General features: G+C 57.0%; 89 protein-coding genes, 3 pseudogenes and 1 riboswitch. Of the genes and pseudogenes, 50 read left to right on the top strand and 42 right to left on the bottom strand.

Features of this window, described 5'->3' with window-relative positions; all coding sequences use genetic code 11:
- Window positions 1-430: 430 nt before the first annotated feature.
- From EQV93_RS21130 to EQV93_RS21115, 4 genes are read left to right on the top strand one after another with little or no spacing between them, the layout of a single operon-like run.
- Window positions 431-1,327 carry a TauD/TfdA dioxygenase family protein gene (locus EQV93_RS21130; protein ID WP_122784261.1) on the top strand — a complete coding sequence of 299 codons (897 nt, stop codon included), beginning with the start codon at window positions 431-433 and terminating at the stop codon, window positions 1,325-1,327.
- 34 nt (window positions 1,328-1,361) lie between these two features.
- On the top strand, window positions 1,362-2,375 hold the full coding sequence (locus EQV93_RS21125) for an ABC transporter substrate-binding protein (RefSeq protein ID WP_122784260.1): 1,014 nt from the start codon (window positions 1,362-1,364) through the stop codon (window positions 2,373-2,375).
- Window positions 2,376-2,380: 5 nt separating this feature from the next.
- Window positions 2,381-3,241 (top strand): ABC transporter ATP-binding protein, encoded by an 861-nt coding sequence (locus EQV93_RS21120; protein WP_240892395.1) that lies wholly within the window; start codon window positions 2,381-2,383, stop codon window positions 3,239-3,241.
- 18 nt (window positions 3,242-3,259) lie between these two features.
- Window positions 3,260-4,126, top strand: a complete 867-nt coding sequence (locus tag EQV93_RS21115; RefSeq protein ID WP_122784258.1) for an ABC transporter permease — start codon at window positions 3,260-3,262, stop codon at window positions 4,124-4,126.
- A gap of 13 nt (window positions 4,127-4,139) precedes the next feature.
- Here EQV93_RS21115 and EQV93_RS21110 read toward each other — a convergent pair whose 3' ends face one another.
- Window positions 4,140-5,372: an MFS transporter gene (locus tag EQV93_RS21110; protein ID WP_240892394.1), complete on the bottom strand. Its 1,233-nt coding sequence runs from the start codon at window positions 5,370-5,372 to the stop codon at window positions 4,140-4,142.
- A 285-nt stretch (window positions 5,373-5,657) separates the two neighbouring features.
- On the bottom strand, window positions 5,658-7,553 hold the full coding sequence (gene mrdA, locus EQV93_RS21105) for a penicillin-binding protein 2 (protein ID WP_240892393.1): 1,896 nt from the start codon (window positions 7,551-7,553) through the stop codon (window positions 5,658-5,660).
- Window positions 7,554-7,743: 190 nt separating this feature from the next.
- Between mrdA and EQV93_RS21100 the strand changes: the two genes are divergently transcribed.
- The 3 genes and pseudogenes from EQV93_RS21100 to EQV93_RS21090 all read left to right on the top strand — a co-directional run bounded on the left by EQV93_RS21100 (window position 7,744) and on the right by EQV93_RS21090 (window position 11,268).
- Complete coding sequence (locus tag EQV93_RS21100; RefSeq protein ID WP_240892392.1) at window positions 7,744-8,667, top strand: 1-aminocyclopropane-1-carboxylate deaminase/D-cysteine desulfhydrase; 924 nt, start codon at window positions 7,744-7,746, stop codon at window positions 8,665-8,667.
- A pseudogene (locus EQV93_RS21095) lies at window positions 8,651-8,902 on the top strand (type II toxin-antitoxin system RelE/ParE family toxin); the annotation flags it as partial. The gene EQV93_RS21100 and the pseudogene EQV93_RS21095, both read left to right, overlap by 17 nt.
- A 413-nt stretch (window positions 8,903-9,315) precedes the next feature.
- On the top strand, window positions 9,316-11,268 hold the full coding sequence (locus tag EQV93_RS21090; protein WP_240892391.1) for a PEP/pyruvate-binding domain-containing protein: 1,953 nt from the start codon (window positions 9,316-9,318) through the stop codon (window positions 11,266-11,268).
- A 264-nt stretch (window positions 11,269-11,532) separates the two neighbouring features.
- Here the strand turns inward: EQV93_RS21090 and EQV93_RS21085 are convergent, their stop codons facing one another.
- A complete protein-coding gene (locus tag EQV93_RS21085; RefSeq protein WP_240892390.1) occupies window positions 11,533-12,573 on the bottom strand; it encodes a LacI family DNA-binding transcriptional regulator in 1,041 nt (346 codons plus the stop codon).
- Window positions 12,574-12,777: 204 nt separating this feature from the next.
- On the opposite strand from EQV93_RS21085, the gene EQV93_RS21080 reads away from it, so the two are divergent.
- The 12 genes from EQV93_RS21080 to EQV93_RS21025 all read left to right on the top strand — a co-directional run bounded on the left by EQV93_RS21080 (window position 12,778) and on the right by EQV93_RS21025 (window position 28,409).
- The gene (locus tag EQV93_RS21080) at window positions 12,778-15,000 is read left to right on the top strand and encodes a TonB-dependent receptor (protein ID WP_240892389.1); all 2,223 of its coding nucleotides are present in this window, start codon (window positions 12,778-12,780) and stop codon (window positions 14,998-15,000) included.
- A gap of 2 nt (window positions 15,001-15,002) precedes the next feature.
- Window positions 15,003-16,364 (top strand): LLM class flavin-dependent oxidoreductase, encoded by a 1,362-nt coding sequence (locus EQV93_RS21075; RefSeq protein WP_240892388.1) that lies wholly within the window; start codon window positions 15,003-15,005, stop codon window positions 16,362-16,364.
- Window positions 16,361-17,398: an L-glyceraldehyde 3-phosphate reductase gene (gene mgrA / locus EQV93_RS21070; RefSeq protein WP_122784249.1), complete on the top strand. Its 1,038-nt coding sequence runs from the start codon at window positions 16,361-16,363 to the stop codon at window positions 17,396-17,398. The genes EQV93_RS21075 and mgrA overlap by 4 nt, the downstream gene beginning before the upstream one ends.
- 47 nt (window positions 17,399-17,445) lie before the next feature.
- Window positions 17,446-18,384, top strand: coding sequence for a sulfonate ABC transporter substrate-binding protein (locus EQV93_RS21065; RefSeq protein ID WP_122784248.1), 939 nt, complete (start codon window positions 17,446-17,448; stop codon window positions 18,382-18,384).
- A 255-nt stretch (window positions 18,385-18,639) separates the two neighbouring features.
- Window positions 18,640-19,176 (top strand): (2Fe-2S)-binding protein, encoded by a 537-nt coding sequence (locus tag EQV93_RS21060; RefSeq protein WP_411172312.1) that lies wholly within the window; start codon window positions 18,640-18,642, stop codon window positions 19,174-19,176.
- Entirely contained in the window at window positions 19,176-20,174 is a 999-nt protein-coding gene (locus EQV93_RS21055; RefSeq protein ID WP_240892387.1) for an FAD binding domain-containing protein, read from the top strand. Before EQV93_RS21060 ends, EQV93_RS21055 begins: the two co-directional genes overlap by 1 nt.
- A complete protein-coding gene (locus EQV93_RS21050; RefSeq protein WP_240892386.1) occupies window positions 20,171-22,390 on the top strand; it encodes a xanthine dehydrogenase family protein molybdopterin-binding subunit in 2,220 nt (739 codons plus the stop codon). Before EQV93_RS21055 ends, EQV93_RS21050 begins: the two co-directional genes overlap by 4 nt.
- A complete protein-coding gene (locus EQV93_RS21045; RefSeq protein ID WP_240892385.1) occupies window positions 22,377-23,372 on the top strand; it encodes an XdhC family protein in 996 nt (331 codons plus the stop codon). Before EQV93_RS21050 ends, EQV93_RS21045 begins: the two co-directional genes overlap by 14 nt.
- Window positions 23,373-24,336: 964 nt before the next feature.
- Window positions 24,337-26,049 carry an FAD-dependent monooxygenase gene (locus EQV93_RS21040; protein ID WP_240892384.1) on the top strand — a complete coding sequence of 571 codons (1,713 nt, stop codon included), beginning with the start codon at window positions 24,337-24,339 and terminating at the stop codon, window positions 26,047-26,049.
- A complete protein-coding gene (locus EQV93_RS21035; RefSeq protein WP_122786482.1) occupies window positions 26,046-26,228 on the top strand; it encodes a DUF2783 domain-containing protein in 183 nt (60 codons plus the stop codon). Before EQV93_RS21040 ends, EQV93_RS21035 begins: the two co-directional genes overlap by 4 nt.
- A 42-nt stretch (window positions 26,229-26,270) precedes the next feature.
- Window positions 26,271-27,584, top strand: a complete 1,314-nt coding sequence (locus tag EQV93_RS21030) for an MFS transporter (protein WP_146387612.1) — start codon at window positions 26,271-26,273, stop codon at window positions 27,582-27,584.
- 6 nt (window positions 27,585-27,590) lie between these two features.
- Entirely contained in the window at window positions 27,591-28,409 is an 819-nt protein-coding gene (locus EQV93_RS21025; RefSeq protein ID WP_240892383.1) for a helix-turn-helix transcriptional regulator, read from the top strand.
- 85 nt (window positions 28,410-28,494) lie between these two features.
- On the opposite strand, the gene EQV93_RS21020 is transcribed toward EQV93_RS21025, so the two are convergent.
- On the bottom strand, window positions 28,495-29,409 hold the full coding sequence (locus EQV93_RS21020; RefSeq protein WP_122786479.1) for a LysR family transcriptional regulator: 915 nt from the start codon (window positions 29,407-29,409) through the stop codon (window positions 28,495-28,497).
- 264 nt (window positions 29,410-29,673) lie between these two features.
- Between EQV93_RS21020 and EQV93_RS21015 the strand changes: the two genes are divergently transcribed.
- The 6 genes from EQV93_RS21015 to EQV93_RS20990 all read left to right on the top strand — a co-directional run bounded on the left by EQV93_RS21015 (window position 29,674) and on the right by EQV93_RS20990 (window position 38,171).
- Window positions 29,674-30,696, top strand: coding sequence for a zinc-dependent alcohol dehydrogenase family protein (locus EQV93_RS21015; RefSeq protein ID WP_122786478.1), 1,023 nt, complete (start codon window positions 29,674-29,676; stop codon window positions 30,694-30,696).
- A gap of 305 nt (window positions 30,697-31,001) precedes the next feature.
- Window positions 31,002-32,450 (top strand): hypothetical protein, encoded by a 1,449-nt coding sequence (locus tag EQV93_RS21010; RefSeq protein ID WP_240892382.1) that lies wholly within the window; start codon window positions 31,002-31,004, stop codon window positions 32,448-32,450.
- A gap of 148 nt (window positions 32,451-32,598) precedes the next feature.
- Window positions 32,599-34,251 (top strand): VRR-NUC domain-containing protein, encoded by a 1,653-nt coding sequence (locus EQV93_RS21005; RefSeq protein ID WP_240892381.1) that lies wholly within the window; start codon window positions 32,599-32,601, stop codon window positions 34,249-34,251.
- Complete coding sequence (locus EQV93_RS21000; RefSeq protein WP_240892380.1) at window positions 34,248-36,500, top strand: ATP-dependent DNA helicase; 2,253 nt, start codon at window positions 34,248-34,250, stop codon at window positions 36,498-36,500. Before EQV93_RS21005 ends, EQV93_RS21000 begins: the two co-directional genes overlap by 4 nt.
- A 73-nt stretch (window positions 36,501-36,573) precedes the next feature.
- On the top strand, window positions 36,574-36,969 hold the full coding sequence (locus EQV93_RS20995) for a RidA family protein (RefSeq protein WP_122786474.1): 396 nt from the start codon (window positions 36,574-36,576) through the stop codon (window positions 36,967-36,969).
- An 8-nt stretch (window positions 36,970-36,977) separates the two neighbouring features.
- Window positions 36,978-38,171, top strand: a complete 1,194-nt coding sequence (locus EQV93_RS20990) for an amino acid deaminase (RefSeq protein WP_240892379.1) — start codon at window positions 36,978-36,980, stop codon at window positions 38,169-38,171.
- A gap of 774 nt (window positions 38,172-38,945) precedes the next feature.
- On the opposite strand, the gene EQV93_RS20985 is transcribed toward EQV93_RS20990, so the two are convergent.
- Together EQV93_RS20985 and EQV93_RS20980 are read right to left on the bottom strand one after the other, a co-directional pair.
- Complete coding sequence (locus tag EQV93_RS20985; protein ID WP_122782148.1) at window positions 38,946-39,221, bottom strand: peptidylprolyl isomerase; 276 nt, start codon at window positions 39,219-39,221, stop codon at window positions 38,946-38,948.
- Between the two features lie 68 nt (window positions 39,222-39,289).
- Window positions 39,290-40,588, bottom strand: a pseudogene (locus tag EQV93_RS20980) (ATP-binding protein); the annotation flags it as partial.
- 241 nt (window positions 40,589-40,829) lie between these two features.
- Here EQV93_RS20980 and EQV93_RS20975 point away from each other — a divergent pair.
- The gene (locus EQV93_RS20975; RefSeq protein ID WP_240892378.1) at window positions 40,830-42,128 is read left to right on the top strand and encodes an OprD family porin; all 1,299 of its coding nucleotides are present in this window, start codon (window positions 40,830-40,832) and stop codon (window positions 42,126-42,128) included.
- Window positions 42,129-42,143: 15 nt separating this feature from the next.
- On the opposite strand, the gene EQV93_RS20970 is transcribed toward EQV93_RS20975, so the two are convergent.
- The 8 genes from EQV93_RS20970 to EQV93_RS20935 form a co-directional block, all read right to left on the bottom strand.
- Window positions 42,144-43,079, bottom strand: a complete 936-nt coding sequence (locus tag EQV93_RS20970) for a carbohydrate kinase family protein (protein ID WP_146387622.1) — start codon at window positions 43,077-43,079, stop codon at window positions 42,144-42,146.
- A gap of 5 nt (window positions 43,080-43,084) precedes the next feature.
- On the bottom strand, window positions 43,085-44,572 hold the full coding sequence (gene xylB, locus EQV93_RS20965; protein ID WP_240892377.1) for a xylulokinase: 1,488 nt from the start codon (window positions 44,570-44,572) through the stop codon (window positions 43,085-43,087).
- A gap of 384 nt (window positions 44,573-44,956) precedes the next feature.
- On the bottom strand, window positions 44,957-46,432 hold the full coding sequence (locus tag EQV93_RS20960; protein ID WP_240892376.1) for a mannitol dehydrogenase family protein: 1,476 nt from the start codon (window positions 46,430-46,432) through the stop codon (window positions 44,957-44,959).
- Window positions 46,433-46,445: 13 nt separating this feature from the next.
- The gene (locus EQV93_RS20955; RefSeq protein ID WP_122782142.1) at window positions 46,446-47,549 is read right to left on the bottom strand and encodes an ABC transporter ATP-binding protein; all 1,104 of its coding nucleotides are present in this window, start codon (window positions 47,547-47,549) and stop codon (window positions 46,446-46,448) included.
- Window positions 47,550-47,570: 21 nt separating this feature from the next.
- Window positions 47,571-48,404, bottom strand: coding sequence for a carbohydrate ABC transporter permease (locus EQV93_RS20950; protein ID WP_122782141.1), 834 nt, complete (start codon window positions 48,402-48,404; stop codon window positions 47,571-47,573).
- Between the two features lie 7 nt (window positions 48,405-48,411).
- Window positions 48,412-49,338 (bottom strand): carbohydrate ABC transporter permease, encoded by a 927-nt coding sequence (locus EQV93_RS20945; RefSeq protein ID WP_122782140.1) that lies wholly within the window; start codon window positions 49,336-49,338, stop codon window positions 48,412-48,414.
- 136 nt (window positions 49,339-49,474) lie between these two features.
- Window positions 49,475-50,785, bottom strand: a complete 1,311-nt coding sequence (locus tag EQV93_RS20940; RefSeq protein WP_122782139.1) for an ABC transporter substrate-binding protein — start codon at window positions 50,783-50,785, stop codon at window positions 49,475-49,477.
- A gap of 142 nt (window positions 50,786-50,927) precedes the next feature.
- Window positions 50,928-51,863 carry an AraC family transcriptional regulator gene (locus EQV93_RS20935; protein WP_122782138.1) on the bottom strand — a complete coding sequence of 312 codons (936 nt, stop codon included), beginning with the start codon at window positions 51,861-51,863 and terminating at the stop codon, window positions 50,928-50,930.
- A gap of 101 nt (window positions 51,864-51,964) precedes the next feature.
- On the opposite strand from EQV93_RS20935, the gene cobF reads away from it, so the two are divergent.
- From cobF to EQV93_RS20895, 8 genes and pseudogenes are all read left to right on the top strand, one after another.
- Window positions 51,965-52,711 carry a precorrin-6A synthase (deacetylating) gene (gene cobF / locus EQV93_RS20930; RefSeq protein ID WP_240892375.1) on the top strand — a complete coding sequence of 249 codons (747 nt, stop codon included), beginning with the start codon at window positions 51,965-51,967 and terminating at the stop codon, window positions 52,709-52,711.
- 160 nt (window positions 52,712-52,871) lie between these two features.
- Window positions 52,872-54,248: a hypothetical protein gene (locus EQV93_RS20925; protein ID WP_240892374.1), complete on the top strand. Its 1,377-nt coding sequence runs from the start codon at window positions 52,872-52,874 to the stop codon at window positions 54,246-54,248.
- Window positions 54,245-54,991 (top strand): hypothetical protein, encoded by a 747-nt coding sequence (locus tag EQV93_RS20920; protein WP_240892373.1) that lies wholly within the window; start codon window positions 54,245-54,247, stop codon window positions 54,989-54,991. Before EQV93_RS20925 ends, EQV93_RS20920 begins: the two co-directional genes overlap by 4 nt.
- A gap of 265 nt (window positions 54,992-55,256) precedes the next feature.
- Window positions 55,257-55,745, top strand: a complete 489-nt coding sequence (locus EQV93_RS20915; protein ID WP_240892372.1) for a cell division protein — start codon at window positions 55,257-55,259, stop codon at window positions 55,743-55,745.
- Window positions 55,738-57,180 carry a TIGR01777 family oxidoreductase gene (locus EQV93_RS20910; protein WP_240892371.1) on the top strand — a complete coding sequence of 481 codons (1,443 nt, stop codon included), beginning with the start codon at window positions 55,738-55,740 and terminating at the stop codon, window positions 57,178-57,180. Before EQV93_RS20915 ends, EQV93_RS20910 begins: the two co-directional genes overlap by 8 nt.
- Window positions 57,181-57,189: 9 nt before the next feature.
- Complete coding sequence (locus EQV93_RS20905) at window positions 57,190-59,625, top strand: PEP-utilizing enzyme (protein ID WP_240892370.1); 2,436 nt, start codon at window positions 57,190-57,192, stop codon at window positions 59,623-59,625.
- A 286-nt stretch (window positions 59,626-59,911) separates the two neighbouring features.
- Window positions 59,912-60,049, top strand: a pseudogene (locus EQV93_RS20900) (precorrin-6A synthase (deacetylating)); the annotation flags it as partial.
- A 101-nt stretch (window positions 60,050-60,150) separates the two neighbouring features.
- The gene (locus EQV93_RS20895; protein WP_240892369.1) at window positions 60,151-62,139 is read left to right on the top strand and encodes an acyltransferase family protein; all 1,989 of its coding nucleotides are present in this window, start codon (window positions 60,151-60,153) and stop codon (window positions 62,137-62,139) included.
- Here the strand turns inward: EQV93_RS20895 and EQV93_RS20890 are convergent.
- On the bottom strand, window positions 62,130-63,425 hold the full coding sequence (locus tag EQV93_RS20890; protein ID WP_240892368.1) for a glycosyltransferase: 1,296 nt from the start codon (window positions 63,423-63,425) through the stop codon (window positions 62,130-62,132). The genes EQV93_RS20895 and EQV93_RS20890 overlap by 10 nt on opposite strands.
- Window positions 63,426-63,523: 98 nt before the next feature.
- Window positions 63,524-63,722, top strand: a riboswitch (cobalamin riboswitch).
- 93 nt (window positions 63,723-63,815) lie between these two features.
- On the opposite strand from EQV93_RS20890, the gene cobW reads away from it, so the two are divergent.
- From cobW to EQV93_RS20870, 4 genes are all read left to right on the top strand, one after another.
- Window positions 63,816-64,886, top strand: coding sequence for a cobalamin biosynthesis protein CobW (gene cobW / locus EQV93_RS20885; protein WP_146387646.1), 1,071 nt, complete (start codon window positions 63,816-63,818; stop codon window positions 64,884-64,886).
- A gap of 3 nt (window positions 64,887-64,889) precedes the next feature.
- Window positions 64,890-68,660, top strand: coding sequence for a cobaltochelatase subunit CobN (gene cobN / locus EQV93_RS20880; protein WP_240892367.1), 3,771 nt, complete (start codon window positions 64,890-64,892; stop codon window positions 68,658-68,660).
- A 150-nt stretch (window positions 68,661-68,810) separates the two neighbouring features.
- Window positions 68,811-69,818, top strand: a complete 1,008-nt coding sequence (locus tag EQV93_RS20875) for an ATP-binding protein (protein WP_240892366.1) — start codon at window positions 68,811-68,813, stop codon at window positions 69,816-69,818.
- A gap of 20 nt (window positions 69,819-69,838) precedes the next feature.
- A complete protein-coding gene (locus tag EQV93_RS20870) occupies window positions 69,839-70,483 on the top strand; it encodes a vWA domain-containing protein (protein ID WP_240892365.1) in 645 nt (214 codons plus the stop codon).
- Between the two features lie 39 nt (window positions 70,484-70,522).
- Here EQV93_RS20870 and EQV93_RS20865 read toward each other — a convergent pair whose 3' ends face one another.
- Complete coding sequence (locus tag EQV93_RS20865; RefSeq protein ID WP_122782126.1) at window positions 70,523-70,789, bottom strand: hypothetical protein; 267 nt, start codon at window positions 70,787-70,789, stop codon at window positions 70,523-70,525.
- 324 nt (window positions 70,790-71,113) lie between these two features.
- Here EQV93_RS20865 and EQV93_RS20860 point away from each other — a divergent pair, with 324 nt between their 5' ends.
- Window positions 71,114-72,436: a sigma-54-dependent transcriptional regulator gene (locus EQV93_RS20860; protein WP_240892364.1), complete on the top strand. Its 1,323-nt coding sequence runs from the start codon at window positions 71,114-71,116 to the stop codon at window positions 72,434-72,436.
- A 72-nt stretch (window positions 72,437-72,508) separates the two neighbouring features.
- Here EQV93_RS20860 and EQV93_RS20855 read toward each other — a convergent pair whose 3' ends face one another.
- Window positions 72,509-73,183: a TetR/AcrR family transcriptional regulator gene (locus tag EQV93_RS20855; RefSeq protein WP_122782124.1), complete on the bottom strand. Its 675-nt coding sequence runs from the start codon at window positions 73,181-73,183 to the stop codon at window positions 72,509-72,511.
- Between the two features lie 212 nt (window positions 73,184-73,395).
- Between EQV93_RS20855 and EQV93_RS20850 the strand changes: the two genes are divergently transcribed.
- From EQV93_RS20850 to EQV93_RS20840, 3 genes are read left to right on the top strand one after another with little or no spacing between them, the layout of a single operon-like run.
- Window positions 73,396-74,235: a TauD/TfdA dioxygenase family protein gene (locus EQV93_RS20850; RefSeq protein WP_122782123.1), complete on the top strand. Its 840-nt coding sequence runs from the start codon at window positions 73,396-73,398 to the stop codon at window positions 74,233-74,235.
- 52 nt (window positions 74,236-74,287) lie between these two features.
- Window positions 74,288-75,058: a class II aldolase/adducin family protein gene (locus tag EQV93_RS20845; protein ID WP_122782122.1), complete on the top strand. Its 771-nt coding sequence runs from the start codon at window positions 74,288-74,290 to the stop codon at window positions 75,056-75,058.
- 24 nt (window positions 75,059-75,082) lie between these two features.
- Entirely contained in the window at window positions 75,083-76,090 is a 1,008-nt protein-coding gene (locus tag EQV93_RS20840) for a 2-hydroxyacid dehydrogenase (RefSeq protein ID WP_240892363.1), read from the top strand.
- 45 nt (window positions 76,091-76,135) lie between these two features.
- On the opposite strand, the gene EQV93_RS20835 is transcribed toward EQV93_RS20840, so the two are convergent.
- The 14 genes from EQV93_RS20835 to efeU all read right to left on the bottom strand — a co-directional run bounded on the left by EQV93_RS20835 (window position 76,136) and on the right by efeU (window position 92,068).
- On the bottom strand, window positions 76,136-76,690 hold the full coding sequence (locus EQV93_RS20835; RefSeq protein WP_122782121.1) for an AAA family ATPase: 555 nt from the start codon (window positions 76,688-76,690) through the stop codon (window positions 76,136-76,138).
- The gene (gene pnuC, locus EQV93_RS20830; RefSeq protein ID WP_146426602.1) at window positions 76,687-77,250 is read right to left on the bottom strand and encodes a nicotinamide riboside transporter PnuC; all 564 of its coding nucleotides are present in this window, start codon (window positions 77,248-77,250) and stop codon (window positions 76,687-76,689) included. The genes EQV93_RS20835 and pnuC overlap by 4 nt, the downstream gene beginning before the upstream one ends.
- A gap of 89 nt (window positions 77,251-77,339) precedes the next feature.
- Complete coding sequence (locus EQV93_RS20825; RefSeq protein ID WP_240892362.1) at window positions 77,340-78,947, bottom strand: ArnT family glycosyltransferase; 1,608 nt, start codon at window positions 78,945-78,947, stop codon at window positions 77,340-77,342.
- A gap of 16 nt (window positions 78,948-78,963) precedes the next feature.
- A complete protein-coding gene (locus EQV93_RS20820; protein ID WP_122782118.1) occupies window positions 78,964-80,343 on the bottom strand; it encodes a UDP-glucose dehydrogenase family protein in 1,380 nt (459 codons plus the stop codon).
- A complete protein-coding gene (arnF, locus tag EQV93_RS20815; protein WP_146387662.1) occupies window positions 80,340-80,747 on the bottom strand; it encodes a 4-amino-4-deoxy-L-arabinose-phosphoundecaprenol flippase subunit ArnF in 408 nt (135 codons plus the stop codon). Before arnF ends, EQV93_RS20820 begins: the two co-directional genes overlap by 4 nt.
- Complete coding sequence (gene arnE, locus EQV93_RS20810; RefSeq protein WP_146426604.1) at window positions 80,744-81,088, bottom strand: 4-amino-4-deoxy-L-arabinose-phosphoundecaprenol flippase subunit ArnE; 345 nt, start codon at window positions 81,086-81,088, stop codon at window positions 80,744-80,746. The genes arnF and arnE overlap by 4 nt, the downstream gene beginning before the upstream one ends.
- Window positions 81,085-82,734, bottom strand: a complete 1,650-nt coding sequence (arnT, locus tag EQV93_RS20805) for a lipid IV(A) 4-amino-4-deoxy-L-arabinosyltransferase (RefSeq protein ID WP_146387664.1) — start codon at window positions 82,732-82,734, stop codon at window positions 81,085-81,087. Before arnT ends, arnE begins: the two co-directional genes overlap by 4 nt.
- The gene (gene arnD, locus EQV93_RS20800; protein WP_146387666.1) at window positions 82,731-83,615 is read right to left on the bottom strand and encodes a 4-deoxy-4-formamido-L-arabinose-phosphoundecaprenol deformylase; all 885 of its coding nucleotides are present in this window, start codon (window positions 83,613-83,615) and stop codon (window positions 82,731-82,733) included. Before arnD ends, arnT begins: the two co-directional genes overlap by 4 nt.
- Window positions 83,615-85,606, bottom strand: a complete 1,992-nt coding sequence (gene arnA / locus EQV93_RS20795) for a bifunctional UDP-4-amino-4-deoxy-L-arabinose formyltransferase/UDP-glucuronic acid oxidase ArnA (RefSeq protein WP_146387668.1) — start codon at window positions 85,604-85,606, stop codon at window positions 83,615-83,617. The genes arnD and arnA overlap by 1 nt, the downstream gene beginning before the upstream one ends.
- Entirely contained in the window at window positions 85,603-86,616 is a 1,014-nt protein-coding gene (gene arnC, locus EQV93_RS20790) for an undecaprenyl-phosphate 4-deoxy-4-formamido-L-arabinose transferase (protein ID WP_122782112.1), read from the bottom strand. Before arnC ends, arnA begins: the two co-directional genes overlap by 4 nt.
- Window positions 86,617-87,848: 1,232 nt before the next feature.
- On the bottom strand, window positions 87,849-88,673 hold the full coding sequence (efeO, locus tag EQV93_RS20785) for an iron uptake system protein EfeO (protein ID WP_240892361.1): 825 nt from the start codon (window positions 88,671-88,673) through the stop codon (window positions 87,849-87,851).
- Between the two features lie 28 nt (window positions 88,674-88,701).
- On the bottom strand, window positions 88,702-90,006 hold the full coding sequence (efeB, locus tag EQV93_RS20780) for an iron uptake transporter deferrochelatase/peroxidase subunit (RefSeq protein ID WP_240892360.1): 1,305 nt from the start codon (window positions 90,004-90,006) through the stop codon (window positions 88,702-88,704).
- Window positions 90,003-91,217: an iron uptake system protein EfeO gene (efeO, locus tag EQV93_RS20775; RefSeq protein ID WP_240892359.1), complete on the bottom strand. Its 1,215-nt coding sequence runs from the start codon at window positions 91,215-91,217 to the stop codon at window positions 90,003-90,005. Before efeO (EQV93_RS20775) ends, efeB begins: the two co-directional genes overlap by 4 nt.
- A gap of 8 nt (window positions 91,218-91,225) precedes the next feature.
- Window positions 91,226-92,068, bottom strand: a complete 843-nt coding sequence (gene efeU, locus EQV93_RS20770) for an iron uptake transporter permease EfeU (RefSeq protein ID WP_122784105.1) — start codon at window positions 92,066-92,068, stop codon at window positions 91,226-91,228.
- A 100-nt stretch (window positions 92,069-92,168) separates the two neighbouring features.
- Between efeU and EQV93_RS20765 the strand changes: the two genes are divergently transcribed.
- Window positions 92,169-92,906, top strand: coding sequence for a hypothetical protein (locus EQV93_RS20765; RefSeq protein ID WP_240892358.1), 738 nt, complete (start codon window positions 92,169-92,171; stop codon window positions 92,904-92,906).
- A 125-nt stretch (window positions 92,907-93,031) separates the two neighbouring features.
- On the opposite strand, the gene EQV93_RS20760 is transcribed toward EQV93_RS20765, so the two are convergent.
- Window positions 93,032-94,030 (bottom strand): DNA-binding protein, encoded by a 999-nt coding sequence (locus EQV93_RS20760; protein WP_240892357.1) that lies wholly within the window; start codon window positions 94,028-94,030, stop codon window positions 93,032-93,034.
- A 178-nt stretch (window positions 94,031-94,208) separates the two neighbouring features.
- Here EQV93_RS20760 and EQV93_RS20755 point away from each other — a divergent pair, with 178 nt between their 5' ends.
- The 3 genes from EQV93_RS20755 to ahpF all read left to right on the top strand — a co-directional run bounded on the left by EQV93_RS20755 (window position 94,209) and on the right by ahpF (window position 97,573).
- Window positions 94,209-95,147, top strand: a complete 939-nt coding sequence (locus tag EQV93_RS20755; RefSeq protein ID WP_240892356.1) for a site-specific integrase — start codon at window positions 94,209-94,211, stop codon at window positions 95,145-95,147.
- Window positions 95,148-95,319: 172 nt separating this feature from the next.
- Window positions 95,320-95,883, top strand: coding sequence for an alkyl hydroperoxide reductase subunit C (gene ahpC / locus EQV93_RS20750; protein ID WP_146426612.1), 564 nt, complete (start codon window positions 95,320-95,322; stop codon window positions 95,881-95,883).
- Between the two features lie 127 nt (window positions 95,884-96,010).
- Complete coding sequence (gene ahpF, locus EQV93_RS20745) at window positions 96,011-97,573, top strand: alkyl hydroperoxide reductase subunit F (protein ID WP_122784100.1); 1,563 nt, start codon at window positions 96,011-96,013, stop codon at window positions 97,571-97,573.
- A 57-nt stretch (window positions 97,574-97,630) separates the two neighbouring features.
- Here ahpF and gloA read toward each other — a convergent pair whose 3' ends face one another.
- The 3 genes from gloA to EQV93_RS20730 all read right to left on the bottom strand — a co-directional run bounded on the left by gloA (window position 97,631) and on the right by EQV93_RS20730 (window position 100,766).
- Window positions 97,631-98,152, bottom strand: coding sequence for a lactoylglutathione lyase (gene gloA / locus EQV93_RS20740; RefSeq protein WP_122784099.1), 522 nt, complete (start codon window positions 98,150-98,152; stop codon window positions 97,631-97,633).
- A gap of 450 nt (window positions 98,153-98,602) precedes the next feature.
- The gene (locus EQV93_RS20735) at window positions 98,603-98,962 is read right to left on the bottom strand and encodes a histone-like nucleoid-structuring protein, MvaT/MvaU family (protein ID WP_122784111.1); all 360 of its coding nucleotides are present in this window, start codon (window positions 98,960-98,962) and stop codon (window positions 98,603-98,605) included.
- A gap of 253 nt (window positions 98,963-99,215) precedes the next feature.
- Complete coding sequence (locus EQV93_RS20730) at window positions 99,216-100,766, bottom strand: EAL domain-containing protein (RefSeq protein ID WP_240892355.1); 1,551 nt, start codon at window positions 100,764-100,766, stop codon at window positions 99,216-99,218.
- Window positions 100,767-101,075: 309 nt separating this feature from the next.
- Here EQV93_RS20730 and hppD point away from each other — a divergent pair, with 309 nt between their 5' ends.
- Complete coding sequence (hppD, locus tag EQV93_RS20725) at window positions 101,076-102,152, top strand: 4-hydroxyphenylpyruvate dioxygenase (RefSeq protein ID WP_122784097.1); 1,077 nt, start codon at window positions 101,076-101,078, stop codon at window positions 102,150-102,152.
- Between the two features lie 49 nt (window positions 102,153-102,201).
- On the opposite strand, the gene EQV93_RS20720 is transcribed toward hppD, so the two are convergent.
- From EQV93_RS20720 to EQV93_RS20710, 3 genes are read right to left on the bottom strand one after another with little or no spacing between them, the layout of a single operon-like run.
- Window positions 102,202-102,840 carry a DUF1345 domain-containing protein gene (locus EQV93_RS20720; protein WP_122784110.1) on the bottom strand — a complete coding sequence of 213 codons (639 nt, stop codon included), beginning with the start codon at window positions 102,838-102,840 and terminating at the stop codon, window positions 102,202-102,204.
- 55 nt (window positions 102,841-102,895) lie between these two features.
- Window positions 102,896-105,997, bottom strand: coding sequence for an efflux RND transporter permease subunit (locus EQV93_RS20715; protein ID WP_240892354.1), 3,102 nt, complete (start codon window positions 105,995-105,997; stop codon window positions 102,896-102,898).
- 2 nt (window positions 105,998-105,999) lie between these two features.
- Complete coding sequence (locus EQV93_RS20710; RefSeq protein WP_240892396.1) at window positions 106,000-107,157, bottom strand: efflux RND transporter periplasmic adaptor subunit; 1,158 nt, start codon at window positions 107,155-107,157, stop codon at window positions 106,000-106,002.
- Between the two features lie 174 nt (window positions 107,158-107,331).
- Here EQV93_RS20710 and EQV93_RS20705 point away from each other — a divergent pair, with 174 nt between their 5' ends.
- Together EQV93_RS20705 and EQV93_RS20700 are read left to right on the top strand one after the other, a co-directional pair.
- Window positions 107,332-108,033, top strand: coding sequence for a response regulator transcription factor (locus EQV93_RS20705; RefSeq protein ID WP_122784094.1), 702 nt, complete (start codon window positions 107,332-107,334; stop codon window positions 108,031-108,033).
- Window positions 108,034-108,037: 4 nt separating this feature from the next.
- Window positions 108,038-109,333: an ATP-binding protein gene (locus tag EQV93_RS20700; protein ID WP_122784093.1), complete on the top strand. Its 1,296-nt coding sequence runs from the start codon at window positions 108,038-108,040 to the stop codon at window positions 109,331-109,333.
- A gap of 12 nt (window positions 109,334-109,345) precedes the next feature.
- Here EQV93_RS20700 and rarD (EQV93_RS20695) read toward each other — a convergent pair whose 3' ends face one another.
- The 3 genes from rarD (EQV93_RS20695) to EQV93_RS20685 form a co-directional block, all read right to left on the bottom strand.
- On the bottom strand, window positions 109,346-110,227 hold the full coding sequence (rarD, locus tag EQV93_RS20695) for an EamA family transporter RarD (RefSeq protein WP_240892353.1): 882 nt from the start codon (window positions 110,225-110,227) through the stop codon (window positions 109,346-109,348).
- A gap of 273 nt (window positions 110,228-110,500) precedes the next feature.
- Entirely contained in the window at window positions 110,501-112,003 is a 1,503-nt protein-coding gene (locus EQV93_RS20690; RefSeq protein WP_240892352.1) for an MFS transporter, read from the bottom strand.
- A 112-nt stretch (window positions 112,004-112,115) separates the two neighbouring features.
- A complete protein-coding gene (locus EQV93_RS20685; protein WP_122784090.1) occupies window positions 112,116-112,751 on the bottom strand; it encodes a TetR/AcrR family transcriptional regulator in 636 nt (211 codons plus the stop codon).
- A 105-nt stretch (window positions 112,752-112,856) separates the two neighbouring features.
- Between EQV93_RS20685 and EQV93_RS20680 the strand changes: the two genes are divergently transcribed.
- Entirely contained in the window at window positions 112,857-114,062 is a 1,206-nt protein-coding gene (locus EQV93_RS20680) for an MFS transporter (RefSeq protein ID WP_146387908.1), read from the top strand.
- 95 nt (window positions 114,063-114,157) lie between these two features.
- On the opposite strand, the gene rarD (EQV93_RS20675) is transcribed toward EQV93_RS20680, so the two are convergent.
- Window positions 114,158-115,042, bottom strand: coding sequence for an EamA family transporter RarD (rarD, locus tag EQV93_RS20675; RefSeq protein WP_122784088.1), 885 nt, complete (start codon window positions 115,040-115,042; stop codon window positions 114,158-114,160).
- Between the last annotated feature and the right edge of the window lie 301 nt (window positions 115,043-115,343).

Raw genomic sequence — 115,343 nt, 5'->3', positions numbered from 1 at the left:
CTGCCTCGCCACCCCCATAACAGCACCTGCGTTCAGCCTCCTGTGATGGGCCCCAGCGTCGTTCCCACTGTTTCGGTGGCAGCAGTGAGATTGTTTTGAAGCTAAAAGCTAAAAGCTAAAAGCTAAAAGCTAAAAGCTTCCGCCCGGGCCTTCACCTATTCGCTTTGGTCACTGGGCTAGATGCTCTGCAACGCCTGCTGCTGTAACAGATTCACGAGGCTCTTTAGAACTGTCCGCCAATCAAAACCCACAGCCCGTCATATCCTTATGCCCTAACGGTATTTAAATTAATTTTCTTATACCTATAAAGTCACTCACCTGCGTACAGGTCGACCAATCGACGCGCCGCACGAAATGAACGAACACGGGACCTCCGTGAGTTTCTTATCGAATAGCGCGCTGTTGGGCGTGCACTGCGTGGGAGTGTTTTATGTCTGCACCGTCTGGCTCTACGATTGCTCTGAGCATCGCCCCTCAAGCGTTTCAAATCCGCCCCTTCAACGGTGCCGTTGGTGCCGAAATCATTGGGCTTGACCTGGCACTGCCGGTCAACGATGAGGACTTCGCACGCATTCACCGCGCCCACCTTGAGCACCATGTGGTGGTGTTCCGTGATCAGCGCATCACACCAGAGCAACAGATCGCTTTCAGCCGCCGTTTCGGTGTGTTGCAAATCCATGTGCTCAAACAGTTCTTGCTAGCGGACCATCCGCAAATTCTCATCGTCTCGAATGTGATCGAGAACGGCCAATCCATCGGCCTCGGAGATGCCGGTAAGTTCTGGCACTCGGACTTGTCTTATAAAGAGCTGCCAAGCCTTGGCTCCATGCTGCATGCCCAAGAGCTGCCAGCCGAAGGCGGCGATACGTTATTTGCCGACATGCATCACGCCTGGGACACCCTGCCTCAAGCCCTGCGCCATGCGGTCGAAGGCCGTTCGGCGGCGCATTCCTATACCGCCCGTTACAGCGAAACCAAGTTCGAAGGCAACTGGCGCCCAACCCTGACCCCGGAACAACTGGCGCAGGTCAATGAAGTGGTGCACCCGGTCGTACGTACCCACCCGGAAAACGGCCGCAAAGCATTGTTTGTCAGTGAAGGCTTCACCACCCGCATCATCGGCCTGCCCGACGACGAAAGCCGTGAGTTGCTGGCTCAGCTCTACGCCCACAGCGTGCGCCCGGAAAATATCTATCGGCATCAATGGCAACCCCATGATCTGGTGTTTTGGGATAACCGTTCGTTGATCCATCTCGCGGCCGGTTGCCCCCGCCATCTGCGCCGCACGCTCTACCGCACCACCATTCAAGGCGACGCGCCTTACTGATCCGCCACGCTTTGACACTTTCAAGGAACTTCTCATGCCCCTGTCATTAAAAACGCTGGCCGCCAGTCTTGGCCTCAGTTTGCTAGCCGCAAGTTTTGTTGCGCCGAGCGTAGCCCATGCCGAAGGCGAGATTCGTATCGCAGAACAGTTCGGCATTGTTTACCTGTTGCTCAATGTGGTGCGCGATCAACAACTGATCGAGAAGCACGGCAAGGAGGAGGGCATCGACATCAAGGTGGACTGGACGCAATTGTCTGGCGGCGCGGCGATCAACGATGCCTTGCTCTCCGGCTCGATTGATATTGCCGGTGCCGGGGTTGGTCCGCTGCTGACGATCTGGGACCGCACCCACGGTCGGCAGAACATCAAGGCAGTGGCGTCGCTGGGCAATTTTCCGTATTACCTGGTGAGCAATAACCCGCAGGTCAAAACCATTGCCGACATCACCGACAAGGACCGTATCGCCGTGCCGGCAGTCGGCGTTTCGGTGCAGTCACGCTTTCTCCAGTACGCAGCCGCCAAGCAATGGGGCGACAAGGATTTCAATCGACTGGACAAGTACACCCTCGCACTGCCGCACCCTGATGCCACTGCGGCACTGATCGCCGGCGGCACTGAGTTGAGCGGGCATTTTTCCAACCCGCCGTTTCAGGATCAGGCGCTGAAGAACCCCAACGTGCATGTGGTGCTCGACAGCTACGACTTGCTCGGCCCCAATTCACCGACGGTGCTGTTTGCCACTGAGAAATTTCGCAACGACAACCCCAAAACCTATAAAGCGTTCACGCAAGCGCTGGCCGAAGCCGCCGAGTTTGCCCAAAACGATAAAGGCGCCGCCGCCGATACGTATATCCGCGTGACCAAAGCCAATATCGACCGCGCCGAGCTGCTGAAAATCATCGACAACCCTCAGTACGAATTCACCGTGACGCCGAAAAATACCTACCCGCTGGCCGAATTCATGTACCGCATCGGCGCGATCAAAAACAAACCCGAATCCTGGAAGGATTATTTCTTTCAAGACGCAAAACCGTTGCAGGGGAGCTGATCACCATGAACGCGTCTGTGCAAGGCCACACGGCCAGCCACTTGAACGCAACAGGGCCTGCCTTGTTGTCGGTTGATAACGTCAGCCTCGAATACCGCACGCCGCAGCGTGTGGTGCGGGCCACCCATCAGGTCAGTTTCGAGATTGACCCGGCGGACCGTTTTATTCTGTTGGGCCCCTCCGGGTGCGGCAAGTCCACCTTGCTCAAGGCTGTGGCCGGGTTTCACCCTCCCTGCGAAGGGCAGATCAGGTTGCAGGGCCAAACGGTGACAGCACCGGGGCCAGACCGGATGGTGGTGTTTCAGGAGTTCGATCAATTGCCGCCCTGGAAGACCGTCAAGCAGAACGTCATGTTCCCGCTATTAGCGTCCAAAACACTGCCACGGCGTGAGGCCCAAGAGCGGGCGCTGCACTATCTGGACAAAGTGGGGCTGGCGGCCTTTGCCGACGCGTATCCGCACACACTGTCGGGCGGCATGAAAGCACGCGTGGCTATCGCCCGGGCGCTGGCCATGCAGCCGAAAATCCTGTTGATGGACGAGCCTTTCGCCGCGCTTGACGCCCTGACCCGGCGCAAGATGCAGGAAGAGTTGCTGCTGTTGTGGGAGGAGGTGCGCTTCACGTTGCTGTTCGTCACCCACTCCATCGAAGAAGCATTGGTCGTGGGCAACCGCATCCTGCTGTTGTCACCGCATCCGGGCCGGGTACGGGCCGAGATCAACAGTCATCAATACAACCTGCACAGCCTGGGCGGTCTGGAATTTCAGCACACGGCGCGCCGTATTCATCGGCTGCTGTTTGATGAGACGGATACCGGTAACCCGGAACAAGCCCTGAATTTTGCCGATATTCGTATCGCTTATTGAGCCCTGGAGGATTGCCCGATGAGCCATTCATCATCTGTACGCCCGGAATACGAAGTTCACCTTGAACCCTTGGTGTCAGTGCCGCTGGAACGCGAACTGCCCTTGGGGCAAAGGTTATGGCAACAGGGCTGGTTGCGTAAAAGCCTGATATTGATAGTGCTGGGGATACTTTGGGAAGTGGTTGCACGGGTGCAGAACAACGACCTGCTGCTGCCCAGCTTTGTGCAAACCGCCAGCGCGCTGTATGACGGCCTGATCAGCGGCGAGTTGCTGAGCAAAGTCGGTATTTCGTTGGTGGTGCTGATCAAGGGTTACCTGATCGGCATTGTGCTGGCGTTTGCCTTGACCACGTTGGCGGTGTCGACCCAATTGGGGCGCGACCTGTTGAGCACCTTGACCTCGATGTTCAACCCGCTGCCGGCCATTGCCCTGTTGCCACTGGCGCTGTTGTGGTTTGGTCTTGGGCAAAACAGCCTGATCTTTGTGTTAGTGCATTCGGTGTTATGGGCGCTGGCCCTCAACACCTATGCAGGTTTCCTCGGGGTCTCGGAAACCCTGCGCATGGCCGGTCGCAATTATGGTCTGAAGGGTATCCGTTTTGTGTTGTTTATTCTGATTCCCGCCGCGCTGCCGTCAATTCTCGCGGGGTTGAAAATCGGCTGGGCCTTCGCCTGGCGCACCCTGATCGCAGCTGAATTGGTGTTTGGCGCCACCAGCGGCAAGGGTGGGTTGGGTTGGTACATTTTTCAGAACCGTAACGAGCTGTACACCGACAAGGTATTTGCCGGGTTGGCGGTGGTGATTCTGATTGGCTTGCTGGTGGAGAACCTGGTGTTCGACACACTGGAGCGGGTCACGGTCAAGCGCTGGGGGATGCAGCGCTAGCTCGTTCATGGCGTTAAACGGGGTCGAAACGACGGGCCTGTGATCGTGGCAAGCGCCGCCACACCAGTCGACCCAAGGCGATTGCCCAGTTAAGCAGGGCAATCAGCAAAATGACCGACAGCAGCGCCCCCATGCCTTGACTGACGATGATGAGCCCTGCCAGCCACGGAAATCCGAAAACGCCAACAAAGTACGCCAGGCTGAACAGCACCAGCGATTGCGCGGTGTAACCGGCTGGGGCTTCGTTGGCGGCCAGACCATTGATCACCGAATACGTCAGACCGTAACCCACACCCAGCACAATGGCGGCGAATAAATAAGTGGCGGCAGTGTCAACGGTAAACATAAACATCAGCACTGACGTCACGATCAATGAGGTCAGAATACCGGCCATTCGATATGGGTCGCGCTTGACGATAAACCCGGCGACCAGCAAACGGCAGGTAATCACCGCTGCCATAAAGCCTAGAAAGAAAATCGAATAATCCAGTTGTTTAAGGTGTGCGTACGAGGTTTGAAAGCTCGACAACCCGCCGAAAATCGCGCCCCCCAAGCCGACCATGACGATTGCAAAAGCGGCTTTGGAACGCATGACCAGCGCACCCGCCTGGGGGCTAATCCGGCACACAGTGACCGCTCCCGATACGAGGTGCAGCTGCTTGATTTTCGGCCCTAGCAGTACAAAGGCAACGCCGCCGATCACGCTGGCCATGCCCGCCATCACAAAGGCTGCTTGCAGCGGGTAGCCAAATGCTTCGCTGGCCCGCCCCAACAGAGGGCCTGTGCCGATACCGGACATCATGCACCCTGACAGCAGGGCGAAATACTTCACCCGGCGGGCGGGTTCAATCATCATCGCGACAATAATGGGGCCTAACGTATAGAACACGCCCCAACCCAAACCCAGAAGCAAGCCGAAGCCCAATGCGCTGAGACCGAACGTCGGGAAGCAGGCGAAGCCGGCACACGCGGCAGCCAGCAGAACTGCCCCGAATGCAATCGTTTTGGGTGCCCCGAACAGATCGGTCAGGTGTCCCGAAAAAATCACGGCAATAAAGGTGCTGAACATGGCGGCCGACATAATGCTGCCAGCGTCTGCTTCGCTGGCGCCGTGGGCACTGAGGGACATGGCCAGTAAAAACGTGGTGCCATAGGAAACAGACAGCAGGTAACTGCCCACGCAGAACAGGGCGAAGATGCCCTTGGTGTTGCGCTCCTGGTAACCGGGGTTCGCGAGGGAGGGCATACGGGGCATCCTTGAGGTTCAATGGCTGTTTGATGAACCTGATATCAGAAAACCTGCACCTGGCAGGATTCAAACATTTGAATCCTGAGGTGAGTCAGTTCTAAACAAACGCTCAAACCGTTGGGAGACGGACCCTCATGACACAACCGGCTGCACGTGTGGGGCGACCGCTACGCGCTCGATCGCAGCCTTCGTTCCTCGTCAGCGGCTACAGGGGACCGCCCGCGAGCTTTTGATCTGCCGGAAGGGGCGGCAGATCACGATCAAAAACACGAGGGCTGTCGTTTACACCGCCGGGTGGGTATGGGGCTTGATCTGCGGGCTGGCGTATTGCGGTTTGAGCGTGCCCTGATTATCGAGCAACCAGGCATCCATCACTTTACGCACCACAGGGCCCGCCACCCGGCCACCCGCTTCGCCGTTTTCGATCATCACCGAAATCACAATCTGCGGGTCTTCGGCAGGTGCAAAGCCGACAAACAAGGCGTTGTCGCGATTGCGTTCGGCGGTCTTGAGCCGGTTGTAACGTTCGCCTTGTTTGATGGCCACCACCTGCGCCGTACCACTTTTGCCCGCGATGCGGTATTGCGCACCCGAGGCAGACGCCCTGGCAATGCCGCGCGGGTCATGCATAACCAATTGCATGGCATGGTTGACCTGTTCCCACTCTTTGGGGTCGTGCAGAACAATATTGGCGATCGGGTGTTCGTCCACCGGGGGCGTGCCATCAATGGTTCGGGCCAGGTGCGGGCGATTCCACACGCCTTTGTTGGCGATCAATGCGGTGGCCTGTGCCAGCTGCAACGGCGTGACCTGCATGTAGCCCTGGCCAATGCCCAGGATCACCGTTTCACCGGGGAACCAGGCCTGACGGCGAGTGCTGCGCTTCCAGTCACGCGAGGGCATCAAGCCTGATGACTCTTCGAACATGTCCAGCGAGACTTTTTGCCCGATGCCAAACATCGACATGTAATCGTGCATGCGGTCAATGCCCAGTTTTGAGGCCAGGTCATAAAAGTAGGTGTCATTGGAGCGCATGATGGCGGCGTTCAGATCGACCCAGCCGTCGCCGCTGTGGTTCCAGTTGCGGTATTTGTGGTCAACGTTGGGTAGCTGGAAGTAGCCGGGGTCGAACACCCGCGTCGAGGCGGAAATAACACCACTGTCGAGACCGGCAATTGCCACTTCGGGCTTGATGGTCGAGCCGGGTGCATAGAGGCCGCGCAAAGCCCGGTTAAACAGCGGTTTATCGATGGAGTCGCGCAGTCCCGAATAATCCTTGGAGCTGATGCCGGTCACAAACAGGTTGGGGTCAAAGCTGGGCTTACTGACCATCGCCAACACTTCACCGGTTTTGGGGTCCAGCGCGATGATGGAACCACGACGATCACCCAAGGCTTCTTCGGCGGCTTCTTGCAGTTTGATGTCGAGGCTGAGCACGATATTTTTACCGGCCACGGCGTCCGTGTGGCGAAGCACGCGCATCACTCGCCCCTGAGCATTGGTCTCGACCTCTTCAAAACCAACCTGACCGTGCAATTGCGGCTCGTAGAAACGCTCGATGCCGGTTTTACCAATCGACTGGGTGCCCCGGTATTGCGTCGGGTCTAGCTGTTTGGCTTCTTTTTCATTGATTCGCCCGACGTAACCCACTGAGTGGGCGAAATGATCACCTTGCGGGTAATGACGGACAAATTGGGCGTCAACATCAATGCCCGGCAGGCGGTATTGATTGACGGCCAGCAGGGCAATTTGCTCTTCGCTCAGTTCGTACAGCAAGGTCGAAGGGTCAAATGGATGGCGCGCCTGCTTCATGGCTTTGGCGAACACGGCACGGTCTTCTTCGGGCAAGTGCAGAATACTGATCACCGTATCCAGCACCTTGGCGGTATCGCCCGCCCGCTCGCGGGTAATGGTCATGTTGAAGCTGGGCTGATTATCGGCCAGCAACACGCCATTGCGGTCGTAGATAAAACCGCGCTCCGGAGGGATGGGCAGCACGTGCACCCGATTGTTCTCGGACACCGTCGAGTTGTAGGCGAACTCGGTCACTTGCAGAAAGTACATGCGCCCGACCAGTGCACAACTGATGGCCAGCACCAGCGCGGCGCAGGCGACCAGTCTTTTGTTGACCAGCCGCTTCTCGGAGTCGTGATCTTTTAGAGGGATCGGCTCGGGCATATCAGGGGTGTCTCACGTCAGAAAACAGAAAGCAGCAGCCCGCAGATCGTTAGCGGGCTACGAAAGTCGGCGCACACCTTACCAAGAAGCCCGAGTGTGAGTCAGATTATTGGTCGCATTTGAGATGAAAGCCGACAGGCTGCCGAGGTGTAAACTCGCCTCTTTTTTTAATCAAATGGATGGGATCTGCATGTTGCCCCTGATCGATTGGCAGCCACGCGCCGCGCTGCAACGCTTGCACTTTGACTGGTTGCAACGGGCCGGTGTCGAGATGGCGGTGCTGCGTCTGGATCAGATCGACTCACTGATCAGTGGCAACAAGTGGTTCAAGCTCACCGAACACCTGTTGGCCGCCCACAGTGGCGGTGCGCAGGGGCTGATCAGTCTCGGCGGGGCGCACTCCAACCACTTGCATGCCCTGGCCGCTGCGGGTAAGCGTTTTGGCTTTCCCACCGTTGGCCTGTTACGGGGGCATGCGCAACACACCCCAACCACCCGCGACCTTGAAGACTTCGGCATGCAGTTGCACTGGCTGGGGTTTGCCGGGTATCGGGCGCGCCATGAAGCCGGTTTCTGGCAGCCTTGGCTCGCGCGCTATCCAGCGTTTCATCCCGTCCCGGAAGGGGGCGGCGGGCTGGCCGGTGCGCGGGGGTGCATGACGCTGGTCGGGCAGGTGCGTGAGCAGTTGGGTGACGTGGGTTGGGACGATTACGACGGCTGGTGGCTGGCGGCTGGAACCGGCACCACAATAGCGGGTTTGCTTTTGGCTGAAGCGCCACAGCGCAGGATTTACGGGGCGCTGGCCGTGCCCGAAGATCATGGGGTGGCACCGCAGATCGAGGCAATCTTGCAAGCGGCACATCGCTCGGAATGCAACCTTGAACTGATTGATGCCAGTCGCGGTGGTTTCGCCCGAGTGGATGACACCTTGACCGGGTTTATCCACGACAGCGAATCCGCCAGCGGGCTGCTGCTGGAGCCGCTGTATACCGGCAAAGCGCTATTGGCCCTCAAACAAGCGGTCGACGCCGGGCGCTTTACCACAGGTCAGCGTTTGGTGTTCGTTCACACAGGCGGCTTGCAGGGCCGTCGGGGATTTGAAAGCGGGGCGTGAGGATCTTCGCCGGCCTTACGATTTTCTCTCTACGGTGCGTCAACCGGCTGCTGCGCGCACGGTGCAGCACCTCACGGCGGCCCCAGTCAGCTTTCTGGCAAACCCGCGCATCGGTGAGCGACTGGAAGAGTTTGAGCCGCGGGACGTGCGCCTACTGTTTGTTGGCCATTACGAAATGCGCTATGAAATCGTCAACTCCACGCTCTATTTGTTGCGCGTGTGGCAGACCCGGGAAATCGCTAGGGTAGCGACACACAATGGTCATTCTCGCGCGCAATCATTGGCCCGCCAAAATCACATTAGTTGAGTTGTTAACTAATTTGTGTCGTTGCAAGTCACCGTGTTGACACACTCACCCATCCTTCCGGATTTGGATAAAACACCAAAAAAATAGCCGTTTATCTTATTAGCTTTAGCTATATAAGTTCGATGGCTTTATTTTAAAAGTGTAAAGAGTTCAAGGTGGCCGGTCTGCATAAGGACTTCAGTCTGATGTGTTGAGCGGCAAACGATTAATCTGTCCGCGTTGAGCACTTTTGCTGATGCCCTCATCGCACGTCAAAATTAAGCGCGGCGGTGATCGCTCAGCTATATTTTTTAAGAAGCCTGTTTTAGTCCGAGATGTGAAGCGGTCAATAAGGATTTATTATGCCACTTGATTTATATAAGGCGGCCCCTAAAGAGTCAGTGGGGAATAAGGCCTTTAATTTAATGAGGGTGGCTACAGCTGGGATTTCTGTGCCGCCAGGATTTGTCGTGAGCGTTGCTGAAAACCTTACGGATAAAGAGCTGATAAGCTTATATAAAAAATACATCACTCATGGCAAGGTTTCTGTCAGGTCGAGTTCTGACAAGGAAGATGGGCAGAAAAAATCTGCTGCAGGTACTTACAAAACGCTGCTCGATGTTACTTCTGTTGAAATAGGCGCCTCTCTTCGGGCCGTCCGGGATCACTCAAAGATGAGTAGAGCCATTCCAGTTATTGTGCAAAAGCAGATTGATGCACAGGTATCTGGCGTGGCTTTTTCAATCAATCCAATGAATGGAGATAATAATATTTATATTGAGTACACCGCAGGCCGGTGTGAGGATGTCGTGTCGGGAAGCCTCATCCCCAAAACAGCAGTCTTGAACAAAAAATCTTATGAAGGTGACGGAGACATTCCATTAATATTATTTGACTCTATCATTCAGCTTGAGATGATTTTTCGAGAACCCGTGGATATTGAGTGGTGTATAGACCATGACGAAAAGGTCTGGATCTTACAATGCCGACCTGTAACGGTGATTCCCTGTGATTCTTTTCAATATGCGTGGTCCGCCCATGAACCCCTTTGGGCAATGGAGCAGGCGTTTAAAACACGCTGTGAGGATGAGGCAAACAGACACAGTGGACTCTATCTCCATCGAGAGATTATCTACAGCAGAGATTCAAATGGCGTGTTTGATTGCTACATTGGATTGAAGGATCATCTTTCAGCACTGCAATACACCATGACAACCCTGGGCGAAAAATATAAGCCTGTTGACGACACTGCGGGTATTGAACATCCCGCATTTTTTGCAAAGAGCAACGTGGTTGATTATTTCAGAACGCTGTCATCACTGTACTGCCAATACATCAGGTATTACATGCGCTCTGAACCTATTGTGACGGATATCATTGAGAGAAAGGTATCGCTAAAATATTCTCGCCGTGAAATGACAGAGTTGTTATCTGTGGGTAATGATGATCTTATGTTTCGTGAGCAAGATGACTTTTTATCTTTAAAGGACAGTGGTGATTCCAGCTTGCTGCGTCACGTAAAAAAACATCCCTATCTGGCTATTAATTACATCACTATAAATGAAATGCTGGACGGGGTTAGGGCGCAGTACACAATACAGAGCACTGCGCCTGCAGGTGTGCTGAAAGACGAGAATACGCTTCAATCCCGACGGGATGAAGATAGCGATATCAAGCTTTTAAAAAAGCTCTCAGTAGAAAGGATGAAGGTGAAAAAAGGATGGGCTGGCATTTATTTCCACATGCTTTTGCTCATGGAGTGGATTTCAAAAAATTACAATGTGTCTCAGTATGATCTGTATAAATATTATCTGGTGGATGATGTGGTTGATCTTGTAAATAGCGATATCAAGTTGTCCCTTAAGGAGAAAAGTAAAAGAGATCGTGGGGTGTTGATGAAAAGAAAAAAAGATAAAAACATGACGCCTGAAATTCGCTTTGGAAAAGCGTTCTATAAACAGGATGATTCGCGCTCACCGTTATCGAATGCCGTGCTTTACGGTAGGCCGTCTCTCAATAAAAAAGTCCACGGTGTTGTGAGTGTCATCAATTATAAAGTGAGGATAGATTCTCGTGATTACAGGGATAAAATAGTGGTCACGGAAATGACGCAACCCAATATGGTGTCTTTGTTTAGACAGTGCAAAGGGATCATTACAAATGAAGGGGGGGTGTTGTCACACGCCTGCATCCTATCAAGAGAATATGGTATTCCTTGTATTGTTGGCACATCAAATGCGACGCGAATTCTAAAGGATGGGGATGCCGTTATCATGTGGCCGGATGGTCATATCACGTATGACTGTGCTGGATAGCATCGTTGTTAACCCACTGCGCCTATCAAGTGGGTGAGGGCTTTAAGCGCTGATGGGTTGTTACCTGATACTTCATTGTCAGAGTGACGATGCCCCCTGATTATCGTAATCGCACGTCCTAAATTTCCTTTCAAACCTGATTAATCACGACGGGTCACTGCGCCTATAAATGTCCCGCTCGCCCAACTTCATTGAGACAGAGTAACCCGCCAACAAAGATAGCCAGTCAGGCGGGGTGTAATAAGACACCAGGGGTTTACGCGCTCACGTACTTTCACGCTCGATCACCCTGCACGCCAGCTTATTCAGCCGTTGCACCTCGTCCGCCTGTGGCAAAACCCCCAGACTTTCCAGCACTCGTGTGGCCGCCAGCACACCGATCTCCAGTGCAGGCGGTTTGATGGTGCTTAAACTCGGCAGCAGCATTTCGGCAAACGGATAATCGCCAAAGCCAAGCACCGCACAGTTTTCGGGAATCTTCAGCCCTGCGCGTTGCCCGGCAAGCAATCCGCCCGCCGCCAGGTTGTCGTTGGCAAAGATAATTGCATCCGGTGGAGCAGGGGCCAGCATGAGCGCTTGCATGGCCTGTTTGCCGGCCTCAAAGGGCGCCATACCCTCTTGGGGGGTATACACCCTCGGCTCCAGTCCCAATTCGCGAACGCCGCTGAGGTAGCCATCGCGGCGCTCCAGTGCGCTGAAATCACCCGCGCTGCTATTCAGTACAAAGGCAATGCGTCGGTAGCCTTTTTTATGCAGGTAGCGCGCGGCTGTAACGCCCACGTCAACGTGGGAAAAACCAATCTGAATTGGTCCGCGTTCGGGTTGGTAGTCCCAGGTTTCAATCACCGGAATCTCCGCTGTGGCGATCATTTTTTCGGTGCCCGGGCTGTGAAAATGGCTGGTCAACACCAACGCTGCGGGCGACCAGCCCAGGAATGCGCGCACCGCACTCTCTTCCTGCTCAACGCTGAAGTAACTGGATGCCAGCAGCAGTTGATAGCCGTGGCGACTCAGCGTGTCGCTGAAACCCTGAATAGTGTTGGCGAAAATTGGCCCCGATATGTTGGGAATGACCATGCCAACGATTTTGCCGCGCGCCGAGGCCAGCCCTCCAGCAACCAGATTGGGCACGTAGCCCAATTGCGCGACCACCGCAGCAATGCGCTCGCGTCGCTCCGGGGAGACCTGGTCTGGCTGATTGAAATAACGCGAAACGGTGATGGCCGAGACCCCGGCCTGTTGCGCGACAGTGCTTAGAGTCACGCGCCCGGCGCCACGGCGTTTACGGGGTGAATGGTCGATCAACGCGCACTCCTTGTAATAACTAAAGGGTATATCAGAGCAATATTTAAGTATTTGACGATCTATACGACGGTTATTGATACTGGCGATGTTAGCGCTAACAACGCGCTTTGTCTGCTACTCGCTCGAGCGAATGTCCAAGACACATCTCCGCCATTGTCGTCGTAGAACGGCAGCGGTTCAGGGCACTTTTTGAGCGGGTAGACCATGCGTATTTTTCCTGGGGCAACACACACACTGGCGCACACGTTGTGCGCTGCGGGGTGGTTCTTTACCGGCTTGGGCGTGGCGCCCGGCCTGACGTTCGCCGCCGACAGCAATGAACAGGCGGTGACCCTTCAATCCGTCACGGTCAGTGCGACCCGCCGCGAAGAACCGCTGCAAAAAATCCCCGTGGCCGTGACCGTCGTCAATGGCGAGCAACTGGAACGAGACGGGCGCAACAGCGTCTCGAGCATCGTCCAGCAAGTTCCCTCGCTGAATTTTCGTACCGGTGCCTCGAACAAGGACACCTCGTTGTTTGTGCGGGGCGTGGGCACGATCTCTACCTCGCCCGGGGTTGAGCCGACGGTGGCGACGGTGATCGACGGGGTGGTCTACGCGCGTCCGGGGCAGACGACCCTCGACCTGTTGGACCTCGATCGCATTGAAGTCTTGCGTGGCCCGCAAGGTACGTTGTTCGGCAAGAACGCCTCGGCCGGGGTGATGAACATCGTCAGCCGTGCACCCACCACTGAAACCCACGGTTACATCGATCAATCGAACTTCACCGGCAACGAAAGCCGTACGCGCTTCGGTCTGGGCGGAAGTTTGATTCCTGACACCCTCACGGGCTCGTTCACCGCCATGTTCGGAACCTATGACGGCAATGTCGATAATCAGTACAACGGGCAGGAGGTGAATGGCTACAACCATAAAGGCGCGCGCGGCAAGTTGGTGTTTACCCCTGACGATGACCTCACGCTCACAGTCATTGCCGACTACATGCAGTCCCATGACGACGCCCCCAATGGCGTGGTCGTCCAGTCACTGACGCCGGGCTTTGGCAATGCGCTGGCTCCGGTATGGGCGTCCAGCGACAACCGCAAGATCAATACAGACACCCGTTCGCGTGTGGCAGACATCAATAAAGGCCTGTCTGCCCAACTGGACTGGAATCTGGGTGATTACACCCTGACGTCGATCACCGCGTGGCGGGGTTGGGACAACACTCAATATCAGGATGGCGATCGCCTGAGTACCATCACCGCCGACTTTCCAGGCTCTGCCGACAAAGGCGACCTGACGTTCAATCAGTATTCGCAAGAGCTGCGGCTGGCTTCACCCAAGGGGGATTTTCTGGAGTACGTGGGTGGGCTGTTCTACATGCACGGCAAGGATGACGAAACCTATCAGCGCACCTTGACCACGCCTGCGAGCGTCAACCGCGGCGTCGCCGATTACAGCACCACCAGTGACAGCTACGCGGTCTTCGGCGAAAGCACGCTGAACTTCACCCCGACCTTGCGTGGCATTGCCGGCCTGCGCTGGACCCATGACGATTTGAAATACGATCACCGCCGAGTGTCCACGTCGGCGACCGCCGTGACGGGCATCCAGCCGGACACCAGCAGCTCCGGGTCAGTGGATGAAGACGGCTGGTCAGGTCGGCTTGGCCTGCAATACGACGTGACCGACACCGTCACCACCTATCTGACCTATTCGCGAGGCTATAAAGGCCCGGCCTACAACGTGTTCTTCAACATGCAGCCGCGTGATACCGGCGCACTCAAACCTGAAACGTCGAACAACTGGGAACTGGGGATTAAAACCACGGCCTGGAACCATCGCCTGACCGCTAACGTCGCGGTATTTCACAGCGAATACGACAATTATCAAGCGAACTTCTTCGACACGGTTGCAGGCCAAGTCGTTACCCGGCTGATCAACGCGGGGAGTGTCAGCACCGAAGGCGTGGAACTCGACTACGCGTTGCAGGCGACTCGGCAATTGAAGCTCTCTGGCGCACTGGCATACACCCATGCACGTATTGACGAATTTGGCTGCCCAGCAGGCGCGGCCGCATCGTGCAACGTCAATGGCAAGCCGCTGCCCTACAGCCCGGACTGGAAAAGTTATGTGCGCGCCGACTACAGCATCCCGCTGGATAACGGTCTGGATGTAGAACTGGGTACCGATTACAGCTGGCAGAGCGAAGTGCAGTACGACATCAGCCAGAACCCGGACACCAAGCAGGGCACGTATGGCATCTGGAATGCCAGCATCGCGTTGGCGGATTACACCAACGGCTGGCGTGTGGCGCTGCTGGGCAAAAACCTCGCGGACAAGTCCTATTCACCCTTGCTGGCCACAGGCGGCAGCTACATCTACCGCGCGGTTCCAAGGGACGACGAACGCTATTTTGGTGTGCAACTGCGCAAGGATTTCTGAACATGACTCGACAGCTCAAACTGGGCGCCTTTCTCATGGCCGGCGGTCACCACGTCGCCGCATGGCGTCACCCTGAGGCGCCGGCAGACGCCGGGCTGGACTTCAGCCATTACAAACGCTTGGCACAGATTGCAGAGGCGGCGAAGTTTGACGCTTTGTTCGTCGCCGACAGCATCGCCGCGCCGAGGGATGACATCGCAAGTCGCATGGCCCGTTCGGCTTACTTTGAGCCACTGACATTACTGTCAGCCTTGAGTGCGGTGACGGAGCGCATTGGGTTGATCGCCACGGCCACCACCAGCTACAACGAGCCGTACCATGTGGCGCGAAAATTCGCGTCGCTGGATCACTTGTCCGGCGGCCGGGCAGGGTGGAACCTGGTGACTTCGGATAACGCCGCTGAGGCGCAAAACTTTGGCCGCGAGCAACATATCAGTCACGCTGAACGCTACAGCCGCGCCCGCGAGTTTCATCAGGTCGTCACGGGACTGTGGGACAGCTGGGAAGATGATGCGTTTGTCCGCGACAAGATCAGCGGCGCTTACTACGACCCCGCCAAACTGCATGTGCTCAACCACCAGGGTGAGCACTTTCGGGTCAAGGGCCCGCTGAATGTGGCGCGTTCCCCGCAAGGGCAGCCGGTGATTGTGCAAGCCGGCTCATCCGGGGTCGGTCGCGATTTGGCCGCACAAACGGCAGAGGTGGTGTTCACCGCACAAACCTCATTGGCCAATGCTCAGGCGTTTTACGCTGATCTCAAAGGCCGTTTGAGCCAATACGGCCGCCGCCAGGACTCCCTGAAAATCATGCCCGGTATTTTTGTCGTGGTGGGGGCCACTGAAGCGCAGGCGCAGGAAAAATTTCAGACCTTTCAGCGGCTGGTCGAGCCTGAAGTGGGCGTGGCTTTGCTGGGGCGCATGCTGGGCAATTTCGATTTGTCGCAGTTCCCGCTGGACGGGCCGCTCCCCGACTTGCCGCTGACAGAAAGCGGTCAGCAAAGCCGTCAGAAGTTGCTGACCGAATTGGCAGGCGAAGAAAACCTTAGCCTCGCCGAACTGGGCAGAAAGATTGCCGGAGGGCGCGGGCATTACACCCTTGTGGGTACAGCGGTACAGATTGCCGACCAGATGCAGGCGTGGTTCGAGCAAGGGGCCGCCGATGGATTCAACGTGCTGGTGCCGCATCTTCCGGCAGGCCTGGAGGATTTCGCCAATGAAGTCATACCGGAGTTGCAACGCCGGGGCCTGTTCAGAACCGAATACGAAGGCCGTACGTTGCGCGAGAACCTTGGCCTGACCCGGCCTGCCAACAGCTTCACGCCACAACCACATTCCTCTACAGACCAGCAGGACATCGCTCAATGACCTATATCGCTGCCGAAAACCGCTACGACGCCATTCCTTATCGCCGCGTGGGCCGCAGCGGGTTGGTGTTGCCGGCACTCTCCCTTGGCCTGTGGCACAACTTTGGCGACAGCACGCCGATCGACACCCAGCGTGCGCTGTTGCGAACAGCCTTCGACCAAGGCATCAACCACTTTGACCTGGCCAACAACTACGGCCCGCCCTATGGCAGTGCCGAGATCAACTTCGGCCGTTTGCTGCGTGAAGATTTCAAGCAGTACCGTGATGAGTTGATCATCTCCAGCAAAGCCGGATGGGACATGTGGCCCGGCCCATACGGTCAGGGCGGTGGTTCGCGTAAATACGTGCTGGCCAGCCTCGATCAGAGCCTGCAACGCTTGGGCGTGGACTATGTCGACATTTTTTATTCTCACCGCTTCGACCCGGACACCCCGCTGGAGGAGACGGCCAGCGCGCTGGCCACGGCCGTGCAGCAGGGCAAGGCGCTGTACATCGGCATCTCATCCTACTCAGGGGTAAAAACCCGAGAAATGGCGGCGTTGCTCAATGACTGGAAAATCCCGCTGCTTATCCACCAACCGGCCTACAACCTGCTCAATCGCTGGGTGGAAAAGGACTTGCTGGACACCACTGAAGCACTGGGCAGCGGTGTGATTGCCTTTACCCCCCTGGCGCAAGGCTTGCTGACCGACAAGTACCTCAACGGTGTGCCGACGCAGGCGCGGGTCAACCGTGCGGGTGGCGACTCCTTGCTGCCCTCGCATCTGAGCGAAGCCAACCTCGCCCGGGTACGCGGTCTCAACGAGATTGCCAGGGCGCGCGGTCAGAGTCTGGCCCAGATGGCATTGGCCTGGACACTTCGCGACCCGCGGGTGACGTCAGCGTTGATCGGTGCCAGTCGACCGGAGCAGATCATAGAGAACGTCGGTGCCTTGAAGAACCTGCACTTTAGCGTGCAGGAGCTGACCGAAATCGATCGGTTTGCCCAAGAGGGCGGGATCAACCTGTGGGAAAAGCCCTCGAAGGCTGAGTAAACAAGGCTATCTCAGGTGTTCTTCCAGACTTCAGCAGCGAGACAATCATGAAACTTCGCACCCTTTTATTTAGCGGGTTGGCACTGTTCAGCCTGACAAACGCCGCGCTGGCCGCAGACCCGGCAACCCTGAGAATCGGCTACCAGAAAGGCTCGATTGCCTTGTTGCTCGCCAAAGAGCATGGCCTGCTGGACAAACGCTTTCCTCACACGGCCGTGCAGTGGATTGAGTTTCCCGCCGGGCCGCAGATGCTCGAAGCGCTTAACGTCAATGCGCTGGACATAGGATCCACCGGAGACATCCCGCCGCTGTTCGCCCAGGCAGCGGGGGCCGATCTGGTCTACATCGGCGCCGAACCGGCAAAACCACAAGCGGAAACGCTACTGGTTCGCGGCGACAGCCCGCTTAACACCGTTGCCGACCTTAAAGGCAAGAAAGTGGCCTTTCAGCGCGGGTCCAGCTCACACAACCTGATCCTGAGGGCGTTGAACAAGGCCGGGCTGAGCTATCAGGACATCCAGCCCGTGAACCTGCCGCCTGCGGATGCTCGCGCTGCCTTCGAGCAGGGCAGCGTCGATGCCTGGGCCACATGGGAGCCTTATTCCTCGTTGGCCTTAAGTCAGGGCAATGCCCGTGTGCTGGCCAACGGTGAAGGGCTGGGCCTGTCAGGCCCCGTGTACACGGCACGGCGAGCTTATGCCAATGCCAACGGCGCCTTTGTTCACGCATTGCTGGATGAGTTGACTGACGCTGAAGCGCTGACCCGCAGCCAGCGGCAAGAAAGCCTCAAGGTGATCCAAAAATACATGGGGCTGCCCGATGCAGTGATTGCCAGCTACCTCGACAATCGGCCGCCATCTCCGGTGCTACCGATTGATCAAAGCATCATCAATGCGCAGCAAGTAACGGCGGATCTGTTTTATCAAAACAAGCTGCTGCCCAAAAAAATAGCGGTGCGTGATGCGGTATGGCAGGCCGCAGACTGAGCCGCACTCGGGGAGAAATGGGCCAGCCTCCCGAATACAGGGTGTCGAAATGACAGGCCCGCACGGGGCACACGTGCGGGTTTGGCGATTTTAAATGAACTGCACACGAAACTAATTGCGTCTGGCATACCTCCATTACTTACCGACCCTCACCGACAACACCGGACGTAAGTGTGGTTTGACCTGACGTAGTCGCCTTTTGGAGGGTACGTGTAACCGCTCTGTACGTGTCCCCCTTGGCCAAAGGTGACCCTGATGACAGAACACCAAACAACCCTGCGTCTCAAAGAAGACACACCCAGCCCTGCCGGGAATGATCACAGCATAAAACTTCAGATAAACGGGCAGGTGTACCCCCTTGATGTGCCCGCCAATGCCATTTTGCTCGATGTGGTACGCGATCGCTTGCAACTGACCGGCACCAAAAAGGGCTGTGACCACGGCCAATGCGGGGCCTGTACGTTGCTCGTCAATGGTGTGGCCATCAACTCGTGCCTGTCACTGGCAGTTCAACATGATGGCGATAGCATCACCACCATCGAGGGGCTGGCCGAGGGCGATTCGCTGCATCCCGTGCAACAGGCCTTTTGGGAGCACGATGCCTTCCAATGCGGCTACTGCACCACAGGGCAGATCATGAGTGCAGTGGCCTTACTCAATGACCCGGACAGTGCGGCGGACGATGCCAGTGTCAGGGAGGCCATGAGTGGCAATATCTGCCGCTGCGGTGCGTATAAAAACATCCTCGCGGCCGTGCAGTCGGCGCGCGTCAAAATGGCCGGGGGTGTCTGATGCAGACTTTCGATTACGTCCGGGCGCAGTCTTGCGCCCATGCAATAAATACCGCATCCACCCTGGAGCTGTCCCGGTACCTGGCCGGTGGCACCACGCTTCTGGATCTGATGAAGCTGGATGTGGTCAAAGCCGACCACTTGGTCGATATCAACCGATTGCCCTTGCAGCAGGTTGAGACCCTGGACGACGGTCGCTTGCGCATCGGGGCGTTGGTCAGCAATACCGCGCTGGCGCGTCATCCTCAGGTATTGACGCATTACCCGGTGCTCGCTCAAGCCATCATGGCGGGGGCTTCCACTCAGCTGCGCAATAAAGCCACCACTGCCGGCAATGTGATGCAACGGGTGCGCTGCAATTATTTCCGCGATGGGGTTTCACCGTGCAATAAGCGCCAGCCCGGCTCGGGTTGCGCAGCGCTTGTGGGCCTCAATCGCAGTGTGCATGCGGTGCTGGGTACCAGTGATCACTGCATTGCCAGCCATCCTTCGGACATGTGTGTGGCCATCGCGGCCATTGGTGCGCACGTCACCCTGCAAAACCCGCAGGGGCAGTCGCGTGAAGTCAATTTTGCTGACTTTCATCTGCTGCCCGGCGACACACCGTGGCGCGAGCATGCGCTAGAGCCCCACGAACTGATTACCCATGTGACGCTGGATGCGCCGCTGTCTGCAAGTCGTTCAGGCTACCTGAAGCTTCGCGACCGCACGTCATACCAATTTGCTCTGGCATCAAGTGCCATCATTCTGGTGATGGACGGGCCAACCGTAGTAGAGGCGCGTATTGCCCTTGGCGGTGTGGCCACCAAGCCGTGGCGAGCCGTTGAAGCAGAACAGCAACTCACCGGGCAAACACTCTCAGCGCAGCTCATCTCACAGGTGGCCGAGGTGGCTCTGAAAGACGCGCGGGCCTATGAGCACAACGCGTACAAAATCCCCCTCGGCCAGCAGGTCATTGCGCGCAACCTTCGCGACCTGACGGCGCAGGAGTCGGTATGAACGAATCCATTATCGGTGTTCCTCAACGCAGGATTGACGGGCAGCTCAAGGTCAGCGGCAAAGCTCGCTACGCCGCCGACCACCCCATGGTGGGCATGCTGTATGCCTATGGTGTCTACAGCACCATTGCGCGCGGTCAGATTCGCACCCTCGATGATGCAAAGGCGTTGAAAATGCCCGGTGTCGTCAGCATCGTCCATCATCTCAATTGCCCGACACTGCATCGCACGCCGGCCACGCCGATGGACATGGCGAAAATTCTCGAAGCCAGCAAGGTTGATGAGTTTCGCACCCCGTTCGAAGATGATTGCGTGTCCTATCCGGGGCAGTTTGTCGCGCTGGTGGTTGCCCAAACCTTTGAACAGGCCAGGGCTGCCGCGCATCAGGTGTCGGTGGAGTACGACGTTACCGAGCCAATCACCAGCCTGACAGAAGGTCTGAAGGCGCAAACTCCTCAGAGCGGGGCAGGCGGGCACACACGGGGCAAACCGGAACCCGCATTTGCCTCGGCCGCTAAAAAAATCGACGTGACTTACACCACGCCTGTTGAAAATCACAACCCGATGGAAATGCACGCGACCACTGCATGGTGGGAGGATGGACACCTCTTTGTGTACGAAAGCTCTCAGGGCGTGGTCAACCATCGTAATGTGCTGGCCAATGTCTTCGATTTACCGCCTGACCAGGTTGAGGTGCGTGCGCCTTTTATCGGTTCAGGTTTTGGCAGCAAGTTATGGCCGTGGCCGCATTCCGTTGCCGCCTGCGTTGCGGCGAAAATCACCGGGCGACCTGTGCAATTGATGCTGCCCAGAGCGCAGATGTTCACCACCAGCGGCCACCGCCCGCAAACCTCGCAACGCATGCGTCTGGCCACGGACGATCAGGGCAAGCTGGTATCGCTGCGCCATGAGTCCATCAACAGCACGTCGACCACCGATGCCTACACCGAACCCTGTGCCAGCGTGACCAAAAGTCTGTACGCCTGCCCGAATGTGCTGATCAGCCACAAAAACGTGCCGGTAAACCGTGGCACGCCCACCTCGATGCGTGCTCCCGGTGCCGCCCCCGGTTTATTTGCCCTGGAGTCGGCCATCGATGAAATGGCCTTGGCCAATGGCATCGACCCCCTGGATTTTCGCCTGCTCAATCGGGCAGCCAAGGATGAAAGTGTCGGCCTGCCGTGGTCCAGCAACAATCTTGAAGAAGCCATGAACGTTGCGGCGCAGAAAATCGGCTGGCAGCAGCGCAACCCTGAAATCGGCTCAATGCGCGACGGCGACGAAATCATTGGCTACGGCATGAGCGCGTGTAATTGGGAGGCGTCACAAGTGCCCACCGATGCCCGTGTGATGTTGCGTGCGGACGGTACGGCGTTGGCGCAGTGCGGTCTGCAAGATATAGGCACCGGTACTTACACGGTGGTGGCTCAGACCCTGAGTCAGTTGTCCGGGCTGGCGCTGGATCGCATTGAAGTGCAGTTGGGCAGTTCAGCGTACCCGCCCGGCGCCATGTCTGGCGGATCGTGGGCAACGTCGAGTGTCATGCCCGCCATCGCCGGTGCGACCCGTCAAGCGCTGGACAACCTGAGGCAGATCGCCGTGTTGAAAGGGGCGCCCTTTGAAGGTCAAAAAACCGAAGCCCTTCACGTAGAAGATGGGCATTTAGTGTGTGGCGATCAGCGCGCCTCATTCGGCGACATCCTCGATTCGCAACGGGTGGCTCACGCCGAAGGCACCTTCCAGAGCGGTGCTGCCAAAGCTGACACCTATTCCTTCAGATCATTTGGCGCACATTTTGTGGAAGTGCGTTGGGACCCCGGCATTTCGCGCTTGCGAGTGACTCGCGTGGTCAGCGCCATTGACGTGGGCCAAGTGGTCAACCCGCTGGCTGCACGCAATCAGGTTGAAGGAGCAATTGTCATGGGCATCGGCATGGCGCTGTTTGAGGCCGGGGAGTACGATCCGAACAGCGGTTTACCGACTAACAATAATTTCGCTGAATACGTGGTACCGGTGCATGCCGACCAACCCGATATCGATATCACCCTGCTGGATTACCCTGACCTCAACTTCAGTGAGTTCGGGGCCCGCGGCATAGGCGAAATTGGTATCACCGGGTTGGCCGCGGCCATCGCCAATGCGGTGTATCACGCCACCGGCATACGTATCCGTGACTTGCCCATCACCAAGGAAAAATTAATGCATGGACTCGCTTGATCTACAGGTTGTGCAACGCGCTCAGGGTTGGTTAGCCGAGGGTAAATCCATCTGGCTGTGCACGGTTGTGTCTACCTTCGGCTCTGCACCGCGCGGCCCGGGCGCCATGCTGGTGGCGTTGACTTCAGGTGAGTACAGCGGCTCGCTGTCGGGCGGCTGCGTCGAAGAAGACTTTATGACGCGGCTCTCACACGGTCATTTTGCTGAACACAATCATGTTGTGCGTTACGGCGAGGGTGGGCTGGCACCCAATGTGGCCTTGCCCTGTGGCGGCGTACTGGACGTATTGATTGAGTACATGCCCCCCGATGACGATACGTACGAACACCTCCAGGCCATGAAGTGCGCCTTGGGCGGGCAGTACCTGGCCACTCGAACGGTTCAGCTCGGCAGTTCGCGCAGATGCCTGGCGCGCAGTGATGAAAACGTGCCGAGGGTCACGCTAAAGGTCGATGAGGTTTCTATCAGGGTGGGCGCTGTGCGTCGGCTGGTGCTGGCCGGTCTGTCTCCGGTGGCCGAGTTTTGTGCCAGTTTTGCCTTGGCCTTGGGCTATGAAGTCATCCTGTGTGATCCAAGGCCAGAAGTCATCGACCGCTTTTCCATGCCCGGCGTGCAGGTACACAAGCGCCTGCCATCGGTCTATATCGAAGAGAACGGCTGCCACGCCACCACCGCAGTGGTAGCGCTTACCCATGACCCTCGGCTGGACGACTTGACCCTGATGGAGGCGGTGCGAACCGACGCTTTTTACATTGGCGCCATGGGCTCTCAACGCACCAGTGCAAAAAGATTTGAGCGACTGGCGCGCATTGGCGGGCTCGATGCTCAGGCAATGGCACGTATCCATGCCCCGATCGGACTGCGCCTTGGCAGCAAAACCCCGGCAGAAATCGCCCTGGCCGTCATGGCTGACATACTGCGTGTCTCCAATGGCATCAGTCACTGCAACTACGCCACTCAGAACGCAGCGCAGCCCCTGTAGCCGCTGACGAGGAACGAAGGCTGCGATCGGCGGCAAAGCCGTCGTAAAACCTGACACCCCGAGTCGTCCCATCTTGCGACCGCTGCGCGCTCGGTCGCAGCCTTCGGCAGCGGCTACAGGTCAGGTGTAGCCGCTGATGAGGAACGAAGGCTGCGATCGGCGGCGAAGCCGTCGTAAAACCTGACACCCCGCGGTGTCCCATCTCGCGACCGCTGCGCGCTCGATCGCAGCCTTCGGCAGCGGCTACAGGTCAGGTGTAGCCGCTGACAAGGAACGAAGGCTGCGATCGGCGGCGAAGCCGTCGTAAAACCTGACACCCCGCGGTGTCCCATCTTGCGACCGCTTCGCGCTCGATCGCCGCCTTCGGCAGCGGCTACAGGTTAACGTGTGGCTGCGAGCATGGCGCGTAGCAGCTGACGAGGAACGAAGGCTGCGTTCGGCGGCGTAGCCGTCGTAAAACCTGACACACCGAGTCGTCCTATCTTGCGACCGCTGCGCGCTCGATCGCAGCCTTCGGCAGCTGCTACAGGTCAACGTGTGGCTGCGAGCATGGCGGCGTAGCCGTCGTAAAACCTGACACACCGAAGTGTCCCATCTCGCGACCGCTGCACGCTCGATCGCAGCCTTCGGCAGCGGCTACAGGTTAGGGTGTTGCTGCGCGTTTGGGTCGTGGGCTCATGCACTGATGCATCTTTATCGATCAATCATGCAAAGAGCTTTCGTGGTAAGGCATTAATGACGCCTGATGCAATCCCAATAACTTTTCGAAAAGCCACTTGGTGGAGCAGACGCAGCGTTCTTGCGTGCTCCTCGGGTTAGTGGTTTCTGACAGCAGTTGAATATTTCGCGCTCCAGAAGAATGTCCCCTTCAGGGGACGTTACCCTGTGCGCTTGGGTTTAGAGTGGCCTGAGACAAAATCTGTCCCCGAGAACAATAAAACAATAAACCGGGAGCCACCGGACCATGCATCAGCCTCAAGTCGTACCCCATCAGTCCCTCTATTTTCCCTATCAGGTTTACCCTGCTTTCGTGCAATCCCCAGGCATCGCCACTCGCTCACCCGTGGTGATTGTGGGGGCGGGGCCCATTGGCCTGACGCTGGCGCTCGAACTGGCGCGCTACGGTGTCGGCAGTGTTGTCCTGGCGGCTCAGCAGCAGGTCTGTGAAGGGAGTCGTGCGATTGTTTTCACCCGTCGTTCCATGGAAATTTTCCAGCAAGTGGGGGTGTCCCAGGCAGTGGCCGAGCAGGGGCTGCCTTGGCGCTTCGGAAATTCGTACTACCGCGGCCAGCGGGTTTTTCGCATGGAGGCTCCGGTCGACGAGCATGATCGTTTTGCACCGATGACCAACCTGCAACAGCAATATCTGGAGCAGCATCTGGTGGCCGCAGCCCAGGCACAGCCGCTGATCGAACTGCGGTGGGGCAATAAAGTCATCGATATCGAGCAACGGCTCGACCATGCTGTGTTGCAAGTCGATACCCCGGGTGATGTTTATTCTCTGCAGGCCGATTGGGTTGTGGCCGCTGATGGCGCTCGCTCCGGACTGCGTTCCATGCTTGGGCTCAAGCTTGAGGGGGCGTCCTATGAAGGGCGCTTCGTGATTGCCGATATCCGCATCAAGCTCGACCTGCCGACTGAACGTCTGGCGTTTTTCGATCCCTCATGGAACCCCGGCAATACCGTGTTGATGCACCGCGAGCCCGGAGATATCTGGCGCATCGATTACCAGTTGCCCGTGGACGAAACGCCCGAGCAGGCGTTGCACCCCGACTCCTTGCGTGAGCGCATCAATGCGCAACTGGCGATGCTCGGCGTCGAGAACCCGGAGTGGGAGCTGGATTGGAGTTCTGTGTACTCGGCCCGGGCGCTGACCCTGGCGCACTACATTAATGAGCGTGTGATTTTTGCTGGAGACGCGGCGCACCTGTTGCCGATCTTCGGTGTGCGCGGCGCCAATACCGGCTTTCAGGATTGCCACGACCTGGGCTGGAAACTGGCACTGCACATCAAGGGGTTGGCCGGTGCCGGGCTGCTGGCCTCCTACAGTGAGGAGCGGGTCAAGGCTGCACGGGAAATCATTGAGGAGGCGGGCAAAAGCACGAGGTTCATGGCGCCGCCCAGTCGCGGATATCGACTGTTACGCGATGCGGTGCTGTCGCTGTCGTTGACCCGGGAATTTGTACGCCCGCTGTACCACTGGCGAACCTCAAGAGCTCACGACTATGCCGATTCGCAGCTCAACGCGGTGGACGACGATAATCGTTTATTCGTTGGCGGCCCGCGCAACGGTGCACCGTTACTCAATGTGCGTTTGGCCGAGCAGCACTATTTGTTCGACGAGCTGGCGCCCGCCTTTCATTTGCTTTGCTTCACCGACGCTGCGGCGCTCGATACCGAAGTTGTGGCGCAGGTTCAGGCTCTGCGCCACCAGGGACTGACCATACAAGTGATCGCGATCGCCATGAGTGGGGTCGATCAGGTGCAACATGCCGACCTGACCCTGGCTGATACGGATGATCTGTTCAGTACGCGTTATGGCGTGCAGCACGCTGGCGCCGCCTATCTTGCGCGCCCGGATCAGCATGTCTGCGCGCGCTGGCTGCATCTGGATGGCGAGCGTTTGCGCCATGGTCTAAACCAGGCCCTTGGCCACAACGGGAGTAACCACCCATGAGTCAGTCAATGAACGTGACAGATCTGGAGCGCGTCTATGATCGGCTCGCCGAGGCGATTGATTGTACGGGTCACAACAGTGAGTTGTTTCTGGTCAAGCTGGCGCTGCTGGCGGCAGAGTCGCTGAACGATATCGAGCGCTTCGACGCACTGATCGAGAGCGCCGTGCAGGACCTGTAAAACCTTTGCGTCAGCCAATAATTACAATAATAGGATCACCCAATGCCATCCCATCCTGCTGTGGCCCTTGGCGAGGAGGCCGGCGCTCATCCGCTGGTTATTGCCAAAGTCTCGAAACGCCTGTTGTGGTTTCTCTTCATCTGCTTCGTTTTTTCGTTTCTGGACCGTATCAATATCGGTTTTGCCGGGCTAACGATGATGGGCGACCTGGGGTTGAGCAGTACCCAGTTCGGCATGGCAACCACGATTTTCTACCTGGCCTATATCGCATGCGGTATCCCCAGCAACATCGTTCTGGCCAAACTCGGTGCCCGTCGCTGGATCGGTAGCCTGATGATCGCCTGGGGTTTGGCCTCGACCGCAACCCTGTTTGCGTATGACGCAACCAGCCTGTATTGGCTGCGTGCATTGGTTGGCATCACCGAGGCCGGGTTTCTGCCGGGTGTGCTGTTATATATGACGTTTTGGTTTCCTGCGGCATACCGGGCGCGGGCCAATGCGTTGTTCATGATCGCCATGCCATTTACCGCGGGCTTTGGCTCGGTCTTGTCCGGCAGCATTCTGGGACTGGATGGCCTCTGGGGCCTGGCAGGCTGGCAGTGGTTGTTTTTGCTGGAAGGGTTGCCCTGCGTCCTTCTCGGTCTGGCAGTGTACGGTTATCTGGACGATCAGCCGTCTCAGGCACGCTGGCTGAGTAACAATGAGAAGCTACAGCTGGCAGACTTGATGGAGCGCGACCGTCAGGCACCTTCGCCTCACGCGCATTGGGGTCGTGAGTTGCTGTCGCCCTCAGTGATTCTCTTCTGCCTGGTGTACTTTTGCCTGGTCAACACCTTGGCGATGATCGCGGTCTGGACCCCGTTGATCGTCAAGAGCTTCAGCGCTGGTCAGAGCAATACGCTGATCGGATTGTTATCGGCAATTCCGCAAATATGCACCATTGTTGGCATGATCCTCTGGGGCCGACACTCGGACCTGACCCAAGAGCGGCGTTGGCACCTGGCCCTGCCGATGCTGCTGGCTGCAGTAGGATGGTTCTGCACAGCCCTGTCGAGCGAACCAATCGTACAACTGGCAGGGGTTTGCATGGCGGCGACCGGCTCCTACACGGCCATGTCGATATTCTGGACCCTGCCGGATCGGTCATTGAGTTTTCAAGCCAGGGCAGTGGGCATCGCGGTGATCAACGCAGTCGGTAATCTGGGGTCGGCCCTAAACCCCTTGGTGATCGGTTGGCTAAAAGACCTGACCCATGCCTATACAGCCGGTTGCCTGTATGCCGCGCTGCTATTATTAGTCGCGGCCTTGCTGGTGCGCACGCTGCCCCACAAACCCCAACCTTCCTACGTGAGCTGACCCCCAATGAACCACTGGCTGCTCACCACCGCTTACCATCAGAGCCCATTGACGACGGGGCAAGTCGCGCATCTATTGGCTCGAGTGGGCGAGGACTGTCGGACCTGGCTGGCCGCAGAATTACTGACTCTGGTGCGGGGTGAGATGCCGTTGGCACAATGTACGATTTTCGCTTATCCGGAGGGCCAGGAACCGCAGGTATTGTCGTGTTCCGATCAGGCCAGGCTGGTCCAGATATCGCGCATTTCCCGCGATTACGTGAAGCGTTTTCACAGCCTGGACGGCAACCGTCAGGCGATGCTCGGTCATCGGGCGAAATATGGAGGCGCGCGAATCCTGGCTCAACTTCAGTCAGTCGAGGACATCACCCACCGTGAATATCGGCGGGTCTGCTATGAACAGCCGCAAATTTCCCAGCGCATGGCCTTGCTCAATCATCAGGAAGAGGGCGGGGGCTGGCTGTCGATCAACTTCTATCGAGGTCGTGAGCACGGTAACTTCACTCAACGCGAGATCGAATTTATCGAGTCAGTGGCACCCTTGCTGATTCAAGTCACACGATTGCACTATCGCGCGTATATCGAAGCCAATCAGATGCCGGCCTTACTGAGCCAGCGGGTCGAGCAGCTTTATCCTGAACTGACTCGGCGGGACCGAGAGTTGCTCAGGTATTTACTCAGTGGTCTGGGAGCGGAAGACATCGCGCCCTTGATGGGCATTCAGCGCTCAAGCGCCGCTACCTACATCAAGCGGATCTATCGCAAGGTAGGTGTCAGCGGATATCGAGAATTGCTGGGGCTTGTCGTGAGAGGTCGCTGGTCCTGAGTGTGCTGTGCATAGTTGAATAAACGAAGGTTTGACTACGCGCAGAGAGTCCGGATTGTTAGATAAACCGCTTTCCCGACAACGCCTAGAGACTCTCTGGATCCCCAAAAAACATTTGAATCCGCGAACGAAGCCAGCGTTCACCCGGGTCGTTGTCCTGGGCGCCGCGCCAGGCCATGTGCAATTCAAAGCTTTGCATCTCTATCGGAGGGTCTTCGGCCCGCACGCCACCCGCGGCGGTCAAGGCCTGGGCCGTATAGTCCGGCACGGTGGCAATGATGTCGGTGCCGGCCAGCAAGGTGCTCAGACCATTAAATTGCGGTACCGCCAGCACCACATGACGCTTGCGCCCGAGTTTCTCCAGCTCAACATCAATAAAGCCGCTCAAGTCACCCGCAAAGGAGACCAGTGCGTGGGGGCGGGCACAGAAGTCGTCCAGGCTCATCGGCCCCGGCATGGTGTCAGCCCGCAGCAGTTTGGGCTTGCTGCGCCTTAATACTTTGCGCTTGGCGTTGGCGGGCAGGTCGCTGGTGTAACTGACGCCCACCGAAATTTCGCCAGAGGCCAGCAACGGCGGCATCAATATGTAGTTGACCCGGCGGATGACCAGCACGATGCCCGGCGCCTCGGCGCGCAAGCGCTTAAGCAGCAAAGGCAGCAGGGCGAACTCTACGTCATCGGACAAACCAATGCGGAACACCGAGGTGCTGGTGGCCGGGTTGAACTCTGCGGCACGGCTGACAGCGGTTGAAATCGAGTCCAATGCCGGGGACAGCAAAGCGAAAATCTCGGTCGCCCGTGCCGTAGGCTCCATGCTGCGGCCGGTGCGCACAAACAGTGGGTCGTCAAACAAACCGCGCAGGCGTGAGAGCGCCGCGCTGATGGCAGGCTGCCCCAGAAACAGCTTTTCGGCCGCTCGGGTCACACTGCGCTCATGCATCAGGGTTTCAAAGACGATCAACAAATTCAGATCGACGCGACGCAAGTCGTTACGGTTCATCTGGCAGACTTCGCAGGCGGATCAACGGTAGAAGGGTAAGGATCTTACTGACAAAACCGATAGATCGTCACTCTGAAGATAGGATTTCGCGTTTTTAAGTGTGAGAAACGTGCGAATCTTGAGCAGGAAACCCGGCTTTCCGGATGTAGAAAATGCCTGCGGATCAATGTCAGGCATGTCGACTATTAATGCTGTCTGTTAGTCTTGCTCACAAAGCCCGGATAAAGTCCCGTGGTATTAGCGATTAATTAGGCGAGGTTTGCAATGTCGCGCACGATCCGTTTTCACAAGTTTGGCCCGGCCGAGGTGCTCCAGTGCGAAGAGCACGAAGTCGCTGCGCCTGCGCCCGGCGAAGTGCAGGTGCGTGTCGAAGCGATTGGTATCAGCTGGTATGACGTGCTTTGGCGGCAAAACCTGGCCCCGAGCCCGGCACGTTTGCCGGCCGGTATCGGCCATGAAATGGCCGGTGTTGTGACCGCCGTCGGGGCAGGGGTTGATGATCTTGCCGTGGGCGACAAAGTGGCCAGTTTTCCCGGTCAGAGTGCCAACGATTACCCGACCTATGGCGAATTGATCGTCATGCCGCGCTCCACCCTGACGCGCTACCCCGATGTGTTGACGCCGGTTGAAGCCAGCGTGCATTACACGCCGCTGTTAATCGCTTATTTCGCGTATGTCGACCTGGCGCGGGTAAAGGCTGGGCAAACGGTTCTGATTACCGATGCCAGCCACTGTTCTGGCCCTTCATTCGTGCAGTTGGGCAAGGCGCTTGGGGTCAACGTCATCGCGGCCACCAAAAATGCGGATGAGCGCGAGTCCCTGCTTAAGCTCGGTGCTGACAAGGTGATCGTCACTGAGGAACAAGACCTGTTGCTGGAGATCAACAAGATCACCCACGACAAAGGTGTCGATGTGGTCATGGATGGCCTTGGTGGCCCACAGATGTCAGTGCTGGGTGATGTGCTGGCGCCCCGTGGCAGCCTTGTGCTCTATGGACTGCAAGGGGGCAATCACACTCCCTTTCCGGCCTGTGCAGCGTTTCAGAAGAACATTCAGTTCTTTGTGCACTGCATCGGTAATTTCACCGGCAAGCCGGAGCTGGGCATCACCCAGGATGAGCAAGCCATGCAGCGTGCCCTGCGCGAGATCAACCAGCTGACGGCTGACCGGGTGCTGTTGCCTCTGGAAGTAAAAGTCTTTCCGTTTGAGGCCTTTGTAGACGCCCATCGCTATATGGATGATTGCCCATGTCGCGGCCGGGTTGCGTTGCAATTACCCAGTAACTGAAAGGCGGCATAACCTTTCATGAAAAACGCCTTCGAGCCGTGAGTTCGAGGGCGTTTTTGTGTATATACCCTCGGAAAAATGCATACTCACGGCCGCACCAAACCCCTGCCAAGTGCCGTCTTTAGCTGCTTTTATATTCGTATGGATAATTTAAAAATCAATTTGCATCCATTTGGTTTTGTTTTTTGTAGGGATATTCCTCTGCGGATGTGCGGTGCATCTGTAACGGATTGAAACCACAAGTTAATTGTGGGCGTTCCCGGTGCAGCTGCCGATAATAAAGCGCTCACATGGAGGGATGCCCTATGAACAATTTTCATGAACAAGCCATGAGCTTTGTTTATCAGCAAGTGCTGCATCGGTTACAGGGGTTTCTGGAACGTACCGAGCGCATTGCCTTGCAGCTGTTGATTCAGCGATTACTGGTGGCTGCCGGTGGCCTGGAGCGACTCGCCCAGTACCGGGTCATGGTTGTTCTTGAAGGGGGCAGGGAATGCGCCTATACATTGGCTTTTTTGCGTGCCGCTCAGTTGAGTATTGCGGGGCGCTATCCAGACACGTTCATATTGCGCGTGGCCATTTTGCACCAGCCTCGCCTCACGCCCAGGGTGTTGGAGCGGATACAGACTCAATGCAGTGAGTTGTTCCTGTATGACGACCATCGCGTCGAGTTGCTGTTCGTCAATGACAAGGGGGTTCGCAGGCTGGATAAACCTCTGGGCGGCATTCATAAACCTTGCGCCACCAACAGGACAATGATGCTGATGTCCGGCCATTTGACCCGGGGTGATGCGCGAGGGACTTTTTTTTATGCTGATTTGCTGGCGCGGGCAAAGCTCTTCAGCAGTGCCTTTGAATGGGGGCAACCGGCAGATGCCTTGATCGATCGGCGCCCGCGCAGGCATCTGGCTAGATACATGGCCTGGATTCAGCGTGTCGCCAGCCAGCGGGGGCATGCCGGCCAGCCGGTCAATGGCGATGATCTGCAAACCTCCGTCAGGCTGTGTTCCTTTCTCGACGACGACTACAAGGACGTCTTGTGCCTGCCGCCCACTGATCAACCCTGCAACCCCTTTACTGACGATACAAAAATAGCCGTGCTCAATGTCTTTGATTGCCTGTTCACCGACATAGACATGTTCAATTCAAGATTGCTCACTTACCTGCACGGCTCGTTTGCCCTCAAAGACCTGGATATAGAAGAGCCACAAGTGGCGGTGATAGTGCTGGCTGCGCACCTTCAGGGGTTGCGTGCGGCCTGTGAACAACGCCTGAGCTATAGAGCCGCCGTTGAACTGTACTGGCAGCAGGCAGCGACTCAATACCCCCCGAACGAGCGCCTCAAAGGTCAACTCATCAAGCTCCTGGGGAGCGCGTTCAACACCCCGAGACGTATAGACCAAATGCGCCTGATAACGGCTCGATACCTGGATGAATTGCACGGCGTCAGCGACGTGCAGCTGGGCTGTTTCATCTACTCGCCCTTTATCAATGAAGGTCAGAACCTTGAGCTGTTTCTACGCAACTGTTACCCCGAGAAACTGCCATTCATCAATGAGTACCATCAAATGATGATGGATAAGCCGCTTTCGACGCCGGTTGACGTGACCTGGCTTGAACATGTCAGTGGCTTGCCTCTGAGCTCGATTCAGGTGCTGTATCGCATGCAACACGTCCAGTTCCGCGAGGACGACTCCTTAATGACGTCGCTGTGGGCCAGCGATCCGCACAAACAGCCGTGGGCATTGGTTTAGACGTATCCGCCTGATGACTATGTGCCTGTCTGCCGCTTTGACAGGCGCCACGCAAGGCAACCGCTCATCCCTTCGGGTTGCCAGAGCGGTGAGCAAACTGCTATCTGTACGCATATCCAGTACCTAAAGTCAGTGGTTTGTTCAGCCTGTGATTTCCAATCCCCTTGAAGACCCCTTTTATTACCTGAAAAACTTTGATCATGTGCTCGGCTGGATTTCGGCGCGCTATGACGATGTGTTAACGGTTGAAGAGCAGCAGTTCATCGCCGAGTTTGGCCAGTTGCCCAGCGCATCCCAAGCGCTGTGGGTGCGGATGGTCATGCGCAAAGGTCAGCATTTTCGGGCCAGCAAGCTCAGCTACCCTGAGATTGGCGACATCAGCCAGGCGGCGGCCCCTCTGCTGGGTGTGGGCTGGCTCAACGATCAGGCACCGCTCGCACTGCCAGAGGTGTTTGAGGTATTGAGCAAGCCCGAGATTCACGCCCGCTTTAGCTTGCATATCGCCAGGCCCAAGGCCAAAAAAGATCAATGGTTGGAAGACCTTGCGCCTCAATTCCCTCAAGTTCAGAGCCTCAGCCAGTGGCATCCCGCACTGGCGGAACAGCTTTACAGCCTGAGCCATCGTGAATTGTGTGATCGTCTGCGGCTGATGTTTTTTGGCAATCTGAGCCAGAGTTGGGCCGATCTTGTGCTGGCCGACCTTGGCCTGTTTACCTACGAGAAGGTTGCGTTCAGCCCGCAGTCACGGGCGCTGGCTTGTCGCGAAGACATTGAAGGCTATGTGCACCTGTACCGCTGCCGTGAGCAATTTGAATCCGGTGCCGAGGTGATTGACGTACTGCCTCACGTATTGGAATACCGCGTGAACAATCCCTGGCTACAGCGCCGGCGTGAGCGTTTGTTGTTCATGCTGGGCCAGCACTGCGAGCGTGCGGGAGAACTGAACCAGGCCCTTCAGATCTATCGGCATGGCCAGCATCCGGAGGCGCGGGTGCGCACGATCAGGGTGCTGGAGCGGCTGGGCCAGACGTCAGAGGCTTTGGCCCTGGCAGAGGCGGCAGAGCAGGCGCCCGGCAATGACGCCGAGCATCAACAGCTGCTGCGCATGCTGCCGCGCTTACGGCGCAGCCTTGGGCTGGCTGCGCGCGCAAAAGCCAAGCCGCGCAGTTATGAGCGCCTTGATCTGGTGTTGCCGCACGAGGCTGCAATGTCTGTGGAGTGCAGGGTCGCCACCCATCTGCACGGGCCTGAACAGCCGGTGCACTATGTCGAAAACACGCTGATCAATGCGCTGTTCGGCCTGCTGTGCTGGTCAGCGATCTTCGCGCCGCTGCCAGGTGCTTTTTTCCATCCGTACCAGAGTGGCCCGGCTGACTTGTTGGACGAGGACTTTTACCTGCGTCGTAGCGAGCTGTTTGATGCCTGCCTGCAACAGCTTGACGATGGACGCTACACGGACACCATACACGCGGCCTACGTGGCCAAATTTGGCGTTCAATCGCCTTTTGTGGCCTGGAACTGTCTGAGTCGATCCTTGCTTGATGAGGCTTTGCACTGCCTGCCGCCTGCGCACTTGAAGGTCTGGTTCAGGCGTTTGTTGCAGGACATAAAAGCCAACCGTACCGGCATGCCCGACCTTATCCAGTTTTGGCCGGCGCAAAAGACCTACCGCATGATTGAAGTCAAAGGCCCGGGTGATCGTCTGCAAGATAACCAGCTGCGGTGGTTGACGCTGTGTGAGCAGCACAACATGCCGGTGACCGTGTGCTACGTGCAGTGGCAGGATGTGGCGCACGCATGACGTATCGCATCGCAGTGCGTGCCTTGTGCGAGTTCACGGCCAAGGCCGGTGATCTGGATTTGCGCTTTACCCCATCGCCCACGGCGCAACAGGGCATCGCCGGGCATCGCACGGTCGCGTCACGGCGCAGCGTCGGTTATCAGGCCGAATTGAGCCTGCAAGGTGAATACGCCGGCGTGCAGGTACGGGGCAGGGCAGACGGCTATGACCCGCTGGGCAATGTGCTGGAAGAAGTCAAAACCTATCGTGGTGATTTTACCGCCATCCCGGCCAATCACCGTCAACTGCATTGGGCTCAGGCTCGGGTTTATGGCTGGCTGGTGTGCCAAAGCCTGCAATTACCCGAGGTCAATATCGCGCTGGTGTATTTCGATATCGTCAGCGAAAAGGAAACACGTCTTCAGGAGACCTGGACTGCTGGGCAGTTACAGGCGTTTTTCAATCAGCAATGCACCCTTTTCGGGGCTTGGGCCGAACAGGAAGCGCAGCATCGGCAGGTGCGGGATGATGTGGCCCGCACGCTGGCATTTCCCCATGCCCAGTTTCGCACTGGCCAACGCGCGCTGGCTGAAGCCGTCTACAAGACCGCCAGTGGCGGCCGCTGCCTTATGGCGCAAGCTCCCACGGGGATAGGCAAAACCATTGGCACCTTGTTTCCCCTGCTCAAGGCCATGCCCGTCAAGCAGTTGGACAAAGTGCTGTTCTTGACCGCCAAGACACCGGGGCGAAAGCTGGCCCTCGACTCGCTGCAGGTGCTCTATCCACGCGCCTTGGATGCACCCTTGCGAGTACTGGAACTGGTCGCGCGGGACAAGGCCTGCGAATACCCCGCCAACGCCTGCAATGGCGACGCTTGCCCGTTGGCCAAAGGCTTTTATGACCGCTTGCCTGCAGCGCGACAGGCGGCGGTTGCGCAATCAACCCTGGACCAACAGACACTGCGCGACGTCGCCCTGGCGCACCAGGTCTGCCCGTATTACTTGAGTCAGGAAATGGCACGCTGGGCGGATGTGATCATTGCCGACTACAACTATTACTTCGACTTTACGGCGTTGTTGTACGGGCTTGCGCAGGCCAATCAGTGGCAGGTCGGGACATTGGTGGACGAAGCGCACAATCTGGTCGAGCGCGCCCGCCAGATGTACAGCGCAAGCCTCGACCAGCAAAGCCTCAACCGCGTTCGGCAAAACGCCCCGGCAGTGCTGGACAAGCCCTTCAAGCGCCTTAACCGGGAGTGGAATGCCCTGCACAAGGAGCAAATCGGGCCTTATCAGGTGCATTCACATTTGCCGGCCAAGTGGCTGAATGCCCTGAGTGGTTGCATCACTGCCATCGGCGACTACCTCAACGACCACCCGCAAGGGCTTGCCGGCGATTTGCAAAGCTTTTACTTCGAAGCCCTGCAATTCAACCGTGTGGCAGAGCTCTTTGACGGGCATTTTTTGTTTGACGTCAGCCTGCATGAGCACGGCAAACGTCGGCTGTCCCAGCTCAACCTGCGCAACATTGTGCCTGCGGCCTTTATCGGCCCACGGCTGGGCAGTGCGCAAAGCAATGTGCTGTTTTCGGCCACCTTGAGCCCGCGAACCTATTACGCCAACTTGCTGGGTTTACCGGCCGACACCGTGTGGATCGATGTCGAGTCGCCCTTCAACGAGCGGCAACTGGCCGTTCATGTGGTCAGCGAAATATCCACGCGCTTCAGCCATCGTCAGGCCTCTCTGGGCCCTATTGTGGAGTTGATCGCCCGCCAGTTTGAGGAGAGACGCGGTAACTATCTGGCCTTTTTCAGCAGCTTTGATTACCTGCAGCAAGTGGCCCAACTGCTGGCCGAGCGCTATCCGCACATTGCGCAGTGGGTGCAATCACGGCGTATGGATGAGGCGGCGCGCCAGGGGTTTCTCGATCAATTCACCCACGCCAGTCAGGGCATCGGCTTTGCCGTATTGGGCGGCGCGTTTGGTGAAGGCATTGACCTGCCCGGCGCGCGATTGATTGGCGCATTCGTCGCAACCCTTGGGCTGGCTCAACTGAACCCGGTCAATGAACAGATCAAACAACGCATGGCAGCGCTGTTCGGCGCCGGCTATGACTACACCTACCTGTACCCGGGCGTGCAAAAAGTGGTGCAAGCCGCAGGGCGGGTGATTCGCACCCAAAGCGATCAAGGCACGCTGTTTTTGATCGACGACCGTTTTGCCGAGTACAAGGTGCAGCAACTTTTGCCCAGTTGGTGGCGACTGGGTTGACCTGCGACCTTATGGCACACTACGGCGTCCCTGACGCATGAAGCGTCTGTCATCAGCAGTGGAGTTTGCCTATATGAGCATCAAACGTTTCGGTACTGGCGCAGTCGGTGCAGGCGGTCAACCATTACCTTTCGCCCGTGCAGTCGAGGCTGATGGCTGGTTACACGTCTCGGGGCAAGTGGCGATGGAGAACGGTGAAATCATCAACGGTGGCATCATCGAGCAAACTCACAAAACCATGCAAAACCTGATCGCCATTCTCGAAGAAGCCGGCTATGGCCTCGAAGATGTGGTGCGGGCGGGCGTGTGGTTGCAAGACCCACGAGACTTCTGGAGCTTCAACAAGGTATTTGCTTCGTACTTCAAAAGCGAACATGCCCCGGCGCGTGCTTGTGTGCAGGCCATGATGATGGTCGATTGCAGGGTCGAAATTGACTGCATTGCTTACAAAGCCAAAGCGAGGGCCTGAGTGTGTCGATGATTTTGAAAGGTGCTGCCCAGCCGGGTGCTGATCTGGTACGCGACGTAAGTTTGCCTGCGCTGGTGATTCATCGCGATGCGCTGGAGCACAACATTGCCTGGATGCAGGATTTTGTAACCCGCAGTGGTGCCGTACTGGCTCCGCACGGCAAAACCAGCATGGCCCCGGCGCTGTTTCGCCGCCAATTGGAGCAGGGTGCCTGGGGTCTGACCCTGGCCACGGCGGTGCAGACCTGCACGGCGTATGCCGGTGGTGTGCGTCGGGTATTGATGGCGAACCAACTAGTGGGCCGCGCCAACATGGCGTTGATTGCCGACCTGCAGGACGACCCGGCATTCGAGTTTTACTGCATGGTCGACCACCCGGACAACGTTGCGGCCCTCGGTGCGTTTTTTGCTGAGCGCGGCCAACGTCTCAACGTAATGATTGAGTACGGTGTTGTCGGTGGCCGTTGTGGTTGCCGCACTGAAGATGAAGTACTGGCTTTGGCGCAGGCGATCAAGGCACAACCGGCGCTCGCCCTCTGTGGGATTGAAGGCTACGAAGGGGTTATCCACGGGGAACACGCGGTCGACGGAATTCGTGCGTTTGCGGCATCCCTGGTGCGATTGGCCCTGCAACTGCAACGTGAAGGCGCGTTTGCCCTCGACAAGCCGATCATCACGGCCTCGGGTTCAGCCTGGTATGACCTGATTGCCGAAGGGTTTGAAGCTGAAGCGGCCAGCGGGCGTTTTCTGAGTGTCCTGCGCCCTGGCAGCTATGTGGTTCACGATCACGGTATCTATAAAGAAGCACAATGTTGTGTGCTGGATCGACGCAGCGATCTGCATGAAGGGTTACGCCCGGCGCTGGAAGTCTGGGCCCATGTGCAATCGTTGCCTGAGCCGGGTTTTGCCGTTATTGCGCTGGGTAAACGTGACGTTGCCTACGATGCCGGATTGCCGATGCCGTTGAAGCGCTACCGCGAAGGTGTTTTGCCCGGAGTGGGTGATGACGTCAGCGCGTGCAAGGTGACGGCGGTGATGGATCAGCATGCGTTTATGACCGTGGCACCCGGCACTGAGCTTCGGGTAGGGGACATTATCAGTTTTGGTACTTCACACCCTTGTCTGACCTTCGATAAATGGCGAACTGGCTGTGTGGTGGATGAGCAGTTCAAGGTGGTTGAGGCGATAGAGATCACGTTCTGAGATTTAGGCTGTGAGCTGCAAGCTTGTAGCTTGTAGCTTCTAAAACAATGCCACTGCCGCCACCGAAACAGTGGGAACGACGCTGAGGCCCATCACAGGAGGCTGAACGTAGGTGCTGTTATGGGGGTGGCGAGGCAGGACGCCGAGCCAGCCGCGATCGGGCCAAGGATGGCCCGTCGCGGCGTGCCCCCATAACAGTGCCGGAGTGAAGGCACCGGGCGAGCCTAGGCGAGCTCGGCCGTATGGTAGGGCAAGGACTTTTTGCTTACTTTTGTGGCTGTTTGACAAAAGTGAGCCGCCGTAAGGGCGGAACCCGTAGAAAGGTTTAATACATCAAAAGGATATGTACGCTGGCCAATTGAAGGCTTCGAGTACATATCCATTATTAGCGTCTAGCCGACGTAATGGTTACGCCCTTACGGCGTGTCACTTTGCAAAAGCGGCAAAGTAACCAAAGCGCTTCCGCCCCCGCGTACGGCCCTCGCTTCGCTCAGGTGTCCCTCACTCCGGTCCCGCTCCGTGGGCACGCTGCGACGGGCCATCCATGGCCCGATCGCAGCTCTCCCGGCATCCATGCCGGTCGACCCACTCCGCGAAACCTCCACTCGGCCTCCCGAAGGGGCGGCAAATCAAGATCAAGATCACAAGCAAGATCAAGATCACAAGCAAGATCAAGATCACAAGCAAGATCAAGATCACAATCAAATGCTCGCTTACGCTCTTGTAGCCGCTGTCGAGGCACGAAGGCTGCGATGCGGGCCGCAGGACCGCTGATTAATCTCGGTAAAACACTTGCACCAAGTGATAACCAAACTTACTTTTGACCGGCCCGTGCACCACTCGCAACGGTTTTTTGAAAATAATCTGGTCAATCACACCCACCATCTGCCCCGGTCGCACTTCACCCAGATCTCCACCGCGTTTGCCCGACGGGCAGGTCGAAAATTTCTTGGCCAACACATCGAACGCTTCGCCCTTGGCAATGCGTTGCTTTAATGCTTCGGCTTCTTCGGCAGTTTTTACCAATATATGGCGGGCTTGAGCTTTCATGTCGTGGGACCTTGGAACTGTGGGGCAATGTGCGCGGCCGCGGATTATGCCTGAGTTTCTTCAACATGGCGCGGCAGGTACACCCGCACGCAGGTGCCCACACCCACTTCGCTGCTGAGGCTGACATGCCCGCCTGACTGTTGGGCAAAACCGTAAATCATCGACAGACCAAGTCCGGTGCCGACGCCTACCGGTTTGGTAGTGAAGAAGGGATCAAAGGCTTTGGCAAGGATCTGCGGGTTCATGCCTGTACCGTTGTCAGACACTTCAAACATCACGTAATCACCCGAGTTAACGGTTTCAAGGCTGCTGATCGTGCGGCCATCAAGCACACTGTTCGCCGTTTTGATGCTCAGTGTTCCACCATCGGGCATGGCATCCCGGGCGTTGACTATCAGGTTGAGCAGGGCACTTTCAAGTTGCCCTGTATCGGTATTGACCGGCCAGATGTCTTGGCCCAGTTCAATAACCAGCTGGATCTTCGCGCCTTTGGAACTGTTGAATAATGCCTGCAAGGAGTTGACCAGCACGTTGGGGTCCAGCGGCTTTCTGTCCAGCGACTGACGCCTGGAAAACACCAGCAAACGGTGGGTCAGTGCTGCCGCACGCTGCGCAGAGGACACCGCAGCATCGGTAAAACGGTCAATTTCGTCACTGCGGCCTGCTGCGATGTAGCGTTTCATTAAGTCCAGACTGGCAATGATTCCGGTCAGCATGTTGTTGAAATCGTGAGCAATACCGCCCGTCAATTGACCGACCGCTTCCATTTTTTGCGCATGCAGCAGCGCGTCCTCGACCCGCTCACGCTCAAGCATCTCGTGTTGTAATTGCTGATTGGCCTGCGCCAGGGCCTGGGTGCGCTCGGCGACACGCTCTTCCAGGGTTTCATTGAGCTCACGCAGGGCTTTTGAGGTTTGCTTGAGTGCCGTGCGCCGACGGGATATTTGCACCGCAATCATTAATATGCCGGCAACCTTGCCTTGCTCATCGCGCACGGGGCTGAAGGTCAGGTCGAGCCATAGTTCGGTCGCGTGCTGGTGATCGGGCAGCACATAGTACTGGTCGACATATGACAGGCTTTGACCCGCCAGCACCGCTTTAATGATCGGCTGGCTGTACGTGCTGTACTCCGGCCAGCAGAGGTGGAACGGCTGGGTAAAAGCGGTGGGGTGTTTATGCCCGGCCAGTACTGCAAAGCTGTCGTTGTACACCTGCGTCAGTTGTTCGCCCCATAGCAAAAGCATGGGGACAGGCGAGCTGAGTACCACTTGCGCAGTGGTGCGCAAACTTTGCGGCCAGTCTGCAACATCCCCCAAGGGGCTGAGGGCGAGCGAGCGGCGTTGACTGCCAGAAAATACAACGCTCATGGATAAGTCCCGAGTCTGAATCTAAAAAAGTGCGTATTTAATGCTGGATACCGGCAAAAGGCCATCTTTTGGGCGAAAAGCCTTGAGATTGAGCCTTCGACTAAGGTCGTATGAGTGTCCGGCTAAGCCTTTCGTACAATTGCGCGTTTTTTCTGGATTGAGGTAAACCGTGCTGCCACAGGCAGTCGGTAGATCTTCGATTGGTTTTGTTGTGCGAATGATTCGCTGTTGGAGCTCGTCCATGGTTGTCCCTTTTTCATTGTCTCACTGCCGGGTTGCTCGGGTTAGCGCGCTGGCGGTGTGCGCCGGTTTTGCGGCTAACACGCAAGCGGGCGGTTTTTTTGAAGACAGCAGCGCCAAGCTGGAAGCCCGTACGGTGTATTTCAACCGCGATTTTCGCGATGGCAGCAGCTCCAGCCCCCAAGGCGCCTCCAAACGCGAAGAGACCGCAGAAGGTTTTATCCTTAATGTGCAATCGGGTTATACCGAAGGCACCGTGGGGTTTGGCCTTGATGCGCTGGGCATGCTGGGGATCAAACTGGACTCCAGCCCGGCCGACAGCAACAGCGGTCTTATGCCTTCGACAGGCCATGACCCGCGTCGTTCCAAAGATCAGTACGCCAAGTTCGGCCTGACCGCAAAAATGCGCGTTTCCGAGACCGTTCTTAAATACGGCGCGTTACTGCCAGATCTGCCGTTGCTCAAGTACAACGACGGCCGCTTGCTGCCGAACATGTTCAATGGCGCCATGCTGGTCTCGCAGGAAATCAAAGACCTGACGTTCACCGCCTCGCGCCTGAACCGCTATACCGCGCGTGACTCAAGCGATTCACAGGACTTGCGTCTGAACTGCAAAAACAAGCGCTATGCCTGTGATATCACCGCCGATCATTTCACCTTGTACGGGCTGGATTACAAGGTGAATGACCGTCTGACGGCGCAGTACCAATATGGCGAGCTGGAAGACATTTATCGTCAGCACTTTGTCGGTCTTTTGGCTAATCAACCGATAGGCCCCGGCGTGCTGGCGGCGGATGTGCGCTTGCTCAAGAGTGACAACGCCGGTTCGGCCAAGGCCTCGACCATCGACAACCGCGCGCTGGGTGCGCTGCTGACCTACTCGCTGGGCGGGCACAAGTTCGGCGTGGGCGGGCAGCGCATGAACGGCGAAACATCGATGCCGTACCTGGATGGCAGCAACCCGTATCTGGTCAACTACTTGCAGGTCAACGACTTCGCCAACGCTCAGGAACGTTCCTGGCAACTGCGTTATGACTATGATTTCAAGGCCGTGGGCGTCAAGGGCCTGACCTTTATGACCCGCTATGTGAACGGCGATCATATCAACGTCAAGGGCCGCGACGGGGAGGGCAAAGAGTGGGAGCGCGACAGCGAGCTCAAGTATGTCGTGCAAGGTGGCACGTTCAAGGACTTGAGCTTTCGCCTGCGTAACGCCACGTATCGCACCAACTATTCGAAGTTCGCCCGCGACGTGGATGAAACCCGTTTGATCGTCAGCTACAACCTGTCGATCTTTTAAACCGCGCGGCCTTGCTCACAGTTCTGTGCGGTAGGGCAAATCCGGGCCAGTTTTGCTGCAGGTCAGCGCTGCCGCCCGGCTGGCGAAATCGAGCAGGTCGTGAAGTTGCGACAGGCTCAGTTGCTGTAACCCTGCAACCGAGTCCAGGTTGTGCTCGGTAAGCCAGGCAATGATCGCCGCCTGAAAGGTATCGCCTGCGCCCACGGTGTCAGCGACCTTGACCGGGATGGCTGCGACAGCATGGTGGCCATGGGTACGGCTGAATACGCTGGCACCGTCCGCGCCACGGGTCAAAAACACCAGTTGGCAACGCTGTTTCAGCCATGACTGGGCTATCTGTTCGGGATCTTGCCCCGGATACAGCAGCTCGAGGTCTTCATCACTGACCTTGATCAGATCAGCGTAAGGAATGAGCTGGTTGATGCGCTCGCGCCACAGGTTGATGTCCGGTTGTGGATTGAGCCGCACATTGGGGTCGAGACTGATCAAGCGTTGCCCGCTTTCGCGTTGCACGAGTGCGAGCAAAGTGTCGGCTATCGGTTGCACCACCAACGAAAAGGATCCGACATGGATACCGCGCACTTGCGGGCCGAGTTCGGGCAGATGGTGAGCGTGCAGTTGCCGATCGGCGCACCCTTCGCCTCGAAAGCTATAGGCGGGCGAGCCGTTGGCGTCCAGGGCCACCATCGCCAGCGTGGTGGGGGAGTCCACATCCAGCAAAAATTGATCGCTGACGCCTTCGTCCATCAGGACGCGCTTTAAACGACGGCCCAGATAGTCGGTGGACAGCCCGGCAAACAGCCCGGCCTCAACCCCCAGACGGCGTAAGCCCACGGCCACGTTGAAGGGCGAACCGCCGGCAATTGCCTTGAAATCGACCCGATTGGCCTGCTCACGGCTGTCGGCCTGAGCGAAAAAATCAAACAGTGCTTCTCCACATACCAGATACATAACATTCACTCGGATAAGGCTGCGACCTGTTGACGGTAGCGCAGATAGAGTTGTTCGTAGGCTTGAACGTTTTCGGCAATGGGCCGGCTCTCGCTCGTGGGGTCAAGGCGCACGCAGCGCTGGCAGAGATCGGCCAGCGTTTGCTTGCCGGCTGACACGCACCAGGCCGCCTGAATCGCCGCCCCCAATGCCGCGGCTTCGCTTTGTTCGGTACAGATGACCGGGGTGTTCATGATGTCGGCAACCAACTGACGCCACAACGGACTTTTTGATCCGCCGCCCACCAGGCGGATGGTCTGGCTTTGTACGCCGTTGGCGCGCAGTAGATCCAGACCGTAACGTAAGCCATAGGTGGTGCCTTCCAGTGCGGCCCGGCAGATATTGGCCGGGGTCATAGTGGTCAGCGTCAGGCCCTGAATGCTGCCCGTTGCGTCGGGCAGGGCGGGTACACGCTCGCCATTGAGAAAGGGCAGCATGCTGACGCCTTCGGCGCCAATGGGCGCCTGACCGGCCAGGGTATTGAAGTCGTTGAGAGACAGCGACAGCAATTCGCGCACTGCGCTGGTGGTTGTGGTCAGGTTGAGGGTGCAGATCAGCGGCAGCCAGCCACCTGTAGACGAACAAAAGCCGGCCACACTGGCGTCCGGGTGGGTCGGCGGCTGCTGATCAAAGGCGTACACCGTGCCGGATGAGCCCAGGCTCATGGTGATGATGCCGGGCTCGATATTGCCGGTGCCGATGGCGCCGAGCATATTGTCACCGCCACCGCTGGCCACCACGGCCTGAGGGTTCAAGCCCAATAGGCGGGCCACCTCCGGGCGCAGGGTGCCCACGGGTTGATGGGATTCAATCAGTTCGGGGAGGGCGCGTTCGAGCCGTCCGCCGGGGTCAATATGGCGCAGGATGCCAAGGTCCCATTGGCGCGTTTTTACATTGAAGTAACCGGTGCCGCTGGCGTCGCCATACTCGCTACAGCTGCGACCAGTCAGCCAATGGTTGAGGTAGTCATGGGGCAGCAGGACATGAGCGATTTGCGCGAAAATCTGCGGGTGATGGTCGCGTGTCCAGAGCAGTTTGGAGACGGTGTAGCCCGGTGCGATAACCAGCCCCAGACGTTCAAGGCAGCCGGATTCGCCGCCGAGCCAGTCCAGCAACTGGTTGTTCTCGGGGGTCGATTGGGTGTCGCACCAGAGTTTGGCCGGGCGCAAGACTTGCCCCTGTGCGTTCAGCAAGACCAGCCCGTGTTGTTGGCCACTGACGCTGATACCGCGGATGTGCTGGCCATCGATATTGGCCTGGGCAAGCGCTTGATCGGTGGCCAGTGCGAGGGCGTTTAGCCATTGCTCAGTGTCTTGCTCGCGGCGACCGTGTTCGCCTTGAATCAGGGTGTGCGGGGCTGAGCCTATGCCCAGGACTTGCCCGGTATCGCTGTCCAGCACCAGCGCTTTGGTGCCTTGGGTTCCGCAATCGATGCCCAGAAACAAATTGTTCATGGCTGTGGCCTTATCAAGATCAAAAGCACCCTCACCCTAACCCTCTCCCAGAGGGAGAGGGGACTGATTGGGGGTGGTAGGAGAATTGCGCTGAATCCGAAAACACCTCGTTCAATATCTTCCTCCCAGAGGGCGAGGGGCTGATTGGGGGTGGTTGGAGAATTGCGCTGAACCGCAAACACCTCGTTCAATATCTTCCTCCCAGAGGGCGAGGGGCTGATTGGGGGGTGGCAGGAGAATTGCGCTGAACCGCAAACACTTCGTTCAATATCTTCCTCCCAGAGGGCGAGGGGCTGATTGGGGGTGGTAGGAGAATTGCGCTGAACCGCAAACCACCTCGGTCAAGTCCCCTCTCCCTTTGGGAGAGGGCTAGGGTGAGGGGCTTTACAGCCGCACCACCCTCTCAAGCGTTCCACTCACGCCCACCTCCCGCAAACTCTTCACGCCCCACTCAACTGCCGCAGCAAATGCCTGCGACTGCCCGATCACACTGCCAAATATTTCCTCAACGGCCAACAGTCGCGGCACCATCAGTGCCTCATCCGCCACCAACCCTTGGCAAAATTCAGCCCGAGGATCGGGTATCGCATATGTCTGGCCTGTTTCATCAACCCCTTTGAGGTACAGCGCCCACGCCGCAACCACCAGCGCCGCACGCCTCAACTCACCCCCGTCACTAATCAACTGCTCAATGGTTGGCACGGTGAATTTGGGAAACTTGGACGAGCCATCCGAGCACACTCGCTCCAATTGGTCGGCAATGGCCTGATTGGAAAAACGCTCGACCAGCGTGTCCTTATAGATGGTCAGATCAATCCCCGGCACGTCGGCCAGTTGCGGCGTCACATCCTTGTCCATGTACGCACGCATATACGCCACAAACAGCGGGTCATTCATCGTTTCGTGAACGAAGCGATAACCCTTGAGGAACCCCAGGTATGTCAGCGCCAGATGGCTGCCGTTTAGCAGTTTGATTTTCATCGCTTCATAAGGGCTGACGTCATGGGTGAACTGCACGCCGACCGTTTCCCAGGCCGGGCGACCGTTGCAGAAATTATCTTCCAGCACCCACTGAACAAACGGCTCACACACCACGGGCCAGGCGTCGTCGATACCCAACTGGTCGTGCAGTTGCTGACGATGGGCATCACTGGTCATGGGCGTTATGCGGTCAACCATCGCATTGGGAAAGCTCACATGCTCGGCAATCCAGTCATGCAGTTCCACATCCAGCAGGGCGGCAAAGGCCAGCAGCGCTTTGCGCGCCACGCCACCGTTGTGCGGCAGGTTATCGCACGACATCACGGTGAATGCCTGGGTGCCGTCTGCACGTCGCCGGGCGAGGGCGGCGCTGAGTACGCCGAACACACTGGTCGGCGTATCGGGGTGGGCCAGGTCATGCTGAATCTGCGGCAACGAGGCCATAAACTCGCCGTTGCTGTCGTCGATGCAATACCCCCCTTCGGTGATGGTCAACGAGACAATGCGAATGTCAGGGCTGGCCAATTTGTCGATGACCGCGCCAATGCTGTCCTGTGCCAGCAACATGTCGCTGATCGAGCCAATGATGCGGCTTTGGCTGTCGTCGCCGTCGTCCAGTTCAAACAGGGTGTAGAGGTAATCCTGGCCAGCCAGGTCGTCACGGACTTTACGGTCCTCATCGCGCAAGCCAATGCCACAGATGCTCCAGTCCAGGTCGCGGCCAGAATTGAGCAGTTGATCGGTGTAATACGCCTGATGGGCGCGGTGAAAGCCGCCAACGCCGATATGGGCGATGCCGTGCCGGGTGGCCTGAGCCAGGTAAACAGGCTTGGCCACGCGGTCAGTCAGGTGTTCGAGGTTACGACGATTCAGTTTCATGGGGGCTATTCCGTTAGGCAGCAGCGCGCAGTGGACGGGTCATGGCCAGCCCCTCTGCGTCGAAGAGGTGGCAATGCTCACTGTCCAGATGCAACTGCAATTGCTCCCCGTAGCGGCTGGCCATATCACCGCGGATACGCAGGGTCAGTGGCTCGCCACACGCCGTGTTGACGTGGCAAAAGGTGTCGCTGCCCAGCCGTTCACTGACATCGGCGGTGACGGTCAGGGTGCATTCGCCGGGTTTGGCAAGGTTCAGGTGTTCGGGACGAATACCCAGCGTGACCGAACTGCCAAGGCTCAACGAAGGACCGCTCAAGGGCAGCTGGATGCGGGTGCCGGCGTCCAGTTGAACGTCGCAACCCAAGGCATCGATACGGCTGATGGTGCCTTTCAAAAAGCCCATTTTCGGGGTGCCCAGAAAACCTGCCACAAACAGGTTGGCGGGCTGGTGATACAGCTCCAGCGGTGAGCCGACCTGCTCGACTTTGCCCGCATTGAGTACCACCACCTTGTCAGCCAGGGTCATGGCTTCGACCTGATCGTGGGTCACGTAAATCATCGTGGCCTGCAATTCCTGGTGCAAGCGTGCCAATTCCAGACGCATTTGTACCCTCAGGGCGGCATCCAGGTTGGACAGCGGTTCGTCAAACAGGAATATCTTGGGGTTGCGCACAATCGCCCGGCCAATCGCTACCCGTTGGCGCTGCCCGCCGGACAGGTGTTTGGGTTTGCGTTCCAGCAGCGGCGCCAGTTCAAGAATATGGGCGGCTTCATTGACCTTTTTCTCAACCTCGGCCTTGGCCACGCCCGCCAGGTCCAGAGCAAAGGACATGTTTTTGCGCACGGTCATGTGGGGGTACAGCGCGTAAGTCTGGAAGACCATCGCCAGATCGCGCTTGGCCGGAGTGACCTCGGTGATGTCGCGGCCATCCAGCTCGATGGTCCCGGCGGTCACTTCTTCAAGCCCGGCAATCAGGCGCAGCAGGGTGGATTTGCCACAGCCCGACGGACCGACAAAGACCACGAACTCCCGGTCGTTCACTTCAAGGTCAATGCCTTTGATGATCGGGAAGCCTTCAAAACCTTTTTGCAGATTGTTGATTTTCAGATGGGCCATGACGGGCCTCCACTCGATATTTTATTTAACCGCGCCAAAGGACAAGCCGCGTACCAGTTGCTTTTGACTGATCCAGCCGAAAATCAAAATCGGCGCACAGGCCAGCGTCGAGACGGCCGATAATTTGGCCCAGAACAAACCTTCAGGGCTTGAGTAAGAGGCGATCAGAGCGGTCAACGGCGCGGCGTTGGAGGACGTCAGGTTCAGTGACCAAAAGGCTTCGTTCCAGCACAGGATCAATGACAGCAGCAGGGTCGAGGCCAAACCGCCCTTGCTGATGGGCAGCAACACGCGAACCATCTCCTGCCACAGGGTGGCCCCGTCCAGCCGGGCAGCTTCAAGGATGTCTTTGGGAATGTCCTTGAAGTAGGTGTAAATCATCCACACCACAATCGGCAGGTTGATCAGGGTGTAAATGATGATCAGCGCAGTGCGGGTGTCGAGCAGGCCAAAACTCTTGGCCAGCAGGTAGATCGGCATCAGCACGCCCACCGGCGGCAACATTTTGGTGGAGAGCATCCACAGCAACGTGCCCTTGGTGCGCTTGGTTTCGTAGAACGCCATCGAGTACGCGGCCGGGATGGCAATCAGCATGCACAGGGCGGTCGCGGTGAAGGAGATCACCACCGAGTTCCAAGCAAAGCGGAAATAGCCGCTGCGGTCTTCAATGTGAACGTAGTTTTCCAGCGTCGGGGTGAAGATGAACTGTGGCGGTGTGGCAAACGCATCGATCTCGGTTTTGAAACTGGTCAGCACCATCCAGAAAATCGGAAAGAAGATCAGGATTGCGATGGCCCAGGCCAGCGTGCCGAGCAGCACGCTTTGCAGACGACGGGATTGTTGAAGTGTCATCACTGTGCCCTCACGGCTTGTCTGTCAGGTTTTTGCCCAGCATGCGCACCAGCAGGATGGCAGCGATATTGGCGATGACCACGGCAATCAAGCCGCCGGCCGAGGCCATGCCGACATCGAACTGCACCAGCGCCTGGTTGTAGATCAGGTACGCCAGGTTGGTGGAGGCATAGCCGGGGCCACCGTTGGTGGTGGTGAAAATCTCGGCAAAAACCGACAGCAGAAAGATGGTTTCAATCATCACCACCACGGCAATCGGACGCGCCAGATGCGGCAGGGTCAGGTGCCAGAAAATTGCAATGGGGCCGGCGCCGTCCAGCCGCGCGGCTTCCTTCTGTTCCTGGTCGAGGGACTGCATGGCGGTCATCAGAATCAAGATCGCGAACGGCAACCATTGCCACGACACAATGATGATGATCGACAGCAAGGGGTAATGCGCCAGCCAGTCCACCGGCTGGGCACCAAATAGCTTCCACACCGCGGCGAGCACACCGGAGACCGGGTGAAAGATCAGGTTTTTCCAGACCAGTGCGCCCACCGTGGGCATGATGAAGAACGGCGAGATCAGCAATACGCGCACAATCCCGCGGCCCATAAAATCGGTCGCTTCGAGCAAGGCACTGATCAGTACCCCAAGTACCACGCTGATCAGCAACACACTGCCAACCAGCAGCAGAGTGTTGGTAGCGCCGGGCAAAAAGCCTGTGTCGGTCAGGAAGTAGGTGAAGTTTTCCAGCCCGACAAACTCGTTTTCACCGGGGTAGAGCAAGTTGTAGCGGATCAGGGAAAAGTACAGCGTCATGCCTAGCGGCACGATCATCCATAGCAGCAGCAAGGCCACCGACGGTGACACCAGAAACCAGCTGGGATCGAACCGGCGCGGCTTGCGCGTGGGCAGCGATGGCTCAAGTGCAGCGCTAACACTCGATATTGTCATGGTGATTACACCTTAATTGGGGCGTGTCCTGGTGTGGCTGCCGACGGCTGGGAAAAGCTGCGTCGGGGCTTCGAGAAAACGGGTTGCAGAGCAACCCCTCGCAGCCTTCGGCAGCGACTACAGGCGCGGGCCGTGTTTACTTGGGATAGCCCGCGCGTTTCATCTCGCGTTCGGTGGTTTGTTGCGCGGCCGCGAGTGCCTGATCGACGCTGGTCTGCCCGATCAGCGCTGCGCTGAACAACTTGCCAACCTGCGTGCCGATGGCCTGAAACTCGGGAATGGTCACCAGTTGAATGCCCACGTACGGCACAGGCTTAAGCGTCGGGTCTTTAGGGTTAGCGGCTTTGAGCGACTCCAGTGTGACCTTGGCGAAGGGAGCGGCGGCCAGATAGGCGTCGCTGTACGTCGAGGCGCGGGTGCCCGGCGGCACATTGGCAATGCCGTCTTTCTCCGCCACCAGCGCGCCGTATTCCTTGGACGTGGCCCAGGTACTGAACGATTTGGCAGCATCCTTGGCTTTGGATGTGGCGGGAACGGCCAGGGCCCATGAGTACTGCCAGGCACTGCCTTTGTCAGTGACCTGGTGGGGGGCGAAAGCAAAACCGACATGATCGGCGACTTTGCTCTGGGTTTTGTCCGTGACAAACGAACCGGCCACGCTGGCATCGACCCAGATGGCGCATTTACCGCTGTTGAAAAGCGCCAGGTTTTCATTAAAGCCGTTGCTGGTTGCGCCCGGCGGGCCGGACTCTTTCAGGGTATTCACATAAAAGTTCAGGGCGTTCTTCCACTCCGGGCCATCGAACTCGGGCTGCCACTTTTCATTAAACCAGCGGGCGCCGAATGCGTTGGCCAGTGTGGTAATCACTGTAATGTTCTCACCCCAACCCGCTTTGCCGCGCAGGCACAGGCCATATTGCTCCTGCTCCGGTTTGTTCAGCACTTTGGCGAACTGAGCGATCTGCTCCCACGTCGGGTGTTCAGGCATGCTCAGCCCCGCGTCCTTGAACAGGTCGGTGCGGTAGTAGGTCATCGAGCTTTCAGCGTAAAACGGCAGGGCGTAAAGCGTGCCGTTGACCGACAGCCCTTCGCGTACCGCAGGGAACACATCATCAAGGGCATAACTGGCCGGCAGGTCGTTCATCGGCTCAAGCCAACCCTTGGCGCCCCAGAGTGCGGCTTCGTACATACCGATGGTCAATACGTCGAACTGACCGCCTTGCGTGGCAATATCGGTGGTCAGGCGTTGGCGCAGGACATTTTCTTCCAGCACCACCCAGTTGAGCTTGATGTCGGGGTGCTCGCTCTCGAAGGTTTTAGCCAGCTTTTGCATGCGGATCATGTCGCTGTTGTTGACGGTGGCAATGGTCAGGGTCTGTGCCCCCAGACTGATGCCGCTGACAGTCATGCAGGTCGCTACACACAGCGCTTTGACAGGAATATTCATTGAGCACTCCTCTTCATCCGCCGGGGAGGGCATTTGAAGGACGGTTATTGTTTTTATAGCTGCCAGCCTGAGGCTGGCACGTGGGCCGATTACAGCCCGCCAACACCGTCGTGACAAATCATTGGAAGCACTTCAATTGATACTATTTTGCACTGCGCAGGCGAACGCCCGATGGCGACAGGTTTTGCTCGGTCATGCGCTGTTCCGAGAGGCGCCGATAATGTGACGGTGTCATGCCTTTGAGTTGCTGAAAACGGCGGTTGAAATTGGAAATATTGTTGAAGCCGGACTCGAAGCACACGTCTGTCACCGGCTTCTCGCCGTCGGCCAATAGCTCACAGGACTTGCTGATGCGCAGCCGATTAACGAACTCGATAAAGCAGCGACCGGTGGCTTGTTTGAATACACGGGAGAAATAGGTGGGTTTCATGCCCATATAGGCAGCGACCTCTTCAAGCGGCAGTTCGCGGGTGTAGTGGTTAAAAATATACTCCACGGCGCGGTGGGTACGGTCGATGGTGTGCTCGTCGGCCAAATGGTTGGAAGTCAGCCCTGACAGCAAGTGGTAATCGTCGCAATCGGCCAGCCGTTGCAGCAGTATCAGAAAGTGCCCCAGACGAGTGACGCCGCTGGAGTCGGCGATGGCGTGCATCAGTTCTGTCGCCTGGGCTACGGTGTCGCGGCAACGGAACTCGATGCCGTATTGGGCACGCTCCAGCAGCGGCGCCAGGCCTTTGAGTTCAGCAAAGACCCGCGTGGCGCTTTCCAGCAACTCATCGGTGAAGTTGACCAGCATGTCGCGGGTCGGCACCACTTCATGTTCGCCAATCTGGCTGATCCAGTTATGGGGCAGATTGGGCCCGGTGAGAAACAGCGTCTGGGGATGAAAGTTGCCGATATAGTCGCCCACGAAGACTTTGCCGCTGCTGGCGGTGATCAGGTGCAGTTCGTATTCTTTGTGAAAATGCCAGCGCACCAAGGGGCATGGGAAACCATGCTGGCGGTAAATGATCGACAGGCCGTTATGGTCGTCCATCAGTTCATAAGACGGGTCAGTCGCTCGGGCGAGTCGCGTCATGGTTAAGTGCTTACTAGAGTAGTTATGGGCCAGATCATGCCGACTTCACCGGCGTCCTGCCAGCGCCGGTTAACGTTCCTCCACATAAAGAGCACGATTGGATGAAAACACTGCTTTTAATCGGTATCGGCGCAGGCAACCCGGAGCACATCACCGTCCAGGCGATCAATGCGCTGAACCGTGCCTCGGTGTTCTTTATTCTGGACAAGGGCCAGACCACCGAGGACCTGGTCAGGCTGCGGCTGGAGATTTGCCAACGCTATATCGAGGAGCCGAACTACCGCGTGGTGCAGGTCAGTGATCCGCAGCGCGACAGTGCCACGCCGTCGTACACCCAAGGGGTCGAAGACTGGCACGAACAACGGGCAGAAGTGTTTACATGTCTGATCGATGAAGAACTGGCAGAAGGGGAGTGCGGTGCCTTCCTGCTATGGGGCGAGCCGGGCTTATACGACAGCACGTTGCGCATACTGGATCGGGTTCGGGCCAATGGCTGCAGCGATTTTGATTATGAAGTGATTCCTGGCATCAGCAGCGTGCAAGCGCTGGCTGCCCGTCATCGTGTACCGCTCAACGAGATTGGCCAGCCGATTCGTATCACCACGGGGCGGCGCCTGGTGGCCGAGGATCTGGACAATGTAGTGGTGATGCTCGATGCCCACTGTGCGTTTCAGGCGTTTGTCGGTGAAGACGTCGATATTTACTGGGGCGCCTACATTGGCACCGACGATGAAATCCTGATTGCCGGCAAGTTGGCGGACGTGTGTGAAGCGATCAAAACAGCCCGCGAGCAAGCCCGGCAGCGCAAAGGCTGGATTATGGATACTTACCTGCTCAGGCGGCCTTGAAAACTGTCGACCGCCAACAAAGAGGAAGCATCCCTCTCGATTATAGGAAATAGCTGATAGCGACTTAATAAAGTTGGCCGATAAAGTCCGCGCACATTAACGGACCGATCCGCAAAGGTCTTGGTGATATCGGCTTACTTATCGTTAAGGAACGTACGCTATGTACATGCGACTTATTCGTCGAGATGATCGCGAACGGCTGGGTATTGGCTTACACCGGATTGAGTCTCCTTTTTTTGCCCGGTCCAAGGTTGAAAGCGCCTTAAGATCACCTTTCAGCACGCTGAGCTTATTTGACATTGACACCACGTGGCCAAGCGGCCGGCCGCTCACCGATCAAGACATAGTAGAGGCCGTCGAAGAAGGTACGTTCTTGTTGGTGACGGATGATCCTTTTAGTCCGTTGAGTGAAGACACCTTCAATAAGTATTACCACATCACGGGTCGGGGCTGGCCAGCAAGTTCTCATGTTGCTGTTGAGCCTGAGAAACCGACGCCCCCGAAAACAGAGCCTGTTCTCAGACAAAAACCCAGGCCACACCCCGAAGAACCCGGCTTCTATATCGTCATGAAAAGCACCACGGGCGAACAATTGAAAGCGGCATTGTTCGCGGCCCAAGATCCTACCGTAATGAGTAAGTTTGAGGCCTTAAATCCGAACCTTGGCAACATCAACGCGGGGACCCTGATCGTATTAAGCGATCCGAATAACCTGCACTGCACCCGAGAAGAAGCCATCTTGATGCAGGCTGCTGCCAAAACTAATAACGCTATCAAAGAACTCAGCCCGGAAGAAGCTGACTTTATGGTGAAGCACCGTGAAGAGTTCGAATCCTTTTTTGCTCATGCGTCGACGTCCATCGGCATGGGCGAGGCGATGTTTGCCAAAAACCTGGACGATGTGAAACAGCTAATGAAGGATATTGAAGCGCTGCATGTAAGGACATTTGAAGCGAGTGGTGGCCTAAGAACCGCTGAGTTCTTTGCCGAACGTAAGCGTTTGCTGTCACAGCTCAATACGAATCTCACCGCTCTGACCCGCAAAAGTATCGGGTTCCCTGACCACCCTAATCTCAAAAGTGCGCTGGGCATTTCCAGCCGCAGCCTGGTTCATCGCTGGACGTTGGCAGGCGGAGCAGATCAAATTCCCGGATATGCAACGCATATTGAAGGCGTGTCTCGGGCTGCCAAGTATGTGAAGTACGGTGGCTGGATCGGGACCGCGATTGGTGGAGGCGCATCAGTCATGAAGGTTCAGGATGTGTGTGCGGCGGGTGAAGCTCAGGCATGCAAGAAAGTTAAATACACCGAGGCAGGTGGCTTCGCCGGTGGAGTTGCGGGTGGTTTCGCGATGGGGAGTGCGCTGACCGCATCTACTACAGGTGCTATCTGTGTTGGATTAGGTGCGTCGACTGTAGGAGTAGGGGGTGTAGTGTGTGCGCTTGTGGTAGTTGCTGCAGGATCTTTAGGTGCAGGAGTGGTCGGCGGAAAGGCGGGTGAGGAAATTGGCGATATGATTTTCGAGTTAGTGCAATGAGTGCAAGCCCTGAGAATATTTTGATTTTGTGTACAGGACTGTTGATTTTTACGGGCTATATGACTTTCCTTGTGATCGCGCTTTATGTGGCTTATACAAAACTTGATGCACTGTTGGGTTATTTTCAAAATTCGCCTGCTGTGATGATTAGGGCATCTTTCAAAAATAGTGGGCCATGGGGGCGACTATTTGTGCTCGGTGCAATAGTGGGCGTTATTAAAACGCCTGGTTTGTATCTTCCCGATGGAGGGGTTAGCGCTGAGGATATTGCTCGTTTCCCACAGGATCTTAGAAAAAGGTTGCTCCTGCTTAATAGAGTGGGTGGAGGTTTTATTTGGGCTTTGATGACCTATTCCGCTTTCTTGCTCGTGGACTGGTCAACAATGGGTGTCATTCGATTAACGATTGTGGTCGCAACCCTTGTCGTATTGTGTGCCTGGGGTTTTCTGTGTGTTTATCTAGGCAGCACTCAGATTAATCATATAGCTGGCATCTTCAAGCACAGTGAATCAATACAATCTCGGTTAAAGCTTGATGCGGGCGGCTACTTTGGGAAGGGTTTATTTATCGTCGCGGCCTCGGTCATTGTGGTGTGTAGCCCGGTCTTTATAAAACGTGGCACACTTGATGTTAATGACTATAGGGGTATACCTGGCGGGCTTAAGTTAACGCTTTATGGGGTGTTTTTTATGACGGTGTGCCTAATGGTTACCTTATGTGTGCTCTATCTATTTCGTAGGTGAGAATTTACATAAACTGTGGTCTTCACTATCCGTACCACTCCATTTTGAAAAGTGCACTTGGGATAAAATCAATAGCCGATCATGCAGTCCTTGTGTCCTTCTGCAGCGAGCTGACCGCATAGGGAGCCATTTCGCCCCCAGCTGGAACCGACCCGATTAATGTGAGATCACGGGTAGCGTCAGTTGCAGTTAATCTGAGTCGAAAATCGCGTTGATTGCGAGCACGGCCGTTTTCGATCGCAAGCCCTTACACTTAGGAAACGGTATGCCAGCCCCATCAAACGCCCTTCGCTCTGCACTAGTACTTTGGTTGTACGCCGCGGCCCTAGTGCATCTACTAGTCAGCCTCGCGCTGACCTGGGCCGGCCATTCGGGGTTACTCGACGGTTACCTACAAACCATCGAACAAGTCTTCTGGGCAATCGACGCCGTCCCCATCGCCGCCCGCGCCCAACAAGTCTGGTGGGTCGCCTTATTCGGCGCCACGCTGCAAAGCTACTCCCTCTACATGCTCGCCCTCGTGCGCATGGGCCATCGACTGAGAAGTCCCATGGCCTGGGGCTGGTTAATCGCCGGCATCGTGCTGTGGGCGCCGCAAGACATGTGGGTCTCCGCCCAGGCTCGTGTCTGGTCACACCTGTGGTTCGACAGCCTCGCGCTGCTCACCCTGCTGCCGCCGCTGATCTGGCTCTATCGCCATGACCGCCGCACCGCCCCTTCAAACAACACGCCGAGTGACGCCAACCATGTCTGATTTTTCTCTCCTGGATTGGGCGGTCGCGCTGCTTATTGCCCAAGCCATTCTCGGGGCGCTGGATACCCTCTATCACCACGAACTCACTGTCGCGTTGCCTTATCGGCACAGCGCTCGGCTGGAGTTGTCGATCCACGCACTGCGGTCGTGTTTCTACGGGATTCTGTTTCTGGGAATGGCGCATCTGGCGTTTCAGGGTGCGTGGGCGATTGTGATTGCGTTGCTGTTCGCACTGGAGATCGGCCTGACTCTGTGGGATTTCGTGGTCGAGGATCGCAGCCGCAAACTGCCAGCCATCGAGCGGATCATGCACACCGTGCTGGCGGTGAATGGCGGGGCGTTTTTTGCCTTGTACGGGGTGCAACTGGCGCAGTGGGCGAGTCTGCCGACGGGCCTGAGCGCGATCGATTTCGGCTGGCGCGGCTGGTTGCTGACGTTGTTCGCTGTCGGCGTGACGGCCTCGGGCATTCGCGATGGATTGGCGGCGCTGCGCATGCAGCGCGAAGGCAAGCCGTCGAACCCGTTCGCGGGCGGCGCTTATAAGCGCGTGCTGGTGACCGGTGGCACCGGGTTTATCGGTGAAATGCTGGTCAATCAATTGCTCGACGCCGGTCACACCGTCAGCGTGCTGGCTCGCGATCCGCTGAAAGCGGCGTACCTGTTTGATGGCCGCGCCCGGTGCCTGCGTTCGCTGAGCAAACTGGGCTACAACGAAACCTTCGACGTGGTGATCAATTTGGCCGGTGCGCCGGTGGCGGGGCCACGCTGGAGTGCCAAGCGCCAGGCGCAACTGATCGCCAGTCGGGTTAACACCACTGAAACATTGATCAACTGGCTGAAGAACGTCCGGCGTAAACCGGCGCTGTGGGTTCAGGCCTCGGCCATTGGTTTTTACGGCGTGCGCGATGCTAGCGAAAGTCTTGATGAACGCGCCAGCAAGGGTGACGGATTCATGGCTGAGTTGTGCGCAAAATGGGAAGCCGCCGCGCAACCGGCCATCGAATTCGGCGTGCGTCAGGTGGTGCTGCGTCTGGGGGTGGTGTTCGGCCCCGGCGGCGCGTTGTTGCCGTTGCTGATTCCGTTCCGCCTGGGGTTTGGCGGGCGGATGGGCGATGGCCAACAGATCATGAGCTGGGTGCACCGCGATGATGTGATTCAAGTGATCGCCCGCGCATTCGCCGACGACAACCTGAGCGGCACCTACAACTTGGTGGCGCCGGACGCGGTCAGTCAGGCGGTGTTCGCCGAGCGTGTCGGTAAAGTCTTGAAGCGCCCGGTGTGGTTCCACATTCCGGCCACGCCGGTACGCGCACTGGCCGGAGAAATGGCGCAGTTGTTCTTCGACGGTCAGCGCGTTGTGCCCAGCCGTCTGACCGAGGCGGGTTACACGTTCCGTTACCCGACCCTCGACGCTGCCCTGCGCGATCTAGCTTGAGGACAACCCATGAGCAAGCCCCTGATGTACCTGCTGGCCGGCAACGGTGGTGCCGCCGATTGGTGGGATGACGCGTTGCCGCACTTTCAGCGCTATCAGGTGGTACCACTGGAACTACCAGGCTTCGGCAATAATCCTCAAGCCCCGTGTGAAGACCTTGCCGCCTACGCTCAGGCCCTGGTGACGGCGACCGTCAAAGGCAGCGCGATCATGGCGGTCGGGGTGAATGCGTTGCTGGTGTTGCATGCGCTACAACGTGAGCCGGGTCACTTTTGCCGCAGTGTTTTGTTGGCGCCGGTGGGGGCGTTTTTGTGGCAACGACGGCTGCCGGCATTGATGTCGCCGCTGCCCATTCGCAAAACCATTCACTGGCTGCTGTCGAACAAGTCCGCGCTGTTTGCGCACAAGTTTTCCAACCAGACCTGGACGCCCGCGCAGTACCAGCGCATGGGCGCCGGCTATGCACGCTGCCGCGCATTTGTGCCGCACTGGGACCTGGTGCGGGCGGACACCGCGTTGCCATTGCTGGAGTGGATCACCGATCCGGTCGAGTTGGTCTGGGGCGATCAGGACAATGTGCTGGGCATCGAGCAGGCTGCCGCTTGGTCGGCGATTCTGGCTCGCGCTGATCTGACTATCAGCCTGAAAACCGGTTGGGGGCATTACCCATGGATCGATTCGCCGGCCGAGTTCGCTGAGTGGCTGGAGTCGGGTGAATGCGGATTCGTCGCTCACACCAAGGGTGGTCGGTTGCGTCTGGCCGAGTTGGCCGGGCAAGCGGTGCCGCCCGCGCTGTCACTCAATGACTGCGATGATTCACGCTTGCCGGCGTTCCTCGCCAGCCAACCGGGCGTCACGTGGGCGGTGCGTTCCTCCAGTTACGGCGAGGATCAGGCCGATGCGGCGAATGCGGGTTTGAGCACTACGTTCCTGCGAGAATCGACTTCGAACGTGCCGGCTCGTATTACCGAATTGAGCGCCGCGGGTGTTGAAGAAGTGGTGGTGCAGCGTTTCATCACACCGCAGCTGTCCGGCATCGCTTTCGTTCGTCACCTGTCGGTGGAACTGGAATGGGTGCAAGGGCATCTTGAGTCACTGGCCGATGGTCAGGTGAGTCCCGAGCGTGCAATCATTTCCCGCCTCGGCGCCTCCTGGAGCAGCGACACCTTCAAGCCTTCACTCGGCTTGACCGCTGACCTGTTGTGGCGCTTTCTGCAAGACGTTTTGCGGGTCTTTCACTATGTGCCTGGCGACGTTGAATGGGCCTGGGACGGTACGAAGCTGTGGCTGTTGCAATACCGGCCGATCAGCGACTACGGTTGGCGTCGTCACCTGACGGCCGCCAACATCGCAGAAATCCTGCCACCACAACCGAGCGTTTTCGTGGAGTACGCCCAGCGACGTGCGGCGGCGAGTATTCCGGCGATCATGGCGCGTTGGGATTCGCGGGTGTTGCAGGATAACGAACCGTTCACCGCTGTGTTTGACGGCGCGTCGTACATCAACAATGATCTGTTTCTCGCCCGATTGGCCGACTGGGGGATCTCTGCCAGCAGCTACGCCGGTGAAGTCGGCGGCGCGACCCCGCATCTACCTTGGCGACCGCTGCGAATGCTGCGCTCGCTGCCGTTGTTCCTGCGTATGCAGCGTATCGCGCGCGGGCATTTGCTGACGTTAGAAAAGCGCTTGCGCCGTTTTGACGATGAACTGTCCGAGCTGATCGCCCAAGGCGCTGACGGCCAACAACTGGCCGACTGGTTCACCCGGTTTTATGTGTTCGTGGTGCAAGGCAACTTGTGCATCGCCACCTCACTGGCCAGCAGCGGCGGCGACCTGCTGGGCCGGCCGCCGACGGCTTATGACGACCTTGATAACAGCCCGCATCGACTGCCCTGGGAAACCGATCCGGCCAAGCCGCGCCCGGCCCCAACGGATCTGCCATTACAGGCCTTCCCCCAATGGCCGGGGTTTATCCGCTTAGCCCATTCGGCCGGCTTGCCGGGCCTGCGTGGTTACTACCTTCAAGTGCGCGAATGGTATCGCGACAACCTGATGCGGATCTTTTTTCGCCTGCACCACGCCATGCCGATGGCGGATCGAGCGCATTGGTTTGCGCCTCATCCAGACATTCGCAGCCGCGACGGCAGCTTCTGGCAGGACGGTCGCGAAGGCACCGAACAAGCCACCGGTTTCATGATCTATCCGGGGCAGGTGCAAGGGGTTCTGGGCGACGACATTTTACTCGAAGACACCCTCGATCCGGGGCAACATGCACACTACCAAGCGGCGCGGGCGGTGATTGCGCGGATGGGCGGGCGCTTGTCCCACGGCTCGACGTTGTTGCGCGAGTTGCGAAAACCTTCAGCGATACTGCCTCAAGTAGATGTGGCGTGGTTAGGGTGTGAGGTGCTTTATCGCGATGGTGAGTTGACGTTGGTGAAGTAGGGGGCTATCCGTCCGAGCATCACGCATTGCGTAACTAAACCGGTTGCCACTTATGTGGCAGCAGCTGCGCAATATCACTCGACCGCTGCTCTCGGTACCGGCACGCATGGCGATCCTGACGTTAAGGGTAATTGCGTCCGCACAAAAGGTGGACACAATCAACTCAAGCGACGGTGTCAGGAAGGTTTGCCTGGACGGTTACAGAGCTAGGGCAAAGCCTTTGGAATCTGGCATCACGCACACGCGATGACGGACAAGACCGAATCTATGCAGTGCTTAATCAAATGGCACCGACGATGAAATCCTGATTGCCGGCAAGTTGGCGGACGTGTGTGAAGCGATCAAAACAGCCCGTGAGCAAGGCCGTCAGCGCAAAGGCTGGATGATGGATACCTACCTACTGCGGCGCCGGCGAGCAGTTTGACTTATCTCCTACAAACTAATCAGACCCTAATGACGGTGCTGATTCAAAAAAAGGCATAGCTTTCGTTTTCCGTATCCGCATTGAAAAACGGAAAACATCTTATGCAACGTACCTCTGTGACTTATGTGCCGGCAATAGACGGGCTGCGTGCCATCGCGGTGCTTGCAGTCATCGTGTTTCACGCCGGCTTCCTCGATTTCCTGCCGGGCGGCTTTACCGGCGTTGATCTTTTTTTTGTCATCTCCGGTTATGTCATCAGCCAGTCGCTTGCAGAGCGCAGGCATTTGAAATTCGGCGAGTATCTGCGCGACTTTTACCGCAGGCGCTGCCTGCGCATATTGCCTGCGTTACTGGTCATGCTGTTGACCAGTTTCGTGCTGTCAGCGCTGTTTATGCCGCAGTTCTGGCTCAGCGACCAGATTAACTACACAGGGTTCGCTGTCTTTGCGGGTATCAGCAACGTGGTGCTGGCCCGCCATGGCAATGCTTACTTTTCGCCGGGCACCGAGCTCAACCCTTATACACACACATGGTCACTTGGCGTTGAGGAACAGTTCTATGTGGTGTTCCCCGTGCTGTTTTTCCTGTGGCTTCGCTATAGAAATAAGACGCCTGTGGTGTGGACTCTTCTACCGGCTCTGGCCATTGCCTCTCTCATCATCTGTGCCATCCAGACCCCGGCAGACGCGCATTCAGCCTTTTATCTGTTGCCCGGCCGTTTTTGGGAGCTGGCCGCCGGGGCCATGCTTTATCAAGGGATTGAAGCCTGGCGCGGCACGCTGCGCTCCAGTGGTATCGTCAATGCCATGCTGCTGTGCGGGCTGGGCTTGCTTGCCAGCGGTTTTATATTGGCCACACCCCTTCATTTTCCATTCCCGATGGCCATTGTCACGGTATTGGGCGCGGTGTTGACGATAGCCGGGCTTGCACTGCCTGCACCCGAGTACACCTCGACCCTGCAGCGCCTGCTGCAAGTGCCGTGGTTGACGTATATGGGACGCTTGTCTTTCTCACTTTATCTGTGGCACTGGCCCGTGCTCGTGTTATTGAGATGGACCACCGGGACGCAGCTTGTTGTTGTTCAACTCCTTTATCCGTTGGTGGTTTTTGTACTGGCCGCAGTGTCTTATCACTGGATCGAGCTACCCGTGCGCACTGCCAGCTGTCTCTGGTTGCGCACGCCGTGGCGGACTTTCGGGCTTGCCCTGTGCACCCTTGTCCTGTTCGGCGGCAGCGCGTTTTGGGTCACGCATAACACAGAGCGGCTGTCCTTGAGCCAGACCCGCGACACCTATACCTGGTATGCCTATAAGCATTACCCGCGAGAGCCCTTTAACAGAATAAATGACGCCCGGGTGCGTGGGCGTCAGCTGTTTGTGATTGGGGATTCCCATGCATCGGCCTATCGCACTCTGCTCAATAATGTCGCCATCAAGCTGGGCATTAAAGTGGTGGTGTACGAGCAGGGCGGCTGTGGTGTGGTGACCCTGCAGGATGCCGACCCGGCCAACTGTGCCCGCGGTCGTGAAGCGGACTTCAAGGATATTGAAGCCCGGGCCAAGCCGGGAGACATTGTTTTTTTGGCGTCACTGCGGATGCCGGAACTGCAAGACCGGGACTGGGCCCTTGGCCAGACCGCGGTCATCAGTCAGATGCTGAAGGAGCAAACCCCTGCGAGGCTTGCCGCCGCAAAAACTTCTGCTGAAGCCGATTTGGCAAGGTTAGAGGCCATCAATGTACATGTCCTGATAGATGCGCCAAAACCCCTGTTCAAATCACCGCCCAATCGCTGTTCTGACTGGTTCAACCGCATGAATCCGGTGTGCTCTCAAGGCATGACGGTAGGACGTGAACCTCTTTTACGTTTACGTGAAGCGCAAATGAAGCTTTTGGCGGCGTTAACGCGTGAGCATCCGGGCCTGACAGTCTGGGACCCATTCCCTTTGCTGTGCCCGGGTACTCAGTGTTCGGCCTTTGATCCATTGGGCAAGCCGATGTTTTTCGACTCCAATCATCTCAGCGGTAATGGAAACCGCGTGCTTGAGCCTTCCTTCACTCAAGTGTTGCTGCACATCTGGGATCAATCCTGAAGGCGGTTTTTGGCTTCGATCCACTGCGACATGTATTGCGTACTTTTATGCTGGTGGTGTCGCAGCATGGCCCCGGTGAAGTTGTTGCGCCGGTGCTGTTCAAGCTCGGCGCGGCAGGCTTTGATGCGTTCAACCAGCGCCGGGCCGTGGCTCGACTGCAAGTACCGCTCAGCCAGCAGCTTCTGCCCGTGTTGTTGGGCCTGCTGCCAGGCCTGCGGGTTTTGGTAGAGGTCAACCGCGGCGGCAGCAATCGCGCTGGCGCTCTGTTCAATGGCCCCGGCCCACGGCAAGTCGCCGTGCATGCCTTCAGCGCCGACCGGCGTGGTCACATTGGGTGTGCCGCAGAGCATGGCATCGGCAATTTTGCCTTTGATCCCTGCGCCAAACCGCAACGGCGCCATGCAAACGCGGGCGTTACTCATGACGGCCAGCGCATCTTCGGCCCAGTTGAGCACGTGAAACCCTTGGGCCGGGTTGTGCAGGGCGGTGGCTTTGGGTGGGGTGTAGGCACCATAGACATGCAGTTGCGCGGTGGGCAGTTGCTGGCGAATCAAGGGCCAGATATGGGTCTTCATCCATAACACCGCGTCCCAGTTCGGCGCGTGGCGGAAGTTGCCAATACTCAGGAAGTGCTGACGCTGTTCATAGGGCACGTAGGTCTGCGGCACGTGGTCGACCATCAGCGGGCACCAGTGCAACAATGCTTTGGGGACGTTGAAGTGCTCCACCAGCAAGTCGATTTCGTACTCGGAAATCATCAGGTTGAGGTCGCTGCGGTAAATCGCGGCCACTTCTCGCTGGGCCAGATCCGCATCCGCTATGTGCTCATAGGTTTCGCGGGGGGCCGGGGCGAACAGGCTGCTGAAGTCATCTTGCTCGGGATTGTGCTTGAGCCGTGCCTTGAGCTGTTGCTGGCGGGCGTCACGCAGGCTTTGCAGGTCGGAGGTTTCAAGCACGCGCAATGCACCCGGGCAGTGTTTCTCGACCCTCCAGCCAAACTGCTCTTCCATCATGAAACGGTCGAACAGCACGATGTCGGGGGCCAGTTCAGTGATAAAAGCGTCAAAGCTGCTGTTATTCAGCTCGATGTTCACTTCATCGATGCCCAGTGTGGCCAGATCGGCCTTGTGTTCACCAATCCCTGCCGGGCTGCTGAAGGTGATGTGCCAGCCTTCCTGCAAAAAGCTCTCGATAATCTGCATCATGTGCCCACCCGCCGCCGAGGAGCGTGGTTCGGGCCACACGTAGCCAATGATCAGGACGCGGGTTTGCGGGGTGGACGGCATGGACAGATCCTTGAAGCGCAGAGGACGAAAAAAGGCGGCAATTAGAACACAACGCGCCCCTCGATACCGACTGGCATTGACCTGTTACATGGCACTGCGTAGCCTTGCGCTTTCGAGGTTCTTCGCACTGCGAAGCTAAGAAGGGAACGCGGTATGCCGCGGCTGCCCCCGCAACTGTAAACGGTCGATTACTGTGCAATGCCACTGCGTCATACGCGGGAAGGCGCAGAGTAGGGCTCAGCCTTTGGCTGACGCCCAGCCGTAAGCCAGGAGACCTGCCTCGTGACAGATTTTTACTTCAACCGGGCGGGGTGATCCGGTGGCGAAAACCCGTGTGCCCAGGCCCGCGATGTCGTCCCGTATGCCCGCCGCTTTGCCAAAGGGCATCCGATGAAAACACTGGCCAAAACTCCCGTCACGATCGTCACCGGCTTTCTCGGCTCGGGCAAAACCACCTTGCTGCGCCATATGCTGGACAACGCTCAAGGCCGTCGCATTGCCGTGATCGTCAATGAATTCGGCGAGTTGGGCATCGACGGTGAAATCCTCAAGCAATGCTCCATCGGTTGTACCGAAGAAGAGGCCAACGGTCGGGTCTATGAACTGGCCAACGGTTGCTTGTGCTGCACCGTGCAGGAAGAGTTCTTCCCGGTGATGCGCGAGCTGGTTGCCCGCCGTGGGGATATCGACCATATCCTGATCGAAACCTCTGGCCTGGCCCTGCCAAAACCTTTGGTGCAAGCCTTCCAGTGGCCGGAAATCCGCAGCGCCTGCACGGTAGATGCCGTGATCACCGTGGTCGACAGCCCGGCCGTGGCGGCCGGTACATTCGCGGCCTTCCCGGATCAAGTCGATGCCCAGCGCAAACTTGACCCAAATCTTGACCACGAATCGCCTCTGCACGAACTGTTTGCTGACCAACTGGCCAGTGCTGACCTGGTGATCCTCAACAAGGCCGATCTGATCAGCCCTGAAGACCTGGCCAAGGTGCGCGCCGAAGTCGCTGAAGAACTGCCACCGGCGGTTAAAATCATTGAGGCCAGCAGCGGTCGCTTGCCACTGGATGTATTGCTGGGGCTGGGCGCGGGTTCTGAAGACCATATTGATGGCCGTCACAGCCACCATGACCATCATCACGATGGCGATGATGACCACGACGATCACGACCACGATGCGTTTGATTCCATCTCCATCGAACTGCCGCAAGCCGAAGAGCGCCTGTTGATGGACGCCTTGACCGCGCTGGTGGTTAAGCACGGCATTCTGCGGGTCAAGGGTTTCGCCGCGATCCCGGGCAAGCCGATGCGGTTGCTGATTCAGGGCGTGGGCACACGTTTTGACAAACACTTCGACCGTGCCTGGGGCGCCGATGAGGCGCGCAACACCAAGCTGGTATTGATCGGTCAAGACCTTGACGCCGCATTGCTCGAATCCACCTTGCGTACAGCGTTGAGCGTATAAGCCATGCATTTGCTCAGGACTCAGCCCGGTGGCTTTGTATCGGACGATAACATTGCCGATTTAGGCCAGACACCCGCCGAGCTGGTGATCCTGTGCAGTGGCGATTCAAGCCTGGCACTGCTGGCCGAAGCGGCGCAGCAGTTGCCTGAAGATTATCCAAGCCTGCGTTTGGCCAACCCCATGCAGGTGCAAAACCATGCCTCGGTCGACCTTTATGTCGATCAGGTGCTGCAACACGCCAAGGTGATACTGCTGTCATTGCACGGTGGTATTGGCTACTGGCGCTATGGCATTGAGCGCCTCGTGCAGCTGGCGGAACGCGGCGTTACGTTGATTCTGGTACCGGGCGATGATCGTCCCGACCCGGAACTCAGCGGTCTGAGCACCGTGCCGGCCGAACAGGGCGAACGGCTTTGGCATTTTTTGCGTCAGGGCGGGCGGCATAACGCGTTGCAACTCTATCGCTGCCTGGCCAGCCAATGGTTGGGGCGTGACTATACGTGGGACGAACCACAGACCCTGCCGCGTACCGCGATCTACCACCCGGCCCATTCCAGCCCGCAGCTCACCCATTGGCAAGCCGACTGGCTGGCCGGGCAACCCGTGGCCGCAGTGTTGTTCTATCGCTCTCACTTGCAAGCGGCCAACACCGCGTTTGTCGATGTGTTTTGCCAGCGTTTGCAGGCAGCGGGACTCAATCCCTTGCCAATTGCTGTCGCCAGCCTCAAAGAACCGGGCTGTTTGGCCGTGGTCCAGGACCTGCTGGATGAGGTGGACGCGGGTGTCATTCTGAATACCACCGGCTTTGCGCAGTCCAGCCCGGAGGCGCCGCACCTGCGTCCGTTCCGGCGCAATATTCCGGTGATTCAAGCCATTTGCGCTCAGGATAACGAACCCGGCTGGCGTGACAGTGAGCAGGGCCTCGGCCCCCGAGACTTGGCCATGCACATTGCGCTGCCTGAGCTGGACGGGCGGATCATCAGCCGCCCGATCAGCTTCAAGGATTTGGCCTGGCGCAGTGAGCGCAGTCAGTCGGACGTGGTGTGCTATCGAGCGCAACCGGAACGCATGGATTTTGTCGCTGAATTGGCGCGGCGCTGGGTCGAGCTGGCCCGGGTGGCCAATGCAGACAAGCGCATCGCCCTGATTCTGGCCAATTACCCGACCCGTGATGGCCGCATTGGCAATGGCGTCGGTCTGGACACGCCAGCCGCAGCACTGAATATCTTGCGGGCATTGCAAATGGAAGGTTACCCGCTTGATTGCCCGTTGCCAGACAGCGGCACCGAGTTGATAGCGCAGTTGCTGGGTGGGGTAAGCAACGATCTGGACAACCTCGATCTGCGTCCGTGCCTGCAAAGTCTGGGGCTTGATGAGTACCAGGCGATGTTTAATGCCTTGCCCGAGGCCAATCGGCAGGCGGTGACCGAGCGTTGGGGTGAGCCGCACAAGGATCCGATGTTCCGGAACGGGCGCATGATGATTGCCGGTCTGCGTTTTGGCCTGACCTTTGTCGGAATTCAACCGGCACGGGGGTATCAGGTCGATGCCAGCGCGGTGTATCACGATCCGGATCTGGTGCCGCCGCATGCTTATCTGGCGTTTTATTTCTGGTTGCGTCACACCTACGGCGCTCATGCAGTGGTGCATGTGGGTAAGCACGGCAATCTCGAATGGTTGCCGGGCAAGGGCGTCGGGTTGTCTGAGCACTGTTGGCCGGACGCAATCCTTGGGCCGATGCCCAACGTTTATCCGTTTATCGTCAACGACCCCGGCGAAGGTGCGCAAGCCAAGCGTCGCACGCAAGCGGTGATTATCGATCACCTGATGCCGCCACTGACCCGGGCTGAAACCTACGGGCCTTTGCGTGACCTTGAACTGCTGGCCGACGAATATTACGAAGCACAACTGCTGGACCCGCGCCGTGCCCGTGAATTGCAGCGCGACATTCTCAATCTGGTACGTGAAACCCGAATCGACCGCGAACTGCAACTTGACGAACAACTCGACAGTGACGCCGATGCGGCTATCTGGCTGCCTCGGCTGGACACCTATTTGTGTGATCTCAAGGAATCACAAATCCGTGACGGTCTGCATATCTTCGGTGAATCACCTGCCGGGCGTTTGCGCATAGACACCTTGCTGGCCCTGTTGCGTATTCCGCGGGGCGATGGCCGGGGAGCGCAGTCGAGTGTATTGCGCGCGCTGGCCAAAGCCTTTGAACTGGGCTTTGACCCGCTTGACTGTGCGTTGGCCGAACCCTGGACAGCGCGACAACCACCCGAGCTGCAAGCCGTTTGCGACTCGTTGTGGCGCACCGCCGGGGACTGCCGTGAACGCCTTGAGTTGTACGCCGCGCAGTTGATCGAACAAGCGTTGCTGGGTGAACTGCAACTTCCTGACAGCGATGAATGGGCGGATGTTCGCTCGATTTTTGACGCTTTGCTGACGGTGGTTGCACCTCGTCTGGATGCCTGCGGCCCGGCGGAAATGCAGGGTTTGCTGGATGCCTTGAGCGGCCGTTTTGTGCCTGCGGGCCCTAGCGGTGCGCCCAGTCGCGGTCGGCTCGACGTATTGCCCACCGGGCGTAACTTCTTTTCTGTGGACGTGCGCAATTTGCCCACGACCACGGCCTGGCGGATTGGCTTTCAGTCGGCCAACCTGATTCTCGAACGCCATTTGCAGGATCACGGCGACCACCTGCGCCAGCTCGGCCTGTCGGTGTGGGGCACTGCAACCATGCGCACCGGCGGCGATGATATCGCTCAGGCGATGGCCTTGATGGGCGTACGCCCGGTGTGGGCGACGGGCAGTCAACGGGTCGATGACTTCGAGATCTTGCCGGTCAGCTTGCTGGATCGACCGCGAGTGGATGTGACCTTGCGCGTGTCCGGGTTCTTCAGGGACGCGTTTGCCAATCTGATCCGTTTGTTCGATGCCGCGGTGCAAGCGGTGGCAGCGCTGGATGAACCGGACGAGTTGAACCCGCTGGCGGCGAAAGTACGCAGCGAGCGTGCGCAACTTGAAAGCGAAGGACTGAGCCCGGAACTGGCGGCACGTCAGGCGGGATGGCGCATTTTCGGGGCAAAACCCGGTGCCTATGGCGCGGGCGTGCAAAACGCAATTGATGGCCGGTTGTGGCAGAGTCGAGATGATCTTGCCGAGGTGTATCTGAACTGGGGCGGGTATGCCTATGGCGCCAGTGATGAAGGCACCGCCGCCCGTGGCCAGTTTGCTCAGCGCCTGAGTCAGGTGCAGGCCGTGGTGCAAAATCAGGATAACCGTGAGCACGACTTGCTCGACTCCAACGATTACTACCAGTTTCAGGGTGGCATGCTGGCAGCGGTCGAAAGCTTGAGCGGTGAACAGGCGGCCAGCTATCACGGCGATCACAGCCAGCCGGACTTGCCCAAAATCCGTACGCTGAAAGAAGAATTGAACCGGGTGATTCGTTCAAGGGCGGCCAATCCCAAGTGGATTGACGGGGTTAAGCGCCACGGCTACAAAGGCGCCTTTGAAATGGCGGCGACGCTGGACAACCTGTTTGCCTTTGATGCCACCACCCATTTGATCGATGACCACCAATACGCGTTGCTGGCCGATGCCTATTTGCTCGATCCGCAAACGCGTGAGTTTGTTCAGCAGCACAACCCGCATGCGTTGCGTGATATGACTGAACGAATGCTCGAAGCCCAGCAGCGTGGACTGTGGAGTGAGCCGGGGGAGTATAAAGAGGCGCTTGAGAATCTTTTGCTCGATATAGAGGAAGATTGAGGTTACGGCCGGCCCTCACCCTAGCCCTCTCCCAGAGGGAGAGGGGACTGACCTAGCATAAATCTTCAATATTCCCCCATCGGTTCCCTCTCCCTCCGGGAGAGGGCTAGGGTGAGGGGAGGCGATTTAAACCATTTTCGGAACATCCAAATGACTGACATCCCGCATTTCCCGTTATCCGCGGTAGTCGGCGCCGACGATTTAAAGCTTGCGCTGTGCTTGACCGCGATTGACCCGAAAATCGGCGGTGTGCTGATTGAGGGGCCGCGCGGCATGGCCAAGTCCACGCTGGCCAGGGGCCTCGCAGACTTACTCGCCAGCGGCCAGTTCGTCACCTTGCCGCTGGGCGCAACCGAAGAGCGCTTGATTGGCACCCTTGATCTGGACGCAGCGCTTGGCCAAGGCAAAGCGCAGTTCTCACCTGGCGTGCTGGCCAAAGCAGACGGCGGCGTGCTGTATGTCGATGAAGTCAACTTGCTGGCTGACCACTTGGTTGATCTGCTGCTGGATGTAGCCGCCAGCGGTACAAACGTGGTCGAACGCGATGGCATTTCACATCGCCATACGGCGCGCTTTGTCTTGATTGGCACCATGAACCCTGAAGAAGGCGAGCTGCGCCCACAGCTGTTGGACCGTTTTGGCCTTAACGTCGCCATGATCGGGCAGCCGCCACCGGCAGAACGTGCCGCTATCATTCGCCGTCGTTTGCAGTTTGATGCCGACCCGCACGCCTTTTGCGCACAGTGGGCGCCCGAGCAAGCCGCGTTGGCTGAACGCTGCCAGCAAGCACGTGAACGTTTACAAGGCATCGAACTGGATGAGCAATCGTTGGCGTTGATTACCGAGCGGTGCTTCGCGGCAGGCGTAGACGGCATGCGTGCTGATCTGGTCTGGTTGCGGGCCGCTCGCGCCCATGCAGCCTGGCGGGGGGCACAGACAATCACTGAAGACGATATTGAGGCGGTTGCCGAGTTCGCCTTGCGTCATCGCCGCCGCGAAAACAGCAGGCCAGCAGCGCCAGCTGAACAGCCGCAATCGCCTCCACCGGCTACCGGCACCTCTTCAGCATCGGGGCAAGGTCAGTGGGGCGAAATGCCCGCGCAACCGCAAAATATGGGCGTGCGACGTGAAGTGCCGAGCTGGCCAAAAAAGCCGTAGGCATTCGTCCTCACCCCCGTGTGGGGGCGGATGCCAAACCCTGGGCGGGTCAACATTCTCACGGCAAGCTGGGGGCCAGCCGCAGTGCTGGCGAAGGCGCCGTCGACTGGGTGCAGACTTTGCTGCGCGGACGCCCGCGTCAGGTGGACGATCTGGCATTCAAAACCCGTAAAAGCGCCGCGCAAGAATTGTGGGTGGTGGTGGTTGATGCTTCGGCCTCAACCCGTCGTCATCAGGCATTGAGCGATGCCAAGGGCTTGTTGGTGCAGTTGTTTGAGGACGCTTATCGTCAACGCGTTCGCGTGGCGGTGTTGCAAGCCAGTGGCAACAGCCCGCAATGGCACGTCAGCGGCGCCAAGGCATCGAAAATGCTGGGCGACTGGCTCACCACGCTAGGCGCCGGTGGCGGCACGCCGTTGTTGCAAGCACTGGAAGACGTAGCGGGATGGTTGAGGTTGCGCCGCAAGCATTTACCGCAAGAACAGCAGCGCTTTTTGCTGGTGACCGACGGCCGTTTGAAAGCGTGGACGACACTGCCGGTGTTGGAGTGTCCAGGGCTTTTGATCGATATCGAGCGGGGGCCGATACGGCTGGGAAAATCGCGGCAGATGGCCACTGAACTGGCGATTGATTACCTGCACATCGATGAAACAGTGTCCTGCTAGAAGCGAACCTTGCTCGCTGCCAGCAGGACAAAAACAGCATCACGCCGGCATGACCCAAGGTTGCAAGGTATAGCCTTCATTGCTCAGCTCGTTGCGGGCTTGAGTCAACAAGTCTTCCAGTTGGGCGGCATCGGCGCAGGCACTGCGCGGAATTTGTTTGCGGCCAATGCGGTTACTGATGCGGTCAATGACCGTCAGGCTCAATTCACCGTGGCCATCCTGGGCAGCCCAGGCGACGCATTGAAAAGGTTCAAAGGCGTGGCCGGCAATCAAAAGTGCTTCGTTGAAACGGAGCGGGGCGTTCATAGGGTGTGCTCTCAAGTGTGCCCATCAAGTGATTAACCGCAGGTTGGGCGTTCCTTGCGGTTGGTTACTTGTACTGATGACTCCAGACCGTACTCAGGTCACACACTTTCTGATTTTTTTTAAAGCGTTCTGCTTGAGGGTGATTTAAATCAATTTTTTATGGGGCCTCGAATCATGGGCTCGGATTTTATGCACCTTTCAATTCGCTATAACGCTTATAAATATTTAATCCAAGAAAGTGTCAATATTTTGCTACTGTTAAGATTGCTGTCAGCAAGATGCTGATTTAAATAATCTTTTATTTTTTGGCGCCAAGGAAATGACATGCTCGCAACGCCCTCTTCGCGCCGACTGTTAGTCATTGATCCTCATAAAGAATGTCACAACATAATGCCCGAATTGCAATCACTGGGCTGGGAGATGGAATTTGCCAGCTTGGCCACCGCAAATGATCATTCTTGTGACGTGGGTTTAATCCGGCTTGAGCCCCTGCACCTGATACGACCCGAAGCCGTCAAAGAAATGATCAGACTCAGCGGCATCGAATGGATTGCGGTGGTCAGCCCTGATGATCTGGCAATCAGCAATGTAGGCAACTTCGTATGTGAATGGTTTTATGATTTTCACACCTTGCCTTTTGATGTGCAGAGGTTGGCGGTTACCCTCGGCCGAACCAGCGGCATGGTGCACCTGCGCACTCAGAGCGCGCCCCCGGTCAACATCCCCGACCATCAGTTACTCGGTGAAAGCCACGCGATGCAGGACTTGCGCACGCTGCTGGGTAAATACGCCAGCGCTGAGTCCCCTGTATTGATTGAAGGGGAAACAGGCACCGGCAAAAAACGTGTGGCCTTGACCTTGCATCATCAATCCCGACGCCATGATCAGCCGTTTGTCGCCATCAACTGCGCGGTGGTGCCACAACACCTGCTTGAGACGCAGCTGTTCGGCCATGACGCAGGGCCGTTCAGTGGCCTGGCGCGCAAGATCGGGCTGATCGAAGCCGCCAATGGCGGCACGTTGTTCCTCGACGAAATTGATGAGTTGACCCCGGAGCTGCAATCCAGCTTGTGGCGCTTTTTGCTTGAAAAACAGATTTGGCGGGTGAGCAGCAACCATCCGATCCCTATTGATGTGCGGGTGTTGGCAGCGACCTCTGCAGACCTGGAAGCTGAAATCAACAACGGTCGTTTTCGGGCCGATTTGTACTATCGGCTCAATGTGTTGCAGGTGAAGGTCGCGCCATTGCGTGACCGGCATGGCGATCTGGAGATTCTGGCTAACCATTTCTCCCGTTTTTACAGTCTGGAGGTAGGCCGCCGCCCACGTACCTTCAGTAAGGACGCATTAATGGCAATGGGCATCCACGACTGGCCGGGCAACGTCAGAGAATTGGCAAATCGGGTGCGTCAGGGGCTGGCACAGGCGCAGGGACGGCAGATTGAGGCTGCCGATCTGGGGTTGGCCTGCACCCAGCAATCCACAGAATCAATCGGTACGCTTGCCGATTACAAAGACCGGGCCGAGCGTCAGGCCTTGTGCGATGTATTGCATCGCTACAGCCGCAACTTGAGCATGGCGGCCAAGGTACTGGGCGTGTCACGACCCACGTTTTATCGCTTGCTGCATAAGCATCAGATTCGCTGACAGGCGTTCATTCGCCCCTGAGGAGGCGAATAGAGAAACCGGAAATCTTCGTACGTTAATCGTTGTGTCGAGTCATTGAGACGGACGCAAGCAACCGATAGCCATGGCGACCAGGCTATCGAGTAATGCTGAGGACTCCATTTGCCCCGGAATATCTTCCATCACCGAGCGGATCACACTGCGCAACCCCTGTCCGAGTAAATAAGCCGCCAGGGCCGGGTGATCGGTGGTGATCTCATGCTCGTACATCTGCAAGAGCGGCAGCCAGGTCGCTTCGATGAATTCACCTGTGGTTTGGTAAGGGCCGCGCCACTTGCCCAGGTGAAGTGCTGAGTGGTAACGCAAGTGAAAGGCCTTGTTCAGTTTGAACAGCCGCATTTCAACCCGAATGATGTTGGCCAGAATATCCCGCAGCGCTGATTTCAAAGGCATCCCCATCAGCCCTTCACGCACCCTCAGTAGTTCCTCAGATTCCTCGTCGAGAACACGCTCGTACAACAAGGCAACAATTGCGTCCTTGTTGGGGAAGTATTGGTAGATCGAGCCGACGGCGACCCCTGATAGTTCCGCGATGCGGGCGACGGTCAGCGATTCTTCGCCTGTTTCATCCAGAATCCGCAGGCACGCCTGTTCCACAGCGTCCACCAGTGCGCGAGAGCGTGATTGACTCGGACGTTTGCGTAATGCGGGAAGCTGCTCCGGCGAAGACTTTTGGCCCATTTTAATTTCGCCGCCTTTCTTGTTCATAAGAATCCGAGTGATGCGTTTATCGCCGCACCAAATATTGAATATATATAAATTAAATCAATGGCTTATGAAGGTTCTTGGGGGCTTCTGGAATGCGACTATCTGAACCTTGACCACGTGAGTATGATCATTTTCGTCGATCAGACAACGTCTAAACGCACAGTGATGCGCTCTATAAGATCGGTTTTTCCAAACCTTCCGGGAGATTGCCCATGTCGTCACCTTTCATCGTCCGGCCCCTTGGTCCAAGCGTGGGCGCCGAAGTGCTTGATCTGGATCCCGCTTCAGTATTTTTGCCAGAGACGCTAGCGGCGCTTGAGGTCGCACTGGTTAAACATGAAGCCCTTGTGCTGCACGTCCCCACACTTCGGCCAGAGCAACACCTGGCGATTGCTAAGCATTTTGGTGAACCTGAAGTGCACACCTTCTACCCCAACTTGGGCGAAGGCTTTGAACAAATCACCGTGATCGACTCCAGGCTGGGTGATCGTGCCGATATGTGGCACCACGACGAGAGCTTTCTACCCAGCCCGCCAATCGTCACCATGACGCATGCGCAAATCTTGCCGCCGATGGGTGGCGACACTTGTTGGATCAGTATGACCACTGCGTACGACGCACTGTCAGAGCGCATGAAACAGTACCTCGACGGCCTGAGTGCCTGGCACGATATGAACGGGCCAATGACCGCAGCGTTGCGCCAGAACGTTGTCACTCACGAACGTTATCTTGAAGTGCTCAACATGAACCGTAGGCACTTGCATCCACTGGTGATTAAACACCCGGTTTCAGGTCGCAAGGCGCTGTATTTGAGCCCGACGTATACCACCCATATCGACGGCCTCGTCATTCCTGAAAGCGATGCGGTTCTCGCCTACTTGCACGCCCATTGCCAGCAGGTTCATTTTGGCTTTCGCCACCGCTGGACTGTCGGTGACATGGTGATCTGGGATAACCGTAGCGTGCTTCACAACGCCGTATTGGATTATCAACCTCACCAGCGCCGCATGCAGCGCGCCTCAGTATTCGCTCGCGAGAACTTCCACGCGTGATTCATTGATTGGTTTATCACCCACATGTGTGGGGGGATCAGGGGGAACATCTATGTTGCAAGATACGCTGAACCAAGACTTGTTGGCTCGATTCACACCCAAACCGGGGCGCAATGCGCTGCTGCCCGAACTGACACCACAGCAAACAGTGGCATTACTGTGTCGGGTGTTGTTCCGCGAGGGCTATAACGACCACATCGCCGGTCACATCACAGTTCGCCAGGACGACGGCACTTACTTGGCCAACCCATGGGAGTTGACCTGGGGAGAGGTGACCGCTTCGGATATCGTGCGCCTCGATGATGAGGGCAAGGTGATTGAGGGTGAGTGGAACATCACCCCGGCCATCAACTTGCATATGGATTTGCATGCTGCGCGATCTGATGTTCACGTGGTGATTCACAATCATCCCCGTTGGGGGTCGGTGTGGTCGGCGGCCGGGCGCATTCCGCCTATCTACGACCAGACATCCGCTTTGGTTGACACGGACCCTGTGCTCTATGACGAATATCGCGGCACGGTTGAAGACTGCGAATTGGGTCGCGCCGTCGTGGATGCACTTGGTTCAAATAAATGGGCCTTGCTTGCCAACCACGGCGTGCTGGTAGTGGCTAACGGTATCCGTCAGGCGCATTTACGTGCGATCACGCTGGAATGGCGTAGCCGTCTGGCGTGGCATGTCGAGGCGCTCGGCGCAGGCTCCCCGTTGCCCGACCAGGTTGCGCTCGCCACTGGCAAGCGCACCGATGTGAATGGGTTTCCCTTTTTGTGGGAAGCCATGGCCCGCGACGAAATTCGCCGTGATCCCTCTGTGCTTGAATAATCCAGATCACAGTTGGAGGGCAGCATGGCGACCGCCGTGCTGCTGGTTCTTCTTATTCTGGTTGGAGCTGAGCGCGTGATGAAGCCAACTCTATTATTGCTATCAGCATTGCCCCATAGCTTGATGGAACGCCTGCGAGAGCATTTTGATTGTTACCAGCAGTCACTACTAGATGAAGAACAATCCATCGCTCTGGCACCAGCCGTGCGTGGCCTGGTTGCAACCGGCGAGTCGAGCGTGACGCGCGAGCAAATCGCTCGGCTGCCTGCGCTTGAAGTCATCTCGGTACTGGGGGTCGGCTACGATGGCATCGACCTTGAGGCAGCGCGCGATTACGGTGTCTGCGTTACCCACACTCCGGGTCTATCTACCGAAGATATCGCGGATTTCGCGATGGCACTGTTGTTATGTGCCGCACGCCAAGTGCTATCCGCTGACCGGTTTGTTCGCAGTGGTGGGTGGGAAATAGGCCGTCATCCGATAACTGCGCGAGTGTTCGGTGCACGAATTGGCATCATCGGCCTTGGCCGTATTGGTAGAGCAGTGGCGTTACGAGCTCAGGCGTTCGGTATGAGCGTTGCTTATACGGGGCGCACGCAAAAGGCCGATGTGCCGTATCGGTGGTGCAACGATGTGCAAGCATTGGCAACGAATGTTGATTATTTGATGGTGTGCGCGAGCGGCGGCTCCGAAACTCACGGCATGATCAATGCTGCTGTATTGACAGCACTAGGCCCTTGCGGTGTGTTGGTCAACATTGCGCGCGGCTCAATTGTCGACGAACCTGCCCTTGTGGAGGCATTGCGCAGCCGCAGGATTCTCGCAGCGGGGCTCGATGTATTTTGCAGTGAACCAAGAGTTTCGCAGGCATTAAGAGAACTGCCCAATGTGGTGCTGACGCCGCATATGGCGAGTACTACAGAGGCGACCGTTCAAGCAATGCTGGATCTTGCATTTGATAATTTAGCGGCTCACTTTTCTGGGAGGCCTGTTTTACATCAAGTGAATGAGCCGCTTCTTAGCGATAGCTGAATTTGCCATGCAGAGCAGTGGTAAGTCGTCGCATGTCGGTAAACCTTAGCGTACGATTTTTTCCGAATTCTGCAGACTTCCCCTGAGCAATTTCTCAACTGCAGCGCAGGCGCTGAGTTGACGAGCCTGCCAATCCCCGGTGATCACTGACAACGGTTGTTGGTGCTCACTCAGCCATTGATAGCTGTCGTTGAAGAACTTCTGTCGTTCAGCCAGCGAGGGCTGACAGCGCTGGCCATCCGCTGTCCATTCCACGCCTTCAGGCGAGAGCAGCAAGTGCAGGTCGTAATGGCGCTTGAGCAGTTCAGGTTCAAGCCAGTCCGGGCAGTCGCCAAACAGGGTCTGGCTCCACAGAATGTTGCTCAGCAGGTGCGTGTCCAGAATCAGCAATTCGGGTTGTTGGGCGCGGGCGTCATCTTCCCATTGCAGTTGCCCGCGAGCGATTTCAGGAATATCCGCAAGGCAGGTGTCGCGGGGGTTCTGTTCGATAAAGTAGCGCACGTATTCGCCGACCAGAATGCCCCCGAAGCGCTGTTGCAACAGCGCTGACAGCCAACTTTTACCGCTCGATTCCGGCCCCGCCAGTACGACCACCTTCATGTGCGTTGCGCCAGATCGCGCTGCCAGTCACGCCAGCCGGCAATCGCTATGGCGGTAAACAAGCCGTAGAGGCCGGCCGTCAGGTACAGATCCTGGTACGCATAAAAGCCCATGTACAGCACGTCGAGCACGCACCACAGTGCCCAGCACTGCAGGCGCTTTTGCGCCATCCAGAGTTGGGCCACCAGACTGAACGCGGTGAGCGTCGCATCCGGCCAGGGGAAGTCAGAATCGGTCCAGTGGGCCATTGCAGAACCCAGTCCAAGGCTGATCACCGCGCCTGCCGCCAGCCCCAGCAGGACTTGCCAATGGCTCAGCCGTGAGACCACACGGCCTTGATGCTGCGCACCTGCCTTTGTCCATTGCCACCAGCCATAGACTTGCAGTACGGCAAAAAAAACCTGCAGCAGCATGCTCGAATACAACTTGATGTCGAAAAAAATCCAGCTGTAGAGCAGCACCATTACCAGCCCGATAGGCCAGCACCAGGGGTTTTGCTTGACTGTTAACCACACGGCTACAACGCCGAGTACGGCGGCAAACAGTTCGAGCCCTGACATGGGTATTCCTTAGGTGAAGGAGGAGGGGCGCAGAGTGTACCTGCTGTCGTTGCTCAGGCGTCAAGGCTGTGAGGGTGAACCACTACTTTTTAAGGCACATAGAGCAACACGTAGTCATTTTTGTCGAAGCGACCGCTCAACGTCGGTGCGCAATCGCCTGCTGGTGTGCCTTGTAGTTGCACATAGTCCTTGCGATCCATCACCACCCAAACCGGTTTGCCTACGTTTTGCAGTTCTACCGCTGACTGTGTAAACACAGGCATGAGGTCCCGGTTCAGGTTAACCATAAACTTGATCGCCTTGGCGTCCTTGCCCATGCCATGCAGCACCAGAGGCGCAGGCGTCTGGTCAATCATGCGCATGGCATTGTCGGTGAAGGTGCGGGTGTCGTAGAGGTCGCGCTCAACAGGTTCGAACACCAGAATAAAGCTGGCCCAAATTGCAATGACGGCACAGGCCGCCAACCCGGCAGGTCGCCACTGCGGTTTGAACAGCAGTGAAAGCGCAAGGGCCTGTAAAACCCCCAGCATGACGAACAGCAGGGTCAGTGAAGGCAAAGGTTGATCGACGCGTTTTCGCGCCAGCATGAGGCCCACCATCAACAACGCCGGCACGAGCAGAAAAATGCCTTGCATGAGGCCCTGCAACCCGGCAAACGCGCGCCCCTGTACACCTGCGAATGGATAGGCCGCAATGATCGCCGCCATTGGCAACATGGGTAGCAGATAGCGGGCTTTTTTTGCCTGAGGTATCGACAGGCCGATCATCACCACCAAACCTGCACCTAGGCAGTAAATGACCAATTTCAAGCCGGGCCCGGACAGTGCGCGTCTGTTCATCAGGAGCGCAATCAAGCCCAGCACCGCCAGTGGATAGGCCAGGGCATAGTTGCCCAAGGAACTGGTGAAGTAGTAGAGCGAACCGCTCGCGCCTTCAGTGCCGTCGAGCCGCCCGGTGACTTGCATGCGGATCACTTCGTGGACGAACCCTTGGCCACCACTGACCCATGCCAGCAGCAATAGCGCGCCAATACACAACACCAGCAACAGCAATGCTTGCAGACCGACACTGAGCAGGCGGCGCCATTGGCCGCCGAGCAGGTAGTAACTGCACAGCATGCCAGTGGGAATCACCAGCCCGATGGGGCCACGGATGGCAAACCCCAATACCAGTAAGGCCAGTAAACCAGCATGCCGACGGGGAGCACCAAAGTGGTCGTGGGCGTAGGCCAGGTAAAACGCGGCCAGGCTGACCGCCGCGAGCATCTGGTCCAGCGACACGGCACGGGTTTCAGTGATGAAGGTCATGCTCAACAGCAACATCGCCACGCTGGTCAGCGCCCACGTCCGTGACTGTGGCGCGACCAGGCGATAAATCAAGGTCACGATGACGGCCCCGGCAATAGCCGTAGGCAGCCACGCGGTCAGGCTGCTGACCTCGCCGAAGGGCAAGGACAGCAACCAGGTGAATAGCGTCGAAGTTGCACTGTAGTCCGCATAAGGCTGGCCATAGGTGGTGGGGAAGAAGCCCGGCCCGTGACGCAGCATTTCTTTGGCGAACAACACAAAACGTGAATCAAAGCCGATGGCCGCCTCATGCGGGTCGCCCAAGATAAACAGCACAAGTGCCAGCCCCCCTAACAGCAGGGACTGGCGACGCACGCTTCGCAGAGCGTCAGGTGAAGTGATGACCTGCATTGCGTGCTTCTCCGGCTTACAAAACGCTCGCGGCCAACGCTGTTGAACCTCGTGATACAGGCAGGTTGCACGATTCGCCACGGCCCATCGGGAAGTACTGCAAGCCCGCCCGAGCAACGCGTTCGCCGTCATACAGGTTGCGCCCGTCGAAAATCACCGGGGTCTTGAGCCGCAATTTGATCAGGTCAAAGTCCGGTGCCTTGAACTGTTGCCACTCCGTGCAGACGATCAGTGCATCAGCACCGTTAAGCGTCGATTCCGGCGTACCCATCAAACTGAGGCGCAACTCGTCGCCGTACAGGCGCTGGGTTTCCTGCATGGCTTCGGGGTCGAATGCGCGGACGTCGGCACCCGCATCCCACAAAGCCTGCATCAAGACGCGGCTCGGAGCGTCGCGCATGTCGTCTGTGTTGGGTTTGAACGCCAAGCCCCACAAGGCGAAGGTTTTACCTTTGAGTTCACCTTTGAAGAAGCTGTTGATACGGTCAAACAATTTGTGTTTTTGCCGTTCGTTGATCGCTTCGACCGCTTGCAACAAATCGCTCGAACAGTTCACTTGCTGGGCGCTATGAATCAGTGCACGCATGTCTTTGGGGAAGCACGAGCCGCCGTAGCCGCAGCCCGGATAGATAAAGTGATAACCAATGCGGGTGTCCGCACCAATGCCCAATCGCACCGCTTCAATGTCAGCGCCCAAGTGCTCGGCCAGTTCGGCGATCTGGTTGATGAAACTGATCTTGGTGGCCAGCATGCAGTTGGCGGCGTACTTGGTCAGTTCAGCACTGCGCAAGTCCATGAAGATGATGCGGTCATGGTTGCGGTTGAACGGTGCATACAAGTCGCGCATCACGTCGCGCACTTCTTCGCGGGCGCAGCCAATGATGATGCGATCAGGACGGCGGCAGTCCGTGACGGCTGAACCTTCTTTCAGAAATTCGGGGTTGGACACCACGTCAAATTGCAACGAACGACCACTGATGCTCAGGGCTTTATTGATATGGGCCGTGAGCGCATCACCGGTGCCGACCGGCACGGTGGATTTCTCCACCAGAATCAGGGGCTCTTCACGGTGACGGGCAACCGCATCACCCACCGAGTACACCGCGCTGAGGTCGGCTGAGCCGTCTTCGCTCGGCGGCGTACCGACTGCGATAAACAGCACCTGGCCATGTTCCACCGCGAGTTTTTCATCGCTGGTGAAGCGCAGGCGTTTGCTTTCGAGGTTCTCACGCACCAGGCTGGATAGACCCGGCTCAAAAATGCTGACGTGACCTTGCTGTAGCAACTCGACCTTGTTTTGATCAATGTCCATGCAAATCACATCGTGGCCGACTTCAGCCAGAACGGTCGCCTGCACCAGGCCCACATAACCACTACCAAATACACTGATTTTCATGCGCTGTTCCTGGAGCTTGGGGTACGTCGAAAGTTGATCGTAAGCACCCCTAGAATGACCAAGGTCACACCAAGGGTTTTTGAAAGCGTGAAGCTTTCGTGAAACGTCGGCAGGCTGGCGGCCAGCAAATAGACCAGCGCGTAGCTGATGCTTAATAACGAATAAGCGCGGCCCAGCGGCAGGTCGCGCAAGGCCAGCAACCAGCACAGCATCGACAGTGCGTAAGCCGCGATAGCGGCCACGACCACCGCCAGGGCGCTCAAGGAGACATCGCCCTGACTGATTGCCGCCAACCATTGAGCCGGCTCGGGCAAGCGCGTCATGCTCCAGCGCATGCCCAGTTGAGCACTGCTGACCAATGCGACACTGCCAGCGGCAAAGGCCAGACCTCTTGTCGAACTCATGCCTGTTGCCCCAGCAAAATCACCCCGGCAATCACCAGACCCACACCACACCAATGGCGCAGGTCGATGGTTTCTTTGAACAGGTAGCGTGCCACCAGGGTGATCAATACAAAGTTCAGGCTGAGCATCGGGTAGGCGATGCCGACTTCAAGGCGCTGTAACACCAGCAGCCATACCAGCAAGCCCAGGCCGAGGCACAGCAACGCCAGCCACAACCAGGGAGAGCGCAGTTTGTGCGCCACTCCCGACTCGACCCCGCGCCAGCTTTCGACGGCGTACTTTTGTGCAATCTGGCCAGCGCAGGTCAGCAGGCAAGCTAATAGCAGCAACGCCAGTGTCATGGTGCACGCTGCGGGAAAATCAAAATCACCATGTTGCCTTCGTCATAGCGCTGGCCATCTTTGGGCAGCAAGTCCATTTCATGGCTTTCATCGCTGTTCTTGACACGCATCACCACGCCCACCGGGCCTTCGCGACGCGCGTTGGCCATCCATGACTCAATCTCGTCCAGGCCCAGGCTTTTGCCTTTGGCGTCGTCATAGGTCAGACCGTATTTGACTTCACCTTGAGTGTTGTAGAGCGTCACATCCGGACGGCGCAGACGCCATGACAGGGCAGAGGCGGCGCCCAGATCGTTACTGAGCAGGTGTTTGGCCCCTGACAACGCCTGCACGTGCTCAAGAATGAACTGGTCGGGCATTTTGTTGTGCACCACGCTGCTGGGCATGGCCGCCGGCAGCAGCAACACCAGAGCGCCCATGGCCACGGCAGGCGCCGCCCACATTTTCAGTGGTTTGGCGAACGTCAGCAGGCCCGTGACGATCCAGGTCAACAGCACAATCACCAAGAGGCTCAGGTGCACTGTTTCGTCTTCGTAGAAGGGCTTTTTGATTTCGAAATAAACCAGAGCCAGCAATGCGACGCCGCTCAACAACACATTGAGCAACCCGTTAAGACGCAAGGACAGCGGTTTGGCCGTTTCCACGCGTTGCATCAAGGCATGGCCCAACAGCAGTGCCAGCGGTAACAGGCACGGCATGATGTAGGTCGGTAATTTACCTTTGCTCAGGCTGAACAGGGCTAGCGGCAGTAGCAGCCACAGCAGCAGGAAGATCACCCCGCGATGACCCTTGTTATGCCATGCATCCTTAAAGGTCGCAGGCAACAGCGCCGCCCACGGCAAGCTGGAGACCACCATCAGCGGCAGATAGAACCACCACGGACGGCCATGCTGGGCATCTTCACCGGCAAATCGGCGGATATGCTCGTGCCAGAAGAAAAAGCGCCAGTAGTCAGGCTCCTGAGCGTGAACCGCGAGCACCCACGGCAACGAAACAATCGCCGCCACCAGCATGGCAAGCAGGCCGTACTTGACCAGTTCGACAAAGCGTTTTTGCCAGACCATGTAGGGCAGGGCAATCAACACTGGCAGCAGAAAGGCCAGAAAACCTTTGGTCATAAAGCCCATGCCGCAGGCAAAGCCCAGCACTGCCCAGCTGATCAGGCGACCGCGGGTGGAGGTGCTGTCCACGGCAAACCACAAGGCGGCCAAGCTCAAGTTGACCCACCAGGTGAACTGCGGATCGAGGTTTGAATACCCGGCTTGCCCGGCAATCAGGCCAAAGGTCATGTACACCAGCGCGCAAGCAAAGCTTTTACGCGGGTCGTTCCACAAACGGCGTGCCACGAGGTACGCCAGCATGACGCTGAGACCGGTAGCAATGGCCGACGCGATGCGCACGCCAAACAGGTTTTCACCAAAGATGGCCTGCCCAATAGCGATCATCCAGTAGCCGGCAATCGGCTTCTCGAAGTAACGCAGATCCATAAAGTGCGGGGTGACCCAATTACCATCAATCAGGATCTGCTGGCCAATTTGTGCATAGCGCGTTTCGTCCGGTATCCATAAACCGTGGGTGCCCAGCGGCAGCAGGTAGAACGCAATAAAAGCCAAAACCAAAAGCGGTATTGCCCAGCGCTGCGTCATGGTTGCTGCACTCCCAGCCAGCCTTCACGGCCATCCAGAACACCACGACTCAATTGCCCGGCGGGCAGGCTGTCGAGCGCTGCGGGCAGCAAGTCGCGCAAAGGGTGAAAGTGAATATCGCGGGCACGGGCCTGCGCCAGTAATTGACGGAAGTCGTTGGCCATTAGAATCCCTTCTACTTCAGCGTGAATGGTGTACGCATTCAGCTTTTGCGGGCTGAAGCGATCAAGAATGTAGGCGTTGAAGTCGGCGGCGCTGATCTGCGGCCCGACGACTTCATCGAACGTGGGTAAATCGACAGGGATTTGCGGCGCGCCCAGGCTGCCATCGGCCAACCTTGGCCGAAACAGGCTGTGCCCGCGGCAATCACTGTTATAACGAAAACCAAAGGCTTGCTTGGCCTGGACTACGCGTTCATCGGCACGCCAGCCGGCGGCGGCCGAGCACTCGACCGCCTGCCCGGTGATGTCGCTCAGGGTGTCGACGCCGCGTCGAATCTGCTCAATCAACTGCGCCTCGCTCCAGCGTCCGGCATTGGCTTGCCAGCCGTGGTGATCCCAGGCATGCAATCCCACTTCGTGGCCGGCGTCGAGGGTCTGACGCATCAAGTGCCCCAGATCCTTGCCGATCGGTTTGCCGGGCCAGGCAGTCCCGGCCAGCAAAATATCCCAGCCGTACAGGCTGGCCGCCTTGGAGCGCATCATTTTCCAGAAGAATTGGGGCTTGATCAGCCGCCATAAATGGCGGCCCATATTGTCTGGCCCCACGCTAAAGAAAAACGTGGCTTTGATCTGCGCTTCATCGAGCATGTCGAGCAGCCGGGGAACCCCTTCACGGGTTCCTCGGTAGGTGTCGACATCAATGCGTAGTCCAGCCTGCATCAGCGTTTTTCCGCGAGTTCAACCATGGCTTCGCGCAGGAAGAAATCCAGGGTTTTGGCGATGGTCTCGCTGAGCTCGATGGTCGGCGTCCAGTCGATCAGGCGACGGGCGTTTTCGACGCTTGGCTTGCGGTGGCTGACGTCTTGATAGCCAGTGCCGTAGAACGACTGGCTTTCTACATCACGGAAGCCGGCAAACGGCGGGAAGTTGTCACGCAGCGGGTGAGCCTCGAACTGACGCAGCAGCTCTTCGCCCAGTTGACGGATGCTGGCTTCGTTGTCCGGGTTACCGATGTTGATGATCTGGCCGTCGCACTTGCCACCCTTGTTGTCGATGATCCGCGCCAGGGCTTCAATACCGTCGGCCACGTCGGTGAAGCAGCGTTTTTGTTCGCCGCCGTCGACCAGACGAATTGGCGTACCTTCGACCAGGTGCAGAATCAACTGGGTAATGGCGCGCGAGCTGCCCACCCGTGCCGAATCCAGGCGGTCAAGGCGTGGCCCCATCCAGTTGAATGGGCGGAACAAGGTAAACTTCAGGCCTTTTTGCCCATAAGCCCAGATCACGCGGTCCAGCAGTTGCTTGGACACGGAGTAGATCCAGCGCTGCTTGTTGATCGGGCCAACAATCAGGTTGGAAGTGTCTTCGTCGAAGTTCTTGTCCTGGCACATGCCATACACTTCGGACGTGGACGGGAAGATCACGCGCTTGTTGTACTTGACGCAGTAGCGCACCAGCTTGAGGTTTTCTTCGAAGTCCAGTTCAAACACGCGCAGCGGGTTGCGGGTGTACTCGATAGGCGTTGCGATGGCCACCAGCGGCAAGACCACGTCGCATTTTTTGATGTGGTACTCGATCCACTCGGTGTGGATGCTGATATCACCTTCCACAAAGTGGAAGTTAGGGTGGCTGCGCAGGCGCTCAATGGCGTCGGAGCCAATGTCCAGACCGTACACTTCATACCGGTCGTCTTGCAGCAGGCGCTCGGACAGATGGTTACCGATAAAGCCGTTGACGCCCAGAATCAGCACGCGAGTGCGACGCGGCGCCCGTCCTGATTCACTGCCACGCAAACGTGAACCTTCAACCAGGCCCAGTTCGCGAGCCAATTGCGGGCCGCTGAGGAACAGGCCGTTGTCGTTGCGCTGACCGGCCGTGACCAGCAATGAATCCTGACCGCAGGCAATGCGCAGCGGGTCGCAGCTGATAACGTGCCCCGGCGCGTGCCCACCATTGCCCGCGACCACTTCGGCGCCCCAGACAATCAGTTTGTGCTCACCCACCGCGCAGAACGCGCCAGGGTAGGGTTGGGTCACGGCGCGAACCAGATTGAACAGTTCTTCGGCCGGGCGAGCCCATTGCAGCAGACCGTCTGCGGGGGTGCGACGACCAAAATAGGTGGCCTTGGACTCGTCTTGCGGGGTTTCTTTGAGTTGCCCTTCAGGCAGCAGTGGCAGGGTTTCAGCCAACAGTTTTGCGGCGGTTTCGCGCAGCTTGCCGTGCAGGGTCAACGCGGTGTCCGAGCGTTCAATGCTGATGCGTTGCTGGGCCAGAATGGCCCCTGCATCGGCGCGCTTGACCATACGGTGCAGGGTGACGCCGGTTTCGGTTTCGCCATTGACCAGCACCCAGTTCGCCGGTGCGCGGCCCCGGTAGCGTGGCAGCAACGAGCCGTGCAGGTTGAACGCGCCTTTGCTGACGCTGTTGAGCAGTTCTTCGCCCAACAGGTTGCGGTAGTAGAACGAGAAGATGTAATCGGCGTTCAGCTTGCGAATACGTTCGATCCACAGCGGGTGGTTGGCGTCTTCCGGGGCATGAACCGGAATGCCTTTGCGGGCACACAGCTGGGCAACAGAACCGTAGAAGTTGTTTTCCTTGGGGTCGTCGGCATGGGTAAACACCGCAGCAATTTCATAGCCTGCATTGAGCAAGGCTTCGATGCCTGTGCAGCCAATATCGTGATAGGCAAAAACAACGGCTTTCAAACTCATGATTGAACCTGTGCGGTATTAGAAAAAGACGGGGTGTGCGTGTGTGCGGCAGGCGCTTGTGGTTCGGCGCGCACAATTTTTTCGATAAAGAAACGCGGGCGGGCCCGAACGTCGCTGTACATGCGACCGAGGTATTCACCCAGCAGCCCCATGCCGATGAATTGGCCGCCGGTGAAGACAAACAGCACTGCGAACAAGACAAAGGTGCCGTCACCTGCCCATGTCGCGCCAAAGATCAAGCGCAAGACGATCAGCAAGATGGCAAACAGACCGCCCAGCAACGCCATGCTGAAACCGATAATGCTCAGCAAGCGTAAAGGCGTGGTGGTCATGCACGTGATCAGGTCGAACATCAGGTTGATCAGGCGCATGGGGCTATATTTGGAGTCGCCGTGTTCACGCTCGGCGTGCTCTACCAGCACTTCAGTGGTATGGCGGGCGAAGCTGTTGGCAAGGATCGGAATAAAAGTGCTGCGTTCGCGGCAGGCGAGCATGGCGTCGACAATGGAGCGGCGATAGGCGCGCAGCATGCAGCCGTAATCGCTCATGGCAACGCCTGTGGAGCGCTGCACAGCGAGGTTGATCAAGCGTGACGGCCAGCGGCGCCAGGCAGAGTCCTGACGGTTGTTGCGCACCGTGCCGACGACGTCGTAACCCAGCGCAGCCTGGGCCACAAGCCGTGGAATTTCTTCGGGCGGGTTTTGCAAGTCGGCGTCGAGGGTAATCACCACGTCGCCTTTGGAATACTCAAAGCCGGCCATGATGGCGGCATGTTGGCCGTAGTTGCGATTGAGGATTACAGCGACTACGGGGCTGCCTTCACGGGCAGCAGCGTCTTCAAGAATCTGCGCCGATGCATCGCGGCTACCATCATCGACCAGAACGATTTCGTACGCTTGCGTCAGCTGTGCACAAGCCGCTTCGGTGCGGCGCAACAGCTCAGGCAAACTCTCTTCTTCGTTGTAGACCGGAATCACGATCGACACACACTGGATGGGGTAGGGTTTCAAAGTATTCGTTCCAGTCAATTTCAATGGCACAAGATGACTCATGTGAAAGTCGGCTTACTCAGTACGGCACAAGGCCACACTCGCATTGAGTAAAGCTTATAACTTACAAAGGTAAAGTTATCGACCTACGTTATCTACATGATTTCCCTACAGACTCTTGCAGCTTTTCGCTGAAGGAATGGCCATACGTTAAACGTAGAATTGTGAAAAGCCTATGAAAGTTAGATCAACACCGCATGTTTTCCAAACACTAGACAGGTGCTATTCAGGAATAGGTTTTACAGGGCCAAACAGTTAAAAAGTTTGTTTGGCCTGCTTTTGGCGTGAACCGTGTTTCTTACAGGGGAGGTGGGTATTGAAACAATGATGTGAGTCAATAAACCGGGCTTTCAACGTGATCGAAGCGACAGCCCCAACTTTGCGGATATGTGACGCGCATCACAGCGGCCGGGGCTGTGCAGGTTCTGTCGTCATAATCAGCGCAAGCCACAGCGCATAAAAAGCCTGTGATCCGGCTCGCGAGCTAACTTTTGATCCGGTTTCTGATCTGGCTTCTGATCTGGCTTGTGATCTGGATTGTGATCTGGATTTTGATTTTGATCTTGATCTGCCGCCCCTTCGGGAGGCCGAGTGGAGGTTTCGCGGAGTGGGTCGACCGGCATGGATGCCGGGAGAGCTGCGATCGGGCCAAGGATGGCCCGTCGCAGCGTGCCCACGGAGCGGAACCGGAGTGAGGGACACCTGAGCGCAGCGAGGGCCGTACGCGGGGGCAAGGACCTTTTGCTTACTTTTGGGGCTGTTTGCCAAAAGTGAGCCGCCGTAAGGGCGGAACCCGTAGATAGATTTAATACATCAAACGGATATGTACGTTGGCTATTTAGAAGCTTCGAGTACATATCCGTTATATGTGTCTCGCTGAGCTACGGGTTTCGCCCTTACGGCGAGTCCCTTTTGGCAGACGCCCCAAAAGGAACCAAAAGGTCTGCGCCCTACCATACGGCCGAGCTCGCCTAGGCTCGCCCGGTGCCTTCACTCCGGCACTGTTATGGGGGCACGCCGCGACGGGCCATCCTTGGCCCGATCGCGGCTGGCTCGGCGTCCTGCCTCGCCACCCCCATAACAGCACCTGCGCTCAGCCTCCTGTGATGGGCACCAGTGTCGCTCCCACTGTTTCGGTGGCAGCAGGGGCATTGCTTTAGAAGCAAAAAGCAAAAAGCAAAAAGCAAAAGCTATCAGTTCAAACCCAGCTGGCCACGCAGTGTGGACAAGTCCTCAGCCAGCGTATTAACCGGCCCAATTAACGCCCTGCGGTCGTTATCACTGACTTTATCGTAGGTTTCAAAGCCACCCGCTTTCGTGCGGTACTTCGCCAAAATCTTGTCCACGGTGCTGAAATTCTTGTCGACTTTCGCGGCAAAGGCTTTATCACTCTGCTCAATTTGCGTGCGGAACAAGTCAAAGATTTTCTTCGCGCCGTCGACATTGCCCTGGAAGTCGTAAAGGTCAGTGTGGCTATAACGGTCTTCTTCACCGCTAACTTTAGTTGCCGCGACTTCTTCCATCAGCGCCGCTGCGCCACCGACGACTTTCTCGGGCGGAAAAGTCAGGCCGGCGACGCGGGTTTGCAGGTCTTTGACGTCTTTATTCAGGCCGTCCGCCAGTGCATCCAGGCCTTGGGTGCTGTTTTCAGAGTAAAGGCTGTATTCAATGCGATGAAAACCGGTGAAGTCTTCGGCCTTGACCCCTTTTTCGTGATCATCGACCCGTGAGTCGATAGAGGCATCAAGGTCGCTGAACAGTTCGGCAATCGGCTCGATGGATTCGTAATACACGCGGGTGGGGGCATACAGCTTTTTAGCGGTGGCAATATCGCCTTTTTTGATTGCATCCGTGAATTGCTGGGTATTGCTGGCCAGCTCATCCAGCTGTTCAGTCACGTATATCTTGTAGTCAGAGATGGGCCCCACCAAGTCCAGAGGCGCTGTCGCTGCCACAGCCGAGAGTGGGAGGTGGAGCAAACCAAACGTGAGCATCAGTGCGAGCGGCGTCTTGTTCATGGGACTTTTCCGGTAGGTATCAGGGGGGTTACGCATGTGCAGTGAGTAAGGAGCGGCCGATGAAATCCTGTGCGTCGCGCACGCCCGGCAAGGTGAAGAAATAACCACCGCCTACCGGCTTGAGGTATTCCTCCAGCGGTTCGCCATTAAGGCGGGTTTGCACGGCGATAAAGCCTTTGTCCAGATCACTCTGGTAACAGATGAACAGCAGGCCCATGTCCAGTTGGCCGTTTTTATTGACCCCGTTGGAGTAGTTGAACGGGCGGCGCAGGATCAGGCTGCGGGCGGTTTCAGGTGTGCGCGGGTTAGCCAGGCGAATATGCGCATCCAGCTTGGTGAGCTTGCCGTGAGGATCTTTGCTGTAGTCGGGCACGTCGGTTTCGTGCTGACCGTCCATAGGCGCTCCGCTGGCCTTGTTGCGGCCAAAGATGCTCTGTTGCTCTTGCAGCGGAGTGCGATCCCAGCGTTCGACAAAATTGCGAATGATGCGCACCGCCTGATAGCTGCCATTGACCGCCCACTGCGGCTCGTCACTGCCGGGTTGCACCCAGACAATACTGTTCATCAACGTATTGTTATTGGAATCCGGGTTGGCAGAGCCGTCGCGAAAGCCTAGAAAGTTGCGGGCGCTTTGCGCAGGCTCGCCGGGTTTGCCGGGCGCTTGGGGAGGCACTGTGCCTTCTTGCTTCCAGCGCACCAACAGCAAGTCGGGCAGGGTTTTCACGATGTCGCGCAAGGCATGAATATTGGTGTCGGCGGTATTGGCACAAAATTGCAGGCTCAGGTCGCCGTGGCACTGCGCCGGATCCAAAGCGTCGTTGGGAAAACCATGCATGCGACTCAAGCGTTTGGGTTTAACCGGGCCAAGGCCGAATCGCTCATCGAACAAGGATTCACCCACCGACACGGTCACGGTCAAGTTATCCGGCGTGACCACCGGGCCAAGAATGCCGGAATCCACGGGTGGAAGTTTGGGGTCGACCTGCGGAACGGCGCCGCCTTTCATCAGAAACGCAATGCGCTCGTTGAGGGTGCGAAATAACCGCTCAAGGTCTTGTTTGTCACTGGCCAGCACATCGAATGCGACCAACATGCCCGCCGCCGGGCGGGGCGTAATAATGCCGTTTTGGTGCTGACCATGGAACTGATGATGGTCCTGCGTTTTATCGCTGCTGGGCGCCTGGGTGACCTGGGCGTTTTGGCCACTGCTGGCAGCCATTGCCGGGCAGCTCAAGGCACCACCGGCCAGTGCGGCGCCCGCTACGCCCATGCCGAGGAGAACACGACGGCGTTGCAGGTTGAAATCGTCAGGGTTGTGGTGGGAATCACTCATGTGTGTCTCGTCTGCAATGACAGGCCTGAGAGGCCGAGGGCGGGATCGATTCCATCGAGTGCATCGGCCAGTGCCTTGGCCTTGGTACTTATTGCCTGACGCTGCGCCGCACTTACGGTGTCGTAAGTGCTATAGCCCAGGGGTGTTTTCAGGGTGTTCAGTTGATCTGCGAGCGAAGTGGTGGCGTGATCAATGTTGAGCAAAAGGTCAGCATTGTTTTTTTCCAGTATCGGCCGCAGCAGGTCGACGACCTTGCGGCTGGTTTGCAGGTTGGCGGCAAACCCGTTCAGATCGACATGGCTATAACGCTCTTCTTCACCGCTGTTGGCGCGGGTATCAGCCAGATTGTGCAAGGTGCGGCTGACGATGCCGACCAATTGTTCGGGCGGCAGTGATTGGGCCATCAACTGTTGCTTGAGCTGCACGACATTGGCTTGTAACTGCTGAGCAACTGGGGTCAGGCCTTGAAGGGTGCGTTGATCAAACAGACCGTATTCGAGTCGATGGAACCCTGTAAAACCCGGATCTTGCTCGCGACGTTCAAAATAGTCGGCCCGTGCGTTGATGGAGTTATCCAGTTCGGCCATGCGTTGCGCAGCAGGTGCCAGACGTTGGTAGGCCTCGCGGGCAGGAATGTACAGTGCTTGAGCCTGAGTCAGATCACCGGCAGTGATGGCTTGCGCCAAGGCATTAACCGCTTTGATCAAGGCATTGCTTTCGCTGCTCACGTACACCCGGAACTCTGACAACGGCCCTATAAAAGCCACCATTGATGGGCGCGCCTTGGCACTGGCTTCGGATTCTGCGGTAGGGGTGACGTGCAAAGTGCCGCGTGGATTGCTCAACAGGCCGCAAGTGATCGCGTAATCGCCAGGGGTCAGCGTGGCATTGATCACCTGACTCAGGCCGGGCGCGATATTTTCACGTTCTTCGACCACCAGCACGCCGTCGAGGATTTCCCACTCTACGGCGCGCTGCGAGGCGTTGACGATTCTGAAGCTATTGAAGCCTGCGGGTACGGTTAACGCATTCGGTTCACAACTGTGCGGATGAATGGTGACCGTGACCTCATTGCTGTGAACCTTGCGCTTGGCGGCTGCCAGTTGCGAGGCGTAATAGAACAGCCCGCCCGCTGCGATCATCACGATCACCGAGCCGGCCACCGCCCAGCGCAGGGCGCGAGGAGGTGTACCGCTTGAAGAGGTAGACATGCAGAACCTTATGAGTGGGTCGTTGAAGGAGAAGGTGCAGCCTGTGCCGGGGCAGGCGAACGGAAGAACATCGCCAGAGTGACCGCCAGGTAAATCACATACGCACCGAGCACGCTGACCGTGGGTGCATCCTGATAACCGAACATGCCGGCCAGAACAGAGCCCAACGGGCCATCCATAGGCAGTGTGGCGCTGAGATCAAACACCACCCCTTGCAGGTGATTCCAGAGCCCGGCTTCGTGCAAGGCTTGCACGGAGTTGGCCAAAATGCCGGCAGCGACCACCAGAATAAATAGCCCTGTCCAACGGAAAAACAGGCCCAGGTTCAGGCGCATGCTTCCGGTGTAGATGGCAAACCCGACACCTATAGCCAGAATCAAACCGAGCAGGGCGCCCAGAGGTGCAGCGGGGCCTTCACTCTGCTGGAAAACGGCGAGCAAAAAGAACACGGTTTCCAGGCCTTCACGGGCTACGGCAAAGAACACCATGGCAATCAGTGCGGTGACCTGATGGTTGGATCCGGCGAGCGCATGATCCAGAGAGGTGTGCAGGGAATGCTTGATGGAGCGCGCCACTTTGCGCATCCAGAACACCATCGAGCTAAGAATGCCGACAGCGACCAGACCCACGATGCCCTCGAACAGCTCTTGCTGCTTCTGTGGAAACTCAGCGCTCATCAACTCCAGGCCGCCCCCTACCAGCAACGACAAGGCGGCGGCCAGAAACACCCCAATCCATACGGCAGGCATCCATTGACCGCGCCCTGTTTGCTTCAGGTAGCTGGCAATGATGCCAACGATAAGCGCGGCCTCAATGCCTTCGCGCAGCATGATCAGAAAGGGAACCAGCATGAGAGCGCACCGCGTTACGAATTAGTTAGGAAGCTAATTTGTAACATACTGATACGTATTGCTGAACAGGAATCACTTGCATTAGCTGAACGTTGGCTGAATGAAAAGAAATGTAGCTGTTCAAGGGGGCTGCCTGTACCACCTGTTACTTCTGACAGTAGACGGATCGATGGGGGCCGATCGACTGTCCGCTAAAGTGGGTATGTTGATGGCCATATTTTTTACCGTCGGGGTGCTTTTACTGTGCACGCCCAATGTGATGCTTTTTTTGCATGAAGATCGAATGGATGCCAGGAATTTGATGGGCTTTTCAAGCTTGTTGATTCTGGTGTTCTATCTGGCTCATGACGCTTTAAACAGAATCAAACCCGGAGCGGGAAGGTGTTTGATTGTTCCGTGCCTTTATATGTTTTCACTGTCCTATCTGTATGGGCAGGTGTTAAACGCAAAAAAAGAGTATGAAGCGAGTCTCTCAACTAATATCGCTTATGACCTGACCAGTCGTATTGAACTCAGGGATGTTGAGGGCTTTAATTTTTCGGCGCCCGGCGCTGAAAGTGATGCCTATTGGGTTCCGGCTTCTGAGGGAGCCCTGGCGCTGATGCCTGTTCTCAGATACGTGTTGAGTGACGACAACACAATACTGTTTCCAGATCACTTAAAGCACTTGGGGATCAGCAAGGTTTACTGGGTGCGGGCCTCAATAGATCAATTGATGGCGCTAAACAAAGGCAAGCTGATCGTGGACAATAAGCAATACAGGATCTATCGGGTGGGCAATGAAGGTCTGATACAGATAAAAAGCCATAGGGAATCAGCAGCCCCTGAACCTGATTGATGCGGGGCACTCCGGCTATTATCAGGGTCTGTACGAAATGTTTTAAACGCAGCATCACCGATGCGTCGATACATTTCGTACAGTGCCTAGCGCAGTTCCCCGCACGCCAGAGCGCCGATAGATATCTAGTCTTCTTTGGGCTCTTCTGGCAGTTCTTTCAACGCTTTAAGCGCTTCCAGCGCGGCCTCGGCTTTAAATGCCCGCTCACTCAAGGCAGTGCTTATTTCCTGGTGCTTGCTGTGAGCCTGCTGCATCCCTTCGCTTTCCTGTAGCGAGACGCGCAGGCGCTCTTGCAGGAGTGTGCGTTCGCTTTCAAGCTGGTTCAGTTGCTTGCTGAGCTGCTCATTCAGGTTGCCCAGCTTGTGCAGTTGGTCGTTGGCCTGATTCAGTTCTTTGTTTATGGCGCGGCTTTCACTGTGCACTCGCTCGTTGTCGCGATGCAGCTGGGTGATCTCGTCTTGACGCACCAGTGCGCTTTGCTGCGCCTGGCGCAGTTCCATTTGTATCTGCTGAACCTGCCCTTCATGGCGGCTTTGGTCCTGCTCGCGTTGCTCTTTGACGGCGCTGCGATAGTGCTCAAGTGCATCTCGGGCATGCAGGTGTTTGTCTTCGAGCGAGCGAATCTGCTCGTCACGGTCTTGCAAGCGCAGTTCAAAGTCTGTGCAAGCCTGATTGAGCGCGGCGTTGCGGGTTTGCTCGGTTTGCAGCATGGAGAGGGTGGAGGCCAGGTTCGCGGTCTCTTGGGCCAGCGCTGCACGCTGAACGTCGAGCTGTTGCTCCTGCTGTGCTTGGATCTGTTGAGCTTCGTCCAGTTGTGCCTGGAGCTCTGCCTTGAGCTGTTCGTAGTGCAACTGCGCCCGATCAATCGGCTCTTGTGCCTGTTCTTGCAGGCGTCGGGCAAGGCGGGCGACCAATTCGGTCAGCTCATCCCCAATCTGCTCCTGAGGTGCACCCCGGCGTGCGTCCACTTCATCCAGCTCTTTCAGGTAGCGGTGGATGGTGGTTTTTGACCCGGTATTTCCCATTTCGATACGTACCGCATCAATGCTCGGGTGTTCACCTCGGGCCAGGATCGCCGTGCGTGCAATTTGCACCACCGCCTTGTTCACGCCGCCACGAGCCATGGCTTTCTCCTACGATTATGTACTGTGGTATGTATCATGTAATTACATACTATTATGATACGGTAATTTTGTCATTATTTAAGATTGTTGAGGCGGGATATACTGGTATTATCCCGTGCTAGAGCCTTAAACGTGCTTTTAAGGCCCGTTTTCAGTACAGAAACCAAGAGAACTGCCCATGAGCGAGTTGGATCGCTACTTAAACGCCGCGACCCGCGATAACACCCGCCGTAGCTATCGGGCAGCCATTGAGCATTTCGAAGTGACGTGGGGTGGGTTTTTGCCCGCCACCAGTGGCAGCGTGGCGCGGTATCTGGTGGCGCACGCCGGTCAGTTGTCGATTAACACCCTCAAGCTGCGCCTGTCGGCCCTCGCTCAATGGCATAACAGTCAGGGGTTTGCCGACCCCACCAAGGCACCCGTGGTGCGCAAGGTGTTCAAGGGCATTCGGGCTTTGCACCCGGCGCAAGAGAAACAGGCTCAGCCATTGCAGTTGCAGCACTTGGAGCAGGTGATCGACTGGCTTGAAGGCGAAGCGCAAACCGCGCAAGCCAACGCCGACCAGCCGGGGTTGTTGCGCGCACGACGCGACGCTGCGTTGATCTTGCTCGGCTTTTGGCGAGGGTTTCGTAGCGATGAGTTATGCCGCTTGCAGATAGAACATGTGCAAGCGGTGCCGGGGGCGGGCATTACCTTGTATTTGCCACGCAGCAAAAGCGATCGCGACAACCTCGGTAAAACCTTCCAGACTCCAGCCCTCCAGCGTCTATGCCCGGTGCGCGCGTATATCGAGTGGATTAATACGGCGGCCCTGGTGCGGGGACCGGTTTTTCGCGGGATCGATCGCTGGGGCAATCTGGGGGAGGAGGGGTTACACGCCAATAGCGTGATCCCACTGCTGCGCCAGGCGCTGGAGCGTGCTGGCATCGCGGCTGAGCATTACACCAGTCACTCGCTGCGTCGTGGTTTTGCAACATGGGCGCATCAAAGTGGTTGGGACTTGAAGTCGCTTATGAATTACGTCGGCTGGAAAGACATCAAGTCAGCCATGCGCTATGTTGAAGCGTCTCCCTTTACCGGGATGAGTATTACCGCGCAAAAACACATTGGGAGCTGACCGACGTCAGGTTGAAAACCGTCAAGGTAAGCCATATTTAGTTTTCGGCTATTTATAGGTACCCCTGATAGCTAAAACCAATCGTCAGCATCAGCTTTACCAATGAGCCAGATACACTTTGAGTTGTTAGGATTCACCCCATCAACTTTTCAACCCTGACGGAGAGTCAACGATGCCTATCATCAACAGCCAAGTAAAACCGTTCAAAGCTACCGCTTACAAAAACGGCAACTTCGTAGAAGTGTCGGACGCTGACCTGAAAGGCAAGTGGTCGGTCGTTTTCTTTTACCCAGCCGACTTCACCTTCGTTTGCCCAACTGAGCTGGAAGACCTGGCTGACAACTACGAAGAGTTTAAAAAGCTCGGCGTTGAAATTTTCAGCGTGTCGACTGACACCCACTTTGCTCACGCTGCCTGGCACAACACTTCGCCAGCCATCGGCAAAATCCAGTACACCATGATCGGCGATCCAACGCTGACCATCTCCCGCAACTTCGACGTGCTGATCGAAGAAGCAGGCCTGGCTGACCGCGGTACGTTCGTGATCAATCCAGAAGGCCAGATCAAAATCGTTGAGCTGAACGATGGCGGTGTTGGTCGTGACGCTTCCGAGCTGCTGCGCAAAATCAAAGCTGCTCAATACGTCGCTGCTCACCCAGGCGAAGTTTGCCCAGCTAAATGGAAAGAAGGCGAGTCCACTCTCGCTCCATCGCTGGACCTGGTCGGCAAGATCTAAGTCCGTGATGAACCCTAGGGCGGTGATCCGCACCTGAGTTGTAAGCTGCATCGCCCTCAAAACGCCCGGGCGACATTCGCTCGGGCGTTTTTTTTACACAGAATTCAGTATTAAGGAGATCGCCCGTATGTTGGACGCCAATCTAAAAGCACAGTTGAAGTCATACCTGGAGCGGGTCACCCAACCGATCGAGATCGTTGCTTCTCTCGACGACGGTGCGAAATCCCGTGAAATGCATGACCTGTTAAAAGAAATCGCCAGTCTTTCCAGCCTTATTACCTTGCTGGACAACGGCAACGATGCGCGTAAGCCTTCGTTCTCGCTGAACCGCCCAGGCGGCGATATCAGCCTGCGTTTTGCAGGCATCCCAATGGGCCACGAATTTACTTCGTTGGTGCTGGCCTTGCTGCAAGTCGGCGGCCACCCATCGAAAGCCAGTCCTGAAGTGATTGAGCAAATCCGCTCTCTGAAGGGCGAGTTTAATTTCGAGACTTACTTCTCGCTGTCCTGTCAGAACTGCCCGGACGTTGTACAGGCGCTGAACTTGATGGCGGTGCTGAACCCGAACATTCGCCACGTGGCGATTGACGGTGCACTGTTCCAGGATGAAGTGAACGACCGTCAAGTGATGGCCGTGCCTAGCGTGTATTTGAACGGGGTTAACTTCGGCCAGGGTCGTATGGGGCTGGAAGAGATCCTTGCCAAGCTGGACACCAGCGCCATTGAGCGTCAAGCCGAAAAAATCAACGCCAAAGAAGCCTTTGATGTGTTGGTGATCGGCGGTGGCCCTGCCGGCGCAGCAGCGGCTATCTATGCGGCGCGTAAAGGTATTCGCACCGGTGTTGCAGCGGAACGCTTTGGCGGTCAGGTTCTCGATACCATGGCCATCGAGAATTTTATCTCCGTCCAGGAAACAGAAGGCCCGAAACTGGCCACTGCACTGGAAGAGCACGTCAAGCAATACGACGTCGACATCATGAACCTGCAACGTGCCGACCAGTTGTTGCCGGGTAAAGCGGGCGAGTTACACGAAGTCAAATTCGCCAGCGGTGCATCGCTTAAAGCCAAAACCGTGATTCTGGCGACGGGTGCTCGCTGGCGTGAAATGAATGTGCCGGGTGAGCAGCAATACCGTAGCCGCGGCGTGGCGTACTGCCCGCACTGTGACGGCCCGCTGTTTAAAGGCAAACGTGTTGCTGTGATCGGTGGTGGTAACTCGGGTGTTGAAGCGGCCATTGACTTGGCGGGTATCGTTGCCCACGTAACGTTGCTTGAGTTTGATACTAAATTGCGCGCTGATGCCGTGTTGCAGCGTAAGTTGAACAGCTTGCCGAACGTGACCGTCATCACCAATGCCCAAACCACCGAAGTTACAGGTGATGGTCAGAAGGTTAATGGTCTGCGCTACAAAGACCGTGCAACGGAAGTCGTGCACAACGTCGAGCTGGAAGGCATCTTTGTACAGATTGGTTTGCTGCCTAATACCGATTGGCTCAAAGGCACCATCGAGCTTACGCCACGCGGCGAGATCGTTGTCGACGCTCGCGGTGAAACGTCCATCCCCGGCATTTTTGCTGCCGGTGACGTGACCACTGTTCCGTACAAGCAGATCGTGATTGCAATTGGCGAGGGTGCTAAAGCTTCCCTGAGCGCGTTTGACCATCTGATCCGTACGTCTGCGCCGGACTGACAGGTCTGAAATGAAAAAAACCCATGAGCGATCATGGGTTTTTTTTGCGTCCGATTTTTACATCGGTTGCGGCTGGATAATCTCGACCCAGTAGCCGTCCGGGTCTTTAAGGAAGGCCAGCGACTTCATGCGGCCATCGCTCAGGCGCTTTTGGAAATCAACGCCCAACGCTTCGAAACGCTCGCAGGCAGTCACGATATCCGGCACCGAAATGCAGATATGACCAAAGCCGCGCGGATCGGTGTTGCCGTTATGGTAAACAACACTGGCGTCGGTTTCCGAGCCGTGGTTGTGCGTCAGCTCCAGAATGCCAGGAATGGATTTCATCCAGACAGTGCGTGCAGCGTCATCGGCTGGTATTTGAGCCTTGTCGACCAGCGCGAGGAAGTACAGGCTGAACTCAGCCTCTGGGAAGTCGCGTTTTTCAACCAGCGAAAAGCCGAGAACACGGGTGTAGAAATCCAGGGATTTCTCGATGTTCTTGACACGCAGCATGGTGTGGTTGAATACGAAATTTTCTGTTGCGCTGTCGGGAGCGGCCGTTACGCCGGGAATGTTGTTCAGTTCTTGCAGGCTCATGAACCCTCCGAAAGTAATGCGTGTTGAGTCGGTCGCTACGATGAGCGTGAGGCAGGAATGATACGGAATGTGACGGCCTGCGCCAAACCCGATTTCGGTCAAGGGGCGCATCTGCATGGGGCAGTTGAGTGCGGGAGGCGGGTTTTAACGAATTTCAGGCAAAGAGAAGCCCGCCGAAGCGGGCATGGGGCGCTAGTCCTTTAGCAGCCTCTATGGTGTGACTGATAGCGTGAAAAATTTGTGAAAAATATCGTCGTTTTTCCAAGTTTGCGCCTAATGGAACCTGAGAAACGATGAGCAGAAGTTTCTAACTCAATCAGTTCTAAAAAGCGTCCATACCTTAAAAAACGAGTATAAAAAACACCGCTTGAAAGCAGTGTTGAGGGAGAGGGCAGTGCTGACCTGCCAAAGCCAATCTCAGTGCTCCGGCAGGTCTATTACTGGCGTCTATTAACGGCGCAGCCAGGAGTCTACTGTTTCTGCGCCGTATTGTTCTTTCCAGGCTTTAAGGCCGCGGTGATTACCGCCTTTAGTTTCGATAAGTTCGCCGGTGTGCGGGTTTTGATAAACCTTCAGTACCCGAGCTTTACGCTGTTTGGGCGCTGCCGAAACTTTTGCCGTCGACGGATTGGGGTCCAGAATTGCAATAATGTCCCGAAGGTTTTTGCCGTACGACTTCATCAGGTCCTGAAGTTTTTGCTCAAACTCGATTTCCTTCTTGAGTCCAGCATCGTTTTTGAGTGCTTCCAATTGAGCCAGCTGCTCTTGAAGCGCTTTTTCTGCAGCACGGAATTCAGCAAGTCTAGACAAAGTCATTACTCCACTCACAGGCCCGGTCAATGATGACCTGAGCAATTGTTGGTTGAGAGATACGAAACTGTCAGGGACGGTACCTAAACATAAAGCACTGTCGTCGCGAAGTTTCGTTAGTGCACATTGATCACCTTTAAATATCTGAAAAAAATTGTAGATCTTAATGAGGAAACTGCCAAGTCGCGCAGGCCTACAATTTTAAAAAAAACTTAAACACACCGCTCGGTGTAAGCTCACCCCCGCATTTTAGTTAACCTGGGTTAACTCGGTGAGCCAACATGGCCTCAATAAAACCGGGGGCATCGAGTGGCCGAGAGAATAAATACCCTTGTAGAAAATCAACGCCCCTGGCAGACAGGTACTCACTTTGCTCGGGGGTTTCTATGCCTTCTGCAACAATACCCAAGTCCAGTTTTGCGCACAGGTCAATAATAGTGTCGAGAATATGCCCAGACAGTGCGTCTGCGCCAATCATGGCCACGAAGCTTTGGTCAATTTTAAGGTAGTCAACGTTGAGTTCGCGTAGATAATTCAAACTGGAGTGGCCGGTTCCAAAGTCATCCAGAGCAATCATTACGCCCAGAGTGTGCAGGGCGTCAAACAATGCGTGGGTTGTTTGCGATGGAATCACTAACTCACGCTCGGTAAGTTCCAATACAAGAATGACGCTTTCAGGGGGGAAGGCGTTTAGAAAACGACGGCAATCCTCTATCAGTTCCAGGTTATGGCAGTGGAGTGCGGTGATGTTGAACCCTATATGAAAGCGGGGGGCCATGCTGCTGACATGAGGGGCAAGCAATTCTGCTGTCTGGCGCATCAATGAACGGGTCATGGGTACAATTAACCCGGAATGTTCTGCCAAAGGGATAAATAAGTCAGGGCGCACCAGTCCTTCCGTGGGGTGCTGCCAACGCATCAATACTTCGGCGCCGGCCCATTGTTTGTTATCACCTTTTACAACCGGCTGGAAGTAAGGCACAAACTCCTCAGCCTCAAGGCCGCGCTGCAATTCACGCGACGGTGAAGTTGCTCGTTTTTTCAAGCGCAGGACAGTCGCTGCTGAAATACCGCCCAAAAATATAAGTAACCCCAGAAGAATCGGGCTTTGCTCAATCATGTGACGCATAACGGTGCCGCTGCCAAAACCCGCGACCACACGATAGGGATATTGTGTTGATGCGACCTCAACCTGACTGACCGGAAAATCGTCCCGTGGAAGGCTGTGCACTTCGCCATACCGATCAATCCAGTTATTGCCAACCTCAATCAATAGTTGAGTTTTCGGATTAATCAGCCCCAGTGCGTTAACTAAATGAAAGCCATACAGGCTGACCAGGACTGAGGCGTGCCCCTTGTGCTTACGGTAAACCATCAGGGGTTCATCAGGCGTAACAGGATTGCCGCTCATCAACCACAGCACACCGTCGGCATAGCGAGTGGGATCAACGCTTTCTTTAAAGCTTCCGAACAAAGAGGTGCAATAAATCTGGTTGTCCCACACCAGATTGACCGAGCGCACAAAAGGCCGGCGTGTGACTTGATCGCGGAGCGCCAACTCAACCTGCGGACAGTCCTGACCCGCCAGCGGTAATACCACGTCGGCGGCAAGGGCGGCATTGTCCAGCATCAAGTCAAACTGGCGCATCGCCTCTTCACCGGTTTGCCTGGCTTCGAGTGTTAGTGTGCGATGGGTCTGCCACACCATGATGACGATGCCTAAAACGATGGGTAATAAGCCGCTCAGCACAACCAAAGCGTAGCGCTCAGTCCAGTTGCGGTGCAGATTGGGCTTAAATGGCATTCAGGATCCTGTCTATAAAGGAAGTGAGCCCTAGGCTAGCATTGCTGATGACGTCTTCACATGATGTAAGACAAACGTGATTACGCCCTGTAGAATCGATTTACGCATATAAGAATAATGACTTCTGGACTCAGGAGCTCTTCCGCGTTAGAGATGTGTCGACATGAAGACATTCGGGTTTCAACTGATTTACGGTGATTTTCTGGCGCGTAGTGTACGCGGGATCTCCTGCGCGCCTCCTGCCAGCATCAGCATTCTTAGCAAATAACCTTCTGTTAATTCTAAAAATGATCCTGATGAGGCGCCAAAATGGCCGATCTATACGAAAACCCAATGGGCTTGATGGGCTTTGAGTTCATCGAATTTGCATCTCCGACCGCCAATACCCTGGAACCTATTTTCCAAATAATGGGTTTCACCAAGGTCGCCACCCATCGCTCCAAAGATGTGCACCTGTACCGTCAGGGCGAGATCAACCTGATTCTCAATAATGAACCTCACAGTGTCGCTTCTTACTTTGCCGCCGAGCATGGTCCGTCGGTCTGTGGCATGGCATTTCGGGTGCGCAATGCACAACAGGCGTATGCCCGTGCGCTGGAGTTGGGGGCGCAGCCGATTGAAATCCCGACGGGCCCGATGGAACTGAATTTGCCCGCGATCAAGGGCATTGGTGGCGCACCTCTGTACCTGATTGACCGCTACGGTGAAGGCAGCTCGATCTATGACATCGACTTTGTGTTTATCGAAGGTGTAGATCGTCATCCTGTAGGTGCCGGCCTGAAAATCATCGACCACCTGACCCACAACGTTTACCGCGGGCGCATGGCTTATTGGGCGAACTTCTACGAGAAGCTGTTTAACTTCCGGGAAATTCGCTACTTCGACATCAAGGGCGAGTACACCGGTCTGACCTCCAAGGCCATGACGGCTCCTGATGGCATGATTCGCATCCCGTTGAATGAAGAGTCGTCCAAAGGCGCAGGGCAGATTGAAGAGTTCCTGATGCAGTTCAATGGCGAAGGCATTCAGCACGTGGCTTTCCTCAGCGATGATCTGATCAAGACCTGGGATGCACTAAAGCGTATCGGTATGCGCTTTATGACTGCGCCGCCCGAAACCTACTACGAAATGCTCGAAGGTCGCTTGCCAGGACATGGGGAGCCGGTGGGGGAACTTCAGGCGCGGGGCATTTTACTGGATGGTTCTTCCGACTCGGAAGACAAGCGATTACTTCTGCAAATCTTCTCGGAAACCTTGATGGGCCCGGTGTTTTTTGAATTTATTCAACGCAAGGGTGATGACGGCTTTGGTGAAGGCAACTTCAAAGCGCTGTTTGAATCCATCGAGCGTGATCAGGTGCGACGAGGAGTATTGACGGCGGATTAAACCTGAGCCGCCGGACCCTGTCCGGCGGCTACACGGTGAGTCGTCAACGTTAAAACAAACCCGCCGCAATATTGATTGAAAACCCCAATACAGCGGTGTTGAACAAAAAGCCCAGTAACGAATGTCCCAGTACTGCTTTGCGCATCTCTCGGGTGGCGATCATCACATCAGATGTTTGAACCGCCACGCTCAAGGTGAACGAGAAGTACAGGAAGTCCCAATAATCAGGGTTTAATTCACCTTCAGGAAAACGCAAGGCCGGTTCCGTGCCTTCATCAGTGTAAAAAAGTTGCGCGTAGTGCAAGGTGAAAATAACGCCGATCATTAACCACGAGCCCACTACCGTGAGGCCGGCCAGTCCGTAACGCATCAACTGCTCGGCGTGACTGATCTGGGTGTTATCGGATAACTCAATGATGATGGCTACCAAACTGGCAACGGCCGCAAAACAGACGATGAGGAGCACCGTGCTGCCATTTTCATCTTCTATTTCAGCGGTGCGTTTCACATCGTTGGTACTGGCGCGCAACATCATCCAGAAGCTCAACAGCAAATAGAGCCAGACCGCGGCATTCCAGCCTAAAAGAAACTTTGTGGTCAGCGTGGCAGCGGGTGTGAATATCCCCACTGCAACACCCAGCACAGTGGCGATGGTCAAGCGAGGGTGTGTACGGGCTAGATGCGGCATCGACATTACTGTCCCTGTAAAGTGTGAAACTGAACCTTAGCACGTACAGCGGCCCTTATAGCTGGCGAGGTTTAGCGTTGACCAGCTTCATTACCACCACGAAAAATACCGGCACAAAGACCACTGCCAGCGTTGCCACGATCATGCCGCCTATCACGCCAGTTCCGATGGCTTGCTGGCTGGCAGAACTGGCGCCGGTGGCGAAAGCCAGCGGCACTACGCCCAGAATGAAGGCCAGTGAGGTCATCACGATCGGACGCAAGCGCAAACGTGCAGCTTGTACCGTGGCGCTCACCAAATCATGCCCTTCGTCGTACAGGGTTTTGGCGAATTCGATGATCAGGATCGCATTCTTCGCCGACAAGCCAATGATGGTAATCAAGCCCACCTTGAAGAACACATCGTTGGGCATGCCGCGAAAGGTCACAGCCAGTACGGCGCCAAGCACGCCCAGCGGGACGACGAGCAGGACCGCAGTGGGTATCGACCAGCTTTCATACAGCGCTGCCAGGCACAGAAACACGATCAGCAACGACAAGCCCAGCAGGATCGGTGCTTGCGCCCCTGATAACTTCTCCTGCAAAGACAAGCCAGTCCACTCCAGGCCCAGGCCGGCAGGCAGTTGATCCACCAGACGCTGTACCTCAATCATCGCTTCTCCGGTGCTGTAACCGGGCGCCGATTCGCCGGAAATACTGATCGCCGGGTAGCCGTTGTAACGCGTCAGTTGCGCAGGGCCTTGAATCCAGCGGGCCTCGACAAAGGCTGACAGCGGTACCATTTTTCCGAGGTTGTTACGCACGTTGATCTTGAGCAGGTCTTCGACCTGACTGCGCTGATCGCCTTCAGCCTGAACCACGACGCGCTGCATACGGCCCTGATTGGGGAAGTCGTTGATATAGGCCGAACCCACGGCGGTCGACAGCACATTGCCTATGTCGGCAAAGGAAATGCCCAGGGCATTGGCGCGTTTACGATCGACTTCAAGCTGCACTTGCGGGCTTTCTGCCAGAGCGCTTTCGCGGACATTGGCCAGCACCGGACTTTTCGCGGCCAACCCTAGCAGTTCGGTACGTGCCTGCATCAACGCGTCATAACCGACACTGCCACGGTCTTGCAGGCGAAATTCAAACCCGCTTGAAGTTCCCAGGCCGCTGACAGCCGGAGGCAAGATGGCGAAAGCTATCGCATCCTTGAGTTCGCCGAAGGCTTGGTTGGCACGGTCAGCGATCGCAAACGCCGAATCCTTGCCGGCCCGCTGCGACCAGTCTTTAAGGGTGGTGAACGCCAGGGCTGCGTTCTGTCCGTTACCTGAAAAACTGAACCCCAGAATCATCGTGGTATTGCCTACGCCCGGCTCATTGGCGTTGTGCGCCTCGATTTGCTTGACCACCTCGACGGTGCGGTTTTGACTGGCTCCAGGTGGCAGTTGAATATCAGTGATGATGTAACCCTGATCTTCGACAGGTAAAAAGGAGGAGGGCAGGCGCGCAAAGCACACCACCAACACCACCAGCAATGCACCGTAAACCAGCAGGTAACGGCCGCTGCGTTTGATCAAATGAACGACCCAATGCTCATAACGCTCGGACAAGCGATCGAACTGTTTATTGAACCAGCCAAAGAAGCCGCCCTTGGTGTGGTGTTCGCCTTTGGCAATGGGTTTGAGCAGGGTGGCGCACAATGCGGGTGTAAGCGACAGGGCTAAAAACGCCGAGAACAGGATGGAGGTGGCCATCGACAACGAAAACTGCTGATAAATGACGCCCACCGAACCCGGCATGAAGGCCATCGGTATAAACACTGCGACTAGCACCAGGGTGATACCAATGATTGCCCCGCTGATTTGTGTCATCGCTTTACGGGTCGCGTCACGGGGCGACAGGCCTTCGCTGACCATGATTCGCTCGACGTTCTCCACTACGACGATGGCATCGTCCACCAAAATACCAATGGCCAGTACCATGCCGAACATGGTCAGTACGTTGATCGAAAAACCCAGTACCAGCATCACCGCAAATGTACCCATCAGGGCCACCGGCACCACCAGCGTCGGAATCAGCGTGTAGCGCACGTTCTGCAAAAACAGAAACATCACGGCAAACACCAGCACCATCGCTTCAACCAGCGTGTAGACCACTTTGGTAATCGAGACTTTGACAAAGGGTGTGGTGTCGTACGGGATGGTGTATGAAACCCCGGCGGGGAAGTAGCGGCTCAATTCGTCCATCTTCGCGCGAATCAGATTGCCGGTACTCAGGGCGTTGGCTTCGGGGGCCAGCTTCACGCTGAAAGCGCTGGCTGATTTGCCATTGAGACGGGTGCCGTACTGGTATTCCTGGCTGCCAATTTCGACCCGTGCCACATCGTGGATACGCACGGTGGAGCCGTCCGGGTTGGCGCGCAAAACAATATCGCCAAACTCCTGAGGCGTGGAAAGCTGGCCTTTGACCAACACCGTAGCGGTGATTTCCTGGGTTGTGCTGCCCGGTAAATCACCAATGCTGCCTGCTGACACTTGGGCGTTCTGGCTGGCTATCGCTTGGTTGACGTCTGCGGCAGTCAGGTTGAAACCTATCAGTTTCTGCGGATCTATCCAGATGCGCATCGCCCGTTCAGCCCCGTAAAGCTGTGCCTTGCCGACGCCTTCAACGCGTTTGATTTCGTTCATGACATTGCGCGCCAGGTAATCACTGAGCGCCACTTCATCAAGCGTGCTGTCCTTGTCGGCGGTCAGCGTCACCAGCATCAGAAAGCCCGAAGAGATTTTCTCGACCTGCAGGCCTTGCTGAATCACGGCTTGTGGCAAGCGTGACTCCACCGCCTTGAGACGGTTTTGCACATCCACTTGAGCCATTTCCGGATCGGTGCCGGGTTTGAAGGTTGCTGTAATGCTTGCGCTGCCCAGGCTGCTCTGGGATTCGAAATACAACAGACCCTCAGTGCCGTTGAGCTCTTGCTCAATCAAGCTGACCACACTTTCGTCCAGTGTTTGTGCCGAAGCACCGGGATAGATCGCGTACACCTCAACTTGAGGCGGCGCGACTACCGGGTATTTGGCCACGGGCAGTTGCGGGATGGCCAATGCCCCAGCCAACAAGATGAACAGTGCCACGACCCAGGCAAAGATAGGGCGGTCGATAAAAAACTGCGGCATGCTCACTGACCCGTAGAGTGTGCGAGGGGAAGAGTCGGGTTGTCGATTTGTACCTGTTCGCCCACACGGGCATGTTGCAAGCCCTCAATCACAATCTGGTCGCCGGGCTTGAGCCCCTCGTTGACGATCCATCGATCATTCTGAACGCCGCCCAGCTGTAAGGGCTGTTGCTTGACCCGGTTGTCGGCGTCCAGCAACAGCACTTGAGCAACGCCTGCACCGTCGCGCAAGATCGCGCGTTGCGGCACAGTGATCGCTTCTTTATTAACCGCCTGCTCCAGACGCACGCGCACAAAACTACCGGGCAATAGATCATGGTCCGGGTTGGGGAATTCACTGCGCAAAATGATTTGCCCGGTGCTGGGTTCTACGCTCACATCGGTAAACAGCAGTTTGCCCGGTAACGGATAAAGGCTGCCATTGTCGCGAATCAACGTTGCTTTGGCCTGATTGCTGCCTATTTGCTGCAGTTCGCCGGCACGAAACGCCGCTCGCAAGTTATCGACGTCGCGGGTGGACTGGGTCAGGTCAACCTGGATCGGGTTCAATTGTTGAATCCGCGCCATCGGCGTTACCTCGCCTTGGCCAACTAGAGCCCCCTCAGTGACCAGTGCCCGGCCAATACGTCCTGAGATCGGAGCGGTTACGGTGGCATAACCGAGATTCAGCTTCGCCCGCTGCACGGCAGCCTGGTTGGCGGCCACATCGGCGTTGCTTTGCTGGGCTTGAGCTTGTGCGTTGTCGTAATCCTGTCGGCTGATGGCGTTGATACCGATCAGCTCGGCGTAACGCTGCTCTTGCAGTTTGGCCTGCTGCGCGATGGCTCTGGATTTACTCAGGGCTGCCTGTGCGCTATCGAGGTCCGCCTTTAACGGTGCCGGATCAATCAGAAACAGCACATCCCCTTGTTTCACTTCAGCGCCTTCGCTGTATACGCGCTTGAGAACGACGCCGGCGACGCGGGCGCTGACTTGCGCCACACGCGGCGCAACTACCCGGCCGCTCAGTTCGTTGCTGATCGAAAGGGGAGCCGTGGCGACCACCTCTGTGCGCACCTTCGCCAAGGGCGTTTGTGTTTGCGCAACGGGACTTTTGTCACAAGCAGTCAGGGCCAATGCCAGCGCCGAAAGGCAGAGCGGGGCGAAAAGCTTTTTCAACAGGTGTGCCTTCTTATAAGTACGGGATGTTTCAGTAAAGTACTGGGCATGCTAAGCGCAGTACGCAAGAGGCGTTGTGAAGCTATGTAGGATCTATGTAAAAAAGTGTGAAGGTTATGCACCTAGATGCGTAGGGTTATATATCCTTCGGGTTTTCCCCTGATGTAAGCATTTATTATGCCCACTATCCTCCTGGTTGAAGACGATGCTGCTTTGTCGGAGCTGATTGCCAGTTACCTGGAGCGAAATGGCTATCAGGTCAGTGTGATTGCCCGGGGAGACCAAGTGCGTGCCCGTGCGAAAAGCAATCCTCCGGATCTGGTTATTCTCGACTTGATGTTACCGGGCCTGGATGGCTTGCAGGTGTGTCGCTTGTTGCGCACGGACTCGCAGAGCCTACCGATTCTGATGCTGACCGCCCGCGACGATAGCCACGATCAGGTGCTGGGGCTAGAGATGGGCGCCGACGATTATGTGACAAAACCTTGCGATCCCCGAGTGTTGCTGGCCAGGGTCAGGACGTTGCTAAGGCGCAGCAGTCTGATTGAGCCCAGCGTGGCCAGTGACCGCATCGTGATTGGCAATCTGTGTATCGACCTATCGGAGCGCACAGTGACGTGGCGGGGGCAGGCGGTTGAACTGTCCAGCGGCGAATATAACTTGTTGGTGGTGCTGTCCCGGCACGCGGGCGAAGTACTGAGTCGCGATCAGATTCTGCAACGCTTGCGCGGTATCGAGTTCAACGGCACAGACCGTTCGGTGGACGTGGCCATCTCAAAGCTGAGGCGCAAATTCGACGACTGCGCTGGCGAAGCCCGCAAAATCAAAACGGTGTGGGGCAAGGGTTACTTGTTCAGCCGTAGCGAATGGGAATGCTGAGCCCATGTTCAAGGTTCTGATCCGGTTGTACCTGATCACCATCTTCACCTTCGCGGCTGCCATTTATGTGGTGCCTGAAATCATCGTTTCGCTCTTTCATGAGCGCTTTGTCAGCTATAACGTCGACATGTCCCGGGGGATGCAAGCGCTATTGGTCAAACAGTTCAAAGAGAGGCCAGTGGAGCAGTGGTCAGCACTGGCCCAGGAACTTGATCAACAGTTCAAGCCCATACGTCTCAATGTGCTGCCCATTACCGCGCCCAAGTTTGACGCCAGAGAGCAGGAACAGTTGGCGCATGGCCAAGGGGTTGTACGGATCGGGGAGTGGGGCTGGCGAACCTTGGTGGTGTCGCCGCTGAACCACGATTTGGCCCTGGAGTGGGTCATGCCGCCTGATCCATTCGACATGAATGTGCTGTATTGGAGCATCAACGTACTGATTGGCGCCGCGTTGCTCGGCGCCTTGTTGTTGTGGTTACGCCCGCACTGGCGTGATCTTGAACGCCTTAAACGAACGGCAGCGCAGTTCGGTCAAGGGCAGTTAAGTGCACGCACACAAATATCACCGCGTTCCAATATTCAGGGTCTGGCCAGCGTCTTCGACACCATGGCCCATGATGTCGAGTTGCTGCTCAACCAACAGCGTGAACTGCTCAATGCCGTGTCCCACGAATTACGCACGCCCTTGACCCGGCTTGATTTTGGATTGGCACTGGTATTGTGCGATGACTTGCCCGAGGCTAGCCGTGAGCGTCTGCAATTAATGGTTGGGCATATCCGCGAACTGGATGAGTTGGTGTTGGAGCTGCTGTCTTTTAGTCGCCTGCAAAATCCCCGACTGCTGCCAGAACGTGTTGAGGTGGCGCTGGACGAATTTATCGACAGTATTCTGGGCAGCTTCGATGAAGCGCTGGAGTCACCAGACATTGTCCTCGATGTGCGCTTGCTCGGCGTGCAACGACATTTTGTGCTGGACCCGCGCCTGACTGCCCGCGCATTGCAAAACCTGCTGCGCAACGCCATGCGTTACTGCGACAGACGCATTGAGCTAGGCGTCAATATCACTGCGGCGGGGTGCGAGCTGTGGGTCGATGACGATGGGATCGGCATTCCGCAGGCAGAGCGTGAGCGTATTTTCGAGCCGTTCTATCGACTGGATCGCAGTCGGGATCGAGCCACCGGAGGCTTTGGCCTGGGGTTGGCCATCAGCCGACGCGCCCTGGAGGCCCAGGGCGGGACGTTAAACGTGGAGTCTTCGCCTTTGGGCGGTGCCCGCTTCAAACTGTGGTTGCCGATTTGAAGCGGGCCGGCTTTAGATTGAGCGGCGTTGGCGGCTCACATGTTTCAAGCCTTCGATAATCAACACTACCACGGCAAGCCAGATCGGGCCGTAAGTCAGCCATTGGCCGTTTTCGAGGTTGTCACCCAGCAACAGCGCGACGGCCACCAGCAATACTGGCTCGACGTAGCTGAGCAAACCAAACAGGCTGAATGGCAGCAGGCGGCTGGCAAGTATGTAAGCAAAGCCTGCTGCGGCGCTGATGACACCCATCAACGGTACGAGTGCATACAACGCCTGGCGTTGAGCACCGAGATCAATGTGCCCGCCAGCAAGTACGAACCACAGAGCCACGGGCACCATTAGCAGCATGTCCAGCCAAAGCCCGCCGAGGTTGTCGATACCAATCTTTTTGCGCAGCACGAAGTACATTGGGTAGCCGATTGCCACCACCAGTGTGGTCCATGAGAAACCGCCCGTGCGGTAGAGCTCATTGGCCACGCCGACAACGGCCAGCGCCGTGGCTATTTTCTGCAAGTGCGAGAGGTGCTCGCCGTAGACGATGCGTCCGGTGAGGATCATTGTCAGAGGCAGCAGGAAATAACCCAGAGACACATCCAGACCATGCCCGTTCAAAGGCCCCCACATAAACATCCAGAGTTGCAGACCGACCAGGAAACTGGTGATCAGCACGCAAGGAATCAGTAGAGGTTTATCACGTAAGCGGTTGAAAATTATAGGGACCCATTTCCAATCACCAGACAGGCAAATGAAGAGAGTCATAAAGGGCAGCGAAATGAGTATTCGCCAGCCGAAGATTTCCTGACCATCGAGTGGCCAGAGGAGGGAAGTGAAGTAGTACAGGACGCCGAACAAGCAGGAAGCCAAAATCGATAAAACAATACCTTTAGACACAACAACCTCAATGGATCTACAACGTTACTCATTTGAGTGGGCACGTAGCTTGAGGGGGTTGATGGCCATTGGCAAACATCTTTTAAACCAGTTACTTAGGACTCATTCTTGTTAAGCAAGATCAAATCTAAATATCCCAAGCAAATACTGGGCCAAATCCGTTTAAAACGTGCGTTCGTGTTTTTCAAATAAAAGATTAACGGTCATTTCTGCCGGCCTGATGGGTAGGTAGGAACGCAAAATTCTCGTAGCAGCCGAACGCGCAGCGCGAGGCTACTTTCCTCCCTTGTAGCTACTAAGCATGATGTAAACGACGATGCCCAGGATTCCCATCATTGCCGAGGATGTCATCAGTAGCAGTTCATGCACCGCTGAAAAAGCTTCTTTAGCCGCTTCAATCAGCGCAGTGCTTTGGGGCTCGACCAAGCGTTGAGCCACCACGTAACTATCACCAATCGAACGTGTCGCACCCTCTGCCAGTGCGTTATCGAGATCAACGGGTAGCGAAATCCTGCGGCCAAATAAAGCGGACATAAACACGCCGAAAAAGGTGATCCCTAATCCGGTGCCCAATTCATAGGCGGTCGCTTCAAGCGCACCTGCCGCTGCGCCTTTACTGGGCTCCACCGAGCCCATGATGGCTATGGACGAAGCCGTCAGGCCGATGCTGAGCGTCAGACCCAGCAACGCCAGCATCGCCGGCACCATGAAGCCGGGCGCAATGAAGTCTGCCAAGGCTAGAAATGCCAAGGCCAGGGCGGACAATACCAGTGATGCGCTAGCGACCAGCCGCAAGCCGCATAAATTTGACAGATAGCCAGCAATGGGACCTCCCACGGCGGCGGCAGCCATGATCGGTATCATGAAGATGCCCGCCTGCAACGGTGTTCTGCCCAGCACGTATTGCAGCTCTTGCGCCAGCGTCAGCTCGACGCCGGCCAACGCGCCGGTCGCCACCGTGGCCATAATCATCCCGGCCAGGATCGCCGGGTGTGAGAACAACGACAGATCGAGCATGGGCGCCGCCGAGCGCAGTTGCATGCGCACAAAGACGGTCAGCAGGCCAACGCCCAGCACCGCCACTGCCAGCGCCACTGCTAGCGGTTGCGTCGCGCTGGCGGCTGCCTTGATGCTGTAAACCAGCGCCAGCATGCCGGCGACCAGCAGCAGGGCCTGACCCAATGCCCAAGAACCGGGTGTGGTTTGCACCGTGCGCGGCAGCAAGAGAAACACCAGCGGCGCAACCACCAGCATGATTGGCACGTTGATCAGAAAAGCCGAGCCCCACCAGAAGTGCTCCAGCAGTGCACCGCCAATCAATGGCCCTAGTGCAGCGCCTGCGGCACCCACCGTGCCCCATAGGCCCAGGGCCATAGCACGCTCGTTTTCGTCTTCGAAGGTACGGCGAATGATGCCCAGCACGCAGGGCAAGATCATCGAACCGCCCAAGGCCAGCAGCACCCGTGCACAGATGAGCAGGGCCGGGGTGGGGGCGAACGCGGCCAACAGTGAGGCGAAACCGAATATGACCAGCCCGGTGAGCAGCACACGGCGGTCACCGATGCGGTCGGCAAGGGTGCCCATGGGCACCAGCAGGCCTGCCATCAGCAGCGGGTAGATGTCGATGATCCACAGCACTTCAGTGGCTGAGGCACCGAGCGCCAGAGTCAGCGAGGGCACGGCGATGTGCAAAATGGTCATGTCGATGACCACTGGCAGGAAGGCCAGCATGACGGCTAACAGAACCAGCCAGCGGCGGGGAATCATTGTAGGCATCAGCGGCGGGGAATCATTGTAGGCATGGACACACTCTAGTAAGCCGCGGTTACTGCGCAAATGTCTGAGGTATTGCGCTCATTCAGATCACCACCGAGCGACTTGGAGGATACTACCGGGCTGGCGATTTCCGGGCGGCGCAACTCGATGCATCCCATAACGTCATGATTTGCGTCACCGCATCGTCTATCTGTTTGAGGGGCACACCGTCTCGGGCCAGTACTGAAATTCCCAGAAGAAAGCTGTCAAACACCGTGGCCAGTGCCTCGGGCACAACCGTCGGTGATAGCTCCCCGGATGCAATAGCGCGTTCGACACACGCCACCATCCCTGCACGGTTCAAGGATCTTGCTTCAGCCAAAGGCTGGGAGATGGCTTTGCTTTCATCCGTGCAGGCGCTCAGCAGACCCAGCGCCACCAAGCATCCTGCGGGGTGGCCGGGCTCACATTGCATTTTCGCGGAGCGGCGCAGCGTCAGTTCGATCGACTCTCTCGGGGGGAGGGTGGTATCAAAGAGGCTATCGGTCACCCGCCCGTGGGTGTTCAGATAAAGCTCCATCACCTCATTGAACAGCGCCTGCTTTGAGCCGAACGCAGCGTAGAAGCTGGGTGCGGTGATGCCGCCGCCGATATTTGCCTTGAGCTGGCTGAGCGATGTTGCGTCATAGCCATGCTCCCAGAACACATGCATCGCCTGAATAATCGCCACGCTACGGTCAAAGGTGCGTGGACGTCCCATCTGTGCCATGTGAACCTCCTGTCGATCACTTAAATACTAGTCGATATATAAGTCGTTGACGAGATCGCGGCACATCTCCATATTGTATCGATCGGTACATAATTGAGGTGGCAAATGACTACTGAAGAGCGACATAGCGGAAAGCTTCCGCTTGGGGCCCTGCTTGCACTGGCGATGACGGGTTTCATTTGCATTGTCACTGAGACCTTACCAGCCGGTTTGCTACCCGAAATCGGCAGTGGTCTGAGTGTTTCAGCGTCTCTGGCCGGACAGATGGTGACTGTCTATGCATTGGGGTCGTTACTGGCGGCAATCCCGCTGACCATTGCCACGCAAAGCTGGCGCCGCAGAACAGTACTGCTGGTGACCATTGCTGGCTTTCTGGTATTCAACTCGCTCACGGCACTCTCTTCGGATTACTGGCTGACGCTGGTTGCACGGTTTTTCGCCGGAGTTTCAGCGGGACTGGCCTGGAGCCTTATCGCGGGCTATGCGCGGCGCATGGTCGCTCCTCATTTGCAGGGGCGCGCATTGGCGGTAGCGATGGTGGGTACGCCCATCGCGTTGTCGTTGGGTGTGCCTATGGGGACCTGGCTGGGCGGATTCATGGGCTGGCGCATGGCCTTTGGATTGATGTCCGGCATGACCTTGGTGTTGATCGTTTGGGTGCTGATCAAAGTGCCTGATTACCCTGGCCAATCTTCCTCACAGCGCATGCCGTTACGCCAGGTGTTCTTCACCCCGGGCGTGCGCTCGGTATTGGCAGTGGTCTTCACCTGGATGCTGGCCCACAACATTCTTTACACCTATGTCGCGCCCTTCGTGTCCAAGGCCGGGCTCAACAGTGACGTAGATGTGGTCTTGCTCACATTTGGTGTCGCGGCGCTGGGCAGCATCTGGCTCACGGGCCGACTGGTTGACCGGCACTTGCGTGCAACCGTTCTGGCCAGCCTTGCACTATTCGCAGCGGTTTCGCTTTTCCTCGGTGTGTTCTCAGGCTCCGCCGTGGCCGTTTACGTGGGGATCTTCATTTGGGGGCTGACCTTTGGTGGTGCGGCCACCCTGCTGCAAACAGCACTCGCCGACACCGCCGGCAAGGGCTCTGACGTTGCGCTCTCCATGAACGTAGTCGTCTGGAACAGTGCTATTGCCTGCGGTGGACTGCTGGGTGGGGTGTTACTCGGCCAATGGGGAACGAGTGTATTTCCTGGCGTGTTGCTGGTGCTGCTACTGATCAGCCTGGCCATTGCATTTAGGGCAAAGGCGCATGGTTTTCCGCAAGGTCAACGGCACACCAGCCAGGCAATCCAGGGGCATTGATCAGGGCATTGCACGCCCGATCTTCCTAAGTGTCGGCTTCTATCGTGAGCGGCTACACGGAAGTTGCGTGCATAGCCGCTCAGCGTGACGGGCTATCAAACCGATCGACGATGACGCACCAGATGCTTGAAACCTTCATACATCAACACCAGTACGGCCATCCAGATCGGTAGATAGGTCATCCATTGTCCGGCGGTGATGCTTTCCCCCAGCAACAAGGCGACGAATACCAGCAACACGGGTTCCACGTAACTGAGTAGGCCAAACAGACTGAAGGCCAGCATCCGGCTGGCCAGGATGTAGCTGATCAGTGCCAACGCACTGATGCCGCCCAGTAGCGGAATCAACACATACAGGGCAGGGCGATGGCTAGCCACGTCAAAACCTTGCTCACCGCTTTGTACAAACCAGAAAGCGACGGGAATCAACAGCAGCATGTCGAGCCACAGACCGCCGAGGTTGTCGGTTGCGGCGCGTTTGCGCAGCACGAAGTACAAGGGATAGCCGATGGCGACCACGGCCGTGGTCCATGAAACGCCGCCCACGCGATAGACCTCGTTGGCGACGCCGAGCGTGGCCAAAGCGGCGGCGATTTTTTGCAGATGGGACAAGTGTTCGCCGTACACCAGTCGCCCGGTCAGCAGCATGGTCAGCGGCAGCAGGAAGTAGCCCAGCGAGACATCCAGGCTATGGCCATTGAGTGGTGCCCAAAGAAACAACCAGAGTTGCAGGCCCACCAGTGCGCTGGACGCCAACAGGACCGCCCACAGTCGCGGTTGCTGGCGCAGCCGCGAGACAATTTTTGGCACCAGCCGCCAATCTCCGGAAACACACATGAACAGGGTCATGCAGGGCAGGGTCAGGAGCATACGCCAGCCGAAGATTTCGGCACCGCTCAAGGGCCAGAGCAGGGATGTGAAGTAATACATGACACCGAACAGGCTCGATGCCAGAACCGATAGAACAATACCTTTGGACACAACAGCCTCGTCGCAACACGCTTTATGATTGTTAGGAAGTGTGTAGCTTGAGGCTCTGCGAGCTGTAGGGCAAATCCGTTCTAGCTTCTAGCTTCTAGCTTCTAGCTTCTAGCTTCTAGATTGCAGCTTTTAGATTGCAGCTTCTAAAACATTCCTCCTGCCGCCACCGAAACTGTGGGAGCGACACTGGGGCCCATCACAGGAGGCTGAACGCAGGTGCTGTTATGGGGGTGGCGAGGCAGGACGCCGAGCCAGCCGCGATCGGGCCAAGGATGGCCCGTCGCGGCGTGCCCCCATAACA

It is taken from the genome of Pseudomonas sp. TMW22091, from assembly GCF_022496705.1.
GTDB lineage: Bacteria > Pseudomonadota > Gammaproteobacteria > Pseudomonadales > Pseudomonadaceae > Aquipseudomonas > Aquipseudomonas saxonica.
The sequence above is the reverse complement of the archived record's forward strand: the minus strand, read 5'-3'. Positions and strand labels throughout refer to the sequence as shown.

Excerpts from the sequence above, each read along its gene's own strand:
- EQV93_RS21080 (WP_240892389.1), top strand. The coding sequence starts at position 12,778 with ATGCGTATTTTTCCTGGGGCAACACACACACTGGCGCACACGTTGTGC.
- EQV93_RS20730 (WP_240892355.1), bottom strand. The coding sequence starts at position 100,766 with ATGCCATTTAAGCCCAATCTGCACCGCAACTGGACTGAGCGCTACGCT.
- mgrA (WP_122784249.1), top strand. The coding sequence starts at position 16,361 with ATGACCTATATCGCTGCCGAAAACCGCTACGACGCCATTCCTTATCGC.
- EQV93_RS21040 (WP_240892384.1), top strand. The coding sequence starts at position 24,337 with ATGCATCAGCCTCAAGTCGTACCCCATCAGTCCCTCTATTTTCCCTAT.
- EQV93_RS20835 (WP_122782121.1), bottom strand. The coding sequence starts at position 76,690 with ATGAAGGTGGTCGTACTGGCGGGGCCGGAATCGAGCGGTAAAAGTTGG.
- EQV93_RS21075 (WP_240892388.1), top strand. The coding sequence starts at position 15,003 with ATGACTCGACAGCTCAAACTGGGCGCCTTTCTCATGGCCGGCGGTCAC.
- efeO (WP_240892361.1), bottom strand. The coding sequence starts at position 88,673 with ATGAACAAGACGCCGCTCGCACTGATGCTCACGTTTGGTTTGCTCCAC.
- EQV93_RS21050 (WP_240892386.1), top strand. The coding sequence starts at position 20,171 with ATGAACGAATCCATTATCGGTGTTCCTCAACGCAGGATTGACGGGCAG.
- efeB (WP_240892360.1), bottom strand. The coding sequence starts at position 90,006 with ATGAGTGATTCCCACCACAACCCTGACGATTTCAACCTGCAACGCCGT.
- gloA (WP_122784099.1), bottom strand. The coding sequence starts at position 98,152 with ATGAGCCTGCAAGAACTGAACAACATTCCCGGCGTAACGGCCGCTCCC.
- EQV93_RS20765 (WP_240892358.1), top strand. The coding sequence starts at position 92,169 with ATGAAAAGAAATGTAGCTGTTCAAGGGGGCTGCCTGTACCACCTGTTA.
- EQV93_RS20680 (WP_146387908.1), top strand. The coding sequence starts at position 112,857 with ATGACTACTGAAGAGCGACATAGCGGAAAGCTTCCGCTTGGGGCCCTG.
- EQV93_RS21110 (WP_240892394.1), bottom strand. The coding sequence starts at position 5,372 with ATGCCCTCCCTCGCGAACCCCGGTTACCAGGAGCGCAACACCAAGGGC.
- EQV93_RS20875 (WP_240892366.1), top strand. The coding sequence starts at position 68,811 with ATGACTGACATCCCGCATTTCCCGTTATCCGCGGTAGTCGGCGCCGAC.
- arnD (WP_146387666.1), bottom strand. The coding sequence starts at position 83,615 with ATGCAGGCTGGACTACGCATTGATGTCGACACCTACCGAGGAACCCGT.
- EQV93_RS20840 (WP_240892363.1), top strand. The coding sequence starts at position 75,083 with ATGGCGACCGCCGTGCTGCTGGTTCTTCTTATTCTGGTTGGAGCTGAG.
- EQV93_RS20915 (WP_240892372.1), top strand. The coding sequence starts at position 55,257 with ATGCCAGCCCCATCAAACGCCCTTCGCTCTGCACTAGTACTTTGGTTG.
- EQV93_RS20755 (WP_240892356.1), top strand. The coding sequence starts at position 94,209 with ATGAGCGAGTTGGATCGCTACTTAAACGCCGCGACCCGCGATAACACC.
- EQV93_RS20955 (WP_122782142.1), bottom strand. The coding sequence starts at position 47,549 with ATGGCCCATCTGAAAATCAACAATCTGCAAAAAGGTTTTGAAGGCTTC.
- EQV93_RS20985 (WP_122782148.1), bottom strand. The coding sequence starts at position 39,221 with ATGAAAGCTCAAGCCCGCCATATATTGGTAAAAACTGCCGAAGAAGCC.
- EQV93_RS21130 (WP_122784261.1), top strand. The coding sequence starts at position 431 with ATGTCTGCACCGTCTGGCTCTACGATTGCTCTGAGCATCGCCCCTCAA.
- EQV93_RS20990 (WP_240892379.1), top strand. The coding sequence starts at position 36,978 with ATGATTTTGAAAGGTGCTGCCCAGCCGGGTGCTGATCTGGTACGCGAC.
- EQV93_RS20890 (WP_240892368.1), bottom strand. The coding sequence starts at position 63,425 with ATGCCGTCCACCCCGCAAACCCGCGTCCTGATCATTGGCTACGTGTGG.
- arnE (WP_146426604.1), bottom strand. The coding sequence starts at position 81,088 with ATGACACTGGCGTTGCTGCTATTAGCTTGCCTGCTGACCTGCGCTGGC.
- EQV93_RS20845 (WP_122782122.1), top strand. The coding sequence starts at position 74,288 with ATGTTGCAAGATACGCTGAACCAAGACTTGTTGGCTCGATTCACACCC.
- EQV93_RS20685 (WP_122784090.1), bottom strand. The coding sequence starts at position 112,751 with ATGGCACAGATGGGACGTCCACGCACCTTTGACCGTAGCGTGGCGATT.
- cobN (WP_240892367.1), top strand. The coding sequence starts at position 64,890 with ATGCATTTGCTCAGGACTCAGCCCGGTGGCTTTGTATCGGACGATAAC.
- ahpF (WP_122784100.1), top strand. The coding sequence starts at position 96,011 with ATGTTGGACGCCAATCTAAAAGCACAGTTGAAGTCATACCTGGAGCGG.
- arnA (WP_146387668.1), bottom strand. The coding sequence starts at position 85,606 with ATGAGTTTGAAAGCCGTTGTTTTTGCCTATCACGATATTGGCTGCACA.
- EQV93_RS20705 (WP_122784094.1), top strand. The coding sequence starts at position 107,332 with ATGCCCACTATCCTCCTGGTTGAAGACGATGCTGCTTTGTCGGAGCTG.
- EQV93_RS20970 (WP_146387622.1), bottom strand. The coding sequence starts at position 43,079 with ATGTATCTGGTATGTGGAGAAGCACTGTTTGATTTTTTCGCTCAGGCC.
- hppD (WP_122784097.1), top strand. The coding sequence starts at position 101,076 with ATGGCCGATCTATACGAAAACCCAATGGGCTTGATGGGCTTTGAGTTC.
- EQV93_RS21030 (WP_146387612.1), top strand. The coding sequence starts at position 26,271 with ATGCCATCCCATCCTGCTGTGGCCCTTGGCGAGGAGGCCGGCGCTCAT.
- EQV93_RS20975 (WP_240892378.1), top strand. The coding sequence starts at position 40,830 with ATGGTTGTCCCTTTTTCATTGTCTCACTGCCGGGTTGCTCGGGTTAGC.
- EQV93_RS20995 (WP_122786474.1), top strand. The coding sequence starts at position 36,574 with ATGAGCATCAAACGTTTCGGTACTGGCGCAGTCGGTGCAGGCGGTCAA.
- EQV93_RS20910 (WP_240892371.1), top strand. The coding sequence starts at position 55,738 with ATGTCTGATTTTTCTCTCCTGGATTGGGCGGTCGCGCTGCTTATTGCC.
- EQV93_RS21055 (WP_240892387.1), top strand. The coding sequence starts at position 19,176 with ATGCAGACTTTCGATTACGTCCGGGCGCAGTCTTGCGCCCATGCAATA.
- EQV93_RS21100 (WP_240892392.1), top strand. The coding sequence starts at position 7,744 with ATGTTGCCCCTGATCGATTGGCAGCCACGCGCCGCGCTGCAACGCTTG.
- EQV93_RS20960 (WP_240892376.1), bottom strand. The coding sequence starts at position 46,432 with ATGAAACTGAATCGTCGTAACCTCGAACACCTGACTGACCGCGTGGCC.
- EQV93_RS21090 (WP_240892391.1), top strand. The coding sequence starts at position 9,316 with ATGCCACTTGATTTATATAAGGCGGCCCCTAAAGAGTCAGTGGGGAAT.
- EQV93_RS21125 (WP_122784260.1), top strand. The coding sequence starts at position 1,362 with ATGCCCCTGTCATTAAAAACGCTGGCCGCCAGTCTTGGCCTCAGTTTG.
- mrdA (WP_240892393.1), bottom strand. The coding sequence starts at position 7,553 with ATGCCCGAGCCGATCCCTCTAAAAGATCACGACTCCGAGAAGCGGCTG.
- EQV93_RS20865 (WP_122782126.1), bottom strand. The coding sequence starts at position 70,789 with ATGAACGCCCCGCTCCGTTTCAACGAAGCACTTTTGATTGCCGGCCAC.
- EQV93_RS21120 (WP_240892395.1), top strand. The coding sequence starts at position 2,381 with ATGAACGCGTCTGTGCAAGGCCACACGGCCAGCCACTTGAACGCAACA.
- EQV93_RS20820 (WP_122782118.1), bottom strand. The coding sequence starts at position 80,343 with ATGAAAATCAGTGTATTTGGTAGTGGTTATGTGGGCCTGGTGCAGGCG.
- EQV93_RS21010 (WP_240892382.1), top strand. The coding sequence starts at position 31,002 with ATGAACAATTTTCATGAACAAGCCATGAGCTTTGTTTATCAGCAAGTG.
- xylB (WP_240892377.1), bottom strand. The coding sequence starts at position 44,572 with ATGAACAATTTGTTTCTGGGCATCGATTGCGGAACCCAAGGCACCAAA.
- EQV93_RS20905 (WP_240892370.1), top strand. The coding sequence starts at position 57,190 with ATGAGCAAGCCCCTGATGTACCTGCTGGCCGGCAACGGTGGTGCCGCC.
- EQV93_RS20715 (WP_240892354.1), bottom strand. The coding sequence starts at position 105,997 with ATGCCGCAGTTTTTTATCGACCGCCCTATCTTTGCCTGGGTCGTGGCA.
- EQV93_RS21045 (WP_240892385.1), top strand. The coding sequence starts at position 22,377 with ATGGACTCGCTTGATCTACAGGTTGTGCAACGCGCTCAGGGTTGGTTA.
- arnT (WP_146387664.1), bottom strand. The coding sequence starts at position 82,734 with ATGACGCAGCGCTGGGCAATACCGCTTTTGGTTTTGGCTTTTATTGCG.
- cobF (WP_240892375.1), top strand. The coding sequence starts at position 51,965 with ATGAAAACACTGCTTTTAATCGGTATCGGCGCAGGCAACCCGGAGCAC.
- ahpC (WP_146426612.1), top strand. The coding sequence starts at position 95,320 with ATGCCTATCATCAACAGCCAAGTAAAACCGTTCAAAGCTACCGCTTAC.
- EQV93_RS21020 (WP_122786479.1), bottom strand. The coding sequence starts at position 29,409 with ATGAACCGTAACGACTTGCGTCGCGTCGATCTGAATTTGTTGATCGTC.
- EQV93_RS21060 (WP_411172312.1), top strand. The coding sequence starts at position 18,640 with ATGACAGAACACCAAACAACCCTGCGTCTCAAAGAAGACACACCCAGC.
- EQV93_RS20850 (WP_122782123.1), top strand. The coding sequence starts at position 73,396 with ATGTCGTCACCTTTCATCGTCCGGCCCCTTGGTCCAAGCGTGGGCGCC.
- EQV93_RS21015 (WP_122786478.1), top strand. The coding sequence starts at position 29,674 with ATGTCGCGCACGATCCGTTTTCACAAGTTTGGCCCGGCCGAGGTGCTC.
- EQV93_RS20720 (WP_122784110.1), bottom strand. The coding sequence starts at position 102,840 with ATGCCGCATCTAGCCCGTACACACCCTCGCTTGACCATCGCCACTGTG.
- EQV93_RS20855 (WP_122782124.1), bottom strand. The coding sequence starts at position 73,183 with ATGAACAAGAAAGGCGGCGAAATTAAAATGGGCCAAAAGTCTTCGCCG.
- EQV93_RS20935 (WP_122782138.1), bottom strand. The coding sequence starts at position 51,863 with ATGACGCGACTCGCCCGAGCGACTGACCCGTCTTATGAACTGATGGAC.
- efeO (WP_240892359.1), bottom strand. The coding sequence starts at position 91,217 with ATGTCTACCTCTTCAAGCGGTACACCTCCTCGCGCCCTGCGCTGGGCG.
- efeU (WP_122784105.1), bottom strand. The coding sequence starts at position 92,068 with ATGCTGGTTCCCTTTCTGATCATGCTGCGCGAAGGCATTGAGGCCGCG.
- EQV93_RS21035 (WP_122786482.1), top strand. The coding sequence starts at position 26,046 with ATGAGTCAGTCAATGAACGTGACAGATCTGGAGCGCGTCTATGATCGG.
- pnuC (WP_146426602.1), bottom strand. The coding sequence starts at position 77,250 with ATGTCAGGGCTCGAACTGTTTGCCGCCGTACTCGGCGTTGTAGCCGTG.
- arnF (WP_146387662.1), bottom strand. The coding sequence starts at position 80,747 with ATGAGTTCGACAAGAGGTCTGGCCTTTGCCGCTGGCAGTGTCGCATTG.
- EQV93_RS21000 (WP_240892380.1), top strand. The coding sequence starts at position 34,248 with ATGACGTATCGCATCGCAGTGCGTGCCTTGTGCGAGTTCACGGCCAAG.
- EQV93_RS20895 (WP_240892369.1), top strand. The coding sequence starts at position 60,151 with ATGCAACGTACCTCTGTGACTTATGTGCCGGCAATAGACGGGCTGCGT.
- EQV93_RS20700 (WP_122784093.1), top strand. The coding sequence starts at position 108,038 with ATGTTCAAGGTTCTGATCCGGTTGTACCTGATCACCATCTTCACCTTC.
- EQV93_RS20945 (WP_122782140.1), bottom strand. The coding sequence starts at position 49,338 with ATGACAATATCGAGTGTTAGCGCTGCACTTGAGCCATCGCTGCCCACG.
- EQV93_RS21115 (WP_122784258.1), top strand. The coding sequence starts at position 3,260 with ATGAGCCATTCATCATCTGTACGCCCGGAATACGAAGTTCACCTTGAA.
- EQV93_RS20690 (WP_240892352.1), bottom strand. The coding sequence starts at position 112,003 with ATGCCTACAATGATTCCCCGCCGCTGGCTGGTTCTGTTAGCCGTCATG.
- EQV93_RS21025 (WP_240892383.1), top strand. The coding sequence starts at position 27,591 with ATGAACCACTGGCTGCTCACCACCGCTTACCATCAGAGCCCATTGACG.
- EQV93_RS20925 (WP_240892374.1), top strand. The coding sequence starts at position 52,872 with ATGTACATGCGACTTATTCGTCGAGATGATCGCGAACGGCTGGGTATT.
- EQV93_RS21065 (WP_122784248.1), top strand. The coding sequence starts at position 17,446 with ATGAAACTTCGCACCCTTTTATTTAGCGGGTTGGCACTGTTCAGCCTG.
- EQV93_RS20860 (WP_240892364.1), top strand. The coding sequence starts at position 71,114 with ATGCTCGCAACGCCCTCTTCGCGCCGACTGTTAGTCATTGATCCTCAT.
- EQV93_RS20760 (WP_240892357.1), bottom strand. The coding sequence starts at position 94,030 with ATGGCTCGTGGCGGCGTGAACAAGGCGGTGGTGCAAATTGCACGCACG.
- EQV93_RS20920 (WP_240892373.1), top strand. The coding sequence starts at position 54,245 with ATGAGTGCAAGCCCTGAGAATATTTTGATTTTGTGTACAGGACTGTTG.
- cobW (WP_146387646.1), top strand. The coding sequence starts at position 63,816 with ATGAAAACACTGGCCAAAACTCCCGTCACGATCGTCACCGGCTTTCTC.
- EQV93_RS20940 (WP_122782139.1), bottom strand. The coding sequence starts at position 50,785 with ATGAATATTCCTGTCAAAGCGCTGTGTGTAGCGACCTGCATGACTGTC.
- EQV93_RS20825 (WP_240892362.1), bottom strand. The coding sequence starts at position 78,947 with ATGCAGGTCATCACTTCACCTGACGCTCTGCGAAGCGTGCGTCGCCAG.